Here is a 115,343-nt window from a genome sequence, read left to right as displayed (position 1 = left end):
CTGAGAATACAATGCGGCGCGCCAAGTAACTCCGCTTCGGTATAGCCGGACATTTCCACAAATGCGCGATTGACGTGGCTGATGATGCCATCCGGCGTGGTGGTGGAAACAATCAACTTGCCATCGGGATACGGCGTTTCAAGCTCGGTGTATAGCACTTTTCTGGATTTGCCATCGCAATAGGTAAGCGTTGCTTCCTGGTACTCGCCAACGATGTCTTCGGGTTTCATATCAACGATCATGATTTGCTCCGGGTTGCCGGTTAGGGTTTACAGCATTTCGGAAATACTCTCCGCCGCACGCTTCACGTCAAGAAAGATGAGTCCGAGCTTGGCGTTGGGTTTGGCGAGTACGGTGAGTACGGCTTCATTACCCGCATAGGTCATTAACACATAGCCCCGGGCACCTTTGATCAACACCTGCTCCAAATTGCCGCGATTTAATTCTTGCGCAGTTCTATCGCCCAAGGACAACATCGCCGCACTCATAGCGCCCACCCGATCCTCGTCCATACCGGCGGGTAACACCGACGCCATCATCAAACCGTCGGTGGAAATCACGCCGGATGCTTCTATATCCGCCGAAGTGCCGTTCAATTCAGTTAAAACCGACGTCAGCATGTCTGCTTTCATAATGTAATTCCTCTTTGATAAAGGGTGGTGTTGCGATGCGCTTAGTTGGAAGCGTCAGCGGCTTTGGTTAAATAGCGGGTGATTAAAGCCCAGGCCAGGGTTACAAACTCCGCCTGGTTAAAATGCGGTACGCCGGTTATCGCCAATACGAAACGGTGCTTACCGACGAACATCGGCCAGAAGCCGATTTGACTGTTACCGAAAGGATCAACGATGGCCCAGGCATGACTGGATATGCCCATATTGTTTATCAGTAATCCGGAACGGCGTTTATGCACGGTCGCCAGTTCTGCACTGAGCGCGGACAGTTCTTCGGCTACTTCATGTGGAAAGCCGCTGCAAGCCAGGTAAAACCCTTGGTCGTCTGCCAATAGCACTTTGCCGCTCTCGGAAATCTTTCCCAACAAATCCGGCAAAATCTCCTCTAGCGCTGAGTGTGGCGCCTGCAAAGGTGTATCCACGCCTTGCACCCAGCCCAGTTTTTGGCAATACAACAGCAATTGCAAGGCCTTGTCCTCGTCATCGATTTCCATCAATGTTTGCAATTGCGCGATAGTCAGTGCCGGAGTTTGTTCCTGTTGCAGCAAGCGGATTAAAAACCGCCGAGGTTTATCGGTTTCCGGCGACGATATGGCGTAATAAGCACCAGCGGGGGTGGGATAGAGATACAGCCCATTAATCAGATCAAATCTTTCCATCGTGATTAGCCCGCCAAACCAGGATCGAGGGAATATAACAGGGCTTGTACCAACAAAGAGACGTCATTCTTTTCCCGCGCATCCACCGCAAAAACCGGCGGTTTCAAGCCAACTCCCTGCAATTGCACATGGTAGTCTTCTATTGAGGGTGTGCTACTCAAATCCATTTGCGTCACCCCAATCGCTACGCTGGTATCGTTGATAAACTTACCGAACGCGTCCAGAAAAAAACGCATATCTTGAAAAGGATCCGCGCGCGTGTTGTCCAGCAATAAAATTAAGCCGATGCCGCCGTTGGTTAAAATATCCCACATGAAATCGAAACGTTCCTGGCCGGGAGTGCCGTACAAGTGAATTTTTTCGCCGCCCGCCAAATTCATCACACCGTAATCCATAGCCACCGTCGTGGATGCTTTACGGTTTTTTGTCATATCACTCGCGGCCGCATCGGTTTTGACCGGCGGGACATCACTGATGGCATTAATTGCAGTCGTTTTGCCGGCACCTACTGGGCCCGTGAAAATAATTTTGTATTGACTCATCGAGATTCCTTATCGTTTGCTAAGCGCCGCGCAATTTGTTGAGAATTTTGCTTAATAAACCTTCATTTTTAGGCTTCTTGGTTGGTTCCACGGCAATGACCGCATCGACTTGACGTTCGCTCTGTTTCAATATGCCTATGGCATGACACGCACTAATAAACACAAACACATACTGCGGTTTGACATGTAACAGACAAGCGACTTCCAGCGGCGTTCTCGGTGCCTGAACCAACAATGCGGCAATGCGCAAAGCATCTGGCGTGATGACCAGCCGGGTAAAATTCGGCCATCTTTCCAAGTAGACCGGCCGTTGAATATCTAGGCCTATCGGGAAGCGTCCTTTGGATGTCCAGATTGCCAATTTCCAGATAAAAGCGCCCATATCTTGAAACTTGTCTTCGGCGCGCTGAGTAGCGGTTGTGGAATCGACTGCCGTCAAAATCATTTTGCCGACGGAGCCTTTACCCAATGGCATCCCGGCAAATGCGCGGGTTTGTTTATCGTCGGCATCTACCCAGATTTCCTGGTTTTCCGGAAAAATCGTCAAAGGTTTCCAAATCGAGCAAAGTTGCAAGACGCGCGACTGCAAATTAGCGGTTTTATAGGCCGACATCACGTAGCCCAAAAAATACTGCCTGGGGTCGTAACAGGCTGTTAACAACTGCACCTCGTCGTCGAAATCGATATCGCTCAGTGTTCCCAAAAACGCGGTGAAGCCGCCTTCGTTCAACTGCATCGCCGATTGATGTTTGCTGGCTTTATGGTGTTCAGCGGAATCACCTGAGTTTGGTGCCTTAGCCTTATTGACATAGACATCCATAGTCATTTTTTTCGGGGTCTCGTCTTTGGGTGGTTCCGGCACATCAGGTATCTTTGGTGCTACCTGCGCAATTTTCGTACGTTCGGTAACAGATTTGCGAGCGTCGGCAACCGCCTTGATTTTGTCGAGCACCGCCGTTATTTGTTCGACATTCACCGGCTTCTTGATGAAATAAGTGTTATCCAGTTGCAGGTTTTGTAACGACAATAAGATGATCGGTCGGCCCGGCGCGGCGGCTTTTCTGGCATCCAAAATATCCCGGGCTTTAGGGTGATCCGCGTCGATCATATCGATGTCGGCTTCGGCATCGTCAACCACGACGGCAACCCCTCGGCATGGCCCCTTCAAATACATTTCCATGGTTTTACAGGTGCGGCTATCCATGCCATGCAGAGCGATTCGAAATGGCGTTTTATTCGGCTTGCTCATGATGCCTGTCCTTCAAAGTAATTTGCCAATTCCCGCCATTCAGCATCTAGGACAATGGCAGAGTCGCTAAAGCGTTGCCGATTGATTTGAAAGCGCTCGCGGTTTTTTGTGGATTTATAGAGCTCTAACAAAGCCAGTTGTAAATCCGGACGATCATGCTGAAGGGTGATGCCGGTTTCCAACACATCCATGGCCTGTTCAAGCTGACTGTATTCGATAAAGTCGTTAGCTAAGGCCAGATAATCATGCTGAGCTTCCGTTTGCTGTCTGGACCTGACCAGTTCGCGGCTACCCAACAGACCTTTGCTGAACAAAGAATATCGATTACCTGGCGGCGTCTTGCCGTTAGTTTTGAGCAAATCCTGACATTGCTGAACAGGCAGTCGCGACTGGCTAGCTTGTATCATACGGCGACTAATCGAAGTCCCTTTCCCATTCAAAATAATCAATAAATCCAACAGCGCCGCGTAGAGTTGCTCGGACAGACGCTGGTCGTAACAAATATAAATCCTGCGTAGATGCGCCAGTAGATCTTTCGGGTTTCTACTAATTTTGAAAACTATGGCGGTCAATACTTGATCGGCATCGGCGTCGGGACAGCTAAACAAGCTGAGTTCCCGGTCGTGCCAAAAGTCGGTTTCTTGCTGGCGCTCATCAGGCGATGGTCCAGCAAGCAGTCGGGAAAAGTATTGGGGCATGCCACCCTCCGAATTAATCGATGCTCGAAGGGTAGCAGTTAAAAAGCCAATTTCCAGAATTTAGTGGGGTATTTGTTGTCTTGCTTCACATATTGCCTGACGAACCGCTGCCGGTGCGGTGCCGCCGATATGATTGCGGGCAGCGACCGAACCTTCCAGTTTCAGAATGTCGAAAACATCAGCTGTAATGGTGGCGGAAAAGCCCTGCAACTCTGTGAGCGCTAATTCTGACAGGTCCCGTTCCGTTTGTAGTCCTAGCCGCACAGCTTGGCCTACCACTTCGTGGGCATCACGGAATGGCATACCTTTGCGAACCAAATAATCAGCCAAGTCGGTAGCGGTGGCGAATCCTCTTTTGGCGGCGTTATACATATTTTCGCGTTTGGCTTGAATGCGCGGCATCATATCGGCAAAGGCCCGTAAACAATTGATTAAGGTGTCGGCAGTATCGAACAAAGGCTCCTTGTCTTCCTGATTGTCCTTGTTATACGCCAAGGGCTGGCTTTTCATCAGCATTAACAAGGACACCAAATGCCCGGTGACCCGGCCGGATTTGCCGCGCACCAGTTCCGGCACGTCCGGGTTTTTCTTTTGCGGCATGATCGAGGAGCCGGTGCAAAACGCATCGGGGATGTCGATAAAATTGAATTGCGCGCTGGCCCACAACACCAATTCTTCCGAGAATCTCGACAAATGCATCATGATTAAACTGCCGGCCGCCGCAAACTCAATCGCAAAATCCCGGTCGCTGACCGAATCCAAGGAGTTATTCGACGGCCGGGAAAATCCTAATAGTTCGGCAGTCATGAAACGGTCGATAGGATAACTGGTACCAGCCAATGCCGCGGCGCCCAACGGCATCACATTAAGGCGTTTACAGCAGTCTTGCAAACGTTCTTTATCGCGGCACAGCATCTCGAACCACGCCATCAAATGATGGCCGAATGTCACGGGCTGTGCGACTTGCAAATGGGTAAAACCCGGCATGATGGTGTCGGCTTCGCGTTCCGCCACATCCAATAAAGCGATTTGCAGGCGTTGCAACTGCGTCAATATCGTTTCAATTTCACTACGTAAATATAGTCTGATATCGGTCGCCACCTGGTCATTACGCGAACGACCGGTATGCAGTTTTTTGCCGGCAATCCCGATCAAATCGGTCAAACGCGCTTCGATGTTCATGTGCACGTCTTCCTGCTTGATCGACCAGACAAACTCACCGCGTTCGATCTCGCCGCCGATTTGCATTAACCCGCTGCGAATATCGGCGAGCTCCTGCTCGGTCAGAATACCTATTTTGCACAGCATCGCCGCATGCGCCAACGAGCCTTGAATATCTTGCCGGGCCATGCGCCGGTCAAAATTGACGGAAGCGGTAAATTCTTCGACAAAAGCATCGGTGGCTTCGGCAAAACGGGCGCTGGAAAGTTTTTCGGTGTTAACGGTGGTCATAAGCAATCAAACGGTAAATGCAAAAGAAGCGGGAATTATACCGATGCTGCAGCTATCCACCTTGGGAATTGCACACTTACATGCAAACCACCTAACTGCTTGGAACGCATGATCTCCAGCGTACCGCCATAAAATACGGCGATGTCACGCACAATCGCCAAGCCTAGCCCATGTCCCTGCACTGCTTCGTCCAGCCGTAAACCGCGCTTACTTAATTGCTGCATATCCTGCAACGAACAACCGGGGCCATCGTCTTCGACACTGATGGTAATGCCGTCCTCATGTTCAACCGAGACTACGACCTGCTTATCAGCCCATTTGCAGGCGTTATCGAGCAAATTACCGGTCAGTTCCAGCATGTCTTCCCGATCAAAATTGATTAGTTGATCGGGGGCATTTACTTTGATCGTTAGATTTTTCTCAGCATAAACGTTTTGCAAAAGCATGACTAAGGCCGTGAGTTCTTGCTGCGAATTAAACACACTGGCGGTTTGCAGATTACCGGAGATACGGGCGCGTTTTAATTCTCGCTCGATGCGCTCATGTATCGCTTGAGTTTGCTGTTGCAACTGATTGCGCAGCTCCGGATGATCATCGAGTTGCGAATTTTCAGCCAGCCGAAACAGCATCGCCAAAGGCGTTTTTAAAGCGTGAGCCAAATTGCCAATCGCCGTGCGCGATTGATGCAAGCGCCTCTCAACCAGCACTAGCAAGCGATTGACTTCCGCAACCAAGGGTTTGATTTCCGCCGGCACTCTGGCTTGGATCTGTGACTGACGGCCATAGGCAATTTCCGCCAATTCATCCCGCGCGGCCTGCAACGGTTTCAGCGATCTGCGCACATCGTTACTTTGCAGGGCGATTGCAGTCAGCAGTACCATGGCCGTCAGTACCAGATAGGCGAGCCGGATATGATCTATATCGTGACCAATATCGCTCAAATCCTCGGCAATACTAATTGTGATTGCATGACCAAACCGCTCGAAACCTCGACTCAAGACCAGCAAAGGTTGATGATGCGGCCCATCGGGAAAATGGAATTGCCTGGCGGTATTGACAGGCTCCGTGGCGAAAGGCAAAACCCCATCTTGCAGCGATTTTGAATAATAGGCTTTTCCCTCAATCTGGATCACGAAATAGTGGCCGGAATACGCCTGACCGTAAACGGTGCCTGCATGCGAGCTATCGAAGATCAGTTCGCCTTCGGCATTGCGTTTCAATGTATCGAGCAACGAGTCGCCATCGTGTTGCAAGCGGGTCAGCATTTGTTTTTCCGCCACGGAGCGAATCACCCAATCTGCTGCTAACCAATGCCCGGCAAACACCATACTCAGGATAATAATCAAGCCGCGGTTGAGCCGCTGGCGTAACGAGATCATGGCTTTTCGCCAAAGATGTAGCCTTGCCCACGCCGAGTAGCGATCAAATCCTTACCTAATTTACGCCGTAACCGATTGATATACACTTCGATAACGTTGCTGGCGGGGTCGCCATCGCTTTCGTACACGTGCTCAAGTAAATGGCTTTTGGTGAGCAGCTTGCCGGGATGCAGCATGAAATAGCGCAGCAAACGAAACTCGATTGCCGTCAACTCGGCATGCTCAGCGCCATCGACACTGACCGTTTGTCTGTCTTCGTCCAAGGTCACACCGCAACCACACAGTTGCGGCTGCATCATCCCGTGCATGCGCTTTAACAAGGCTTGGATGCGTGCCTGTAACTCCTCGATATGAAACGGCTTACCTAAATAATCATCGGCGCCCACTTTAAAGCCATCGACTTTTTCATGCCAGGCATCCCTCGCCGTCAGCACAATGACCGGCACATGATTGCCCGCCTGCCGCCAACGTCGCAGTACTTCTAGTCCGGGCATTTTCGGCAAGCCTAAATCCAGGATGACGATATCGTAGGATTCAGTCATGCCTAAAAACTCGCCGCTTTCGCCATCCATGGCCAAATCGACCGCAAACCCGGCTCTTTCCAGGTCGGCTTTTAAGGATCGGGACAGGCCTGGATCATCTTCTACCAGCAATAGTCGCATAGTTGAGTCATAACAAAGGTTGGTTTCAAAGAGTTACTCGGAGAAAACTATTTTAACCCCGAACTTTTAAGATTGGATTTATCTCGGTTTCCTACACTAGCTATATCCGCAACTAAGCATGCCGAGGTAAACAACATGAATAACGAAAACACCGTAGCGGTCTGGGACATTTTTATCCGTATTTTTCACTGGTCGTTGGTCCTTGCCTTTACTGTCGCCTATTTCACCAGCGAGGAAGAAAACGCTTGGCATATTTACGCCGGCTATACGGTTTTGGGTCTGATTATCTTCCGCATTCTGTGGGGAATAATCGGCAGCCGCCATGCCCGCTTTAGCGATTTTGTCCGTTCTCCCGGGAATGTTTACCGCTATATACGCGAACTGCGCGCAGGTTCCGCGAAACATTATGTCGGTCACAATCCTTTGGGCGGCTGGATGGTCATGGCATTGCTCTCTACGCTGCTGGTTGTGACTGTCAGCGGCTTAAAAGTGTATGCGATAGAAGAAGGCCGAGGCCCTCTGGCTGCCAATCCGACAACGCTAACTTTGATTAGCGCAGCCCATGCGGAAGACGACGACGATGATGGAAAAGCAGAGATGGAAAGCCAAGACGAAGAATTTTGGGAAGAGATTCATGAAGGTGCCACGAATTTTATGCTGGTATTAATTGCCCTGCATATAGCCGGTGTCATTATCTCCAGCAAATTCCACCGAGAGAACCTGGCTAAAGCTATGCTCACCGGAAAAAAGTCAAAGGAATGACAATAGAAACGTGATAATTGACGCAATTTTAATTTTAAATTCATTTTCCGCTGTTATAAATTCCCGACTTTAAGTTGCCTGACAGTCTGAAATCTGCTTTCCGAATTAGGCAACTCACTACATGCCTCGCGGCAAAACTATTTTAACTCCCGATTTTTTTTGGATCCCCATACGGCATTATTTGGGCTTATTAAAACCGGGAATTTACTTTGATTTAGTTGATTAGTACGCCGCCAGTTTCATTGCTAGTTAAGGTCAGTTTACACACCACTAATCAACAGGGAACACACTATGAAAAAGATGACTCTCTTATTGCCATTGCTAGCGCTTGGCTCTGCCGCCGAGGCGAGCAACATCAGGGGCTCTTTAGGCAATTTTGATGCGATGAACCGCACCGGCGAAATCGTATACGGTATCGAAATAGAATTAGACGATTGTCACAGCAAAGACGTCATCAGCACTTACCCAGGTAATCACTATGGTTACGGAAAAATACGTGAAGACCTTACCGACCCGGCGCATCCAAAAACGTTTGTTCGTTATGAACAACCGGTAGCCAGCGGCTTTCAAACTGGCTTCACTAATTTTTTACCTCCTAATAGCGCCCCGTCTTGCTATAACTTGGCTCAAAACGTTGGTTGCGAGCATTTTGGTGTGCATTTTGCTTATGGAAACACCAATCCTTACAGTGCAGTTAAGTACAACTGGCTAGTCAAAGACGCCAGCGGCAAAGTCGTTGTCGGTCCATCGCTACTTATCAGCACGCCCGTTTTTGATTTTACTCCCCCAATCGTCGGCATTCCTGCACAAGTCGTTGCGACTATTCCCGCCCCCGTCGTGCCGCAACCCGTGGTTAAAGAATTTGGCGAACCTAGCTGGGTTAAGGTCATCAAAACCAAAACACATAAAACCCGGCCTTTGGCCTTGGGCGATCTGATCAGCGATGACCATGATGGCGACAGCCTCCCTGACTGGACCAACGGCGAACCTGACGAAGTTGAGTCGGAATGGCATTTATTACAAACACGGAACGGCGCCAGCAGCAAGAAGACTGAGTTAACCGGCAAAGCCGAGGATATGGGCGAAAATGGTGACAAAGTCATTACCCGCCGCTATGAGTTTTATGCCTATGCGGGTCCCGCTGCCTCGATAGACGGTGAAAAAGGCGAAGCCATGTGTGACGCAGTCGGTGCGGACGGCGTCTCCGGCTTAGACGTCGTGGACGTAACAAACGCTTTTGGCGAAACTCAAAGTTTTGATTGCAGCACGGTAGCCGTCGTCGGTGAATATCTGGGCGCGCAAATGACAGAGTTTTTGGCTGCCACACCGTTCAGCATGGTCGATGCGTTGCAAAACGGCAGTGTCAATGAGCTATTTCCACAACGGCCTGTCGCTAACGGCGGTAATACACCCTACGTTGTAAACGTTACTACAGGTGCGTTACCTAACGGGTTGGCAATCGATTCGGACACCGGCTTGTTATCCGGTGTGCCGTCAAAAGTGGGTGTGTTTAATTTTACCGTATCCGCAAGTGATACCGATGGCACCGCGGCTTCTAAAGCCTATACCGTAAAGGTAACCGGCCCTGGCGATACCGATCGCGATAACGACATTGATTTGAATGATTTGAATACCATCAAAGCTAAATACGGCCAAGTAGTTAGCGCAGGTGACCCATCCGATGTGAATGGCGATTTAAGAGTCAATCTCGCCGACCACAGAAAAGCAGCGACGCTTTGCACTTTACCAAAATGTGCTTTGGTTACTCCAACACCATAAGTGCTGTTTCAATTTTTTAAGCATGATGTCGGGGTGCAGGCCCCGACAGACCACAAATCTACGGAATCGTTATGAACAAAAATTTATTTATTAGATTGCTGGCATTAGCTGCCGCTGGTTTTTTCCATACTGCCGAAGCGACCACTTTAAGTCTCAAATTTCCAAATAATTCGAATATCTATACCACTACTGTAGGCTCATTTTTTGATGCCAATATCTATGTCGATGGTTTAGCTGATTTTGGTGCTTTCGATCTGACCTTGACATACAACAGTAACAATCTGTCGGCGCAGTCCCTAACTAGCACCAGTATTTTTGGCACCGACGATTCGGCAGTATTTATTAACACCATTACACCTGGCATAGGTGGTTCGGGTTCCATTCACTTTGCTGAAGATTTATCCCCCACAAGTTCTGCAAACACAGGCTTGAATATAACCGGGCCAACTTTATTGGGCACCATAACGTTCAAAGCACTTACAGTTAGCGCGATTAATACTGCTTACTTAATCAATTTCAGCGCTTCATCAGAAATTTATACTTTCGACGGCACATCAATCGGCGGGACAGCGCAAGGCGGGAACGTTAAGGTCACTGCCGTACCGGCAGCAGTGCCCTTGCCAGCCTCGATATTTTTGTTTGTTCCGGGTTTGTTAGCGGTATTTGGCGCTCGCAAAGGCACAAGAAAAATTGCGGCATAGGGGCTAAGGAAGGCTGCGCAGTCTTTTATCGATAGTTTCCGATTGCGTTATAAACCCACAAAAGCCATCTCGAGAGAGATGGCTTTTTTATTTGTGTTTTCGGAATGAAAAATTTGAATTGAACACAGTTTAATTTATGTTTATAGTGCCTCCCGGCAAATCGCAATCTGTCTGCTAATATGCGCTTACGGGAGGAATACTATGTTAAAAGTTGTTTTACGCTGGCTGTTGACGCTAGTCTATCGAGTGAAAGTCCACGGGCTTGATAATTATGCCAAAGCCGGCAACCGCGTCTTGATCGTCGCCAATCACACCTCGTTTCTCGATCCATTGTTACTCGGCGTATTTTTACCGGACGACATCACCTTTGCGATCAATACCCAAATCTCCGAACGCTGGTGGCTAAAACCATTCTTGCGGTTATCCAAAGTCTTTCCCATGGATCCGACGCATCCCCTGTCATTAAAAGCGTTGATTCATCATTTACAAAGCGACACAAAAACCGTGATTTTTCCGGAGGGCCGCATCACGGTCACCGGTTCCTTGATGAAAATCTATGATGGCACCGGCATGGTTGCCGACAAGTCGGGGGCGACGATACTGCCTGTTCGAATTGAAGGTGCCGAATTTAGCCGCTTTTCCAGAATGGGCGGAATCTTGCGCAAACACTGGCTTCCACGCATCGCCATTCATATCCAGCCGCCCACGCTGATAGAAACGCACGGTGACGTGACCGGTAAAGCCCGCCGCAAACATAGCGGTCACATCCTGGCCGACATCATGACCGAAATGATGTTCGCCACCAGCCATTACCAACAAACCATCTTTTCGGCATTGCTGGAAGCTCGCAGATTGTATGGTGGTAGCTACACCGTTGCCGAGGATCTTGAACGTAAACCTTTAAGCTACGACGCATTGATCACACGTAGTCTAATCGTTGGAAAACTAATTAGCGCAATTACCCAAACAGGCGAGAATGTTGGTGTGTTACTACCAAATAGCTGCAAGACACTGAATGTAGTTCTGGGCTTACAGATTTATCAACGAGTACCGGCCATGTTGAATTATTCCATCGGTGCAAATGGCATGGCAGCGGCCTGCTGTACCGGGCAAGTCAACACGGTGTTGACTTCGCGCAAGTTCATCGAACTGGCGCATCTCGAGGATGAAGCGGCCCTATTGGCACAACATGTCAAACTGGTTTATCTAGAAGATCTGGCGACATCATTAACCAGTTTGGATAAGTTACTCGGCTGGTTAAAGGCTAAAACCGCGGCAATTTGGTACAAGAGCCACGACTATGACGCCGACGAAGCAGCGGTCGTGCTGTTTACGTCCGGCTCGGAGGGCTTACCCAAAGGCGTTGTTCTATCGCACGCCAACATATTAGCCAATCACAAGCAAATCAGGTCGCGCATCGATTTCGGACCAGGCGACGTGGTACTAAACTTTTTGCCGATGTTCCATTCTTTCGGTTTTAGCGTTGGCACCATGATGGCGGTATTGAACGGCATGACCAGTTTCTTCTACCCATCACCTTTACATTACGCAGTGATACCGGAAATGGCGTATGAAGTGGGTGCGACCATCATGTTCGGCACCAATACCTTTCTGGCCGCTTATGCTAAAAAGGCCCACCCTTACGACTTTTTCTCCCTGCGTTACGTGGTAGCCGGTGCGGAAAAATTGCAGGAAAGCACGCGCACCACTTGGCTAGACAAATTCGGTATCCGAATTCTGGAAGGCTACGGTGCAACGGAAACCTCGCCGGTAACTTCGGTGAATACGCCAATGGACTACAAAGCCGGCAGCGTCGGCCGCTTCATGCCGGATATGCTGCATAAGCTGGAGCCGATACCCGGTATTGAAAATGCCGGTAAATTGCATGTCGCCGGCCCTAACATCATGAAAGGTTATCTATTACCGGACAATCCCGGCGTATTAGTCCCTCCCTGCTCGGCCGCGTATGGCGAAGGCTGGTACGATACCGGCGATATTGTGCATGTCGACGACGAGGGTTTTATTCATATACGCGGCCGTAGCAAACGTTTCGCAAAAATCGGCGGGGAAATGGTCTCACTGACCGCTGTCGAGCAGTTGGCCATCAACGCCTGGCCGGATGCGCAACACGTAGTCGTCAGTTTGCCCGATCCAAAAAAAGGCGAGCAACTCGTATTGCTGACCACGCGCCGCGATGCCGGCGCCAAACAGTTGGCCGAAGCCTCGACAGGTGTGGCTACCATCAATCTGCCTAAGAAAGTGTTTGTGCTGGATAAGCTGCCGGTATTGGCGACCGGAAAAACGGATTATCCAGGGGCTACCGCCTTAGCAGCGCGATTGCTGGAAGGCGGCAACGTCGAGTCTGATTGACAGCGGCCAACATCTGTCTTGCCTAACTTAACTACCCTTTAACGCCATGAGCAAACATATCTATCCCCTACTTGTCGCGCAATTCCTTTCCGCATTTGCCGACAACGCCATTTTATTTACTGTCATCGCCATGGTAATGCAGGACGCGCACCCGGTTAGCTGGTACGTGCCGGCATTGCAAAGCGTATTTCTTGTGGCCTTCGTGGTCTTGGCTCCCTGGGTGGGAGGATTCGCCGACAACCATGCTAAATCGAGGGTGTTGATTGTCGCCAATCTGATCAAGGCTTGCGGTGCCGGCTTGTTGTTATTTCACGTCGAGCCTCTATTGGCTTATTGTCTGGTCGGTGTCGGCGCTGCCTTATACAGTCCCGCCAAGTATGGGATTTTGCCGGAACTGGCAGGCCACGACGGCCTGGTCAAAGCCAATAGCTGGATAGAAGGTTCGACAATTCTGGCTATATTAACTGGCATGGTGGTCGGGGCCAAACTGGCCGATCATTCCACCACTTGGGCCTTGATTGCCACAATAGTCTTGTTTTTGATTTCCGCAGCAACCACCCTATTCTTGCCGATTGGTTTGCGTAAAACGCCACCATCCGGCTCGAAAGTCAGGCTGTTCTACTTGGAAGTTAAAACTTTTCTGGCGATGCCGCGCTCACGGTTCGCGGTGCTGGGCGCGTCCTTATTCTGGGCGGCCGCTGCCAGCGTGCGGGTCATAATCATCGCCTGGGCGCCGTTGGTGTTGATGACGCATAATGCCAGCGACATAGCCAATCTGACGCTGTTTTTGGCTATTGGTATCATCGCCGGTTCGGTCCTGGTCCCGCACTTGATTCCGCTGGAACATTTGCGCCGCGCCCGAATCCCGGCCTATTTGATGAGCATCTTTATCATCGCCCTGAGTTTTACCGAGGCGGTTTGGCCGGCGCGTTTTGTGTTGTTTTTAATGGGTATGGCCGGCGGCATGTTTATCGTACCGATCAATGCGGCACTTCAGGACCTTGGTCAACAAAGCATAGGCAGCGGCGGCGCGGTAGCGATGCAGAATTTTTTCCAGAATGTGGCAATGTTATTGTCGGTCGGCGGCTATACCCTGGCTGCTGCCGAACATGTAACGCCAATTGCCGCTCTAATCGGCCTGGGTTTGCTGCTGCTGGCGGCTACTTTTCTGGTGGTTTGGCATTTACCTGAAGTGGAGCAAGCGCCTTCCAGCCTTGAATAAAGGTTTTCACTAACAAATCAACGCTTAGCTTGGATGCTTCAATATCGCTGACTTGCGGTTTGGCGGTTAGCGACAAAATACAGATCCCATGCACGCCGCTCCACAAGGTTCTGGCAGCCAGCCGGCTTTGCTCGGACGAGCTACTTGGCGTAAGCTGTATAAACAACACCTCGACAATGGCAAACATCTGCTCCACTTTTTGTAGATACCAGTCAGGCTGAGGCTCCTCACTCTGGATATCGAATATCATTCGCCAGCGATTGAAATGCTGGGCGGCAAAATTTAGATAGGTTTCCGCCAAGATCAGAATATTTTCCTCGACGCTGGCGGACGGTACACAGTGGAGCAATTGTTTAGCCAACTCGTCCAGTGTCCGGCCTTTGACGTGGGTCAGCAAATCGTTCATATTGGCAAACACCATATAAATGCTGCCCACGGTATAGCCAATTTCCATCGCGATTTTACGCACTGTCAGAGCGCTATATCCGTCCTCTATGACGATGGTTTCTGCGGCGACCAACACCATTTCCTTAATTTGTTCCTGACTATGTTCGCTTCTTCTTGCCATATGTTCTCTGCGGCATGCACTAAAAGCAGCTACCATACACGACCTTGCCTCAGGAATCGATAGTTTACATGCACAACGAACTTCTCGATGTCGTCGATATAGACGATACAGTTATTGCCCAACAACCAAGATCGGTCATTCACGCCAACAGATTGCGCCATCGGGCTGTGCATATTCTGGTTTTCAACCATGCAGGCCAGTTATTTCTGCAAAAGCGCTCGATGAAAAAAGACTTGAACAAAGGCTTATGGGACACCTCGGCTGCCGGCCATGTCGACGCTGGCGAAAGCTATGCCATTTGTGCGCCACGTGAATTACAGGAGGAATTGGGCGTATCTGTCGAGAGTCTGGAAGCCTTATTCAAACTCGCGCCTAGCACCGATTTAGGTATGGAATTTATCCAGGTCTACCGCTGCCGGCATGACGGACCGTTTGATCTGGCGACTGATGAAATCGAAGAAGGTTGCTGGGTGGATCAAGTTATCTTGGACGAGCGAGTAGCCGCTAATGATCCGACCTTGACGCTTACTTTCAAAATTATCTGGCAACAGTTTAGGGATATCGCAAACTAAAATGTATGCCGATATTAATGATGAATGCCACTTCAGCGATGAAATGAAAATGCGGGTAAAACAAGAAAGTGGCGGAGCGGACGGGGCTCGAACCCGCGACCCCCGGCGTGACAGGCCGGTATTCTAACCAACTGAACTACCGCTCCGCAGTAGAGAGCGGCGCATTCTACAGCATATCACCCACGCGTCAAGCAAAAGCCCAAATTAATTATGCCGGCACTATCCTGCCCACTCTGTAATAGTCTCAATACCCATCATTTTCACAGTGACTCCCAACGCGATTGCAAGCGTTGCCAGAATTGCTTACTGGTATATGTCGATTGCACACAGCATTTATCGCCAAGCCAGGAAAAGGCTATTTATGATCTGCATCAAAACGCCATCGACGATCCGGGCTACATTGAATTTCTATCGCGCTTGGCGAAGCCTCTGCTGGAAAGATTGCCTAACAATTCTGAAGGCCTTGACTACGGCTGCGGCCCCGGCCCGGCGCTCGCAAATCTCTTAAAAGCCCAAGGTCATCGAATAAGTGTCTACGACCCATTCTATGCGGACTTTCCTGAGCACCTGCACCAAACCTACGACTTTATCGTCTGCACCGAGGTGGTAGAGCATTTTCGTGCGCCAAAACGCGAATTCGACGCACTATTTGAGTTATTGAAACCCGGCGGCTGGCTGGGCATTATGACCAAATTGGTCATCGATGCCGAAGCCTTTGCCAAATGGCATTACAAAAACGATCAAACCCACATCGCTTTTTTTTCGCGGCCAACATTTCGTTGGTTAGCGGCGCATTACCACTGCCAAATTGAATTCATCGGCAACGACGCGATTATTCTGCAACGCAATCCTGACCATTACAACGGTTGACCTCCACTGTAATGTGGTCGAGTTGCGCGAATTTGACCAACAGCGTCTTGTAATAACTGGGTGATTTTGGCTGCTGCGAAACCAAAACTACGATTGCCGCGTAATGATTCGCACTAACGGGCCAGACATGCAGATCGCTGACACGGCATTCGCCGTCTTCCTCCAGCACGGCTTGTATGGCTTGGGTATATTTAGGGTTCATGGTTTGGTCCAGCAACACCGGACTAGTTTCTTTGATTAAACCGTAAGCCCAGACCAGAATCACTGTCGCACCGACGAAACCCATCACCGTGTCCAGCCACACCCAGCCGTAATATTTGCCGGCAACCAAAGCGACGATGGCTAATACCGAAGTTAACGCATCGGCCATTACATGCAGATACGCAGCCCGTAGATTGTGATCCTGATGATGGGGACCATGATCGTGCTCATTGTCATCGTGATGGTCATGGTCATGGTCATGGTCATGGTCATGGTCATGGTCATGGTGAGAATTATGCCCGTGTCCATGGTGATGATCGTGATGGTCTCGTAATAACAGCGCGCTTAACAGATTGATCAACAAACCCACTTGCGCTACTAAAATCGCCTCGTCAAAGCGAATGATTTCCGGCATTAGCAGCCTTTGTACCGAGTCGGCAATCATCACCAAGGCTACCATCGCCAGGGCTATAGAACTGGCAAATCCGCCCAACACGCCAACTTTGGCGGGACTAAACGCGAAGGTTTGGTCATACTGGTGGATACGGCTGTAACGATAGGCGAAGATTGCAATCATAAAAGCCACCACATGTGTGGCCATGTGCCAACCGTCTGCCAGCAGAGCCATCGAATGAAACTGCATGCCGGCGACGATTTCCACAATCATCGTCGCAAACGTCAGAAGCAACACCCATTTGGTACGCCGCTCGCCTTTGCGATTGATCCGCGCGAAATCGTGCGAATGTTGCCAGTTACTTAATTGATGTTCATGCATCCGTAGTTCCTTTCTCCAAAGCCGAAACGTTCATCCAAGCACCATTCTAGCGCAGCTTACCCGGAAACACTTCCGCAAAGTAAAAGCGCCTGGTGTTTGCGGCAAACCGCCGTAAAATAGGATTTTGAAACTATTCGCCCTTCACTCTCAAGTATTCGATGAGTAATTCCGAACACATCTTCAGCGTATCCCAGCTAAACCGCGAAGCCAAACGTTTGCTGGCCGGCCACTTCTTGACCGTGCAGGTACAAGGCGAGATTTCCAATCTCAGCCTACCCTCATCCGGCCATTACTACTTTACGTTGAAAGACTCGCAAGCCCAGATTCGCTGCGCCATGTTCAAAGGCCAGCAGCAGCGGCTGCGCTTCAAACCGGCCAACGGCAATCTGGTTGTCGCCACCGCCCAAGTCAGTTTGTACGAACCGCGCGGCGATTACCAACTGGTGGTGGAACAGCTGGAAGAAGCCGGTGACGGTGCATTACGACTGGCTTACGAACGCCTGAAGCAAAAACTATTGCTTGAAGGCTTGTTCGAGCAAAACCGCAAGAAACCGATACCGCAATTGCCAAAGCAAATAGGTGTCATCACCTCGGCCAGCGGCGCGGCTATTCACGACATTCTCAGCGTTTTGAAACGGCGCTTCCCAGCCATCCCGGTGTTGATCTATCCGGTGGCCGTGCAGGGCGAGAGTGCCAAATTTGAAATCTGCGCGGCACTGGAAACAGCAAATAAACAAGACTTGGTAGATGTAATCATCCTGGCGCGCGGCGGCGGTTCGCTGGAAGACTTGTGGGCCTTTAACGAAGAAATCGTCGCCCGGGCAGTAGCTGCCAGCGAAATTCCAGTGATTTCAGCAGTAGGCCACGAGGTGGATTTCAGCATAGCCGATTTCGTCGCCGATTTGCGCGCACCGACACCATCGGCGGCGGCCGAATGTGCTGTGCCGGACCAATCCGCGTGGCTTAACCACTTTGCAGCAATCGAGCGCCAACTTACTCGGCAGATACAGGATAAATTACAGCAGCAGCAGTTGCATTTAACCTGGCTAAACAAAGCCCTACAAACCCAACATCCAGGCGAAAAACTACAACGTAATACACAGCGTCTGGACGAATTGGAACAACGCTTGAATCGCGCAACACAAGCCGGCTTGAAACTGCGCCGCCAGCGCCTGGCGTTAAACACACAGCGTCTGAACAGTCAGCAGCCGTTGGCATCAATTCACGGCTATCGGCTCCAGCTTGATTACTTCCAACAACGATTAAGCCGTTGCATGCAAATTAAACTGACGGCATTGAAAAACCGGCAACACGCGACGGCACAAACCTTACATGCGATCAGCCCACTGGCAACGCTGGAACGCGGTTACGCTATAGTGCAGCGACACGAAAGCTCCCAGCTAGTTAAGTCGGTTAAACAGTTAGCCAAGCTTGAACTGCTCGATATCAGAATGGCCGATGGTCACATCGTCAGTAGAGTTGATAAGGTAATACCCGATTAAATCTTGCCTGCGCTTTAGTTGCCACCGACGATCATCCACCCAGTTTGTCATTGGCAATTACCGGGCATAAAACATGCTTATTTGTATTAGTTTAAAAATCACACTAGTGTTCATATGACAATATTCGACAAAACCATTCCCCTGAGTGTTGGTTATGCTCACATCGATCATGATCACGGCATATTTATTGATCTGATAAATCAATTGGATAAGGCGAATAACACCGACTTTCCCGAATTGTTTGCGCAATTGTATCAACACACCGAAGAACATTTTGAATCGGAAAATCGGTTAATGGCGCAATGCGGATTTCCGGCGGAAACTGAACACAAAGGAGAACATCAACGCGTTTTGGGCGAATTCAAACAGTTTAAAACCCGCATAGACAAAGGTCTTATCACATTTGGTCGTTCATTTGTCAGAGAGCGTCTGCCGCAGTGGTTTGTGCTGCACGTTACAACGATGGACAGTGCTTTATCCGCGCATATAAAAATGCAACAAGAGTTGCCTGGCGAATGACTGCCAATAAGGAACTTAGAGTAATCGAACATTTTTACGATGCGGCCGAAAGCGAAAGCATTTATCGGCGTTTGCTGCAAGAACAGAACTGGCCCGACAATTGTTACAGCGTTGCCGGTCGAGAATTTACGCTACCTCGTCTACAAACCTGGCATGCGGACCCGGGGATAAGTTATAGCTACAGCAATAATCTATTGCAAACTCGGCCTTGGACTCCGTTGCTGTCGGATATACGGCAAAAAGTCGAACGCTGCTTAAACTTTTCGTTTAACTCCGTTTTGGTGAACTTGTATCGAAACGGCGAGGATTATGTGGGTTGGCATGCGGATAACGAAGCGGAGTTGGGAGCACAACCTTTTATCGCGTCATTGACGTTTGGCGCGACCCGGCAATTTGCATTTCGGCATAAAAAAACCGCGGAAAGCGGCATTATTTTACTCACTAGTGGAATGCTATTGATCATGCAGCCCGACTTTCAACATCACTGGCTGCATAGCATTCCTATCGATCCGCAACTATCTCAAGGACGCATAAACTTAACATTTCGGAAAGTCCTCGCGCCCAAATAGCTTGTTTTGACTTCACTTGCTTTGGACGACAAGTCTTAATGTTGCTCCAACGCTTGGGCTTGCTCGGCTTCAAATTTCTTTCTTTTATCGCATTTCTCGCTACAGACGCAGTTACCGGTGCCGCCGCAAGACCCTTTGATAGCGTTCCTGCCGAAAACCACACCGACGGCCATGACGGCAATAACGATCAACATAAATAAAAATGTTACTAAAAAATAACCCATTGTTTTCTCCCGTTTTTTCTAAAGGCTGAAAGCAAAAAAGGAACGATCCGAAAATCGCTCCCCATTGTTCGCGTCAGATAAATTTAAATTAGCCGCCGAAATCATCCAACATGATATTTTCAGGATCAACGCCATTAGCTAACAGCATGTTGATCACTGAAGAGTTCATGATTGGAGGTCCGCACATGTAATATTCACAATCTTCTGGGTTCGGGTGTTTCTTGATGAACTCCTCGAACAACACGTTATGAATAAAGCCGGTGTAACCTTTCCAGTTATCTTCAGGTAACGCATCCGACAATGCCACATGCCATTCAAAATTATCATTCTCTTTGGCCAGCATATCGAAATCTTCAACATAGAACATTTCGCGTTTGCTACGTGCACCATACCAGAAAGTCATTTTACGCTTGGATTTCAGTCTGCGTAATTGATCGAAGATATGCGAACGCATCGGCGCCATACCCGCACCACCACCGATAAATACCATTTCCGCATCAGTTTCTTTGGCAAAGAATTCGCCATACGGACCGGAAACGAACACTTTATCACCTGGTTTCAGATTGAAGATAAAGGAAGACATTATACCTGGCGGGATCCCATCCGGCGCTCCTGGCGGCGGCGTGGCAATCCTGACGTTCAGCATGATTTCCTTTTCCTCAGGATACGATGCCATTGAGTACGCACGCAGGGTTGGTTCTTTTACATCGGACACATAGCGCCACAGATTGAATTTATCCCAATCAGGACGGTATTCATCGGCAACATCCATATCCGCATATTTTGAAATATGTGGCGGACATTCGATTTGAATATAACCGCCGGCACGGTAGTTAATAGCTTCGCCTTCCGGCAACTCCAACACCAATTCTTTAATGAAAGTGGCAACGTTGTCGTTCGATTTAACCGTGCATTCCCATTTTTTTACACCGAATACGCTGTCTTCAACTTCGATGTCCATATTTTGTTTAATGGACACTTGGCAAGCCAGCCGTTCGCCATGCGCCGCTTCGCGCTTGGTGATATGGGATTGCTCGGTTGGCAGAATATCGCCACCGCCGCTATGCACTTTAACTTTGCATTGGCCGCAAGTGCCGCCACCGCCGCAAGCTGAGGAGACAAACAGTTGGTTATCCGCCAATGCTGTTAACAACTTAGAACCAACCGGTACACGGATTTTCTTCTCATGATTGATCAGAATTTCCACATCCCCGGAGGCCACCAATTTACTCTTGGCGCCGATGATTAAAAACACCAGCGCTATCACGATGACCGTGAAGAAAATAACACCTAATGCAATTTCCAGCATTACGATACCCTTATAATTGAATTCCAGAGAAAGCCATAAAGCCCAGAGACATCAAGCCGGCAGTGATAAAAGTGATGCCCAGACCTTGCAATGCAGCAGGTATATCGCTGTATTTCAATTTCTCACGCACACCGGCCATGACGGTAATCGCCAAAGCCCAACCAAAACCACTCCCTATACCATATACCACGCTTTCGCCGAAATTGTAGTCGCGTTCAATCATGAACAAGCTACCTGCCAAGATCGCACAGTTCACGGTAATCAGCGGCAGGAAGATACCCAAGGCTTGATACAGAGCCGGAAAGAATTTATCCAGAATCATTTCCAGGATCTGTACGATCGCAGCGATCATACCGATACAGCTCAACAAGCTTAAAAAGCTTAAATCCACACCGGAAATGCCGATCCAAGATAACGCATCTTCTTTCAACAAGGTTTGGTAGATGAAGTTATTGGCAGGCACGGTCAGGGTTTGCACCACCATTACCGCGATGCCCAAACCCATGGCAGTAGAGATCTTCTTGGACACCGCCAAGAAAGTACACATACCTAGGAAGAATGATAATGCTAGGTTTTCAATGAAAACCGCTTTAACAAAAAGACTGATATAGGCTTCCATTAGTGATGTCCCCCTTCACCGTGAGCAATCGACATGATTTTGAACTCGTTGTGTTCAACCTGTTTCGGTTTCCAAGTACGGAAACCCCAGATAATCAAGCCAATGATGAAAAACGCGCTAGGCGGCAGCAACATCATGCCATTAGGCACATACCAACCACCGTCTTTGACTAGAGGCAATACATCGAAGCCAAGCAGTTTGCCTGATCCCAAAGTTTCTCTGAACAGTGCCACGATGACCAGAATCAAACTGTAACCTAAACCGTTACCGATACCGTCTACAAAGCTTTGCAGCGGCGGGTTTTTCATCGCATAGGCCTCAGCACGCCCCATGACGATACAGTTGGTAATAATCAAACCAACAAATACTGACAGTTTTTTACTGACATCAAAGGCAAAGGCCTTAAGCAACTGATCTACCACAATAACCAACGAAGCAATGATGATCATCTGCACGATAATCCGAATGCTGCTGGGTATATGTTCCCGCACCGCACTGATCGCCGCACTGGAACAGGCGGTAACCGAGGTCAAGGCCAAAGCCATGATCAATGAAGTAGACATTTGCGAAGTTACCGCCAACGCCGAACACACGCCAAGCACCTGTAAAGTGATTGGGTTGTTATCGACCAACGGTTCGAATAATACTTTTTTAGTTTCTTTATCCATTGTTTTGCCCTAACCGTTTGTTCTAATCTTGTTCAGATAGGTTGCGAAACCTTCCGCACCCATCCAATACTGGATCAGATTGCTGACACCACGGCTGGTCAGTGTTGCACCGGCCAAACCATCCACTTTGTAAACAGAATCCGGACGACTGGAATCCACACCGCCTTTAACCAGCGTCAAAGCCACCTCGCCTTTGTCGGAATAGACTTTCTTGCCTTTCCACAACGCACGCCAATTAGGATTGACTACCTCACCACCCAGGCCAGGGGTTTCCCCTTGGTCATACAGGTTGATGCTTTGTACCGTTTGCGCATCCGCTTCCAACGCCAAAAAGCCGTACATGGTAGACCACAGACCGTAACCGTTGATAGGCAGAATGATGGATTGCAGCTGATCGCCTTTCTTAACCAAAAATACTTTGGTGTATTTGGCTTTTTGACGGATGCTGGCAATATCTTTCTCGACCGGAATCAATTCGTTCTGCGCCGGGTCTTTGGCAGCTTTGCGTTGGTCGTATTCGTCGACGTTAATATTGTCAACGTAATCGCCGGTTTTAAGATCGACAATCTTGCTTTCGATTCTTTCCGCAAAGGCTTGGTCGATATCCGTACCTTCTTCCAACAAACCGGCCACATCAAGAATGTTTTTCTTCATGTCCAGGGCTTTGTTGTAGCCTTGCAAAGGCCGTAAAGCCACTGTTGCAATAGACACCAGTACAGCACAAACCAAACATAAGGCCAAAGCCACATTGACGGTTTTTTCCAGGCTGTCGTTACTTAAAGCCAGGATTCTGTCGGCGTAAACTCTGAACTGTTCATAATACTTGCAGAGCTGCTCGTTATACTTAGAGGTTTTTTTCTCGGCGTTAAGCATGGCGTTTGATCCTTCTTCTAATATTTGCTTGAACAACAAAGTAATCAATCAATGGTGCAAACATGTTTGAGAAAAGAATTGCAAGCATCACACCTTCAGGGAAAGCCGGGTTGATAACCCGAATGATGATAATCATCACGCCAATCATCGCACCGTAAATCCAACGACCGGTGTCGGTCACGGCTGCGGATACAGGATCGGTTGCCATGAACACGGTACCGAACGCAAAACCACCGACCACCATATGCCAATACCAAGGTATTGCAAACATTGGGTTGGTGGTACTTCCGATAATATTCAGCAGAGTAGACATAGCGATCATGCCAATCAATACACCGCCCATGATGCGATACGAAGCGACACGCGTGTAGAGCAGGAACGCCGCACCCAGCATACAAGCCAAAGTCGAGGTTTCGCCCATGGAACCGGGAATGAAACCCAGGAAGGCCTGAATCCAGCTAAAACTTTCCTTGATCGCTTCCAAGCCGCCAGCAGAAGCGAGAGACAACGCAGTAGCACCACTGTAACCATCCACGGCAACCCAGACCGCATCCCCTGAAATGGACGCAGGATAAGCGAAGAACAGGAATGCCCGACCAGTCAGTGCGGGATTAAGGAAGTTTTTGCCGGTACCACCGAAAACTTCTTTACCCAACACGATACCGAAAGAGATACCCAGCGCCACTTGCCACAAAGGTATGTCAGGCGGCAGGATCAAGGTATACAGCATCGAAGACACCAAGAAGCCTTCATTAACTTCGTGTTTACGCACAGTCGCGAAAAGCACTTCCCAGATACCGCCAACCGCCAAAGTCGTAATGTAAACCGGGAAAAAATACAACATCCCGTGCACTAGGCACGAAAAAGGGTTGTATGGGTTGTAGCCAAACAGCACCATTGGAATGCTGCGCCAGTTATTGATTTCGGTGGCACCGATTTTTTCCATCGCCAAATTGGCTTGGTAGCCGGTGTTATACCATGCCATCAAAATACAAAACGCCGTGGCTATTACCACGAAAGTCATGGTCCGTTTCAGGTCATTGCCGTCACGAACGTGGGTTCTACCGCGCGTTACATCGGATGGCGTATAGATGAAAGTATCCACCATCTCATAGAGACCGTAATACTTCTCAAACTTGCCACCCTTTGTAAAATGCGGCTCTATGCTATCTAAAATATCTCTAGCCGACATTATCCTTCCTTCTCGATTTTAGTTAAATTAGCTCTGAGCACAGGCGCGAAGTCGTGTTTACCTGGATCGACAAAGGTGAACAAAGACACGTCTTCTTCACTCAATTCCAGACAACCAAGAGACTGTGCAGTATCCGTATCGCCGACTACAATCGCTTTTAACAAAGGTGTAGCCAAAATATCCAAAGGCATGACCGACTCATATACGCCAACAGGGACGATGGCCCGGTTACTGCCGTTCTTATCGGTGGTCAACGGGAACAGGCGATTATCTTTACGATCTTTACTGGAAACGTAGACATTCAACGCCGAGTATTTGTCTTTACCCGGGACGATCCAACCGAAAAATTCTCGATCGCGACCTTCTTTGATAGCCGAAACTTGCAGGCTATAAGCACTCAAAAACGCAGCAGATCCGGTAGCTTCGTGGCCATATAAAACAGAACCCGAAATCACGCGATTTTCAACATCTTGCAATTCGCCAGCAACCAAATCATCCAAGTTCGCGCCCACACGGGTACGCACCAGCCTGGGGTTTTTAACGGTTGGACCAGCCAAGGAAACCACGCGATCAACATTCAGTTTACCGCTGGTAAACAAAGCGCCGATAGCAATCACCGCTTGATAATCGATATGCCAAACAAATTTATGGATATTGACCGGATCGATGAAGTGTATGTGAGTGCTTGGCAAACCGGCAGGATGCGGACCGGAAAACTCGGCTATTTGCACTGCTTGGTTAGTAACCACATCGGTACCAGAAGCCTTGCAAAGATAGGTTTTACCAGACGTCAACTTGGAGATCACAGTCAAGCCATTAGCAAAGTCCGCGGCGCGCTCCTTGATAATCACAGCTGGATCGGCCGCAAGCGGACGAGTATCTATGGCTGTGACAAAAATCGAACTCGGGGAGGAATCAACAGCTGGGATTTTGCCGTAAGGACGAGTCAGGAACGAAGTCCACAAGCCCGATGCCAGCAAATTTTCCTTGACTTGTTCTTGAGTCAAATTGCCCAGCTCTGCTTCGCCGTATTTCGCGAAAGACTCTTGCTGATTTCCCTGCAATTCGATGACAACAGACAACAAAGCACGTTTATCGCCGCGATTAATAGCTTTGACCACACCCGCGCCGGGTGATACGAAGTTAACGCCAGGATTCTTTTTGTCAGAAAAAAGCGCCTGTCCTAATTTGACCTTATCTCCTTCGGCAACCATCATCTTCGGTTTCAGATCAATATAGTCGGCACCTAACAAAGCAACCGATTTGATGCTGTTACCATCGCTTATCTTTTGTTCGGGGCCGCCTGTTATGGGCAAATCCAAACCTTTCTTTATATTAAATTGCATAGTTAATACGCCTGCTCCCCAGACTAGTTGCAGCAAAAAGCCCATTGAGAAACATCTCTCCCAAAGGACACTTCAAGACAAAACATGTTCATTACATCACAAGTTATCGGCTTTCTCAACGGAAAATCCCAAGGCTTGTGGCCCCGTAAGCCGCGCGATAGCGCCCGGCGCAAGTGGAAATGCCGATCAAATATCAACCACTTTATCGATATCAAAACCGCTGACATACTTGCGGCCGACATACCCCCGGGTATTGCTTAAAATACGGGCATCCGCTATCCGGTAATCACCCAAATTGTGCACATGACCGTGAAACCAGGCCGCTATTTCATACTCGTGAAATAAAGGCTTCAAGTCATTACAATACGCCAGCTTTTTAAGTACGTTGGGTGAATCGATCCAACTCCATTCGGTCGGCGCATGGTGGGTGACCACAATGGTCCTGCCGGCAAAGGGAGTGGCGAGCTGTTGTTCTAACCAGGACTTTGATTCCCGGTGTAGTTCGGCAAAGTGTTTGGGCTCGAATGATTGACCTGTAAACGACACCTTACGAAAGTCATTCAAGGTTTTTCCCAGCGCTTCGGCTTTTTCAGCGCCCTCGATAAACAAATTCGTCCACAAGGTGCAACCCAAAAAGCGCACGCCCTGGAAGATAAACTGATCTTTTTCCAAGAACTGAATTTGACTGCCCGCACATTCCCTACGCAACATGTCGATGGTCTGTTGATATTCGTAACCATAAAACTCATGGTTACCCGCCACATAAACCACGGGCTTGCCGATAGACTTCAACCATTCGACACCTTGTTTGAATATGCCAATATCGCCCGCCGCCACGACAATATCGGCATCGGTTTCCGGCAAACTCTGCTCGCCAAATTCCAGATGCACATCAGAAAAGTAATTTATCCGCACAATTTGCTCTTTCGTCCTGTAACTAAGGAGGTATAATTTATATCCTAAGTGAATTACTTGGTATTTTTAGATAACTTTCAGTTTTTGCAAACCACAATTCTATGTCGATTAGCCCCAGAAAACACACCCAACAGGTTTTGGTAGGAAACGTAAAAGTCGGCGGCGGTGCTCCGATTGTAGTTCAATCCATGACTAATACCGATACAGCTGATGTTGCAGGAAGCGTTCAACAGATCATGGAATTAGCGACAGCCGGCTCAGAAATGGTCCGCATCACAGTCGACCGCGAAGAAGCTGCGCAAGCCGTACCGGAAATCGTCAACCGACTGGAGCAAAAAGGCTTTTCGGTGCCCATTATCGGCGACTTCCATTTCAACGGCCACAAGTTACTGGAAAAATATCCGGATTGCGCGCAAGCACTTTCCAAATACCGTATCAACCCCGGCAACGTCGGCAAAGGTAAGGCGCGGGATCCGCAATTTCAGCAGATGATAGAGCTTGCGATTCAATACAACAAACCCGTACGTATCGGCGTCAACGGTGGCAGTCTTGATCAAGCCGTGTTGACCCGCTTGCTCGACGAGAACAGGCAATTGGCGCAACCCAAGGAATTACCCTTGATCACCCGCGAAGCCATTATACTCTCTGCCCTGGAAAGCGCGGCAAAGGCCCAGGAGCTGGGATTGGGCAAAGACAAAATCATTCTGTCTTGCAAAATCAGTGATGTCCAGGAGCTGATCAGCATTTACCAAGACCTGTCCAGCCGTTGCGATTACGCCCTGCACTTAGGCCTTACCGAAGCAGGCATGGGCTCCAAAGGCATCGTCGCATCGTCGGCAGCGCTAGGCGTATTGATGCAACAAGGCATAGGTGACACCATCCGCGTATCCCTAACACCCGAACCCGGTGCGGCGCGCACCAAAGAAGTGATCGTGGCCCAGGAAATTCTGCAAACCATGAACTTCCGCTCCTTCACCCCCATGGTAGTAGCCTGCCCCGGCTGCGGTCGTACCACCAGCGATTATTTCCAACGCCTGGCGCAAGACATTCAAGGCTATTTACGCGACCAAATGCCTGTCTGGAAAGATAAATACAAAGGCGTGGAAGATATGAAAGTCGCAGTGATGGGCTGTGTCGTTAACGGCCCCGGCGAGAGCAAAAATGCCAACATCGGCATCAGCCTACCCGGCACTGGCGAGTCACCTGTCGCACCGGTTTTTGAAGACGGCTTCAAAACCGTTACCCTAAAAGGCGACCATATCGCTGAAGAGTTCCAAGCTATAGTCGAGCGCTATATAGAATCGCATTACAGCGCACAGTAAAACCGTTTCAACACAAAAAAAGGCGGCTAAGAGCCGCCTTTTTTTTATAATTCAATCAGCGCCCCTATCACTGACCGAGATCATTACTCCTGCCAGCAACAGGCCCACTGCTGCCGTTGACCGAAGTCAATTCCGCCAGTCTCGTCTTCACATCAACCTGTCCTGCAATTAATTTCCATGCGCTCTCGTCTCGTTGTCCTCTTTGCGCAGTAAATCGATATACCAAACCTACGTTTCCAGCCGCCGCTCCAACAAATTCAATGTAAAACGCGTCACTCCCGGGACAAGCTCATCCGCCATCGCCGCTGTTTTTATGAACTACGCTATCCCGGCTGCCCGTCCAGTCTGGGCGACGTCAAAATTGGCGAATAATAAAATGCAAACAGAGAAAATGCCGCCAACCAACAATAGGTGGACACCATTACCAAACCGCCATACCAGTTTGGCAACAACGCCGGAAAAAACACTCGAAACAGCGCCGCCAAATTGATCAGCACAAAGGCCAGCGCCATCACATTCGAGGCTTTCAAGGCTCTACCGGTATGGCCCAACGCAACGCGGGCCATCATGCCCAGAGTCAAAATGCCGATGCCGCCCACAGTAAAGGCATGTAAGGCCAAAGACTGCGGAACCACCCCAAAAGCAGCGAGTGCTACCAAGCCAAATCCAATAATCAACCAACCGTAGCCGACATACAAAACCCAAAGCAGGGGCACAAACCAAATCCGCGGGTTGTACCAAGCCGCCACTCGCACAATATTAATTACAATCGCCGCTACCGCAGCAAAAGCCAACAAAGCGCCGGATATATTCAGCATTAATAGTGCAAACACCACCAGACTCACGACAACAGCAGCTATATCCAATAGTGGATTGCGAATACAAATAACCCCGGATAGCCCTCGTTCGGTAAAAAACGGAAATACCCGGCCGGCTATGACCAAAATCATCGCGACGATAACGGTAACTACCAGGATTAGTCCTAGCGAGGCGCTATCGGCCAAACCCAGAACTTGGGCATGAATCAAACCATTACCCAAGGCCAATAACAGCAATAAGGGGATAAAAATCAGATTTTGGTAGTTGCCTGTTTTCAAAATAGGCTTACCAACAAAATACGCCAACACCGGTAAAAATACGAAATCCACGGCGCCTATCAACGCATCGGGCAGTAGTTCCGAATAAAAAGGCAATACCCGGCCATAAATCCACAGAAAACATAGCGACGCCAATTGATCGGGAGTAACCGTTTGCAAGCCGGTCCAGTTTCTCGCCGCCGTCAGTAAAAAACCGGCAATCACAGCTGTGGTATAGCCGAGCAACATTTCATGTGCGTGCCACGTACTACCAGTGAAGTAATTATCGATATGCAGCGAACCATTGGACATCGAATTCCACAGCGCAATCAAAGCCAGAGCTGATAACCCCGCCAGCGCGAAAAACGCCCTAAAGCCCATCGCAAACAGTGGATAATCAAAAACCGGTTTGTTATTCATGCAAACGCTCCTCCAGCCAATCGATTTCGTTATTCGAGAAGCCGGCGATTATACGCACTTCTCGATTAAAGGGCCCTTTGGGTTTGCCCTTGAAATAATTCAGAATCAAGTCTTTGAAGCAGTGTTCAGGTTCCAGACCGCGCTGTCTAGTCAGAATATTGAACCAGTAAGAACCGCGCTCGACATGCCCGACTTCATCGTCGTAAATCCGCCGCAAGATAGCCAGACCTGGCTGATCGTCAATTGCGACCAGTTTATCCATCATGCCCGGCGTCACATCTAATCCGCGCGCCTCCATACAGCGCGGCACTATCGCTAAGCGCGCCAAAATATCATCCGAAGTATCTTCGGCATGCGACCAAAGCCCGCGATGCGCGGGCAAATCGCCGTAGTCGAATCCCAAGCCAAGCAAATGGGTGCGAATCAACTCGAAATGCTGTGCCTCTTCGTCGGCGATGATCAGCCAATCCCGATAAAAATCATCGGGCAAGCCGGGAAACCGGTAAATGATGTCCCAAGCCAAATAAATTGCCACAAACTCGATATGCGCGAGTGCATGAAAAAAAGCCGCCTTACCTTCGTTGGAATCCAGACGACGTTTAGGCATCTCACGTGGCATCAACAATGCCGGCCGGCTCGGAAATACGGTATTGCTTATTGGCAATACCGCGCCAGCTGTCTGCAGGGATAATAAGCCGTTATCTAACAACTGCCTGGCTTGATGAGTTAAAACAAGCTTTTGCTCAATATCGCCATTAAACAAACAGCGCTCCGCAAAATCGGATAGGCTTTGGATCTGTTCTGCCAAAATCAAAGTTCCTATTTTCACGTTAATCCCAATGAGTCCATCCCTGCCGGCAGCTAAATAAATAGGTCAAACTAAGCAAGACGCTATCGGGAATGTCCGGCGTTCCTATTTTTTAGACATAAAGAAGTAAACAGTTTGGCATTTCAAAACCATATTGTTGCCGGATTTTTCGATTGCCTCGCAGGTTTCCATCTTCGAGCGGCCCGGCGCGGCCTGCTTGACAATCTTGCCGCCTTCGACAGAGTAATTCAGCACAGCCCGCATTTGGTCAATTCTGGCGTGCGAATCGTTTTCATGAGTCATACCTTCGATCGTGCCGTCGTCTTTAAACGTCCAGGTAGTATTAGAGCTACGGGCCTTGCTGCCATCACTGGTGTTCGATTCTTTGTCGATTTGCCATGTTCCCAAAAGATCGGCTTTGGTCAGCTGTACATCCGCTGCGGCATTAAAAGATAAAAACAGCAAAGCAACAGCGGGGAGTTTAATAAATTGCATGGTAAAGCCTTTTGAGATTATGTTTTTAGAACCGTCGATTGTAGCATGGAGCCGGAGGCTGCCCCTTTTACTTGGATACCGCGACTATACTCAAGCTAAACCAGCCGTATCATTGAGCCTTGCCAGCCTGTGACTGGCGCACCTAAAATCGCCCAACAACGCGCTTTAGCCAAATTGAAATTCACCCACGAAAACGCATATCACAAATTTGCCGAGTTTATATGTCCGACGACATCCTACATTTTACCTACCGTTTAAGTGCCGAAGATTACGAGAGCGCGGATTTCCTGATAGAAGTTGATAAACAAAGCATGACCCTTATTTCTGCCGCTCCACCCCCCTATCCTTTTTGGACGGAGCTTGCGTATCAGCAATGCCGCAATTGCCCGTTAAATCCGGAACAGGTTCCACATTGTCCTGTCGCCATTAATCTGGTGTCACTGTTAGATTTATGTGGCCACTTTGTTTCCCACAAGCAAATGGCTGTGGAAGTCATTACCGATAGAAGAACTATATGCGCCGAAACCACTGCTCAACATATCGCCAGTTCGATTCTAGGCTTAATTATGGCCACCAGCCCGTGCCCACATACCGAATTTTTAAAGCCAATGGCACGTTTTCACTTACCTCTGGCCGATCAAACTGAAACGATTTACCGAGTAACTACGATGTTTCTGCTGGCACAGTATTTTCGCCAAAAAGACAAACTACCCTATTCGCTGGAACTGGATGAACTGCTCGCGCTTTATCAAAACTTACAAGTCATCAACCTGCATTTAAGCCAACGGTTAAAAACGGCGATTAGCGAAGACGCAGCGGTAAACGGCGTGATTTTGCTGGATTTATTGTCAAAGTCGGTTTCTTGGTCAATCGAAGACGGTCTTGAGGAAATTCATCATTTATTCGATGGATACCGCAAACTAGCTGAATAGCCTACCGACAAAGGCTTTGTTGCACAAACTATCGCTCGTCCCCAGGTTACACCTGCAGCCCGGATGCCCAAACCGCTGCCTCAGAACGACTGAATCACCAACTGACAACTACAACTAACCCTTGAAGCAACGCGGTTCGCTGTTCCTCCGGATTGATACGGAGAAGATGGGCCGGCTTGCTGCTGGGCGCTGACTAGCAAGGGTGAGCCAATAAATTTTCCAATGTGGTCATCCCGTTTTGCCTGATGATCAAGAACCTGTTTGGATTGGCGTCACGTCAAGCCAGTGCTCCTTCAGGCGTGCGAACATTACGCTGCTCAGCGATGTGTCTAATAGCAAAGTTGACACATACCCGCCATGTATTTATAATACTCGAATTGCTTGCTAACGCGAGCAATGCCGAGGTGGTGAAATTGGTAGACGCGCTAGCTTCAGGTGCTAGTAGGGGTAACCCTGTGGAGGTTCAAGTCCTCTCCTCGGCACCATTTTTATTTTCTTCTTGCAAAAAGCAGCAAGATAGAGATTAAAAAATCCTTGTAGATTTTCTCATAGCTACAAACTCTGTAGCATTAAATTATAAGTTCAATACTTATTTAAAATTATTGTGGGTTTATAAGCCCGCTAAAATATATATCACCTTATCGAGAGAGATTCTAACTCTCAAAATTTGCTCAGAATAGTCTCGAGCCTATTCCCACATCAAGTCCAACATACAACTACCTGCCAAAAACGCAGCTAAAAAGTTTATAGGGCTAACGCAGCATAGCTATCGTTATCGTCAACTGCCGCTGAAACGCGCGCAATTAACTCCAAATTGCTATTGTGCTCCATCATATCTCCTATAGCCAAGGTAACAATCATCGCTTCGAACGGATACACCAAATGCGCGCGATATCGTTGGCAATACGTCTCTTCATCCAAACCGCCAATCCCGTGACTAGCTAACGACGCCAAATATAGCTTCAGCAATTGTTTTTCATGAGCGCGCCGGGACTCCGGCTTCAGCGATGTCGCTAAAAAATAAGCAAGATCACTAACACCCTCCCCCATCCGCACCAATTGCCAATCCAGAAAGCCCGGCTCAGAGTGATTCCAAAATAGGTTGCCTGGATGGCAGTCATGATGCACCAGGGTCTGCACGCCGGCTGCCAATATTCTGGTGATTCGCCGCCGATCCGCAGCATAGTGCAGTGCGGATCGATATAATTTGCTGGGCACCAAGCGCCCTGCGCGCTCAAGGCCACGCTTCATCAACGGCACAGCCAGTAAGGTACCCATATGATTTTCGACATTGTGACTAAAACCGTTTAACCAGCGATGCGTTTTCAGCAGCCTGGCATTGCCCCAATAGTGAGCATGAAAACCGGCTAACTTTTCGACCACCCGCTGAGCTTGCTCCAAAGACAGAGCGTCGGCGGCAAGCCCGGGCCTAAACCCCAGCTCGTCCAGGTCCGTCATTACCAATGTAGTACCGCGTCCTAACTGACTCTCAGCCGCTAAAATTTGCGGCAAATTCACCGGCACACCCTGAGAAAGCGAATTATAAAAATGAACTTCCTTATGCAATAAACGCGGTATAGCGGTAATCGCTCTGGACTTAATTGCCAGCGAAGGCGTTTTTACAAACCATCGACTTGGAACGACGCCGATAGCGTCATGATTTACCGTAAGCCGCAAGCGCGTCGATGTGCCAATATTGACGGATTGAATATCTACTGCACTGACTTTGGCACTGGTTGCGTATCGGTTAACGATACGTTGCGCCCATTGTCGGGATAATTGATCCGGGCGATGCACGACAATATGGTTTCTAAAACGGTTCAACATCGGATTAAGCCAGTCTCAAATATTTGATAAATCGAAATATTAGCAGCCGTATTCATTCAAGTTAATTTCATCGATCAAAGGAACTCCTGATTAATTCGTTGTTTCAAATTTCAATACCAATGAAATCAACAGCTTGCTATCAAGGACTTCTCGAAAAATTGATTTAATCAGAGGTTCCCAAACAGTAATTAACTAATTATCAAAATTCTGTGTATTCCTATAGTTTTTCAAGCAATAAAAAGCCCGCCAAGTCAAGTAACTTGCGGGCTATGCAATATTCAATCTCAAAAAACTTGGTCGGGACGGCGGGATTCGAACCCACGACCCCTTGTCCCCCAGACAAGTGCGCTACCAGGCTGCGCTACGCCCCGAAGTTTATCGTTAAATCAATGCCCATCCAGCAGAGCAAGCTAGTAATAATATCACATTATTCGAGAAAGGCTATTTCAGGAGCTCCAAAATATCTTCCAACTCGCCTATCATTTGATGAATAAGTTGCTTGGTACGAAGACTATCTTCCTTGGCGCTACCACTTGCCAAATGAGCACGCGCCCCACCTATCGTGTAACCTTGCTCGTATAACAAAGCGCGAATTTGTCGAATCAACAACACATCGTGACGCTGGTAATAACGACGGTTACCTCGGCGCTTCACCGGACTCAGTTCGGTAAACTCCTGCTCCCAATAGCGCAATACGTGGGGTTTTACCGCACAGAGGTCGCTAACTTCGCCAATCGTAAAATAACGCTTGGCCGGAATAACCGGTAATTCGTTGTTATTACTGGGTTCCAGCATACGCTTCCACTCGAGCTTTCAGTTTTTGCCCTGTTCTGAAGGTCACTACACGCCGCGGAGTAATAGGAATCTCTTCACCGGTTTTTGGATTCCTACCTGGACGACCGCTTTTGTCGCGCAACTCGAACTTACCGAACCCGGAAATTTTTACTTGTTCGCCGCTCTCCAGACTTTTTTTAATTTCGTCAAAAAACAACTCTACGATTTCTTTAGCTTCGCGTTTGTTTAAACCGAGGTCTTCAAACAATTTCTCTGCAATATCTGCTTTGGTTAATGCCACAATCACTCCCTCAATTTTGCATTCAGTTTAGCCGCTAAAGTGTCCAGCACTTTGCGAAATATAGCATCAATTTCAGTGTCGGTAAGCGTTTGTGTAAAATCCTGCAAGACTAAAGCTAACGCGACACTCTTATAACCTTCGGCAACGCCTGGTCCACGATAAATATCGAAGATCGATATTTCGCGTATCGCCGTCTCGCGACATTCTTGAATAACCCTGGTAATTGCGGTAGCCGATACGGCCTCCTCCACTAACAAAGCCATATCGCGGCGTACCGAAGGAAATTTAGATAGCGCTCTGAATTTCGGAACCTTCCGTTCCAATACGGCTTCCTGCTCCAGCTCGAACAAGTATACCGGGCTATCGAAACCTAATTGTTTTTCCAGCGTCGGATGCAGCATACCTAATAAGCCTATTGCTTCGCCGCTTGAATTTTTGATTTGCGCGGTTTGACCGGGATGTAATGCTGGATGTTGATAGACAACAAACTCCGCTGTAATACCCGTTAAACCGAATAACGCTTCGACATCGGCTTTCACATCGAAGAAATCCAGCTTTCTGGCTTTTTCGCCCCATTGCTCGGCGTTAACCGTCCCCAAGGCCACACCGGATAACATTTTCCGTTGCTGAATGTGCCCGTCTTCATAGAAAAACCGCAACCCGGCTTCAAAAAGGCGCACACGACTCTGTTGACGATTCGTGTTGTACAAAGCCGCATTCAATAGACCGCACCACAGCGTAGTGCGCATGACAGCCAGCTCGGAGGATATAGGGTTTTGAATCCGGATAAATTCTTCGCCAGGCGCGACGGCATTTTGTATCGCTTCATCAACAAAGCTGTAGGTAATCGCTTCCTGATAACCGCGATCTACCAAGCAATCCTGCAATCTCGCCAATGGCAACTGTGCCTCAGGTGCTTTGCCAAGCTCAGAGCGCATCAACAAACTACTGCTAGGTAGATTGTTATATCCATAGATTCTGCCGATTTCTTCCAGCAAATCTTCTTCGATGGCAATATCGAAACGAAAGCCTGGCGGGGTAATTTCCCAACCGTTTTCGACTACTTGAACCTGCATACCCAATCCTTCAAACAGCGCATGCACTTCATCGTCGCCGAACTGGATACCCAATACTTTGGCGATACGCTGACTACGCAATTTGACTGGCTCTCTGGGTGGCAGCGCCGCAACAGCAGTAATTTCCTGAACTGGCCCCGGGCTGCCGCCTGCAATCTCGATGATCAGTTGTGTCGCGCGTTCTATGGCACGGCGCTGCAAATTAAAATCCACACCCCTTTCAAAGCGATGTGAGGAATCAGTGTGCAAACCAAATTGACGAGCCTTGCCGGCTACATTAATCGGTGTAAAAAACGCGCATTCCAGAAATATGTCCCGAGTCTCACCAAATACCGCACTATCCTTGCCACCCATCACCCCAGCCAAAGCCAAGGCTTGTTTTTGATCGGCAATGACTAAGGCGTCACCATCCAATTCTATGGTTTGGTCGTTCAGTAAAGCCAAGGACTCGCCGGCCCGGCTGCGTCTAACCACGATAGGTGCGCTCAGTTTATCGGCATCGAAAGCATGTAGCGGTTGACCCAGTTCAATCAAGACGTAGTTGGTAACATCAACAACCGGACTTAAACTTCTAATACCACAGCGGCGCAGACGCTCCTGCATCCACATTGGCGTGACCGCAGCGGGATTGATATTTTTGATCAAACGCCCGAGATAAACCGGACACGCTTCTGTCGCTTCAACCTTAACTTCCAAGGTTTGTTGGTGCTGCGGCTCGATAACAGCAAACGCCGTTGCCTGGAACGGCAGATTGTTTAGCACCGCCACTTCCCTGGCAACGCCTTCGACGCTCAAGCAATCGGCACGGTTAGGTGTTAAGCCCAACTCGATCACGTTATCATTCAGCGTCAAATAGTCGCGAATATCGACACCGACCGGTGCATCAGCCGGTAATTCCATCAAACCATCGGAACTGACCGCTAAGCCTAATTCTTTTTCCGAACACAACATACCGAACGACAATTCGCCGCGCAGCTTGGATTCTTTTATTCTGAAATCGCCGGGCAACACCGCACCGATCAATGCTGCCGGAATTTTCAAACCGGGCCTGACATTGCTGGCACCACAAACGATTTGCAGGGGTTCAGCTTGGTCGACATTGACCTGACAAACCCTAAGTTTATCGGCGTTTGGATGTTGAATAGTGGAAAGTACTTCGCCGACCACCACCCCGGAAAATTCAGCTGCCACCGGCGTCACGGCATCGACTTCTAGACCGGCCATGGTCAATTGCACGACTAATTCGGCAGTGGCGACAGGCGGATTGACTAGTTCTCTTAACCAGGCTTCACTGACTTGCATGATTATTTTCCACCGTTACCTAAACTGTTGTAAAAATTTCAAATCGTTTTCGAAAAACATCCGCAGGTCGTTGATGCCGTATTTCATCATCGCCAGACGTTCGACACCGGTTCCGAAGGCAAAGCCCGAATAAACTTGGTTATCGATACCGACCGATTTGAATACTTCCGGGTGAATCATGCCGCAACCGCCGACCTCCAGCCAGCCCGTTTGTTTACAGACGCGACAACCTTTGCCGTCGCACATGACGCAGGACACATCGAATTCGGCAGACGGCTCTGTGAACGGAAAATAGGAAGGCCGAAAGCGCACGTTGACTTCTTTTTCGAAGAAGGCGCGCAGAAACTCAAAAATGACGCCCTTCAGGTCACCGAAACTAACGTCGGTATCGACCAAGAAGCCTTCGACCTGATGAAACATGGGTGAGTGAGTCATGTCCGAATCACAACGGTACACACGGCCCGGCGCGATAATTTTCAGGGGCGGCTTTTCGGATTCCATCACCCGAATCTGTACCGGCGACGTGTGGGTTCTCAATACGGTATGTGCATCGAAATAGAAGGTATCGTGCATCGCCCGCGCGGGATGATGTTCGGGAATATTCAAGGCGCCGAAGTTATGGTAATCGTCTTCGATTTCCGGGCCTTCGACGATATTAAAGCCGGCCTCGGCAAAAATTTTGGCAATCCGCCGCAAGGTGATCGTGACAGGATGCAATCCGGATACGGTCTGGCCACGCCCCGGCAGGGTAACGTCAATACATTCGCTAGCCAAACGCGCCGCCAATTCGGCATTTTCTAAAGTCAACTTCCGCGTTTCTAACGCTTCTTGAAATTTGTTTTTAGCATCGTTGATAACTTGCCCGGCACTGCGCCGTTGCTCGGGGTCCAGACTACCCAGCTCTTTCATCTGCTGAGTAAACAGGCCCTTTTTGCCTAAGTAATTGACTCTGACCTGATCGAGTTGACTGAGGTCTGTTGCATGTGCAAGCTCTTGTAATGCCTGCGTAACAATATCTTCGATACTAGCCGACACGACTCAGCTCACTTTTGTCTGCAATTGAGGGAGATTCCAAAACGATAGGTTCCCGCCAAACGAGATACGGCGGAAAATTCCCCGCCAGAAACGGGGAGTCGAGCGATTAAGCCGCTCTTGCGGAGCGGCTTAATATTTTCCTTACGGTTTGCTTTGGTTTGCTATAGCCACTTTCGCAATCGCGCCGAAAGCGTCGATATCGCGTACAGCCAAATCGGCCAATACTTTGCGATCAATCGCAACATTGGCTTTATTTAGACCGTTGATCAAACGGCTATAGGAGATACCGTACAAACGTGCGGCAGCGTTGATACGCACGATCCACAAAGCGCGGAATTGGCGTTTTTTCTGTTTACGGTCGCGATAAGCGTATTGACCGGCCTTAATGACCGCCTGCTTGGCGACGCGGTAAACCCGGCTACGGGCACCGTAGTAACCTTTTGCCAGTTTTAAAATCTTTTTATGTCTTGCTCTAGCGGTGACGCCGCGTTTAACTCTAGCCATGTTCTACTCTCTTCAATAACGGTGACAAATCAACTGTACGGCAGCATACGCGCAACCAATGGCGTATCCGACGGATGAAGAATGGCTGTTTTACGCAGTTGCCTTTTACGTTTGGTGGTTTTTTTGGTCAGGATATGACGCTTATGCGATTGTTTGCATTTAAAACCGCCGCTTCCGATTTTCTTGAAGCGCTTGCCGGCACCACTATGGCTTTTCATTTTTGGCATTTGTTTTCTCCAATGATTAAAAGTAAAGTCCCTGAGATAAAACCCAGTGAGGCAAAATGCTTGGCCCCATTGAATTTCCGGACACAAAAGTATCCGCTAGCCGATTCGTTCCTGAATCGCGTTGCCGTTTTAAAAAACGGCTAAAACCGTGTGATCGAATTATTTCTTTTTCTTCGGGCCCATCACCATGACCATTTGCCGGCCTTCCAACTTGGGAAATTGCTCGACTATGGCCATTTCTTCCAGATCGGTTTCGATACGTTTCAACAAGTCCATGCCCAACTCGCGATGAGTTAGCTCCCGGCCTTTAAAACGTACAGTGATCTTGGTTTTGTCGCCTTCGTTTAGAAACTTGATCAGGCTACGCAGCTTGACCTGGTAATCACCTTCTTCGGTACCGGGCCTAAACTTGATTTCCTTGATCTGGATTTGTTTTTGCTTTTTCTTGGCGGCTTGCAGTTTTTTGTTTAACTCAAACTGGTATTTGCCGAAGTCCATGACTTTGCAAACCGGAGGATCGGCATTGGGCGATATTTCGACCAGATCCATGTTTGCATCGTAGGCGAGCTGTAACGCTTCGTTTATTGAAACAACCCCGACTTGTTCACCTTCAGCGCCTACTACCCGAACCCGCCTGGCGGTAATTTCGGTATTTAAGCGCGTTGCATCTTTTTTAGAGCTGATACCCTAATCCTCCAAGTTGTTATTATTTTCGATCCGCAATCTGGTTTCTCAAGCGTTCGCCAAGTTCGCCAATTGACAGACTTCCTAGATCCTCGCCCTGCTGCGTGCGTACACTGACAGTGTGAGTTTCTAATTCCTTGTCGCCGATAATCAAAAGATACGGCACTCGCTGCATGGAATGCTCACGGATTTTAAAGCCTATCTTCTCGTTTCTCAAGTCAATTTTGACTCTAAGACCTTGTTTTTCAAGTTGTCGCCTAACTTCCTCGGCATAATCGGCATGGCGATCAGTGATATTCATCACCACCAACTGCACCGGCGCCAACCACAATGGAAAAGTTCCGGCAAATTGCTCGATCAAAATCCCGATGAATCGCTCCAAGGAACCCAGGATCGCCCGATGCAACATTACCGGCACATGCCTAGCGCTATCTTCGCCTATATACGAGGCATCCAGCCTTTCCGGCATCGAGAAATCAACCTGTATAGTACCGCATTGCCAGACTCGACCTATACAATCTTTTAAGGAGAACTCAATTTTAGGACCATAAAAGGCGCCTTCACCCGGCTGTAACTGCCAATCCAAACCTTTAGTATTCAGCGCCAATTCCAAAGCATTTTCAGCTTTATCCCAGACCGCATCGTCACCAACGCGATTTTCCGGACGAGTCGACAGTTTGATAATCACTTCTTCGAAGCCAAAATCCTTATATACCTCGAACAACAGATCGATAAACGTAGACACTTCGGATTGAATCTGATCTTCGGTACAGAAGATGTGTGCATCGTCCTGTACGAAGTTTCTAACCCGCATCAAACCGTGCAAAGTACCGGATGGCTCATTGCGGTGGCAGGAGCCAAACTCGGCAAGGCGCACAGGCAAATCTCGGTAGCTCTTAATGCCTTGATTATAAATTTGAATATGACAGGGGCAATTCATCGGTTTCACCGCATAATCGCGGCTTTCCGAATGTGTGGTAAACATCATTGCACTGAACTTATCCCAGTGCCCTGACTTTTCCCACAAAGTACGATCAACAATTTGCGGCGTTTTGACTTCGCCGTAGCCGTTCACGCGCAATTTCTCGCGCACGTATTGCTCGATTTGCTGATAAATAGTCCAGCCTTTGTCGTGCCAGAACACCATGCCCGGGGCTTCTTCCTGGGTATGAAACAAATCCAGCGCCTTGCCGATTTTGCGGTGGTCGCGCTTTTCGGCTTCTTCCAGACGATGCAGATAAGCGGCTAGCTCCTTAGCGTCGCCCCATGCGGTACCGTAAATGCGTTGCAGCATTTCGTTTTTTGAATCGCCGCGCCAGTAAGCGCCGGCAATTTTCATTAACTTAAAGGCTTTTAATTTGCCGGTGCTGGGCACATGCGGGCCACGGCACAAATCGGTGAATTCGCCTTGCTGATACAAAGACAAATCTTCGTTGGCAGGAATCGAAGAAATAATTTCAGCTTTATACTTCTCGCCCAAACCTTCAAAAAACTTTACAGCTTCGTCCCGCGACAACAGGGACCGACTAATTGCAATATCCTGCGCAACCAGTTCCGCCATTTTCTTTTCAATGGCTGTCAAATCATCAGGTGTAAAAGAACGCTCAAAGGCAAAGTCGTAATAGAAACCGTTTTCTATCACCGGACCTATGGTTACCTGCGCCGAGGGGAATAATTGCTTGACTGCCTGGGCCAATAAATGCGCAGTGGAGTGGCGAATTACATCAACACCCTCTTCGTCCTTGGCAGTGACGATTTGCAAGCTGACATCGGAATCGATTAGCGTGGAGGCATCCACCAACTTGCCATTGACCTTGCCAGCTAACGTGGCCTTCGCCAGACCCGTACCGATAGAAAGGGCCACATCCATTACAGACACCGCTTGGTCGAATTGACGCTGAGAGCCGTCGGGCAAAGTGATTACAGGCATTTTCGATTCCACAATAAAAAAAGCACCGTCATGCGGTGCTTTATGTTTTGGTAGGCGCGAGTGGACTCGAACCACCGACCCCCACCATGTCAAGGTGGTGCTCTAACCAGCTGAGCTACGCGCCTAAAGTCTATCGTTCGAGCCGCGCATTATAACGATCTAAACAGCTTATGCAAGCTTTTTCTCCGACGACCGCTGGTTCAAGCCGTTGCAGTTAAAATGGAACCCTTAGCGCCAGGGGTTGGCGAGTTGCTCTCACGATTACCGGACAACTTGTTTAAGAACTCCAACAAAGTCGGTTTTTTACCATTCACAGGAGTACCCAGCAAATTCACTAGCTCGTTAAAACTATCTTGCAATTCCTTATATTTACCGCCAGTTGCACCATTTGCGTCACTCAGAGCCGTGATCAAATTTTGCAAATTATCGGTGAATTTACCGTAGCCATTTCGACCTACCCCTCTATCACCATGCTGAACATCATCGTCGGAGCCGTGACGCCGATCCGCACTGTATTTCAAAGCCTGACGCAAATCGTGCAAGAAGCTGTGTAAGGCCTGACGAACATCGGCGACAGTTGCGCGTGGCGCGGACGTAGTGGTTGTAGCCGTTGATGTATTCGTTACCGGTACAGTTGTCGTAGTTGCCGGCGTACCGGCGTTATTCTGGACGCTGGTTGCAGGAGTTGCGGCCGGAGCTTGTGCAGCGCTTGTTGTTACAGGCGTCGAAGTAGTCGTAGTCGGCGTAACCTGCTTTGGCGGTGTTTGCACGGCACTTGCATCGCCTTGCGCCGCTGTAGAAGTTTGCTGCACACCACTTTGCTTTAATACCTGCCGTAAATCCTGCAAAAAGGTCTGCAACAACTGCCCGAGATTAGATGAGTTATTTTGACCGCCACCAGCATTGTTTTCAGTGGTGTCATCGCCGGCAGAATCGCTATTACCACCAGGAATATTCAGCCCGAAACTTTGCAATGTTTGCATGACATTGCGCATGAACGCCCCACCGCCATGATGATGCCCATGCTTCTCCCCTCTTCCACTGACCGCCGGACGCTCTGTGTCCTCGTCGTTGTGAGTGCTTTTGGTACTGGATATGCTGATGGTCGTTTGCGATACATACAATGATGTTGTCAATGAATTGATCGTAGTCATTAGATTCACCTTGACGCTGCATAAAAACAAATGGTCAATAGCCAAGGGCAGGATAGACATACGCAAATCAGTTCCTGTATTGGCGGTTACAACCATGCCGTTTCTTTTAGCGGCAGAAATTTTGTGAACTTTAGCTAACTATCCAAAAAAAAGACCAAACACGCTTGACTGAAAACAAAACCTCGCGAATAAAGTTGGCTAACAAATACCGACGCAAAGTTACTAACCGATTTCCAGCTAAATTCCCAGCCAGTTTTGTGGGCGTAAAAATGTGTCGTACAACTCGGCCTCTGCACTACCCGGCTCAGGCTGCCAATTGTATTGCCAGTGCGCGACGGGTGGCATGGACATCAAAATCGATTCGGTCCGACCGCCCGATTGCAGCCCGAATAACGTCCCGCGGTCGTACACCAGATTAAATTCGACATAACGCCCACGCCGGTACAACTGAAAATTACGCTCCCGGTCGCCATAGACTGTGTCTTTACGTTTTTGCACAATAGGCAAATAGGCATCCAGGTAATGGTCACCTACGCTCTGCATAAATGCAAAAGCTTGAGCAAAATCGGGCTCGTTCAAATCGTCAAAAAACAAACCACCGACGCCACGGGTTTCGTTGCGGTGCTTTAAAAAGAAATATTCGTCGCACCATTTTTTATAGCGTGGATACACATCCTCGCCAAACGGCAGGCAAGCTTCACGCGCCACTTGATGCCAATGCAATACGTCTTCGCGGAAAGGATAAAACGGCGTCAAATCGAAACCGCCGCCAAACCACCAAATTGACGGCTCACCGTCTTTTTTGGCGATAAAAAACCGCACATTGGCATGCGAGGTCGGCACATAAGGGTTGCGAGGATGCATCACTAAGGACACACCCATCGCTTCAAATTGCCGGTTGGCTAACTCAGGTCGTTTGACGGTTGCCGACGGCGGCAAATGACTGCCAAACACATGCGAAAAATTAACCCCGCCTTGCTCAAACACCTCACCATTGGCCAACACCCGCGAACGCCCGCCGCCACCCTCGGCGCGTTCCCACGCATCTTCAATGAAGCGAGCGGTGGGCTCTTCCGCCTCCAAAGCAGTACAAATTCGATCTTGCAAATTCAGCAAATACGTTTTTACAGCGGATATATCGTTCTCAATCATGATAAAGCGTTGTCCCGTTGATAGTAATTTTAATCAGCAACCGTTATGCCGCAGCCCATTTAGCGCAAATTATCACAAAATATAAAACTAAAACTCGGATAAGCAGTGCGCCGACACTTACGTCGGCACCCTGAAAACTCTAAACAGCACCAAATTATGTGCGTACGGCTAATTTACTTATCTCAGAAATTGTTGGCTTGGGATACCGAATTTCGATTGCACTATTTGGCTTGATGTTTCCCGATGTACAATCTGTTTTTTATTCCTTGATAACAGTGTGGATACATTATGGGATTTGAAGAACTAGCATCGCTCAGAGATGAACTTGTCAAGCAAGCGGCTGCCAATAAATCGGTACAACGGCAAAAAAAGATAGCGGAGAAATCACCTATCAAGAAGACCGGCAAAGCTGATGCCTTAGTCGCGATCATCGGCTTGCTGCAAAAGAAATTCCCTTTGGCATTTCCCAAAAAACCCGCCGCCAAACTGCCCTTAAAAATCGGTATCCACAAAGACATCCTGGCGCATGCCGATCAACTCGGCGCAGATAAAAACCAACTCCGCAACGCACTGAAGGCATGGTGCTGGGGACATCGTTATTGGGATTGCCTGACGGAAGATGCCGTCAGAGTTGATTTGCAAGGCATGCCAGCCGGCCAAGTCACAAAAGCAGATGCTGAACAAGCCAGCAAATTAAAAGCAGAACGACGAAAACAGCCCGAAGCAATCGAAGCATTACCTACCGAGGAAGCATAATTTTTTCAAGCAAAGATAATGTCAACCCCAGAAAAACACGGGGATCAAACTTTTGATTTTCTGGACGCCCAACTGCGCGGAAACGCCGAAACTGGGTGTTTCCCAAACCCGCTTGTCTGATTGCTAATGCGGCTACTCATCTCTGCCGAGTGAGCAGTACGTCCGGCTCGGAAATTCTGAACCAACCGATATGCACTCATTCACCCAAAGCAAACTCCGGTGCGTGCCGGCATCATCAGTTCCCGGAAAATTTTTGTCATAAAACCTCAACAAGCTATTAAAATAGCCACCGATTCTGCAAAGCTATCCCGGAATCACAAGGTATCGACTGCAAAATTTGCGTCATTTTCTTCTCGCGATCACGCCTTAGGTTTACCCACACCAAGGCAGTCTCTTCACGACCAAGCCTAAAACTAGGCAAAAGTCGGCAATACAGAGCCTTAAAGCCCCTCGGCATCCGCCAGGCGTTACTCTTTATAGACTTTTCAAACTCCGACACTGGATCGCAGTTTGCCCGATCCTAAATTTTTAGTTCCCAGGAGGAATTATGTGTTGGAGTGGCGAGGCATCCGCCGCGCTTGCCGTAACCGGCTTTGCGAGCACTGCTTTTTTTTATCGACGCGGCGAATCCAAGGTCTTATGCCTGGCATTGGCCTATTTCTCGCTGATGGAATTACTACAGGCATATACCTATTCGGTGATAGACCAATGCCTTAATCCGAACAATCAGGTTGCTACTTTTTTGGGATATATGCACATCGCGTTTCAACCGTTTTTCGTCAACGCGGTCACCATGCACTTTATCCCGGAATCCTTACGAAAACGTATTGCGCCGTTTGTCTACGCCCTCTGCTTTGCGGCGGCCACTGTATTCATGATGCGGATTTATCCGTTTCAATGGAGCAGTTTTTGCTTTGACCACTACTATCAGTTTTTACCCGGCACTAAGCTCAAATTCCTGATGCCATTTTGCGGCACGGAAATTTGCTCAACATCCGGACAATGGCATATCGCCTGGGCCATACCAGCCAGCGGCAGCATTCAAATGGCTAACAGTTACGTATACGCCGCCTTTCTGATGCCCTTGCTTTACGGTTCATGGAAACTGGTGCTCTATCATCTTACGACCGGTCCGCTGTTGGCCTATTTAACTACCAACAACATGAACGAATGGGCTGCCGTGTGGTGTCTATATTCGATAGGCCTGCTGCTATTATTAATTAAAACACCCATCCGCCAATACTTGCATGTTACTAATTGGTATGGCTGCCGCCATCCTCAGTTTTTTAAATAACTTGATAAATTAACCCCCACATCCCTCAAGTTTGTTGAAGGCTCAACCCAACTAGGAAATAATGCACAAAAGGGTAGTTCTATACTGACAGCCAATCGCCGACAATACCCACATAAATCTCAAACTACCCATCCATGGACTCAGATAAAATCTTCCGCAAAGGCTTGTTTGCACTCTTCGTAGGAGTTTTCGGCGTATCCTCGGTTTTACCTTACGCCCAAGCGGAATGGCATGGCGAACTCACTTTTCTCAGCGACTACTTGCACCGGGGTTACTCCAAGAATCGCGGCAATCCTCTGGCGCAAGCGCATATCGATTATCAAGATCCCATCGGTTGGTTCGGCGGTGTGGGCGTTTCACAAGTCAGTTTTGACGACCGCAGCTATAAAAATTACGCCGATGTCGAAATCAAACCCTATCTGGGATGGAGCCTGCCGTTAAATCACGACTGGCGCACTGAATTATCGGTAACCGGCTACCTGTTCGACGGTAAGATTTTTGGAAAGTATGCCGATTACGCCGAATTTTACGCATCCCTGCACTATCAGAACTGGCTCAGTGGCACCGTATCCTTTGCACCTAACGCCTATCGCCGTGAGGCAACGGTACTGAATTACGAACTCAAGTATCGCCGCGACATCCTGGACAACCTGCAATTTTCAACGGGACTGGGCTATTACCAAGCCAACAAACTATTAGATGAGGATTATTTTTACTGGAATGCCGGCGTTTCTTGGTTCATCACATCTAATCTGGCGCTAGACTTACGCTATGCTGACGTCCATCTGGACGATCATCACGAAGACATCCATCACCACGAGTTTTATCCACGCTTACAGGACAATAAATTTTTAATCTCCGTGACCGCCGGATTTTAAATAAAATTTACCGCCTTTGAACCTTCCGGCTTCGCGGCGGAATACACTCGCACACCAAGCTAAAATCATCAGGAACCCAGGTTTGAGCCATGCTGCGTTTAGTACCTAACCTACATCGACCACCCATGCCCGAACAGCCCCAAATCGGCCCGGACGAGTACGCCTTGCTGCAACGTATCGGCGCAGGCGATACCGCCGCGTTTGAAGCTTTCTACAAAAACTACTATCCAAGGCTGTTTCGTTTCATCTTGCGCATGACGCGCCAACCCGAAGCTGTCGAGGAACTAATACAGGAAACCTTGCTGGTGGTTTGGGAAAAACCCCAGGGCTTTAATCATGAAAGCAAAATTTCCACCTGGGTATTCGGCATCGCCTATCACAAAACCCTGAAAGCCATGGCCAAAAGTGCCCGGCGTAACAACGATGTGGATATCGACGACTTGACCGAAACCATCGGCGACCCGACCGCAAATCCTGCGAATAATTGGGAAAACGAAGACTGGTTAAACTATGCACTGGCCACTTTACCGCCGGACCAACGTGCAGTCATCGAACTAACCTTTTACCACGGCTTGTCTTATCAGGATGTCGCCAGAATTCTGGATTGCCCGGAAAATACTGTAAAAACCCGTATGTTTCATGCCCGCAGGAAACTGCAGGTTTTTGCCGATGCACAGGAGAAATAAGGCCATGAACCCACAGATTTCCTCACCCACTAACTCCCACTCCGACATCGTTTTGTTATTGCCCTGGTATGTCAATCAAAGCCTGTCAACAGATGAACGGCAGCAGGTAGACCTGCATTTAAAATACTGCCTGGTCTGTCGGCGCGAATTGCAGACATTGCGCAAACTCGCATTGGCCGTGCAACAAGCAGCCGATCTGGACGTAGCGGCCGAAGCTTCTTTCGCCGGTTTTAGAGCAAAAATGCAAACAGCCAGTCAACTCCCGCTTACCGTAAAAGACGATAGCCCCCACGACAAACTTACTGGCTCTAATGTAAAACCATTCAGCGTTGCTCGCGGATTTTGGCGGATCGCCAGCAATACCGGAAAAGGCCTAGCTATTGCCGCATCCTTGTTATTGGTCACCCTGCCGGCTGCCGTGCAATATCTATCGCCGGCCAATACTACCGACTATCACACGCTTTCCGCAGCCAAGCCAAACGCAGGTCCGATCGGTGAGTTACGCGTGGTGTTTGCCAAGAATCTGACAGAAAAAGACATAGACACCGCGCTTAGCCAAATTGGTGGGGTACGGGTAGACGGGCCGAACAGCGTCGGCGCTTACACTGTCAAAATTACCGCCGGCAAACCGGATACTGACATGGCCGGCGCCTTGGCGTTGCTCCGCGGCCGACAGGATGTAATACTGGCCGAACCTATTTTACAACCGTAATTAATCATGAAATTAGTGCGCTTAAATCTGTTTATTTGCATGCTCGGGCTGCTTAGTGCCTGCGCCAGCACCGGCGATTTATCGCGGCTGGGCGATAGCAAAACTGCGGACGAACGCCGTCTGCTGGTCACCTTTACCGACCGCAGCATTGATCGCGCCTTGCCGGCCAATACTTTGGACGGTTATCGCTTGCGTGGCCAATACGGCAACTCCGGCTGGAGCGAACATATTGCACAGGAGCTTGCCGAGCGCCATCATTTGCAATTCGTCGCCCAATGGCCGGTCACCACATTGGGCGTAAGTTGCGTCGTTTACGAGGTGCCGGACACCCTGCCCGTTCAAGAGGCAATCGCAGAATTGCAACAGGACCGGGACGTTTCGTCCGTGCAACAAATGCATAGCTTTCAGGTTCTAGGTAAACAGACACCGCCTACTCCGGCATATAGCGACCCGTATCTGCATTTACAAACCGGTTTTAACGCCTTGCGGATAGCCGATCTGCACCTTACCACCACCGGCCAAGGCGTGCGTATTGCCGTCATCGATACCGGCGTGGATACCGAACACCCGGACTTGAAGGGTCGAATTAAATACTCGGAAAACACCGCACCGGAACCCAGCGATCACAATTTGGCCGATATTCACGGTACGGCGGTAGCCGGCGTATTATCCGCCCATCCCAACAACGGCATAGGTATTGCCGGCATCGCCCCCGAAGCCGAAATTTTGGCATTTCGGGCCTGCTGGCCGGAGAAACCCAATTCCTTGGCGGCGCGTTGCAACAGCTTTACCTTGGCATTAGCCTTGAATCAGGCCATTCGCATGAATAGCGATATCATCAATTTGAGCCTGAGCGGCCCCGAAGACCCCTTAGTACAGCAACTGATTGAAAAAGCGCTGGCCAAAGGCATTATTGTGGTCGCGGCTGTGCCGAGTCAAATACAAGCCGGTGGTTTTCCGGCCAACATCGCCGGTGTGATAGCCGTTGGCCAGGAAAAGAACGGCAACAACCAGCAAATCGCCGCGCCTGGCAAAGACATTCTGACGACGGTGCCGCACCAAGCCTATGACTTTATGAACGGCAGTTCCTTCGCCACACCGCATGTCGCCGGCATGGCCGCTTTGCTGTTGCAACTGCATCCGGACTGGAAAGCCGCGGACATCAAACGCCGGCTCGGCAACGACGCCTCGACTGCCAATTTGCTTGATTCGAGTACCGCCCTTGCCTCTCCGGAACGCGCGCACTAGTCTTCACAAAATTCACCCTCAAGAATCACGCTTATCCGCCGACTGATTTCGGCCGCACCATTAATGGCTATGGCCTGTTGCGGATAAGTTTGGTTTATCGTTGTCCTGATTTTGACACTTAGCCGCTCCGGCGCCAGATCGTTTTCAGTTAACGGAAACACGAAGCCCTTGCCGGCCAGTTTTTCAATGCGCAGACCTTGCTCGCTATTGCCGGCATAAGGGTAAGCCAACGCCGGCGTGCGAGTACTGATCACGTCCATCAATGTGTTGTCGCCACCCAAGCTGATAGACAAAGCGGCAGATTGCAAATTTTCCTGAAAGTGATTCAAGAAAGACACGACTTGGACATTAGGGCTGCTGACCAAGGCCTGCAACTCGGCAATTTCGGTTACTGAAGCTCTGGAACTGGTGACAATCAGAAAATTGTAATCCGGTAGCATAGGCGCGGTCTGGATCGCCGCGCGCAATAGAGTCTTGCCAATTTCGCCGCCGCCCTGACTGACGACGATCTTGTTCTGTCGCGTCGACCAGCTTGCCGGAGGCGGCGGACTAACGTAGCCCACGTAAACCAGGCGGTCGGCAATTTCGGCGGTCAAGCTGAAAGTTTCCTCGAAGCGCACAATGTTTGGATCGCCGCGCACGAATACCGTGTGAATATGCTCCCGTACCAGTTTGACCATGCGCCGCTCAGATTCCACTGCTGCAGGCACCAGAATTTCCCGGACAAAACAAAAAATCGGAATCGCCCCGCAACGCTGCCTGACAGCGGCAAATAGCCCAAGAATTTCTTTTTTCAAGCGACGTCGGCCGAATGGGAAAAATTCGACAATTACCGCGTCGTAAGGCCAGTTTAGAAATTGCTCGATAGCCGCCGAGCGCTCAACCCAGATAACTTCGATGGCTTTGTCGCTATCAGGTGCGTAAAGTTCGTCGCTGGCGCTTTCGATTAACACAGTCGGTAAACGCAGATGCCTAAAGCCCGGCAATTCCGGCATCTGTTGCAGGCCTTGCCCGCCGTGGATCAAATCGACATCGGCGTATGTCGACAACTCGCGTATCACCAGCAAGCTACTGGTCAAATGCCCCAAGCCGACCAAGCTTTGGCAATAAAACAGGATTTTACGGCGCTTTGACTGCATGCTAACCAAACCGTCAAAAGCTGTATTTAAAGGTCAAATCCAACTGAAAGGAATTATTACCCTCCAGTTGTCCGAAAGCTGGCCCGGCCATGAATACCGAACCGGCAAATTGCACCTGCAAATGCTTCCATTCATCCAAGGACAATACCAAATCAAACTCGTCGCCCAGGGTGCCGCTGTTGCCGTTAGGCGTGGCGCGAATCCGCGAATCGCGAATTACAGCCGAAGGCGTGGCCTGTTCGTAGTGGTGATAGAGTAAGTCGATAGAGCTTTGCTCGGAGATCGGAAATCCCAGCGCGGCGGTCATGACATTTAAATTCGATAATTCCGGCCGAAATAACTCGCCGTAATAACGAAAACGTTGGCTGCCGGATAGTTTGATCTTGTTGTTATGTATCCCCGATTGCCGGTAACTGCTGTCGGTACCGTCGCTGGGATTGGAATCTCCGGAGCCGTAGGCATAACCCAAGGTAAAGTAAGGTTCCAGAAACAGATTTGTGTACCAAGTGATGCCGGCGTCCAATCCCCAGGCTTCGACGTGCCTCGGGGTTTGCGCTCTGACCCGGGACACGTTGCTATTGATGTCGGTAAAAGTTTGCGTGGTCTCTTCTCCGAATACAAAGGCCGAATCCAGCCAATAACCGATTTTGCCGACATGCTCGATTTTGAATTTGCCCATTGCCCGGCCGCCGAACCAATTCAGATCGCCGTCGTTGGCGTCTTTACGATTAGCTCTGATCAAGTCGCCGGGGCGTTGGTTGTCCGAATTATCGAACTGGCTCAGAAAGAACAAAGACAGGTTTTGCTTCGGATCCCATTGCCAAACCACGTCGCCCATCAGTCGCACCACCCGGTCGCTCACTGGATCGATGAAATCCTGATCCGACTGCTTGGATCCCAACTCCTTGGCAATCGCCAACTCGGCAAACAGCGTGTCTTCGCCGAAATACACCCGTGCCGCGTCCAGTTCGTCATTCCACCACCATTGACGCTTGTCGGCGATACGTTGCCGGCCCAATTGCAGACTAAACCCCGAATCCAGAATTTGATGAATGAACAGCCAGGCCTGGGTCAGTTTAATGCCGGCTTCGTATTGATCCAGACCGCTCTCGGTGTAGACCTCCGGGTCGTAATACACATCGGACTGCACAAAAAACGACAAAGACTTTGACCACTGATAAAACAACTCCAGTTTCAGGTCTTGATAGACATTGGCCACATCGTCGTCGCGGCGCGGGTCCAGACGCCGGTCTTCGACATAGCGCGGTTCCAACTCGTAGGCGCCGCCTATGGTCAATGGATGACCGAATACATCTACTTTAAATTGGTCGGCGGGCCTTTTGTCGCCAGGGTTGATACGCAAGGGTTCTTTTCTGACCCCATCGATATTGTCCTGGCGGAAGGTGTTGTCTTTAGGCTTGTTAGCTGCCACCTGCCCGTTAGTGGTCTCTGCAAGTACGGATAAACTCAGCAAGGCGCCGCCGGCCAGTAATACGGTTTTTCCGGTTTTTAGTTTGAAGGAATTAAAGCTCATGAACGAAAGCCCAATCAGAGTGGTTTGGTTAGGAGGTAGGACTGCATAGCGGTCAGCACCGCTTGGGACTCGAGCGGAAACGCTGATGCCGGTGCATCAACTGCTTTTGGCTCGCATAAAAATTCGCGCATCAAGCGGCAATGTGTATTGGGATGTTCACGCAATAGTTGCAATAAGGCTTGCAGATGCTCAAGGTCGTCTACCTCCATCACTGCGTGGTGCAGCATAATGCCCAGAGGGGCCGGATGCTCTGGATACAACACATCAGCAACGGCTTGGCCCAGCGCAAGCCAGGGTTGCGCTGATTTGATTCTGATCCCGCACCAGTCGATAGCTACCGGAATTTCCCGCAATGCCCCGATATGGAGTGGCGCCGCGCTGCGGTTGCGCGACAGGGCTTGAAAACCCAGTTTAAGCAAACTGTCGGCCGTGGACTGGCTACAACGATTCCAGGGCGGCGTGAAAATCCTGTCCAGTGCCGACCCGAACAAGCACTCAAGCTGCTGTTTACCAACCGACAAATCCTTAAATTGTTGCTCTTCGCTGCGGCTGATGCCAAATTCGCATTTGCGGCCTTGGGTTTCATGGTTGTTGTGGCTGTATCCATGTTGATGTAAGCCCAACAGAAATGGGTTTCGCCGCCAACGTCCCAGTAACGAGCCAGCAAGTGACGGACTTAGCGCATCGGGAATCACTGCAAGATCGATGGGTACATTGCAATCTCGAAAGCAATCCAGCAATGCATAGAGCCGCCCATCATCCCAGCCGGCGTCGTCGTCGCGAAAGAAAATCTCTATGGCTTGATCTCGGGCATCCAATGCCGCTCGGACCGGTGTAAGCCAATCAGCAAGCATGGGCGCACTCCTGTACTAGCGATTGACCGCTCGAATCCGATTTGCCGCCAAGTAATTGTTGAATCAAGCACACGGTATTGTCAGCACCGGCCAAATCCAGGCCGGCTGGATTGGGCGAAAAATCCCGCAATTGCAAAATCTCTTCCGCCAGGTGCTGACCAGTCAATTCCGCCGGATTCATTACCTTCACCAAACCCAATTGCGCCAATTTTTCCGCCCGCTGAGTTTGTTCGTCTTCCTGACCGCGCAGAAACGGCACGACCAAAGCCGGCGTGCGGGATTCGAGGATGTCCATCACCGTGTTGTAGCCGCATTGACTTACCGACACACTGTGCGCCTCCAGCAAAGGCTGCATAGCCGGCACCGAACGCAGCAGCGTGAGACCTTTCCTGCCTTCGACTTGCACCGATAACGCCTGCCAATCGGCTTCCGGCAAAAACGGTCCGGCGACGATGGTCATCGGCAATCTTTCACTTGCCCAATTGACGGCATGTGCCTGAACCGCCGCTTGAAACAAGGATGCGCCGACCATACCACCGCCAGCCGATACCAACACCCCAAGGCGGGGCGGTTTTATCGCTGTCGTGGTGCGACGCGGTCCGACAAAACCCGTGTAAAGTAGGGGCGTTTTCAACGGATGGCGAGGCTTAAAACTGTCTTCCAATCGGGCAAACCTAGGGTCCGCGTGTACCAACAGTCCGTCGAAATAGCGATCCGTTATCCAGCGCGCCCGTTCGTCGTGCCGGCTTTGGTCTTTACGGGCGTTAACCATGATGTCGCGCAGACTGCATAGCACCAGGGGCCGGGCATACTTGTCGCGGCGCGCGGCTTTCAAGAGCGGCAACAACTCGCTGGCCAATTTCTTGCGGCCGAACGGGAACAATTCGATCAACACCACTTCTGGTCTGAGTAACGCATAGGTATCCAGTATCAATTGCCGGCGCATCGCCAAGGCTTCGTTGACGTTGTAACGCTCATCCTGGCTATACAGCTGATGATCTTCACCCATGCCTAGCGGCGGCAGATTCAGCATATCCAGATCGGTAACGGCAGCCTGATGATCCGGTGCGCGGCCGCCGTTCAGGAAGGTCACCCGAAATTCGCGGCTCAAGGCATTGGCTAAGGTCATGGCTCTGACCCAATGGCCCATGCCCAGCGAGTGTTGGCAATACAAGAGTAATCGCGGTTTATGTTGGTTCATGCGGCACGCAACCCGTGTTGGAGTTTATACAGTTCGTGATAATGGCCGCCCATCTGCATCAAGGCCTCGTGGCTGCCTTGCTCGATAATCTCGCCTTGCTTGAGCACTAAAATCCGGTCGAAATTACGGATGGTGTGAAACTGATGGGCAATCACCAGCACGGTTTTACCGCCATGTAGATTGTCGATAGCATCGCGAATCAAGGCTTGCGACTGGGCATCCACCGCAGAAGTCGGCTCGTCCAGAATCAGAATCGAGGATTTGCGCAACAAGGCCCGCGCCAGGCATAGCCGTTGGCGTTGGCCGCCGGATAGATTACCGCCGCTTTCGCCTAATACCGTGTCGTAACCATCCGGCAGATTGCGGATGAATTCGTCGGCGTGCACCATAGTAGCGGCCGCTTCAATGTCTTCGATCGTCGCGTCCGGGCTGCCGTAACCAATGTTCTCGCGAATGCTGGTGCCGAACAGAATCGAATCCTGCAACACCACGCCGATCTCCCGGCGTAAGCCGGCGCGTTGGTAGCGTCCGACCTCGATCCCGTCGATCCTCACCCTGCCCTGCTGCGGATCGTAAAGCCGGATCAGTAAGCGGGCGATGGTCGATTTGCCGGCCCCGGAGGCGCCGACTAAGGCCACCCGTTCTCCGGGTTGAATATGAAAGGAAATATCCCGTAGGATGGGTTTGCCGGTCGGATAGCCGAAGGATACGTTGCTGAACTCGATTTCGCCGCGCAGACCTTTAGGTACCACCGCATCAGGCGGATCTTGGATATCCGGCTCGGTATCGAGGATTTCGCTGATGCGTTCGATACTGACGCTGGCCTTGGAAAAGCGCGTTGACAAGCGGGTAATTTGCCGAATCGGTTGATACATCTGGGCGATATACGAGCTAAACACCAGCACGTCGCCCGGGGTTAGTACCCCGGCAAACACTTGCAGGCAGCCGAACAACACCACGATGCCGGTACCCACTGCGCTGATGATTTCGATCATCCGGGTCGCCCCGGCCTCGATGCGCGCGGTGCGGACGCTTTCGGTCATCGATTGACTGCTTTCCACATCAAAGCGCTCGCGTTCGACATCTTCCATGCCGTAGGTTTGCACCAGGGGCACGGCGTTCAACAGTTCGCTGACCCGCGATGCCAAGCGCCCTTCGTTATGGCGTTGTTTGCGCGCCGAGCGTTTGACCCGGCTATAAATCATCACAATCGCCAGGCACAGCACCGGGAAACTGGCCAGTACAATCAAACTCAGCTTCGCGCTCAGACTAAACATGATCGCAAACATGCCCAACACGGTCAGCACGTGGGTGGTAAAGGTCAAGGCCGAATCGGCATAAACATCCTTTAAGGTGTTGGTATCGCTGGTGAGTTTGTTAAGCAACTCCCCGGATGGCGTGCTGCTGTGAAATGCCAGCGACAGGCGTTGCAGATGGTCGAACAACTCGCTGCGCAAGGTGTAGACCAGCAAATAGCCGATGCGTGAGGTCAGAAACAGCTGGTAGTAGGAAAACACGCCTTTGAATAACGCAATCACCACCATGCTGCCGCAAAGTATCCACAACGCTTGCTCGCTACCGCCATGCAGAAACGGTTGCGCGGGCGCCAGATGTGCGGGCAGCGGATGATTAAGTAACACATGGTCGAAAATCAGCTTCAGCGGCCAGGGCACGATCAGGCTGGTTAGCGTGGAACCTAAAATACAGACAATAGCGGCAAAAATACTGCCTCGCACCCGGCGCAGATGTGCAAAAACTATCTGCTTGAAGCGGCTTGTTGGTTGAATTTGCTTGGTCATAAGCGGTTTTCCTGATGAATTCAGCCGGCCAGCGGCCAGGGACGCAAAGCCAGGGCAATAAAATCGGCAACCCGTTGCTGGGTTGCCGATTTTTGCTGGATGAAGGCGCGGTAAGCGCGGGTCAGTAATTGCCCGCGCAGGTGCCAGGCAAAACGCTGTGAATCGATTTGACTTCGGTAGAAAGACGCATAGGCGGCAAACAGCTGCTGGACCAGTCGGTCTATCGCAGTAATGGAATAGGGATAGTTGTATAAATCCGCCGCGAAATTAGCCAAATCCTGCAACGGGTCGCCAAGGGCTAATTCGTCATAATCGAAGAGCGCTAAACTGCCGTTCGGCAAAACCAGCAATTGATCGATATGAAAGTCGCCGTGAATCAAACCCAGTATTTCAAACACCGGGCGATTTTGGCGCAATTCGGCAAGTAACGAAGTCAGCGCCGACTGGATGGCGGGATAGGCGTGGCTCAATTTATCCGCTTTCTTGTGCCATTCTTGCAGCTGTTGCTGCGAGGTAACTACGGGCAGCGACGGTGGCGTGAGTTGGTGAAATGCGACAAGTGCATTGGCTATTGCCGGGATTTTGTCTGCAACACCGGCGACGAAATCCAGCTCCGCCAAAGCTTGGCCATGCAAGCCTTCCAACCATAAAGTATGGTGGTCGGCGGTATACGCCAAGGCTGCAGGCATGATAAAGGATGCGTCTGACTGGGATTGCTTTTGCAGTACATGCAGATTGTCGTAAACCGTCCGCCCACGCTCATCGGCGTAAGTTTTACCGTAAACCACCCGCGCCGATTGAGCTTCGCAGGCAGCGAATCGGTATCGCGCCGTGCAACGGATTTCCGGCCGGTAATTGACGATTTCGATAGCCGACAATAGCGGTTGACCCAACTCGGGAATCTGCCCGCTATCCATCAGTCGCGCCAACCAGGGCATAGCCGGATCGTTCGGAAAGCGCCAGCCGACCATGCCCAGTTCCGCCAGATGAATCGCATTTTCACCGCTGGCTTGGGCTTGGGCAAATGCCTGATGGCTGCGCTGGCCTAAGTAGGCCCGGGCGTAAAAGATACGCTGATCGGCAATGGATGATGGCAATTGCCGGCCACGCAAGTGGTAGACCAGTGCCAAAAACGAACGCTCAAGGTTTTCAGCAAGCCGATAAGTTTTGTAACGCGGATGTTGAATTTCACAGCCCGTCACCTGCCAGTCGCCGGCCAGGCATTCGGGCAAATGCCTTTGCAGCGCCGAGGCCATCAATTCCGCATCCAGCAAAGGCGCAAACTGATCCAGTGGATTGCTCATGTGCGCAGCCCCGGATAATGTTGGCCGTGATGTTCGCCGCCCAAACGAATGGTCATGACTTCGGGCCGGGCCGCCAAGTCGATGGCATACAGGTATTTGTTTTTGACATTGATCTCGGCTGCGCCGGCAAAGTCGTTAGCCAACAAACGGGCCAGTATCACTTCGTTGGTGTTGCGATGACCAACGAGCAGAATCGCCCCGCGACTATTGCTCAGGAGCGAATCCAAACAGCCCAGAACCCGAGCCGTAAAAGCCAAATAGGCTTCGGAGCCCGGTACGCTAAAGCCTTGTTTGTCAGACGCTCGTGCGGCCCATAGCCGGCTGGCTTCGGGGTCGCGCTTATCGACATGGCGACCTTCTAAAATGCCTAAACCAATTTCCCGCAAGTCGTCCAACTTCTGAATGGATAATCTGTGCTTGGTGGCCGTGGGACTGGCTGTCTGTATCGCGCGGGTCAGGCTGCTACTATAAATCGCACTCAAGGTTTCCTGTTTCAATACATCAGCCAACGCCTGGGCTTGCTCCAGACCTTTGGCCGACAGACTAGCGTCGGCCTGGCCGGAGATGCGTTTTTGAAGATTCAGCTCGCTTTGGCCGTGCCTGGCTAAATATATGCGTAAGGGCCGATCAAACGAGTGCATCGTTGCCCCCTGTTGGCTGTTGACTGCGCGCCAGGTAACTAGCGGCAAGCCCTAAATAACTTTCTATGTGCGCGATACGTAACTCATCCATTTGCCGCAAGCTGCGGCGAGTGACTTCGTGAATCAGCGCCGCCGCCACTTGCCAACGCAAGGCAGACAATGAAATAGCAAGGACGCTATGCGTCCGGTAAGTACTAACCAGTTGATTCACTAGCAGGTGTACCTGCTCGATAGCGTCGCCTTCGCGCAGGCCGTGCAGATAAAAATTGGCGATCAGACTAGCCAAATCGACTATCGGGTCGCCCAGGCAGACGCAATCCATGTCGATCAACCCCAGATTGTCGCCATTTACTAAAAAGTTATTCAGTTTCAGATCGTGGTGAATCGTCGTCAGGGCCGATTCCGGGAGATTAGGTGCTTGCGCCAACAAGCCGTCTACCAATCGTTCGATAAGTTTTGCGGTTTCCAGGCGGGATTGTTCGGCGAGCCTAACGGTTGCCAGGAGGCCTTCGGAAACATCGCTTTGGCTGAAACGTTTTGAGGTGTCGATTTCGCAGGCATGAAATGCCGCTACGCACTGGCCGATATATCCGGCTAATGCCAAGCCCTCGGCAGTTTGCAAATCGGCCCAGCACAATGTCGATCCGGGGATATGCGACTGCCAGAGCGTGCGGGTTTCGGCGTCGTAGGCCAGAGCTTTGGCGCCCCAGGCGAATTGGCTGCTCAATTGCCGCATCACCGCGAACACGTCGCGGCCGCTATCGTCGGCGTAATTCTTCGCATACAGCAAGCGGTGGTCATCTGATCCGACCAACGACACACGGTAGCGGATCATGCAGGAACGCTCAGCCAGATAATGCAAAACTTCGGATTCGACAGCCTGGACCCGCTCGTACCCGGCTAAATCATGCGCACCAAGCCAGGTTTGGATAAACGCCTGATCTAACAGGGCTGGCAAATGAATCAGCTTTCGATCATAAGGGAATGCCCAAACCAGCATCGCCGGCTCGTGCAAAACCGTTAGCGCCCTTGCCGCCAGATCCGGCCGTTTGCTGCGTTCCCATTCAAATTCCCGGCTCGCCGAGTCCGGCGAACATAGGCAGCCGGTGACATACTGCGCTTGGGTGCTTAGACCGGGTCGGCTATCAAGCCGATAGCCGATCACCAGACTCTTACCCGGCTTATGGCGTTTTTCGCCAATGCCACATTCAAGATGACCGGTTTTAATGCCGGGCATATCCAGCAACCAGGCCAGTAGTGGTCCCATCACGGCCGGATTCAGCGCGTCGGCCATTTGCGGGAAATGTGGGTCTTGGTTCATGCTGGCAAGCTCCCATTGATAGCGTCGATGTGCAGCTGGCCCTTGGCGTAATTCAGGCAAACCGGATTGCCGATGCTATCCAGTAATGTGCGTCCAGCAATTTCCAGCCATTCCGCCGCATAAGCCCTCACGCTATGGATGCCGCCTTCGGCATCCCGGCGAATGAACACGACTTGTGCCCGGCAAGTCACATCGGCAAAGCGGTATTCCGATAAACAGGACTGATTGGCGACGAAAAAGTAATCGTGGTAACACGTGGTCTTTGCTTGAATGATGATACTCAGCGCCAAAGCCTGCGTGGCGGGCACGGATTGCCCAAGACTGGTTACTGGTATAGTCTCCACGTGCAAAATCGGAGCGCTGTCTTTATAGGGATAAAGGACGGTTTGAAACCAGCCGCTACCTGAACTTTCCTGGCTAAAGCTCACGACAGGCGCTGGCTGCTTTACGCCATATTCCGGCGACACCCAGCCGGGTTTTATAGTTATTTCAATCTCGGCGCGCCTGGCTTGGGCGATCAACAGATTTGGTGCACGAATGCCCTGGCCTTGTAATTCGGTTTGGCCCTGCGCTTCCGGTCCTAAATGGAAAAATTGTTCGTAACGATGCGCGTCGGTGGCGAGCAACACATCGCTGACAATCCAATATTCGGTTTCGGCAAAGAACATGCTGCGCTGGTGATCCACCTCGTAGAGCGGACTGAGAGCACGACCGTGCACAAAATCAAAACCCTGGTTGGACTCAAAGCTTAATACCGAAGCTATTGGTTGCGGGCCGACCGGCTCATGACATTGGTAGACCATCTGATCCTTACCGTCCACCATGACTGTATTGTGCGCCGCAGTGCCTTTGAAGGCATGTCGCCAATTGATGCCGTCGCTTTGATGTTCGTGATAGGTGTAACGCCCTGGGTCGACAATTAAAGAGCGGCCGAAAGCGGCCATTTCAAAATTTAATAAGTCGTAATGGCCGTGGCTGCCAAAACCCAACTGGCCGCAGTCGAAAAACAGATAACGCCCGTCCGCATAAGGCTGCTCCGTCCAGTCGCTACGCAGAATACAGTAGCCGCTGTCGGCGAATAGACGCGAACGATGGCCTGGCGGCTTACCAACTTTTCCCTGGCTAAGTACATAGCTGAGTGCGTCGCTAGGATAGTAAGGTTCCGCTTTGCGCAGTAAGCCCAGATAACTGTTGATATCGCCGTCATTGATGGCCGGCAGCCAACCGTCCGGCTTGTGGGCATAAAGAGAAAACTCCAGCGCTTGGCGAATCACAGCATCGAATTCCGCAGGCAGTGTCAGCCTGTTTAATTCGGCCAGTTCCCGGACTCGCAGAAAGTTCTTCAATACCGTGTGGTGGTAGTCGGTAGATAGTTCCTTTTGCACGCCGTCCGCCAGAAAATCCTGGCGTAAATTGTCCAGCAATTCGCGTTGGGCAAACGCCAGTAACTCCGCCGAGGCACTGAGTTCGGGAAACAAAACCGCCACCGTGAAAATCGCCGACAATTCGATAGTGCGGTGGTTGCCTGCCGGCGTTAAATGGTTGCTGAGGAACACTGCTTGCGACTGAATCGAAGCCAAAAACATCAGCAAAAATTCGGCGCTCACAGCCGAGCAGTTCCGACCTGGCACAAAATAGTGATAAGCCAGCAGCCATTGCTGCAAACGGCGGCCGGTCACCTGGCTATTCAAAAAACCGTCCGGCACTTGTTCAATCCAGGAACTGACCAATACCACCCATTTGTCGGCATAACGCTCGTCGCCGCTATAGTCGTAAGCCAGCGCCAGATCGCGAGAATAATAAAACTTGTGCAGCAGAATCAGCCATTCCAGATCGGGGCTGGGGTTATGCAGCCAAGCAAACTCATTACCCAAGCGATGAGTTTCGTTATTCAGGGTAAATTCGTTATCGAGAATCGGCGCTGCGCTGGCAACATGTTTGGCTTTTCCGGCTGGCAAGGGAAAATAGTTATCCACGGCGCGCTGGCGAAAATGTGCCAGTAACTCAGCAGGAGTGAGCGCAGCAAATGGTGTCACCAGCAAGTACTGCATGGAAATCGACGTTTCGCTTGGCGCGTCCAATGGTGCAGACGACTCCATGAAGGGATAACTGGGTTTCATGACTTATCCGCGCTATGCCAAGCTAAGATCCGCCCCTGTGTATCCTGGCGACGGAATAAAAACGCACTTTCAGTGTTTAGATCGGCAAACTCATAACCGGCGCCCGCGCGATGCGCCAGGAATAGCTCATCGTAGTATTCCCTTTGGGCTTGTTGGTTATGAATCCGCAAGGCACTGGCGATAGTGCTACCGACCGCTTGACCGTTTTGGCTTACCGGTAATGGTTCCAGCGTAAGCTGTGGAGGCGTCGATTGATACGGATACAGCACGGTCAAAAAACAATAACTGGTGGCATGTGCGGAAAAATTGACGACCGGTGCGGGGTATTTACTGCCATAGCTGGATGATACAAAGCCGGGCTCCAGTACCACTTTTGAATCTGGTTGCGGCGCTTGCAGGATGACCAGATTCGGTGAGTCAACCCGCAAACCCGCTGAATTGACGCACGTTTTGGTGCGATGTTCGGCCAACGCATCCAAATGAAAACGTAGTTCATAATCATGGCTTTGCTCGGCGCGCAGTAAATCGCAGACCAGCCAATATTCGCCGGCGATAAACAGGATTTTGCGCTCGTGAATCACCGGATACTCATGACTGGCCGCGATGCCATGCAGATAGTCAAAACCCGGCCGGTGCAGAGAGCACTTGAATTCGCGCGCCGGTTCCGGGCCTTGAATCTTGTATTTGCGAATATGCGGGGCATAAAGGGTCTGGTTTTTGCCATCCACCTGTACGGTGTTGTGATAGCCGGTACCGCGAAACAACACCCGCCAGTTGGTGTCGCCGGATTCGTCGTAGGTGTAACGGCCCGGATCGACGATCAAAGAGCGGCCGTAAGCCGCCACTTCGATATTCAGTAAATCCAGATGACCATGATTGCCTGCACCTAAAGGCGCGCAATCGAAAAACAGATAGCGCTCATCTTGATACACTTCGGATTGCTCGCCCCAGCCGCTGCGCAAGATGCTGTAGCCGCTGGCGGCAAAGGTTTTCGAACATTCTGTTGGCGCTTGGCCTTGTTGACCGGCCGTGGCGACATAAAGCATCGCCGGATCCTGATACAACTCATGGCCTTGCCGCAGCAAATCCAGAAAATTGGCGCTGTCGCCGTCGCTGATGGCCGGGATAAACCCGTCGGGTTTGTGCGCATGCAAGCAAAAGCTCAAGGCTTTTTTGATCGCCGTGTCCATATCGGCCGGCAGCGCGACGTTGTTCAACATCGCCAAACGGCGAATGCCCAGGAAATTGCGTAAGACAATATGGTGGTAATCGGTCGAGAGTTCGCAATGCACGCCGTCGGCCAGCAAGTCGGTTTGCAGGTTGCACTGTAATTCGGCAATCGAAAAACTCAGCCAATCTTCAGCACCGCGAAATTCCGGGAACACGACGGCCGCCAGAAAAATCGCGTAAAGCTCCAATGTACGATGATTGCGAGCCGGGGTCAGGTTGTTACACAAATAAGCCACTTGCTGTTGCAGCGAAGCCAAAAAATCCAGATTAAACTCGGCATCGATGGCTGGTTCCGCGGCCTCCAGGACAAAATAGCGGTAAGCAAAAACCCAGTTTTGTACGCGCCGGCCGGTAACATCACTGGACAGAAAATCTACAGGTACGTTATCGATCCAGCTGCTGATTAGGGCCTGCCATTTATCGCGGTAGCGGGTGTCGCCAGTCTGCTGGAATTGCCTACCCAAGCCGACTGCGTAATAAAATTTATGCAGCAAAATCAGCCATTCGATATCGGAACTGGGGTTTTCCAGCCAGTCGAATTCGTCAGAAAGCTGGTAAGGCTCGTGATTGAATTCAAAGCGGTTGCACAAAATGCCGTCCAGTTTTTCCAGGGTATTTTGCTCTTCATCGATCACCGAAAAATAGCGGATCTGCCTGCGACCATGAAAATACGCCAACAACTCCGCCGGCGTCATATCGCAGTATGGCGCAGCCAGCGCCAGCAGGCGCGAATCGGACTTAAGAGTGTTCAGCACAGCAGACATGGGTTTCCACCGTTTGCCCTTGCAGGCAGGCGTCGAACAGGTTTTTTAATGCCACTGTGGTGTGGCGGGAATTAAAGTCCCGACAGACGGTTTGGCGGGCGGCTTGACCAAGACGTAAACGCAAAGCCTGATCCTCTAATAAGCTTTGGATAGCATCAGCCATCGCTTCGGAATTTTTTTCCGGCACCAACAAGCCGTTGACTTGGTCCTGAATCAATTCCGGGATGCCGGAAATATCGGTCGAGATAACCGGCATTTCCATCGCCATTGCTTCCACCAAGACATTGGGAATGCCGTCGCGATCGCCGTTATCTACGACCAGACAAGGTAGAGCGAACACGCTGCCTTGCTGATAAATGCCGCGTAATTCTTCCTGCGTTACCGCACCGGGCAGGCTAACGATGTCTTGTAAATCCAAATCGGCGACGAGTTGTTGAATAACTTGCGCGTATTTGTCCGCGCCGCCGACGATGCGGCAGTTAAATCTGACGCCGCGATCGCGCAGAATCGCGCAGGCTCTCACCAAATAGTCGAAGCCCTTTTTTTCGACCAATCGACCGACCGATAAAATCGTAGGGATTTGCTCAGATAAAGCTTGTTCGCGCGGCTCCGGCACAAACAAATCAGTATCCAGGCCATGATAAATCCGATGCACATCGATATTGCTCCCCTTACAGGCATCCAGATGTTCCTGATTGGCGCCGGTACAGGTCACCGCGAATTTTGCGCGGCGCATTTTGATTTGCAGCAAGTCGCCGGGATTCAGTTCGCGCAAATAAATATCCTTGGCATGAGCGGTAAAACTGAATGGCAAGCCGCTGATCCGGCTGGCGAACATCGCCACTGTTGTGGCGCCGTGGCAGAAGTGCGCATGTAGATGGCGAATGGCCGGATTCTGTAACACCGATTCTGCGATAATGCCGGCTTGCAGAAATTCCTTGATGAATACCGTGCGCGGCCAGTCCAGCCAGCCAGACCGGTACTTGAGACTCATGCCCAAACATTCCAGCAACCCACCAAGGTAGGCCACCGGGCGCTTTATGAACAGCCGACCGTGGCTTCGCGCGAATTTGGGCAAGTTTTCGCTCAGCCAAGCCAAAAAGCTGTGTCCGGTCAGATCACTGGCTTGCGGCAGATACGTCACCGGCGCGCGGATGGCATCGACCACTGCGTGATGCTTTTGGCCCTCGAGTTGCTTGATCGAAAAAATCGACAGTTCGAGGCCGAGGGTTTCCAACAAATGGATTTCATTGGTGATAAAGGTTTCCGAGGTGCGCGGAAAGCCTTTGAGTATGTAAGCGACTTGCGCCCGGCTGCCATGGTTTTGCATTATAAAATCCAAAATTGTTCAGTCGGCCTTACACAGGCCGAAGGAGTTATCTCGAGGGTGAAGGGGTTAGTCGACTGCGACGCTACGGCTCGAAGCTCTGATCTGCGCTTGCGGTTTTTCCGCACTGCCATACAGTAAATCGCTGATCGATTCGCTAATACGCGGCAAACCACCCATGTCGATTTGATACAAGCGGCTATGATGAACGTTGGTACGGCCCAACTCTTCACGGACCGTGTCCATCAGTAATTTTGAGGTCAGTTGGTTGGGGTGAATGGCGCGAACCAAACCTTGCAGCGCCAGGCGTTCCGCACGTATCCATTGTTCCTGGGAAGGTTTGACGCGCGGCACCAGAATCGCGCGCTTGCGTAGAGTTAATAGTTCGCAGGTCGAGTTGTAACCGCCCATGCTGACCACTAAATCGGCTGCTTCCATACAGGCCATCATGTCGGTGTTAAACTCCTGGATTACCACATTCCGGCAACTGCGAGCCAAAACTTCAAGCTGATGGCGGCGGCTTTCCGACATTTCCGGGCCGCATATCATCAAGGTCATGGTGTTGTCGCCCAGATCCTGACGACTCAAGCCTTCCAGATAACTGTGCAGCAATTGGTAGCCGTCTTCGCCACCGCCGGCGGTGACCAGCACCAGACGCTCCTTGGTGCAACCGATTTGCTCGCGAATCTCACCGGCTTTTTTGTCGCTGCGTTCGCGGGCTATGTAGCCGCAGAAGTCGACTTTCTCGTGGCTGGCGTCGGGAAATTCGTATTCCTTGCGCATGTCGTAAATGTCAGGAGAACCGACTACCAATACCTTGTCGTAATGCGACTGGATGGCGTCGTGATAGCCGTTTTTCTTCCAGACCGGAATCGTGCTTTCCGGACTATCGAGGATGTCACGCAACAGCAAGACCAGTTTGGCGCGGTGACCACGACGTTGCATGAGATGCAGAGCGGCACCCAATTCGTCGCTGACGCCATAGGGCTTTTTGTCCACTAAAATCAAATCAGGATCGAAATCCAGCACCGCGCTAAGGATGATGTTGCTGCGCAGCTTGAGCAATTGTTCGTATTCCATATCCAGGAATTTCACCGAGTAGTCGCCTTTGACGTTGCGAGACAAACAAGGCAATTTGATGTAATCGATACGATCTGGGATACGGAAGGCATGCAGCATGGGCGAGCCGGACAGAATTAGTACCGAGACGTTCGGGTCGGCATCCACCAGGGATTTAGAAATTGCCAACATCCGGCGAATGTTACCCAGACCGAAGGTATCGTGAGAATACACAATGATTCTTTTAGATTGGTTGATAAGCGTCATGGCCCGGATTCCTTTTGCTGCATCGTTCACTATGCGGGCGCAAGCAGTTTCCAGTGTGGATGATCTGGCGCCCGGTTCAATTTCGGTAACCAGACAAAACCGTGGTTACGTGCAGCGTCTATTCCCGGGCAAACAAGCAAGGTTCATTCAAATCGTCATTTTCATCAAACTTTAATGTGGCGATGTTATCGGGCTTGCCCACAGGCCGCATTGATGGGGTTCCCATGCAGCAGGTCTTACACACGCTCGAAATAGATTGAGGTTTAAGGAAACCGGGGTTTTGAACCGCTTCGGCAATTTTTCGCCAACGGTTTACGGGATGAGGGATTGGTATTCGATCTGTTCTGCTTTGCTTCCAGATGGCGCAAGGGAATTAAGAGGTTTTTAAGCAAATAGGAGAACAATCCGCCGCGACTGAAACAATCCAACAAAGGAGGATATATGTTCAGGCTTATATTGATAATTGGCGTGTTATGTTCCGGGACAGCTTTTGCGCATGGCGATGACTGGGGACATGGACACCATAGGCGGCATCATCACCATGACTGGCATGATCACCGGCCTTATTTTGGAATGCATAATCCGGCGAGAATGGGCTATTACCCGCCCCCACCGCCGCGCTATTTTGCGCGGCCGCCGCTAGACTATTACGGCTATCCGCAGCGGCCCATGCCCAGATATGACTACAGGGATCGCTGGTGATCAGGCAATTGCCAACCGTCGAAACGAATGAAGTAGATAAGTTTGCTTTTTGAATGACAAAGGGGGATAGCGCAAAGCTTGCCGGGCTTCTTGGAAAGGCCTGAAACCCGAGCCGCTATCCCCATCGGACGAGCACAAACTCAGACCGCCACACCCTGCGCATCGAACAAGCCTTCGAATAAGGCAGAGCTCAAATAGCGTTCGCCGGAGTCGGGAAGCACGACCACAATGGTCTTACCGACATTTTCCGGCCGTTTTGCCACCCGCACCGCCACTGCGACTGCCGCACCGCAGGAAATGCCGGATAACAAGCCTTCTTCTCGCGCCAAACGCCGCGCATACGCAATCGCTTCGTCATTACTGACTTGCTCGATGGCGTCGACCATGGATAAATCCAATACGTCGGGCACAAATCCGGCGCCTATGCCCTGGATTTTATGCGGCCCCGGCTGTATATCTTGACCGCTACGATACTGACTTAGCACCGGACTGGCTTCCGGCTCAACCGCTATGGAAACGATGGGTTTGCACTGCGTGAGTTTGATATAGCGAGACACGCCGGTAATGGTGCCGCCAGTGCCGACACCGGAAACAAATATATCGACCGCGCCGTCACTATCATGCCAAATTTCCGGCCCGGTGGTCTGTTCGTGGATTTGCGGGTTGGCGGGGTTTTTAAACTGCTGCAACAGTACGTAGCGCTCCGGATCGGAAGCGACGATCTCTTCCGCCTTGGCTATAGCGCCTTTCATGCCTTTTGCACCCTCAGTCAATACCAGTTTGGCACCATAGGCCACCAGCAATTTGCGGCGCTCGATACTCATGGTGTCGGGCATAGTTAACGTTAGTGGGATGCCGCGGGCTGCTGCGACAAACGCCAGTGCAATGCCCGTATTGCCGCTGGTTGGCTCGATCAATTCCTTGCCGGGCCCAAGCAGGCCGCGCTGCTGCGCGTCGTTAATCATCGCCGCGCCGATGCGGCATTTCACCGAATATCCGGGGTTACGCCCTTCGACTTTAGCCAATAGGGTGACTTGAGCGCCGTCAGTAATGCGGTTAAGCCTGACCAGCGGTGTTTTGCCGATAGACTGCGAATTGTCGGGATACCAATATGCCATAACGTTTTCCTTCAAAATGGATAGTCGAAAAAAAGCCAGTGCGCATTGACCTACACTGGCTGTTTATGGGGTTGAATTAAGCTCACACAGCTAAATCAGAAAAACGTGCTGCACACGCTCGGGATAGCCGTAGTACCACAGTTCCAAGATTGCGCCTGTTTGAAGATTTTTGCAACCAGCAGCCAGACCTATCGCGCATCCCAGGGATAGCCGGTCATAATTCAAAGACAGTAAACACAAGCAGTAGGCAAGCATCGGTAGCCCAAGCGTTGCGTTACCTGAAGTTGTGATTGAAGGTTTGAGAATAGAGCCTGAAAGCGCACACCGGTGAAGGCATGCGCGAAATCGGCAGAGTTTACTTTTTGGATGTTCTGATAATTGAAGTCAGATGACGACCGCATTGTGCACAAACGAAGTTTCCGGTAGGTACGCCGGAGACATATTCTTTGGCCAAGGACGGATGGTCGCAGTGCTCGTCATTTCTGCTTTTAGTCGATGTGTCTAATTTCTTTGCGTCCATAATCTTCCCCTTGCTTTACACATACTTACATGATTATTTAACAAATTTATTTACGTTAAAATATAAGCAAAAAACATACACACAGAACACAAGCTTATGTACTTAAAAGACTTTTAATAGCCGCAGACTAAACCAAGCGAAAACCGAACGGTGAGGTGTAAATTTTCTCGACTTAGCAATTTATGCTAACCATCCGATTTGCGGGTACCACAGCCACTTACCATGCCAATTTGCAGAGTTTGAGCGGCTAATATAGTGAAATCGAAAAAATCAACTGAACCAGTTTGTTTGCTTGCAAAAAGGCAGCTGTAAAAAATTTCGACAGCCTATAAACGCCCGGTGTCTGGCCGGCTATAAGGGAATTTACCGGGCCAAAATCCATTTTTCAAGCCGCCGGACCGCTCACACCCAGTTAAGATAATATTTGGGAAAACTAATTGACGTTTGCCAAACAGGCAGACACAAAAAAGGGGCTAGCAAGCCCCTTTTTTACGATTGCCTTCAGCAGTCTATTTAACAGCTTCAGCAATTTTGTTAAACGCCTCAACCCGCTGTTTGCCGGTGTTGGCTAAATCGATGCCGTTCTCAACAATCATCTGAATGAGACCTGGAGTGCTGTAGACGATTTTACCCATGTAAGCGACCACTGGCACAGCAACAATCGCACCGAACAATGTACCTATACCTATCAAATGCAGCATTTTAGTAATCAGCACCACGATATCCAGTGGTAACAAAATCAAAGTACCGAAGTACAACAACACAATGAATGTGAACAGCGCGAACACCACAAACTGCAGCAGTCTTACCAATGCGACATTAAGGTTTTTCATGTTTATTTGTCTCGAATGAATGAAGAATCTTTTGCAAACACAGGCAACGGCCTTGATTTTCGTTACCTTTTCAGCCGTTAGCCAACTAGCGGCATTATAAAATAAAAGCCCTACCGTTTCTTGCTTTTTTGCCGTTTAACCGCGGCTTGGGCGCCTATTCATCCGACTGGAATTGATATTCCGGGGGTTTCTTTTCGATAAAAAACGGATGTAACAACGCTCCGGCAACGAAACCTCCGAGATGTGCCCACCAGGCCGAATCCACCGCGACGTTATCTAAAAAAGTTGCCGTAAACACATCTCCGATTTGAATGATCACCCAAAACCCAAGAAAAGCTATCGCCGGCACATGGAAAAACAGCGGATAAAACAGGATGGGCACCAGTATCACCACAGTAGCTTGCGGGAAACGGAAGAAATACGCTCCCAACACCCCGGCAATGGCTCCCGATGCACCCACCACCGGCACCGCCATCTTTGGGTAAAAATACCACTGCGCATAAGTTGCCAACAGCCCGCATAACACATAAAACACCACAAAACGTTTATGTCCCATCAAGTCTTCGATGTTGTCCGCAAATATCCATAAAAACACCATGTTCATCAGCAAATGGCCGAAACCGCCGTGCAGGAACATATTGGTAAAAAAAGACAGGTAATAATCCGGCGGCAAGCCGAAACTATAAGCCCAATCAGGATTGGAATACCGAATCGGCACCATCCCGTACATGTAGACAAAGTGCTGCCCCATTTCATCGGGCATAAACAGCATCGCCACGTACACTGCTATGCAAATAGCCATGATGCCCCAAGTCACATAAGGCTTGATGTTACAAGGTATCGAATCTCGAATGGGTATCATCTTAGGCTTCCTAAAGTAGTGGGCACATAACTCAGAGGCTAATTAAAATTTTTCGTTCCAAGTCTTCTCCAGCCGCTGTACCGAAACCGGGTAAGCCGTTTTCAGTTGCTGCGCAAACAAGGACACACGCAATTCCTCCAAACTCCAGCGGAAGGGTTCACGCTCGGGCATAGGCACCAACGTCTTCATTTGCTTCTCGACATGTTGCCAAAAACGTTGCGACAGTCTGTGCAGACCTTGGATATCCGCCGAATCCGGCTTTTGCTTATCCAAACGACACTCTATAGCTTTTAAATAACGCGGAATCGCTTGTATCTGCGCCAGCGGCGTATACCGCAAGAAACCGCTAAACAGCATTAAACTCAGCTGTTTTTCCAAGTCTTCTCGCAAACTCGGGCTGACGCCGGGTTGTTTCAACCGCTGTCTCACCGCTTGATAGTTTGCCATGATTTCCGTGACATGCTTGCCCAGCTGATTCCCAACCGTGACCAGCATAGCTTTTTTAGCCGCCAGCGCCGCGTCGAACTGCTGTTGACTGCGAATTGTGTTATCGGCGACGAACACACTATTAAAGATTAAGAATAGTAGGTCTTCCTTAAAATCGCCGCCCAGCCGTGCTGGCAATAAAGGGTGCTTGGGCAGTTGGTTGTAGGCCAACTGCAAAGTAGCCTGGACGCCACTGTTTTTTAACAAATACTGCGCATCCTTGCGGCATTGCAATTGAAACAACTTGGTCAAACCGTCGAAATGCGCCAGATCGGCCTTGTACTGAGTGTCGAGTATTTTGACGCCCACCGTGTCGCCTTCATCGACAATCGCCGGAAAGCCAATGAAGGTCTGGCCTTTTTGCATAAACTGCCAAGTCTCCGGCAAGTCGTCAAATGCCCAGGCGATACAGCCGGTGTGGTTCATTTCCTCTTGCGCCAATTTATCGAAACTGTCACCGGCTGTGGTTGCATGCTCGGCTTGCAGCTTGATCAAATTGCGACCATAACCCAAGGCCCGGCCATGATCATCGACAATCCGGAAATTCATTTTCAAATGATCCGGCAAAGTATCTGGCTGCCATTCGTTAAGCGGTATCGATTCGCCAGTCAGTTTACGCAAACGGCCACTCAACCACTCGAACAACGAGCCTTTAAAATCCGGTTCGATTTCCAGACAGGCCTTGGCGGTGTTCGGCACCGGCACGAAATGCTTACGCAGATGTTTGGGCAATGACTTGATCAAGGCCGTGACTTTTTCTTCCAGCATGCCCGGCACCAGCCAATCGAACGGCGCTTGGCGGATTTGATTGAGCTGATGCACCGGCACGATGGCCGTCACCCCATCCTCGTCGTGCCCCGGCTCAAAGCGATAATGCAGTTCAATCGTTAAATCGCCAATCTTTTTGCTGTCCGGAAAATCCCAATCGTTAATCTGATTATCGTCGCTGCGGGTCAGGTCTTCTTTGGTCAGAAACAAAATCTTGGGATTATCGCGTTCGACTTGCTTGCGCCACTGATCGAGGGTAATGCCGCTAACTACCTCAGCCGGCAGCTTTTTATCGTAAAACTGATACAGCCATTCCTCGTCTTCCACCAAATCGACCCGGCGGCCCTTGTGCTGAATGTAGCCCACCTCTTCCAGCAAGGCCTCGTTGGCCTTAAAGAACGGCGCATTGCTGTGATAATCGTGATTGACCAGCGCGTGGCGGATAAACATTTCCCGCGCGGCTTTGGGATCGACGTTTTCGTAAGGCACTTTGCGCTTGGCTTGCAAGGTCAAACCGTACAACAGGGTGCGCTCGTAAACGCCGCTACGGCCGGCATTTTTCTCCCAATGCGGGTCGTAATGATTGCGTTTGACCAAGTGCTGGGCGCAGGCTTCTATCCATTCCGGCTCGATCTTGGCGACAGTCCGTGCATAGACCTTGCTGGTTTCGACTTGTTCGGCGGCCATGATCCATTTCGGCTTGGCCTTGTGCTGGCCGGAACCCGGAAAGATGAAAAATTTCAAACCGCGCGCGCCAAGATATTCGTATTGCTCGTGTCTAAAACCGATATTCGATAACAAACCCGGCAACAACGCCATATGAATCTGTTCGTAATTGGCCGGATTGCCACTGGTCTTCAAGCCCAAATCGCCACGCGCCACCTGCATGATCTGGGTGTGGATGTCATGCCACTCACGCATGCGGATATAGGACAAGAAATTGTCCTGGCAATACTTGCGCAGCTTGCTGTTGGTCAGATGCTTCTTCTGTTCTTCAAAGGCATTCCACAGATTCAGCAAACTCAAAAAATCGGAATCCTCGGCCTTGAACTGCGCATGCTTCGCTTCCGCCTGCGGCATTTTATCGGCGGGTTTATCACGCGGATCCTGAATGCTTAATGCCGACACAATAATCGCAACCTCATGCAACGAGCCCAACTCAGCCGCCGCCAACAACATCCGCGCCAGCTTGGGATCAGTGGGGATCTTCGCCAACTGCCGACCCGTATCGGTCAACTGGCCGGCCTTGTCCAGCGCATGCACTTCAAACAGCGCATTCTTACCGTCGCGGATCATTTTGTCGTCGGGCGGCTCGACGAACGGAAAGTCTTCGATGTCGCCCAGCTTCAAGGCCGCCATCTGCAAGATCACCGACGACAAATTGGTGCGCAAGATTTCCGGCTCGGTAAATTCCGGCCGAGCCAGATAGTCTTCTTTCGAATACAACCTGATACAAATACCCTCGGCCACCCGGCCGCAGCGCCCTGCCCTTTGGTTGGCGCTGGCTTGGGAGATACGCTCGATAGGCAAACGCTGAATCTTGCTTTTATGACTGTAACGGCTGATGCGGGCATGGCCGGAATCGATCACGCAGCGGATGCCCGGCACGGTCAACGAGGTTTCGGCCACGTTGGTCGCCAGCACGATGCGCGGCTTGTTGCCGCTGGGTTTGAACACCCGCTCCTGCTCACTGACGCTAAGCTTGGAATACAGCGGCAACACCTCGTAGCGGGCATTATTGTGCGACTTGCGCAAGGACTCGGTGGTCTCGCGAATCTCGTGCTCGCCGCTCAAGAAAATCAGAATGTCGCCGCGCATATCCCGATACAACTCGTCCACCGCATCCAGAATGGCTTGCTGCAAATCAGCGGAAGTTTCGTCGTCTTCCTCGATTAACTCGATGGGACGGTAGCGCACATCCACCGGATAGGTGCGGCCGGAGACATTCACAATAGGCGCATTATTAAAATGTTTGGCAAAACGCTCCGGGTCGATAGTCGCGGAGGTTATCACCACTTTTAAATCCGGGCGTTTCGGCAACAGCCAGCGCAGATAACCCATTAAAAAATCGATATTCAGACTGCGCTCGTGCGCCTCGTCGATGATGATGGTGTCGTATTGATTTAAGAAAGGATCGTTCTGCGACTCGGCCAGCAAGATGCCGTCGGTCATAAGTTTGACTAGCGAATTAGGGTGGGTTTGGTCGTGAAAGCGCACCTTGTAACCGACTGCCTGGCCAATAGGTTGGCCCAGCTCCTCGGCAATCCGGTCGGCAACGGTGCGGGCGGCTATCCGGCGCGGTTGGGTGTGACCGATCAAACCGGTCAAGCCGCGACCAATCTCCAGGCAAATCTTCGGCAACTGGGTAGTCTTGCCGGAACCGGTTTCGCCGCAGACGATAGTGACCTGATGGTTTTTGATCAGCTCGGCAATCTCGTCCTTTTTGCCGCTGACCGGCAAATCCGGATAGTTGATCACAGGCACCGAAGCGCGGCGCTGGTTGCAGCGCCCGACCGAACGCTCGATCTTATCCGCCAGTTGCTGTATGTGCCCTGCCACATCCTTGCCCTTACTCACCTCGCTACGCAAGCGGTCCAGTTGCCGCTTCAAACCGTGGCGGTCAGTGCCCATGCAGTTTTGGAGATTTTTGGCGAGTTGTTTCAGGGTGTCTTGGACGGACATGGGGCGGAGAATCTGGTAAAAGCCCGGCATTATAAGGGCAGAGGGGGCTGGTTTACATTTGACTTGCGAGAATTAACCTGGCTCCGGGCCGTCAAGTTTTGCCACATAGTCTTGCATACCGCTCACAAAGCACTCGGCTTGGGCGACGGCATCCGCAGCTTGTTTGAGATCAATCGCATCGCCAGTGTAATCGGCCAACAAACGAATTTCTTGGACACGATTCAGTGACCGTCCAAGTTCTACCGCTATCAAGCCCGGCTTAACCAAATGCAAACTGAACAGCGTGATCAGGCCGTTATGCGTGCGACAAGCCTCGGCGGGAATCATTCGGCCACTGACCGACAAAGCCGCTTGCGCGGATTCGAACATCGCATAATACGCCCGGTTGCAAGCACCCTCACTATCGCCATCGGCCAGCAGCAAGCGCGCCGATGCTAACGCCCGTTCGGCTTTTTGCAACCATTCCCAGGCATTCATAACGGCACACCGTCGCGTTTAACATTTTCCAATAAGCGCGGATGCGCAGAGCTTTCCGGGCAATCCCATTCGGATTGCCAGATAGGCAAGGGCTGGATCAACACCCCGGTTTCCAGCAATACATCGTAAGCTATGTCCGCCAAAGCCAGTTTGGTTTCCAAGAACGGACCGGGCGCACCGGATAATAATACCGCCACGTCGGTGTCGCTTTGCGCCTGATAATCCCCACGCGCCCGGCTGCCGAACAGTAACGCTCCGACTAAACGGAAGCGGCCAGCCGTTCGACTGGTAAATAGCCGCGCAGCCGCTAGGGTGTTAGGGTCGATTGGACGTGGGGGCATAGGTAAAGGTAATGCGCTGGAAAACCAAGCCGTATCTTACTATTAGCCGACTCATTGCGAAGCGGAATTTTTGCTTAATGTTGGCTATATACCCACCCTAACGTAGACTCGCTGCCAAGGTCCGGTAAAATCAACAAGCTAGATCACACCTAGCGCAGCTCCGCTACGCGCCTATCCTTTGGCCAACGTCCGGCATTCAAATAGCGAATGACGGCTTTTGGAAGTAGCAAATTGTAGCAACCGACCGATTCTGTTGAAAAAGTCCCCTGATATAGGGTTCCTAAAGTAGTAAAATACAGCTAACAGCCACTCAATCATGAGGTGACGCCATGATGGGACAACAATCAGGGATTCAGGAGCAGTTGTTTTTCTGTTTCAGTCTCGAAAACCACATTCCCAAAGATCATCTGCTGCGAGGCATTAACCATTTTCTTGACTTGGGTGATTTTCGTCAGCAATTGGCGGAGTTTTACAGTCCTATCGGCCGACCATCGATTGCTCCCGAACTGATGATCCGGATGCTAATCCTCGGTTATTGTTTTGGCATTCGGTCCGAACGCCGTCTCTGTGAAGAAGTGCATGTCAACTTGGCTTATCGTTGGTTTTGCAAACTGGATTTAGACGATCCTGTGCCGGATCATTCCACCTTTTCCAAGAACCGCCTGGGCCGTTTTCGGGAAAGCCAGGCTTTTCGGCTAGTGTTTGAAACGGTCCTGAAACGATGCATGGCAGAAGGCCTGGTGCGTGGCGAGGGTTTTGCCACCGACGCGAGCATCATCAAAGCCGATGCCCAACGGCAACGTCGAGTAGAAAATGGTGACGACATTGACTGGGGCGATCCCGCTCAAGCAGAACGTCCGGTCCGTGAATATCTCGCGGCAGTAGAAGAAACCAATGACCCCAAAGAGTCCACCCGGACGCTTTCACTGACTGATCCGGCGGCTACCTGGACGGCCGCACCCGGTGGCCCTGCATTCTTTGCCTATTCAACCAATTACTTGATCGACTTGGAAGCCGGCATCATCCTCGACGTAGAAGCCTCAGCGGTCAATAAAGCCGCCGAAGTGGAGGCGACTCGGACCATGATTGATCGGGTAGAAGAGACGTTTGGTCTGAAGCCCGAACGTTTGGTGGGCGATACCAATTATGGTTCAGCTGCCATGCTCGGATGGTTAGTCGATGAAAAAGATATAGCACCACATGTACCCGTATTCGATAAGTCAGAACGCAGCGATGGCACCTTCAGTCGCTCTGACTTTACTTATGACGCGGAGAATAATCGGTATATCTGCCCTGCGGGTAAGCCTCTGAAAATCGCTTGGCGCAGCAAACAGAAAAACCCTTATCGCTATCGCGCCAGCCAATTGGATTGCCAAGCCTGTTCGCTCAAAGCGCAGTGCTGTCCTAACATGGCAAATCGTCAAATCGATCGAAGCCCCCACGAATCGGCTCGTGATGTCGCTCGTGCCATTACCAAAACCGATGCTTATAAGCAGTCACGCAAGGAGCGCAAGAAGGTGGAAATGCTGTTTGCCCATCTCAAACGCATCTTGAAAATGGATAAGCTGCGGTTACGAGGCTTCAGTAATGCCAAAGATGAGTTTCTATTGGCGGCGACGGCCCAAAATCTAAGGCGAATGGCAAAGAGGTTGGCCATCAATGAACCAGTAACCCAATTGATACCCGCATAACGGCAATATAAGCCGTATTTACGCGCCAGAAAGCGAAAAACTCACCTAACGGCTTCTGAAAAACCAAGGCAATCAATCAACACCCTTCCGACTCACACTCAAAAAACCGACTTTTTCAACAGAATCGACCCATTGCAGACATTCAATCTACGATCTATTTTGAGTTTTATAGTTTGAATTTCGCTGAATGACAAATCGCCATAAAGGCAGATATTGCGTTTTATAGCTCTCATTTAGAAATACAGTAAAAATAAAACTGGGAATATCAATATCTACCGAAGTTACCTTGCCATCCTTAACAGTATATTCACGGTTCATCTTTGATATTATCGAGCTTAGTGATCCAATTATAGAAAAATTCTCGGCCGTATGATCTTCAGGAGAAAAAGTTAATTTGATCGCTATAAGTTTTTTATCTTTTAAAACAGGTACGCTTTCTTTTTCAATCCAAGTGCCAAATTGAATTAATTGGAATGCCATCCCCTTCTCACATTCATCTACAATCTCTTTGCCACCACAATAAATCTTTAAATCTCGAAAAATAAAATTGGCTTGACCATCATGGTCGATTTCGTTGGCCTCTTCTTCATTAGTAAGAAAATGTATTTCTAAATCAGGGGTAGTGCCTAACATCATATCTCCAATTATGGACATTTCCGACATGATCAAAGCTGTTGGTAAATCGATAGTAAAAGAATCACCCTGCTCCTCGAACGCATCAATTGAAAGCATTACCCATTGATTCCAACTTGAAAAATAAATTGCCAGCTTAAGCCCCACATTATTTAATTGGGCATATTTTTCTAATTTATTGTAATACTCCTTTTTAATAGAAAACTTTTCATTAGATTTTTTCTGGTGGAAGTTTTTAACCTCCACCAGTAATTGACTGGAATCTTTTAATATTAACCTGAAGTCTGGCGCAATTACTTCATTTACGCTGTAAATATCTCCAGTGTCCTCTTGCTTTAACAGCAAGACGCTCCCTAATGCACGAACAATATACGCAAAAAGAAGCTCTGTTCTCTTTCCATAAATTAATGTATCGTTATTTTTGGTGCTTTCGAGTGACCGCCGAATTGTTTCGAGGAAATCGTGCAAGGCGAGTGGATCATCAAGTTTATGTTTAGCTGAGAATTGATTGAAAAACTCAAACTTTTCAGGATTTCTTTTTTGCTTTTTCAATGATTACCCTCAAATTACAGATATTGACTCTCAACTATTAATAATTCGCAGAATAATAAATTGATTGTCTGGTTGTGGCCGACTGCCGCTGCTTTTACACTGGTTACCAAGCTCCAGCTTCGCAGCTGAACCCTGAAAGCTCTAGTTTTCTTTATTTGACAGGAAGCAAGAGCTTCCAAGATTTAGGTATTCAAGCTGGAGCTTGAATACAAGTGAAATGCGGCGGCTATTGCTTAAAGCAAAACCTGAACCGATTAACGCCCCATCTCCCGCCGAAGCCGCTTTGGATTTCGCCTACAATCCAGAATTCGAAACACAAGGGCTTGATCGTCGATCACTTTGTAATAAATGGCGTAGGGAAACCGCTTTGCCAAAAGCCGATGGAATCCAAAATGCAGGCTATGAACCCCGGCATACAAAGCTAATGAATCAATTTCGGCGAACAGACTATCGAAAAAATAATCACCTACGCCTTCTTGCTGCCTATCGTAAAACAAGCGTCCTGCCGACAAATCATCCATGGCAGTGCGTAAAATCCGAATTTTCATTCGAACCGCGAGCGTAATGCCTTTTTGGCTTGCTGCCAATCGACCGCATCGACATCCCCTGCTGCATAAGCGGCTTCTGTGCGTTGTAATTCCTCCTTATGCCAAGGTATCGCCGGGACGTCGTTTTCGTTATCGAGCAAATCGTCCCACAGGGCTTCGATAAGCTTGAGTTTTTCGGTTGCAGGTAGTTGACGCAGTTCGGCGCTGATCATAACGGTGCTCTCGTATCGGAATAGCCGGATCGATACTAGCCCGAAACAGCGTTGAAAGCCAAGAATTATCGTTCCCACGTTCCAACCTTTATCGCTTGGGCGACTGGTTACCAAGCTCCAGCTTGGTAACTGAGGCTCGAAAGCTCTAGCTTTCTTTATTTGCCGGGAAGCAATCGCTTCCAAGATTGAGTTTCCAAGCCAGAGTTTGGAAACCAGAATCCAACACAGAAACAACCAAAAGCAGCTCACTCCCTAGCAAATCAACTCACGCGCTCATCCAAAAATAGCCTACTCTTTTCATCTGCGGACCACGCCCCATCCTCCGCAGTATCAGCCACGCCAAAAGGAGATAAACATGAGCCAACATCTAATTTCTTTAAGCCTATCCGATAATGATCTGACCGATATAGACGCCGCGCTAAAGACATTGGAAGACCGCTTCGCCGGCTTTCTCGTCTTAACACCGGAAGAGCGCCGCACCATCCTGAAGATGGGTGATAAAACCGAAGCTTTCTGCCGCCAGACGCTGACGGTGGCCACCCAAAACACGCATGCCATTCCGCCCGGTCTCGATGTCGTCGAAGCGCTAGCCGATTTGGTGACGCTCGATAAGCTCCGCCCTCGCCTACACCGCCTGCGCGATTTAATGAGCAGAGGCGAAGATACCGACATGGCGCTGGGCAGCGATATTTATAGTTTTAGCCTGGATGCTTACGCCTCATTGAAAATCGCCGGCAAGGGCGCAGGCTTGGAAACGCTACGGCAGGCGATGTCTGTGCGATTTAATCGCGGTGCCAAGGCAAAAACCCAAGCCACCCAACCGGCCGGCTAAGCATTATAAGCAAAATGGCTCCCTGGCAAGGCTTTCCGGCTTGCCAGCTAACCTCCATCCAACGGCGGATTAGATGAAAGGATAGCTCGCAAGCCTTTTTGCAATAGCCGCGAGCTTAAAAGAGCTGCTCGCCATTCTAAATGCCGTGCCCGCAGGGAGTGTCCCAAATTTTGTGTAAACGGTAGTTTGGTTTAATGGCTAGGGAAGCGATCTTCGAACTGAATACTAAACCGATTCAAAGCGGCTTTCCAATCGTAGACGGGCATGGTCCAATTTTGGCTGATATTGCGCAACGCCAAATAGAGCAGTTTGGACAAGGCGTCATCACTGGGGAAGACCGCGCGGTTTTTCATGATTTTTCTCAGACTTCGATTCACCGATTCGATGGTATTGGTGGTGTAGATCACCTTGCGAATCTCGGGCGGATAGTCAAAAAAAGGGATGATGTGCCCCCAGTTTCGTCGCCAGATGGGGGCGATCGTGGGATAGGTCTCCAGCCAGTTGGCCTCGAATTCGGTCAGCTTTTGCTCGGCTTCCCTTGCCGTTGCGGCTCGATAAATCTGCTTGAGGTCGTCGGCAACCGACTGGCGCCTTTTGTAGCTGACATAGTTGAGGCTATGACGGACCAAGTGGACAATACACAGTTGAACGGCCGCTTTGGGAAACACGGTTTCGATAGCCTCCGGAAATCCCTTCAGACCATCGACACAGGCGATAAAGATGTCGTTGACGCCACGGTTCTTGAGCTCGGTGACCACTTGCAACCAAAATTTGGCGCCTTCGCTTTGGGCAATCCATAGCCCCAGCACTTCTTTGTGGCCGTCCAGATTGACGCCGATGGCCAGATAGACGGCCTTGACCCGCACGCTGCCGCTATCGCGCACTTTGGTATGCAGACAGTCGAGGTACACAATCGGGTAAATCGGATCCAGCGGGCGGTTTTGCCAGACGCCCACCTCTTCGAGTACCGCGTCGGTCACCGAGGAAATCAAGGTGGGGGATACCTCGGTGCCGTAAAGCTCGAATAAATGGGCTTGGATTTCCCGTACCGTCAGTCCTCGGGCATATAACGAAATGATCTTATCGTCGAAACCGGTCCAGCGCCGTTGATGCTTAGGAATGATCTGCGGTTCGAATTCGCCATGACGGTCGCGGGGAATCTCGATAGGCAAGTCGCCGAAGTCACCTTTCAGCGTTTTCCGGCTTTTGCCGTTTCGGGCATTGCTGCTGGCGTTGGTCACCGCCTCATGCTTACCGTGGCCCAAGTGCGCGGTCATTTCCGCTTCCAGGGCCCGTTCGACTATCGCTTTGGTCAACTGCTTCAGCAGACCATTGGCACCGATCAGGTCCTCGGGTTTTTGATAGTGCGACATCAAGGCGTCGAGTAGGTCATCCGGTATGGCTTTTGATGATACGGTCATGGTTTCCTCCTTATCAGGATCGGTAGTTTCCTACCTCAGGGCCGTTTACACAAAAATTCTTACACCCTCTGCCCGCAACGTAAATAGCCTTGCGGGCAAGGCTATTTGCCATAAGCGCAAGCCTAAATGGCATATGCGCAAGGCCAAGAGCCTAAACCGCAAGCCTCAACGACTTGCACGCAAGCCAAATAGGTTGCCCGCATTAAACAAATACCTTGCGTGATTTGTTCAACAACTTGCGCACGGTTCCGCGAAGCTTGCGAGAATGGCAATTAGCCTCGTCGTCAAAGCAAATCCCGCCCTTCTTGCAGCTGACGGGCTAATCTGGGTACATAGTCTCCGGCACCGAATCATGGCGCTAATTGCGAGGCACGGAAAAGCGCTAGGTCATATCCGTCATATCCACACTCCTGCTCGCCGCGTTGCGAACGCGTTCCAACTGCCGCTTTAAGCCTTGACGCTAGTTGCCTATGCAATTTTGGAGATTTTTGCTGTGTTGTTTAAGCGTGTCTTGAGCGCAAATGGGCGGGGAATAACTTGAACAAACAAGCACTGTAAGGATTGGAATAGCAGTTTTACATTGGCTTGTCAGTTTTAACCTATTTGTGACCTTGATTATTCGAAACAATCCTGGAGTGGCAGCACGGTTTCTGTCCGAGCAAAAACCACCCGCTATTTGCTGAATGTACAAATACTCAAGTAAGACTTGTCCGTTTCCTTGGCCATGTATTGGTTCAGAGCGCCGCTGAATCCGATGAGGCATTTGCGAGTAGCTGGATAAGAATAATGAAAAGCATTTTATATCGAATCGATATTAGTATAGAATTTTACCGAGTCCGTAGAGGCGTTTTCACCCCAAGGGGAACGGTTTCGCGGATCTCTGACGATGACGGATGTAAATCCGTCATCCCGGCATATTTGCCATGACCTTGTCGGGCAATTCCCAAGGGCAAACCGTCAGGGATTGACATGTGTATGCACAACTTTCTATCTGGCCGCTTGTTTTATGGCATGAGCCAATTTTTATTTTTTTCACCCAGGAGTTTTTGATGGAAATCCACGTTTACGATACCTATGTTAAAGCCCGCGATAACCACATCATGCACTTTGATGTATTCACCGCCAGCAAAGACAGTGAGCAAGCTATTCGGTATGCCAAGCGGTGGTTGACGTCAATCGGCGAAACCGACGCGGTGGTATCCAGCAAGGAATGTCGTTTTTGCCACACTCAACAAGCGCCGGTTGACGTGATTGAAACCATAAATCGGCAGGGTTACTTCATTTATAAAATGGAAGGGTGTCCTTCTTAGCCTCTACTAATGGGTGGGAACACCAGATCCGCTTGACTTGAAGCGATTTTGCGATGCCACAGGTTTTCTCCAGTTTGCTGCGAAAACCTGTTGGACGCTAAGGGATAGGAGCTTACAAATGTCACTTCGCTAATAAACTGTTCCCACGATTTTTTAGCCAATCAGCCGATCTTTTCGAGTATCTTGGATAGATTCCTGTCAAAAAAACGCCAGAATAACAATCAAACTAGCCTGAATATCCGTAATCTATTGTAAAATAATCGCTTTTGTTTTCCGCGTTAATCGATAGATAGTACGCACCAAGCCGAGTCTTATCATTATTTATGTCCCTGCTATCCATTAGACAAGACTTTCAATGCGCGCACTGATCGTCCTCGGTATATTGTTGATGCCTTTCGCTACCGCGCAGGCGGTCAGCGCGGCGCCTGAAGATTTAACCGAGATGTCTATCGAGCAGTTGCTGAATGTGGAAATCATCAGCGCCTCCAGGCTCGGTCAAAAAGCCAGTCAAGCCCCTAGTTCGGTTTCGATTTTAACGGCAAACGACATTCGCACGTTCGGCTGGCGCACGTTGGCGGAGGCGCTGAACAGCATGCGCGGCTTGTTTACCAGCAATGATCGCAACTATAGTTTCGTCGGCGTGCGCGGCTTCATTCAGTCCGGCGACTATAACTCCCGCGTGTTGTTCATGATCGACGGCCAACGCATGAACGAAAATATCTTCGACTCCGGCAATATCGGCCAGGAATTCATGCTGGATATGGATTTGGTTGAGCGCATCGAATTTATCCCCGGCTCCGGTTCCACTATTTACGGTGCCAACGCGTTTTTGGGCTTGATCAACGTCGTGACCAAGAAAGGTAAAGCTGTGAACGGCGCGCAAATGACCGGCGAAGTGGGTAGTTTCGACACCTATAAAGGCCGTGTCAGTTATGGCAAGCAATTCGATAACGGCACCGATGTGCTGGTGTCGGCATCACATTACGATAGCCAGGGTGTGGAAGATTTATATTTCCCGGCTTTCGACGACCCCAGTACCAACAACGGTATCGCACATAACATGGATACCGAGCGGGCTGACCGCTTGTTCGGACGCATGCAGTTCGAAGAATTCACCCTCAGCGGCGGTTTTGTCGATCGATACAAACGGGTGCCGACCGCGGCTTTCGGCGCCGTTTTCAACGATCCCACCTCGCATACTTACGACAGACAATTTTTCACCAATCTGAAATATGAAAAAGCCCTGAGTGCGAAGACCTCGTTCATGGCCAAGGGCTTTTACCAAGGCTACGATTACATGGCCGAAGACCCGTTCAATGACGTTGGTAATTACATTTATCACGACCAAACCAGCGGCCGCTGGTGGGGCGGCGAAGCGCAACTAACCACTAGCGTATTCGACGGACATAGACTACTTTTCGGCTTGGAATATCAATATGACCAAACCCAACGCCAATTCGGCTATGTTACCGAGCCTTATCAGATTTACCAAGACAGTGACCTCAGCGGCCACCGAGTTGAACTCTATGCTCAAGACGACATCCAGTTACGGGAAAATTTGGTTTTCAGCGCCGGGCTGCGCCTGGATCAGACTCACATGCTCAAGCGCCTGCAACTTAATCCGCGTCTGGGCTTGATATGGAACCCGCTGGAGAACACCACCTTCAAGCTGTTGTACAGCTCGACATTTCGTGCCCCGCATGCCTGGAATCTGGATTACAACCCATATTATTACGGCGTCAGTCCTGAACTGCATGAAGAGCAAATCAGAAGCTATGAAGCGATTACGGAATGGCATTCGAATACCGGGCTGAAACTGCTGGTTTCCTTGTTTTACAACGACATCACCGAGTTATTGAAAGCCAACCCCGATACGGCGCTGCTGGATAACGTCGGCAAATATCATGCCTACGGTGCGGAATGGGAAGCGGAAAAACGTTGGGACAGCGGCAGAATGTTCAAAGCCTCGTACACCTACAGCCTGTTTACCAACGAAGGGAAACACGGGGTGTGGGCAACCGGTTCGCCGCAAAATATTTTCAAATTACACTATGCTGAGCCTTTGTTCGACGATTTTGTCCGACTCGGTATCGAGAATATTTACATTGGCGACCGCAAAACATTCCAGGGCGGCGAAGCCGATGCCTACAATTTGGTCAATCTGAATTTGAGCACGGATCGTTTGCTGCGTGGTCTGGATGTGTCCTTTGGGGTTTATAACCTCTTCGACAGCCATTATGAAATGCTGATCAACAGCGACCGTTTCGACCTGTTACAAATGAACGGCAGGGAATTTCGCTTGAAACTACAGTTGACGTTTTAGAAGGGCCGATCATATGAAAAAGGCGTTTTATCGACCGAAAGCTTGGGCCATTGGCCTGGGAGCACTTTTGTGTTTGGGACAACCCTCCTCACACGCCGCCAATCAAGAGCCTGAACGCGACAATTTACCGGATTTGACCGGCCTCAGCGTCGAGCAATTAATGAATCTCGATGTGACCTCGGTGATGAAAGTCCCCACCGATGTCAAACACGTACCCGCCGCCCTATTCGTACTGAGCAGCGACGAAATCCGCCGTACCGGCGCCACCACTATTCCGGAAGCGTTGCGCGTGGTGCCGGGCATGCATGTCGCTAAAGTTGACGGCAATAAATGGGCCGTATCGATGCGCGGCTTCAGCAGCCAGTTTGTCAACAAATTACTGGTTTTGGTAGATGGCCGCAGCGTTTATAACCCGCTATTTTCCGGAGTATGGTGGGATCAACAAGATGTGATGATGGAAGACATCGAGCGCATCGAGGTCATCCGCGGTCCGGGTGCCAGCTTGTGGGGCGCCAATGCGGTCAACGGCGTCATCAACATCATCACTAAATCGGCCAAAGACACGCAAGGCGGTTTGCTATCCAGCCATGTCGGCACCCAACGCTACGGCGGCGGTCTGCGCTACGGCGCCGATTTAGGCGGCGACGCCTATCTAAAAGTCTACGGCCGCTACGCTAACTACAGCGACTCAAAAACCCAGGGCAGCAGCGCTAAGGCCGGCGATGAAGGCGAGATGAGCAAAATCGGTTTTCGTTACGATAAAGCCATCGACTTTACCAATAAACTAAGTCTGCAAGGCGATGCGTTTCTCGGCGAGAGCAATGGCGCACTGCAACAATTCCCCTCGCTGACATCCCAGCTGACGCCGGTGCTCGCGCCGCCCTACTCGCGCACCTTACCCACCGATCAATTATTCTCCGGCCACTACATTCAAGGGCGCTGGGAACAACATCAAAGCACGGACTCCAATACCGTATTGCGCATGTATTGGGACAGACACAGCCGGAAATCGCCCTACCTGGATTCCGAATATCAAATCGACAATATCGACGTCGATTTTCAGCATAACTACAAGCTAAACGATAGCCATATGTTGGTTTGGGGCGCTGGCGTCCGATATAACCTGAATAACTTTCAGGATAGCCCGCAAATCTCGATGAATGCCAACAATCGAACCGACCGTATCTACAGCCTGTTTGCACAGGACGATATCACCTTGGTACCTGAGCGTTGGCATTTGACCTTGGGCAGTAAGCTGGAACACAACCCGGTCACACAATTCGAAGTGCAGCCAAACGCGCGCTTGCTGTGGACGCCCGACGAAAAGCATTCGTTCTGGGGTTCGGTATCCCGCTCGGTACGCACGCCCAATTGGGTCGAGCAGAACATTTCCTACGGTCTGCAAACCCAGCCATACACGATACGCGGCAATACCGTGCCTGTACTGCGCAGTCTAAACGGCAACCCCGATTTAACCGCCGAGAAAATGCTCGGCTTCGAACTGGGCTGGCGCGGCCAAATCAGTCGCCAATTGAGCACTGATATAGCCTTGTATCATTACAGCTACGACGATTACGTCAGTTTGACGCCTAACATCCAAAGGTTCGCCGGCTACTTGCTACAGACCCTGGATTACAACAACTACGGGCATGTGCAAGTATACGGTGGGGAAATCAGTCTGGATTGGCAAGCGACTGAAGATTGGAAACTGCGCGCCACTTATAGCCACGAAGAAGAACGCTTTCGCCTATCCCCGCTGGCACCGACAAACACTAGCCTTATATCGGGAGACAGCTACCCGGCCCACAAAGCCATGCTCTGGTCTATGTACCAATTCTCCCCACAACTCAAGCTGGATCTGAATTGGCGCTATTCCGACGCGACCGGTCTAAACGGCGATCAGTCCAGAGCCTATCAGGACCTCGATGCACGTTTGGGATGGGATTTGGGCGCGGGCGTGGAACTAGCGCTAGTGGGCCGAAATTTGCTGAATAGCAGTCATTTCGAATACGGCTCGGATATGTTTTCCACCGCCACAGCCGTGCAACGCGAGGTATACGGCACCTTGCGCTGGGACTTTTAAGCGACCCGACACTATGCATATAGCAAAGAACAGGTGTCGAATATGAAGCGAATCTTGCGCCATCGTTATGCAAGATTGTGCGGATCGTGCCGAAATTGCGGCTGCGATGCGTCGTGCCGGCGCCCTGCGGAAAAACCAAGATTCGCGCCTATCGCGCTACTCAGCAAAATGCTGTTGCTACCCTTACTGCTTAGCGGCCATTTGTGCCAAGCCGAAGCGGCCAGCGAAGCGGCGGTGAAAGTGGCGTTTTTATATAATTTCTTTAAGTTTATCGAATGGCCGGAGTCGGCAACCGCGCCGAATCGTTATACCTTGTGCCTGAGCAGTCATACCGATTTCGGCGACCATTTGTTGATGTTGGAAGGCAAAACGGTGAACGGCAAGCCCTTGGATATCGTCCGCAATATAGCAGCCAAAGATTTGAAGTCCTGCCATCTGATCTTTATCGATACCGCCGACAATCCGGGCGATTATGCACGCGAATTAAAAGGCTCGCCGGTGGTCAGCGTCAGCGACAAATCAGGGTTTATCAACCAGGGCGGCACCATAGGTTTGATTCAGGACGGCAATCGGCTCAGCTTTGAGATTAACTTAGAAACCGCCAATGCCGGCAACACGCGAATCAGCGCCCAGCTGCTGAAACTGGCTAAAAACATTTTGGCCGGTAAATAAGCCCGCATGCAGACGACATCTCAACGCCACCCATGATTCGCGACAAACTGGCCAATCTGCCGATGACCTACAAGCTGCAACGCTTGCAAGCCATCACCTTGGCATTGGCTCTGCTGTTTACCTTGTTAATTACCAGCATGACGCATATCTGGCAGGAGCGGCGAGAACTGTCAATGGAGGTGCGTTCGCTCGGCAAAATGATCGGTTTTAATGCCAACGCCGCGCTGCTGTTTGGCGACACCAAAACCGGCACCGAGATTCTGGCAACATTACGCGGCAAATCCGAAATCATCTCCGCGCAGCTCTACAAAAACGACGGCGAAATTTTCGCCCATTACCCCGCCAAGGCCGCACCGGACAGTTTCCCCGCCACCTTGGGCGATGCGGAACAACAACAACGCAATCAGGGCCTGCGGATATTGAGCCAGGTAATTTTGAACCCCTTACCGGACGATAACGGCGACGTGATCGGCACCTTGCGCTTGCAGCTCGACTTAAAGCCCATGTGGCGTATGGTGATTATTAGTCTGGGCCAAATTTTTTTGGTGATGGTGGTGTCGTTTATTCTGGCGGTATTTTTCGGACGACGCCTCGCGGAATCGATTGCCGCGCCGCTGATCCGTTTGTCGTCCTTGGCCAAACAGGTATCCAGGGACAACAACTACATGGTACGCGCCCAAGGCGAAGGCGAGGACGAAATCGGCGAATTGGTAAGAAGCTTCAACCAGATGATAGAGCGGGTACAACAACGCGATGCCGAACTGGAAAATCAGCGCGGCAACCTGGAAAAACAAGTCGATCTACGCACCGCCGACCTGCGTCAGGCCGTCGTCGATGCCCAAGCCGCCAATATCGCCAAGTCGCAATTTCTGGCAACCATGAGCCACGAAATCCGCACACCGATGAACGGTGTGCTGGGCATGACCGAATTACTGTTGGGCACTGACCTGGACACCACGCAACGCCAATACGCGGAAACCGTGTTCAGTTCCGCCGATTCACTGTTGACAGTAATCAACGACATTCTGGATTTTTCAAAAATCGAAGCTGGCAAACTGGAGCTGGAGGAAATCGATTTTAACTTGATCAATATCACCGACCAACTCGCAGCCTTATTCTTCGAACGCGCCAGCAGCAAAAATATCGAACTGGTTTGTACCGTCGACAACCGGGTGCCGCGCGACGTGAGAGGCGATCCTTATCGCTTACGGCAAATACTTACCAACTTGTTATCCAACGCCATCAAATTTACCGAAGCCGGCTCGGTGAAAATGCAGGTCAACGTTGCCGCCCCGGATCGCTGCCAGTCGGCCGACAGCATGTGTCTGGAGTTTTGCATCAGCGATACCGGCATCGGCATCCCCCCGGACACCCAAGCCCGTTTATTCAAATCCTTCAGTCAAGCCGACGGCTCCACGACCCGCAAATACGGCGGCACCGGCCTGGGATTGGCGATCAGCAAGGAACTGAGCGAATTGATGGGCGGCAATATCCAGGTGCAAAGCAGCGCGAACAGCGGCTCGGTATTCACCCTACACATCCCGCTCCGCCAAGCTAACGAAGCCCTGCCCGCGACCTTGCCCGGCAACGATCTGCAAGGCAAACAGGTCTTACTGGTGGAAGATAACGCCACCAATGCGAAAATCCTGGAAAATCACTTGACCGATTTTGGGATGTTTACCCGCGTCGCCAAAAATGGCGCACATGCCCTGGAGATTCTCGATCAGTCGGCACACTTGGGTCTATTTTTCGACATTGCCGTGCTGGACATGAAAATGCTAGGCATGAACGGCGTCGAATTAACCCAACGAATTCGTATCGACTGGCGATTTGCCAGTATCCGCATCGTCATCATCACCTCCAGCAACGACGAAGACGTATTAGCTAAGATTCGCGGCAGCGCCTGCGACCTCTACCTCCACAAGCCTATACACAGGCGCACCCTGCAAGATGCGCTGCTCGGGTTAATGTCGCAAAAACCGCAATCTATCAGTGTGCCGGCCTCGGCCCCTAGAACAATTCGAATCCTGCTGGCCGAGGACAATCCGGTTAACCAGAAAGTGTGCAGCGCCATGTTGCGCCAGCTAGGCTACACCCTGTCGCTGGCGAATAACGGCCGGGAAGTGCTGGACATTATCAGCCGCGAGCCTGTCGATCTAATCCTGATGGATTGCATGATGCCTGTCATGGATGGTTACACCGCAACCCAACACATCCGCAATCGGGAAAGCAACCGCAATTTGCCTCGAATCCCCATCATCGCCCTCACCGCCAACGCCATGGAAGGTGATCGCGAACGCTGTTTGCAGTCCGGCATGGATGATTATCTTAGTAAACCGTTTTTACAAAAAACCTTGCAAGACAAAATCCAGGCATTGGTAGCCCCGCTACCCACAGCAACCATCAATAAACCCGCACCCGAGATTAAATCGATTGACGCAACCCTCGACCCGTCCGCGCTGAATACCTTACGGGAAATTGGCGGCAGCGCGCTGGTCGAGGATGTATTGGCCTTGTTTGGGACGAATGCCGAGCAACATATCGCGATACTCCGCTCCGGCCTGCTGGACCGCAATACGGAAACAGTGCGGCATGCCGCGCATAGTTTAAAATCGGCCGCCGCCAACATTGGCGCACTAAACTTGGCGGAACAGGCTCGTGCGCTTGAAAATGCGGCACGGAACAACACTTTGCAATTCGATAGCCGGGTTGCCGAATGCCTGCAAACAGAATATAAAGAAATCCTCCAGCGGCTTTCGCAACTCAAACTTTCATAATGGCACGATTACCTGCACGCAGCCTGATTTTAGCGATAGACGACGACGATATGGTGCGTCTGATGTTGCAAGAAATTCTGCAAAGAGAAGCGTTTGATGTCATTTGCGCGGCTAGCGGCAAGCAAGGCTTGGCATTGGCAGCCAGCGAACGGCCCAATCTGGTATTACTGGACGTTATGTTGCCGGACCTCAACGGCTTCGACTGCCTGCAAGCTATCAAAAACATGCCCGGCAACAGCTTGTTGCCCGTAGTGATGCTGACCGGCATGGACGACCTGGAATCGGTCAATCGCGCCTTTCAATTGGGCGCGACCGACTTTATCCCAAAACCGCTCAATTGGCCGACCCTGCCACACCGCTTACGTTACTTGCTGCGCTCGGTTGCAACGTTAGAGGAACTGGCCAGAAGCGAAGCCGAACTGCGCCAAGCGCAAAAAATAGCGCAACTGGGCAGTTGGTACTGGTCTGTCGCCGACGACAATATGCAATGGTCGGACGAAGTCTTTAATATCCTCGACACCAATCGGTCATCGTTCGAACATAAATGCCGCGACTTATACAAATCCGTGCTGCAATCGGAAGTCGGCAAGCTGCAACAATCCATCGATCTTTGCGTAAAAAACCAGCGCAGTTTTCGCCTGGAATTACCGGTTACTCATCAGGATGGCGCTAATCATCTGATTCATATTCAAGGCAAACCCGTGATCGACGATGGGCAGGTAAGCCATATTCACGGCACTCTGCAAGATATAACCGAACGCCGTCACATAGAAGAACGGGTCCGGCTTTTATCCTACTACGACCCGCTTACCGGCCTGCCCAACCGGACGCTGTTCAAAGAAGTTCTGGCGCAAGCGATGTCCTACTGCACGCGCTACGGCACGGTAATTTCAACTTTATTTATCAGTATCGATCGTTTCAAACGCATCAACGAGACACTCGGGCCGAAAATCGGCGATCAGGTGTTGAAATTGTTCGCCGAGCGTTTACTGGCCGAAATTAGAGATTGCGACTACATCTCCATTAACGCCGATTACGAACTGGCGGACATGACTGTCTCCCGGCTGGGCGGTAACGAATTTACAGTGTTACTGAATCATATCGAGGACACGCGCGATAGCGTCAAAGTGGCTAAGCGGATTTTTCAGATAATGCAGCACGCTTTTCCGGTGGAGAACACGGAGCTGTTTCTGGGCATCAATATCGGCATCGCCGTCTATCCGGGGGACGGCCAGGATGAAGACAGTTTCATCAAAAACGGCGAGTTTGCGATGAACCATGCCAGCGAACACGGCCATAATAATTATCAGTTTTTCAGTAAATCGCTAAATGTTGCCGCCTTTCATAAACTGGCAATGGAAAACAGCCTGCGCAGGGCCATAGAACGCCATGAATTAAAGCTTTACTATCAGGCCAAAATCAATATCCGCCGTCAACAAGTCGTTGGTTGCGAAGCCTTGATTCGCTGGCAGCACCCGGAGTTGGGTTTAATAGGCCCCTCGCAGTTTATTCCGATTGCCGAAGATTCCGGCTTGATTGCCCAAATCAGCGATTGGGTGCTGGAAAATGCCAGCCGGCAAACTTTGAACTGGCAACAATCGGGACTTTGTCAGGGATTAGTCATGGCGGTTAACGTTTCCGCCACCCAATTCAGACAATACGGCTTCGGCAATCATGTCCGCGAAGTGCTATCCAAGATTGGCCTGAAACCGCGTTATCTAAAGCTGGAACTGACCGAAACCATTTTGCTCGACCACATCGACGACGCGTTGATCACGTTGCGGGAATTGCAAGCTCTGGGCGTCAAAATCAGTATCGACGATTTCGGCACCGGCTATTCGTCCTTGTCTTATTTAAAAAAACTGCCCATTTCCGAGTTGAAAGTCGATCATTGCTTCGTCCGCGATCTTCCGCATAATGAAGACGATATGGCCATTACCGCGGCGATACTGGCGCTGGCCGATGCGTTATCGCTGGAAGTCGTCGCGGAGGGCGTAGAGAATGAAGACCAGGCCAATTTCCTACTGGATAGCGGTTGCGACGTAGTACAAGGGTTTTTATACAACAAGCCCATGCCTGCCGATGAGTTTGCAGCATTTGTACGTGCATTCAATGCGCAACGCTTGTTAGCCGACAAAGTCTGACATGTCCGCCAAGCCGCGCATCCTGTTAGTCGACGACGATCCGATGGTCCGTCTGCTGGTCAGGCAAATGTTGCAAGCCGACGGCTACGAACTGATCGAAACCGAAAACGGCCGAGCCGGACTGGAACAATTTATCGCAGCGGAGCCGGATTTGGTTCTGCTGGACGTGATGATGCCGGAGATGGATGGTTTCACTTGCTTGCAAGGCATGCGTGCCGCCAGCGACAAAAATGTACCGATTGTCATGATGACGGCTATCGAGGATACGCAAGCAGTGGAAGACGCCTTTCGGCTGGGTGCTACCGATTTTATCGGCAAACCCATCCAATGGCCACTGTTGCCGCACCGCATCAGCTATGTGTTGCGTTCGCACCGCACCACGCAAAGCCTTATAGAGCAACAAAGTCTACTCAAGCAAAGCGAACAACGCTTCCGGGATTTGGTGGAAAGCATCGGTAACGAGTACTTTCTGTATTCCCACGATACCGAGCGTATTTTTACTTATCTAGGTCCTTCGGTGGAGCATATCCTCGGCTATAAACCCGACGAACTATATTGCGACTGTTTCGATATCGCGACCAACAACCCGATCAATCGGCTTGCCAGAACCTACACCGAGCAATGCCTGGCGGGCATCAAACCACCGAACTACGAAGTGGAAGTGCGTAGTAAGGATGGCAGTCTGCGTGTGCTCAGCCTAAATGAGTCACCTATGCTCGACGATCACGGTCGTGTGGTTGCAGTGAACGGCCTGGCGCACGACATCACCGAAATGCGCAGCACACAGCAAGCCCTTGCCGATAGCGAGGAACGCTTGCGGCTGTCCATGCAGGCAGCCAAACAAGGTTTTTATGATCTCAATCCACAAACCGGAAATATGATCACCAACGCGGAATACGCCAGCATGCTCGGCTACGACCCCGCGAGTTTCGACGCTACTATCGACAGCTGGATAATGCGCTTGCATCCTGATGACCGGCAACGCGTTTCCGACACTTACCAGCAGTACATCGCCGGAGAACTGGCAGAATATCGTCTGGAATACCGGCAGCGTTGCGCCGACGACAGTTGGAAATGGATATTATCGATAGGCAGTATCGTCGAGCGCGACGCCAATAATCAGCCGGTGCGCATGCTGGGCACCCACACCGACATCACCGACAGTAAAACGGCAGCCGAACGTCTGAATTTGCTGGCCAAAGTGTTCGAAAACAGCGGCGAGGCCATTTTCCTGTGCGATCCGGATACCCGCATCGTGTCCAGCAATCAGGCCTACACGACTATTACCGGTTACAGAGCCGAAGAAGTGCTACAGCAAACGCCCTCAATTCTCGATGCGCGTCATCTTGACCTCAACCACTATCAACGCATCTGGCAGGCCTTGCGCGAAAACGGCTACTGGCAAGGCGAAATTTGGGATACCCGCAAGAACGGCGAGACCTATCCGGCGTGGCTGGGTATTTCCGCGATGTACAACACCCATGGCATCATCAGCCATTACATCGGCATTTTTTCGGACATTACCGAGCGCAAGGCCGCCGAAGCCCAGATCGAATATCTGGCACGTCACGATCCGCTCACCAATCTGCCCAATCGCACCTTATTGCGCGACCGCTTCGACCAGGCCATGGCCCATGCCGTGCGTAACAACACCCTGGTTGGCCTACTGTTTCTGGACCTGGATCATTTTAAAAATATTAACGATACGATGGGGCACGACGTCGGCGACCGCTTGCTGCAAGGCATAGCAGAGCGCCTGGTGCAATGTGTGCGCGAGGTGGACACGGTTTGCCGGCAAGGCGGCGATGAATTCATCATTATCCTCACCGACATTCCCGACATCGACGCGATCACGCAAATTGTGCTGAAAATTCTCGATCAACTGACACAACCCTTTGTCATCGAAGGTGTTACCCTTTGCACCTCCTTCAGCATAGGCGTCAGTTTATACCCCAATGACGGCCTGAATTTTCACGGTTTACTCAACAAAGCCGACACGGCGATGTATTCGGCAAAAAACGAAGGCCGCAATACCTTCCGCTTCTTTTCCAACGATATGAACCTGGCTTCAATCGAGCGGATGAATATCGAGAATGGCCTACGTATGGCCTTGAAGCGCAAAGAACTTCGCTTGCATTATCAGCCGCAATATTCCATACACAACAATACGGTGATCGGTGCGGAAGCCTTGCTGCGCTGGCAACCGGAAAACAGTCCGATGATTCCGCCGGCCAAGTTCATTCCTATCGCCGAAGACAATGGCATGATCGTACCGATAGGCGACTGGGTATTACGCGAAGCCTGTAAGCAAAACAAGATTTGGCACGACGCCGGCGTGAAACTGCTGGTTACCGTCAACATCTCCGCCCTACAGTTTAAACGCGGCAACTTACTGGAATCGGTGCAAAGCGCGCTGGCTGAATCCGGCCTGGAACCGCATTATTTAGAGTTGGAATTAACCGAATCGGTATTGATGTTCGACACCAATGCTGTCATCAATACGATTGCCCAGTTGCGCGCCTTGGGGGTGAGCTTTGCCATCGATGATTTCGGCACCGGTTATTCCTCACTGAGTTATTTAAAGCGCTTTGCGGTGAACAAACTAAAAATCGATCAATCGTTTATCCGGGATTTAACCTCAGGCAAAGCCGAAGACACCGCTATCGTCAAAGCCATCCTGCAATTGGGCGATACGTTGGGCCTGCTGACCTTGGCCGAAGGTGTGGAAACCAAGGAGCAAGCCGAGCAACTGCATCTACTCGGTTGCCGTAAAGCGCAGGGGTTTTATTGGAATCAACCCTTGCCCGCCGACGAATTCTCCCAGCTGTTTACGCCTGATTATCCAAAACCGCCTGGTTAAAATAACTGCCATACCGGCGCCGCGCCGTCCGGCAAGGCCGCCAGACGCCCCAGTTCCAACCATTGATTACCCGGCGCATGAAAATCCGAACCCATCGACGCATGCAATTGATGTTTGCTGGCGTGCAAATAACTTAAGCGAATATCGTCGATGCTGGCCCGCCCGGTCACCACTTCTATACCCTGCCCCCCCGCCGCTTTGAAAGCGATTAAGGCCTTGTTGATCCATTTGCCGCTAAGTTTGTAACGCAGGGGATGCGCCAACACCGCCACGCCGCCTGCCGCCCGTATCCAGCCGACGCAATCGGCCAGACTGGCCCAAACAGTCGGCACATAAGCGGGCTTGCCCTTGCTCAAATAACGATCAAAAGCGTCCTGCTGGGTTTCAACAAAACCTTGATTAACCAGAAAATCGGCAAAATGCAGGCGGGTGATTTCGCCGTTACCGGCGATTTGTCTTAAAGTTGGGTAGGCATCGACTATGCCCTTCTTCGCTAGCTTTTCGGCAATTTTTTGCGCGCGTTGGTCGCGAATCAGTTGTTGCTTGGCAATACCTTCGAGTAAACCCGGATGCTGCGGATCGATGTTCAAACCGACAATGTGCAAACAATGGCTTTCAAAACTGGCCGACAATTCGATGCCGGGAATCAAGCGGATGCCCGCTTGTGCGGCGGCTTGATTAGCCTCGTCTAAGCCGGCAGTCGTGTCGTGATCGGTCAGGGCTAGTGCGGTAACACCCTGTTGTTGGGCGCGCAGCACTAGCTCGGTGGGCGACAAAGCGCCGTCGGACGCCGTGGAATGACTGTGTAAATCGTATAATTCCGACACTATTGGTAATCACCGTAAAGTTTGGCGTACAAGCCGTTTTGTTGTATCAAGGAATCGTGTTTGCCTTGTTCGCAAATCTGGCCTTGTTCGAAGACATACACATGATCGGCCTGTTTCACGGCACTCAGTCTATGAGCAATAATGATGGTCGTGCGGCCTTCCAGAAAGGTGCTCAAGGCTTGGTGCAGTTTATACTCGGTTTCGCTATCCAACGCCGACGTGGCTTCGTCGAGAATCACCACCGCCGGCTGGCTGACTATCATCCGGGCGATGGCCAGCCGTTGTCGTTGGCCGCCGGATAAACGCATGCCTTGTCTACCCACCACAGTATCCAACCCTTGCGGCTGTTCCTCGACGGTGAGCTTCATTTGCGCAATCTCCAAGGCCCGCCACAGTTCCGGGTCGGCAATCTCCCGGCCCAAGGTCAGGTTGGCGCGTATCGTATCGTTTAACAAAGCCGGATGCTGCAATACTGTGGCGACGTGCTCGCGCACGACGTCCAAGCCTATCCGATCCAGCGGTACACCGTCGAAATAAATCATGCCGCTGCCCGGCGGATATAGACCGATCAGGGTTTGTGCCAAAGTAGACTTGCCGCCGCCGCTGGCTCCGACCAATGCAATTTTCTCGCCGGCCGGTATGGTCAGATTAATACCGTTCAGTACCGGTTCGTCCTTATAACTAAAATGCAGATTCTTAACGCTGACCGACACGGTTTTACGCCCGGTAAACGGGTTTTGCAAATGCGGATAATAGGGTTCGCGCTGCAACAGGGTCAGCTGATTAACGCGGGCCAGCGCGGCTTTGGCGGCATAAAAAGACTGCTGAATACTCAGAATCTCCTGCACCGGCGCCATCATGAACCACAGATAACCGAATACCGCCAACATCTCGCCTATGGTCAGATTGGAATACAACACCATCAGCATCGCGGTGGCGCGGAAGATATCGAAGCCAAATAAGAAGGTCAAAAAGCTTAGACGCACCGTCGCGTCGCTTTTCCAGGCATAGATGGTTGAATGATTTTTTACCGCCAGCGCGCTGCCGATTAACTGCCGGCAATAGTGCTCTTCGCGGTTGCTGGCGCGGATTTGATGGATCGCTTCCAGCGTTTCGCTCAAAGCTTGCTGGAATATCGCGTAGGCCTTGTTTTCGTTGGCTTTTAATTCCTTGACCCTGGAGCCCACCGCCCTGGCCAGATAAATCACCAGCGGATTTAAAAAGATAATGAACAAACCCAACTGCCAATGCATCCACAGCAGAATCAATGCCGTGCCGAACACGGTCAGGACCGCCACCAATAATTTGCTGATCGTGGTGCCGATAAAATTATCCAGCGTGTCCAAGTCGGTCACCATGTGCGAGCTGACCGTACCGCTGCCCAGGCTTTCATATTCGGACATCGAAATGTGTTGCAAGTGCTTCACCAAACTCTCGCGGATACGAAAGATCACATCCTTGGCAATATTGGAAAACTGCCTGGTCTGCATAATGTTAAGAATCAAGGCAAACAAGCGCAACAGCAAGCTGACCAGCAAAATAATGGCAATATAAACAATGGGTTGCCGCCACTCGCCCGGTAGCCAGGGGTTGAGACTATTCAGCACTACGCCCGGATGGTTGAGCAAAACCTCGTCTACCAATAATGGCATCAATAAGGGCACCGGTACGCTGGCAACGGTTGCCAATATGGCGACTAAATGCCCGTTGATCAGTTGCTTTTTATGCTGCTTAGCGATGCTGTAGATGTACTGCCAGGAATATTCGGCTTGCGCCGCGCGGTGTGATGTTTTCAAGGTAATGAAACAAATTCGATGAAGTTTAACGATTATAATGGCCCGACCCACTTTGCAAAAACTTCTTGCATAGGGTTTAGTCTCGGCTGTCGTGGAAATTGATATGCATGTTATCCCGTGTTTTTTAATGCTTGCCGCTCTGACCGGCGTTTTGCCGAACAGTGCCCAGGCGGATGAAATCTCCTTAGCCGCCCAACGTCAGCAATTTTTGCGCGCCGAGCAAGCGCTTGACCAGAATCGCGATGCCGAATATTTCGCGCTGGCTTCTGGCCTGAAAGGCTACCCGCTGTATCCTTATCTGCAATACCAATGGCTAAAAAATCATCTGGATGCCGATACCGACATCAAACAGTTTTTAAACGACCACGCCGCCAGCCGTTACGCGGCGGGGCTACGGCAAAAGTGGTTGCTGGCTTTAGGCAAAAAGCAACAGTGGCTAGTGCTGTTGAACTATTACCAAGGCAGTGACGATCCCGAGCTGCAATGCTACGTTGGCCTGGCTCAATTCCAAACCGGCCAAACTTTGGAAGCATTCAATCAAGCCCGCGCCTTATGGTTAAGTGGTAAAACGCAACCGGATAACTGCAATGCCTTGTTCGATGTTTATAAAACATCGCCGTATTTTAATAATGAACTGATAAACCAACGATTTCACGCCGCACTCAAACGTGACAACCAAAGCCTGGCAAGCTCCTTGACCCGTTTCTTCAGCGGCCCGGAACTCAATCTGGCCAACACCTGGTTAAAACTGCACCGGCAGCCTGAAAGCGTTGCATCGGAGACTGGCTGGCGCGAATACCCCGAACAAGCGGGCGAGTTGTTTGCCCATGCGATTGATCGCTGGTTGGAAACCAACGTTGAAGCGGCCATGACGGCTTGGGACAGTAATAAATCGCAAATCGCCATCGCGCCAACAACGGCCGCTTTTATCGAAAAACGCATAGCTATCGCGTTGGCCTTAAAACACGACAGTCGCGCCTACGAACGTTTGTCGCGACTGGAAAATAGCGACGAGTCGGCGCGGGAATGGCGGGTCAGAGCCGCATTGAACACACAAAACTGGCCAGATGTCGCTACCGCGATTGCCGGCCTGAACGACGAAGAAAAATCTCGGGAAAAATGGCAGTACTGGCAAGCTCGCGGTTTGGCGGAAACAGGCCAGAGCGCAGCAGCTAATACCTTATTTCAACAGCTGGCAAAAAATCGCAGTTTTTACGGTTTTCTGGCGGCCGGCAAATTAAGGCAAGCCATCGAGCTAGTCGATAGACCGTTGGCGGTATCCATCGAGGACCTCGAGACTTTACAAAATCGACTGGATTTTCAGGTGTTTTCTGAACTACTGGCTATCGACAGAAAACCGGAAGCCAAACGCCAATGGTGGTACGCGATAGCCAAACTCGACAGTAGTCAATTACCAGTGGCCGCAAAACTGGCACAACAAGCGAATTGTCCGGCCCTGGCAATTGCCACGATAGCCAAGGCCAACCATTGGGATGATGTGAATCTGCGCTTTCCGTTGGCATATGTCCAGCCAATCCAAAGCAACGCAGCCGTGCAACAATTGGATCCGGGTTTAATTTTGGGTTTGATCCGCCAGGAAAGCGCGTTCGATGAATTGGCCGACTCGCCGGCTGGCGCTAAAGGTTTGATGCAGATCATGCCGAACACCGGCCGGCAAATCGCCGCCGACTTGCGCGATAGTTGGGATAGCGATTACAGCCTGTTTAAACCCGAGCTCAACGTCAAATACGGCGCGTTTTATTTCAAAAAACTCCTGCGCCAATTCAATGGCCACGTCGCATTGGCTACCGCTGCCTATAATGCCGGTGCCAACAAAGTGAAGCGCTGGCTGCCGGAAAACCGCGCGTTGCCGGCCGACATCTGGATCGAAACCATACCTTATAAGGAGACACGGGGTTATGTCGCGTCAGTGTTGATGTATAGCTTGATCTACCAGCAGCGCCTGCAACGCGACAGCTTAAAGATCGACGATCTAATGCGTGAGGTAATGCCCGGCTAAAAATTGAGCTGATTTTTTAAGCCGATTATTAGATAATGCCGCAGTTTTTGAACCCACCAACCAGGTAAAAATCAAGATGGAGAAGCAGCACAGTTTCACGCGCGACGAATTATTAATGTCTGGCCGAGGCGAATTATACGGTCCGACCAACGCGCAGCTACCGCTTCCCAACATGCTGATGATGGACCGCATCGTCCATATTTCCGATGAAGGCGGCAAATACGGCAAAGGCGAAATCATTGCCGAGTTGGATATTACGCCCGAATTATGGTTTTTCGACTGCCATTTTCAAGGCGACCCGGTCATGCCTGGCTGTCTTGGTTTAGACGCGATGTGGCAATTGGTCGGTTTCTATTTATGTTGGCTCGGCGGGCCCGGCAAAGGCCGTGCGCTAGGTTGCGGCGAAGTTAAATTCACCGGTCAGGTGCTACCGACAGCCAAAAAAGTCACTTATAAAATCGACTTGAAACGTGTGATTTTACGCAAGCTGGTCATGGGCATCGCCGATGCCACGATGGAAGTCGATGGCAAACAAATCTACGAAGCGACCGATTTGCGAGTCGGCTTGTTTACGTCCACCCAAGATTTCTAAGGAAACCATCATGAAACGCGTAGTGGTAACAGGTTTAGGGATAGTTTCCAGCATCGGCAACAACCGTGACGAAGTGGTCGATTCCTTGAGAACCGGCCGTTCCGGGATCGTTCACGCGCCGGTCTATGCAGAGATGGGCTTTCGCAGCCATGTGCACGGCCCGGTCAACATTGATCTGGATGAAGCGATAGACCGTAAAGTTAAACGTTTTATGGGCGACGGCGCAGCTTATAACTATTTGGCTATGGAACAAGCTATCGCCGATTCCGGCTTGGAAGAGTCGCAAATATCTAATGTCCGCACCGGCTTAGTGATGGGTTCCGGCGGACCATCAACCTCCAATTTGGTGGATTCAGCCGACATTCTCCGCTCCAAAGGCGTAAAAAAAGTCGGTCCGTACATGGTGACACGCGCCATGTCCAGTACCAACACGGCCTGCCTGGCCACGCCTTTCAAAATCAAAGGCGTCAATTACTCCATCAGTTCCGCTTGCGCGACTAGCGCCCACTGCATCGGCCACGCGATGGAATTGATTCAATTGGGCAAACAAGACATCGTTTTCGCCGGCGGCGGCGAAGAATTGCACTGGACTATGTCCGTGATGTTCGACGCGATGGGCGCACTATCGTCAAAATATAATGACACGCCAGCCACGGCCTCGCGCCCCTACGACGAAACCCGCGACGGCTTCGTCATCTCCGGCGGCGGCGGCGTGCTGGTAATCGAAGAACTGGAACACGCCAAAGCGCGCGGCGCAAAAATATATGCCGAGTTGGTCGGCTATGGCGCCACGTCCGATGGCTACGACATGGTACAGCCTTCCGGCGAAGGCGCGGTGCGTTGCATGCAACAGGCCTTGGCTACCGTGCATGACAAAATCGACTATATCAACGCGCACGGCACCAGCACCCCGGTAGGCGATACCCGTGAACTGGAAGCGATGCGCGAAGTATTCGGTGCCGATGGCGTACCAGCCGTTAGCTCAACCAAATCCCTGACCGGACATGCTTTGGGTGCAGCCGGCGTCAACGAAGCCATTTATTCCATACTGATGATGGAAGAAAATTTCCTGAGCGCGTCGGCCAATATCAACCAGCTTGACCCTGGTGCGACGGGCATTCCAATTGTTAGAGAATATCGGGATAACGTCACGCTCAACACCATCATGTCCAACAGCTTCGGTTTCGGCGGCACTAACGCCACGCTGATTTTCCAACGCTATAACGGCTAATTTAAGCGCGGCTAACCTGCCCTTTAGCCGCCTTTTCCAACATCCATGTCAGATCCAGAACACAAATCCCGTACCCAGTTTAACAAACTGCAAAAACGCCTAAGACGCTGCGTTGGCGAAGCCATCGCCGACTTCAATATGATAGAGCCCGACGATAAGTTGATGGTATGCCTGTCCGGCGGCAAAGACTCTTACACGATGTTGGACATTCTGCTGAATTTGCAGAAAACCGCGCCGATTAATTTCGAGATAATTGCCGTCAATCTGGATCAGAAACAGCCGGGCTTCCCTGAACATGTTCTGCCCGAATATCTGCAATCGATAGGCGTGCCCTACCACATCATCGAACACGACACCTACAGCATCGTCAAACGCATCATCCCTGAAGGCCAAACCACCTGCAGCCTATGTTCCCGGCTGCGGCGCGGCACTTTGTATGGATTTGCCAAGGAACATAAGATCACTAAGATCGCCCTAGGCCATCACCGCGACGACATCATCGAGACTTTCTTCCTGAACATGTTCTACGCCGGCAAATTAAAAGCCATGCCGCCGAAACTGCTCAGCGACGATAAACAAAACATCGTGATTCGTCCGCTAGCTTACTGCCGGGAAAAAGACATCAACCGCTTCGCAGCGTTCAAGCAATTCCCTATCATCCCCTGCAATCTGTGTGGTTCTCAAGAAAACCTGCAACGCAAGGCGATGAAGCAAATGCTGAACGGTTGGGATAAACAATTCCCCGGCCGTATCGAAACCATTTTCGCCAGCCTGCAAAATATCGCACCTTCGCAAATGGCCGACGCCAGCTTGTTCGATTTTGCCGGCCTGCGCCGCGATCCCGACGCAAGTCTGCCGCGTGTCGTCTCGGACGAAGCAGGACTGGACATCCTCGAACGCTAACCACGGAACGCAACGATGAAAAACACAATTTTGGTGACGGGCGGTGCGGGCTATATTGGTAGCCACACCTGCGTAGAGCTATTGAATAACGGTTTCGAGGTCATCGTTGTCGACAACCTCAGCAACAGCAAAATCGAATCGCTGAAACGCATCGAAACCATTACCTCGCAAAAACCCGGTTTCTATCAAACCGACATTACCGACCAGAGCGCGCTGCGCGAGATTTTCAAAGCCCATAAAATCGATGCCGTGATCCATTTCGCCGGTCTGAAAGCTGTCGGCGAATCCTGCCAGAAACCCTTGAGCTATTACCGCAACAATATCTACGGCACGCAAGTATTGCTGGAGACTATGCAAGAGTTTGCGGTGAAAAGATTGGTGTTCAGCTCGTCCGCTACCGTTTACGGTGACCCGCACAGCGTACCGATTCTGGAAAGCTTCCCGCTGCAAGCTACCAATCCTTACGGCCGTACCAAACTGTTTATCGAGGAAATCCTGCGCGATGTCAGTAATGCCGATACGTTAAACAACAACAGCCAGCCCTGGCAATTCGCAATACTGCGTTACTTCAACCCCATCGGCGCGCACAGCAGCGGTTTGATCGGCGAAGACCCGAACGGCATCCCCAATAACCTGATGCCGTTTTTATCGCAAGTCGCCATCGGTAAATTGCCGGTCCTATCGGTGTTCGGCAATGACTACCCCACCAAGGACGGCACCGGCGTGCGCGATTACATCCATGTCGTCGATCTGGCGCAAGGCCATATCAAAGCCTTGCAATATCTGCTTGGAAAAACTGCCGATACCGCTATTTGTGATGCGATAAACTTAGGAACCGGCAACGGCTACAGCGTGTTGGACATGGTCAACACTTTTACCGACGTAACCGGTCAGGCTGTGCCCTACAAAATCGCGCCACGCCGAGCCGGTGATGTTGCGGCCTGCTATGCTGATCCAAGCTTGGCTGAAGCAAAAATTGGCTGGAAAGCCGAGCGGGATTTAAAACAAATGATGACCGATACCTGGCGCTGGCAGAAAAACAATCCCAACGGTTACAACTAAACGGGCACCGTAACCAACACCAAACCACCATTCTCAATACGGTTTCTGCCTTTGCGTTTGGCTTCGTACAAGGCAGCATCGGCGGTTTGCACCAATTGCAACGCAATCTCGGTAACCGGTTTTTTTTGTGCCCGGCTGGGTTGATAAGTGGCCACACCAATTGAAATAGTGACCGGTATAGATTGCTCGCCATACTCCACCTGCAAATTGGCAATACTCAAGCGAATCCGCTCGGCAATTTCCGATGCCGTACTTTCGTCGCTTTGCGACAGCAAGGCCACGAATTCCTCGCCGCCGTAACGCGCCAGCACATCGTTATTGCGCAGCAATTTCTTGATGATACCAGCGACGACAGCCAGCACATGATCGCCGGCCTGATGTCCAAAACCGTCGTTGATACGTTTGAAAAAATCGATATCCAGAAATAGACAGGACAATGGCTCCCGATTGCGTTGACTGCGATCCAGCTCCTCCTCTATACGCTGCTCCAAGAAACGGCGATTGTTCACACCGGTCAAGGGATCGACCAAGCTGGTACGCCGCATGGTCTCTACGTTTAAATTGTTTTCCAGACAAATGCTGATCACCGAGGCGATATGCTCGACAAAATCGGTGGCCATGCCTTGCATGAAGCGCTCGTTATGGTAACTACCCAGGTTCAAAGACCCCAAATACCTATCCCGGCGAATCAGCGGCGCAATCACCACAGACGCCGGTTTTTGTTGATTCGATTCGGAGAAAAACTTCTCGCAAATCGTGGTTTGATAGCTGCCCAGAAACGGCTGGTCGGTCAGACCAAAACTATGCCGCAATTGCCATTCGCTACTTGCTAAAAACAGCCCTTCCCTGTCCCGAAAATTATAATTATCCACGTCCAGGTAACTGGCGATCTCGTTTTTAGGGTCAATCAAACACAAGCTGATCACGTCCAAATCGAACAGCGCCTTGGCTTCACCGAGAATGAACTCGATCATTTCCGCCAGCGAACTAAGGCCCAGCAAACGCATTTCGAAGCTTTGCAATCGCTTTAAGGTCAGGCTGTTATGTTGGACGCGGTTGAGCATACCGTCCAAATGACTTTCCAACACTCGCAGATCTGTTGTTATATCCTGTTCCAAACTCAGCCCCACCCGCTTAATCGAGGTGATAAGACTAGCAGTTTTCGCAGGAAAAGTGTGTAGTTGTAGGCACTTCCAGCGCACATCTCCCGTCCACTCTGATTGCAAATAAATCAGGCATTTCACCCATTAAAACGGCATATGCCATACCGGGCCGCCAGGCACTATGCGATTTTGTCTTTAAAAATCAACACATTTGCTTATTGGTTCAAATATTGCTAAGGACCGGTTCTATCGGGTACCTAGCACGTCAAACACGTCTTCGCAATGAACAGACTCACCTTCAACATCGACGATTTATTTTTGAGCCATCGCGATTCGTTGATTCACACTATTTTCGGCATCGTCGGCTGCCCGCAAACCGCCGAAGACCTGGCGCATGAAGCTTACATAAAAATGCTGCACGCCCTAGAAAACCAAGATATAAGCTACCCACGGCCATTTCTGTACCAAATCGCAAAAAACCTGGCACTGGATCATCTACGCAAAGAGCGTGTTCGTCAAAGCGCCGACGACCCAAAAACGGCCGATACGGACGAAGATATATCGCTGCTGGACAATTTGCCGGACGGTACTCCGACGCCCGAGCAGCAAGCGTCCGACCAACAAGAACTGGCATTGATGCTGGCGGCGTTTGAGCAATTACCCGAACGGCGCAGGCAAATTCTGGTGTTGCACAAATTTCACCATTGGAATTACGAGCGGATCGCCGCCTATTACGGCATATCGCGTAGCGCGGTAGAGAAGAATGTACAGGCAGCTCTAACTCATTTATTAGCCAGCCGGCAAGACTAGCCGTAACCTTAGGCCATACTGATTTTCCTTAACACAGCACCAATACTGATAAAATTCGCCCCAATACCTAACCCGCCAACCGCCATGCCTTTACGTTTTGATCAGGAAGTTCCATCGCTGGGTAATGTCCAAGATCAAGCACTTGCCTGGTTTGCCCGCTTACAAGACCATAAAACCGGTGCGGCCGATCAAGCCGAGTTTGCCTGCTGGTTAGCCGCCGACCCCACGCATCAAACCGCTTACGACAAAGTTGTACAACTCTGGCAATCACCGGCATTTAACGGGGCCCTAAGCCAATACGCCAGTATCCCACTTCGGCCGCCCGCACAGCATAAATCGACAATTAGGCGCTGGGCTACAGCCGCCAGCATTACCTTAATTTGCGGCTGGTTCCTGGCTTCAACTGACTGGTTGCAACGCTGGCAAGCAGACATTATCACCGCCACCGGCGAACAGCGCCGCGTAATACTGGCGGACGGTTCCGCGCTGGTTCTTAATACCGACAGCGCCGTAAAACTGGATTACGCCGGCCCACAACGCGGCGTAACTTTATTAAGCGGCGAAGCGTATTTTGAGGTACAAGCTGACAAAGACCGGCCGTTTATTGTGACGACAGAACACGGAACAGTGCGTGTGGTCGGCACCCGCTTCAGCGTCAAAACCGGCAAAACGACCCAGGTGAATGTCGAAAGTGGTTTAGTGATTTGTAGCGCCGAAAATGGGCAAAACCGGCAATTAAGCGTCGGCCAACATACCGAAATTAAGCCCCAAAGCGTTGCGGATATCAGCAACATAGATACCGGTAAAACCTTTGCCTGGCTAAAAGGCCGCCTGATATTTCAAGATCGAACTTTGGCAGATGTGATAAGCGAACTGGATCGCTACCATTCCGGCACCATAATCATCGCCGACACCAAATTGGCAAACATCCGGATAACCGGAAATTACAAACTGGAAGATACCGATAGCCTGCTGCGAACCTTGGCGAACATAACCGGCGCCAAAATCGTGAATATTTCCACTTACCTGACGATATTGAAAAACTAAATCGCCCCCCAACCATTAGGTATTGATTGGAAAATCATTCGCCCGATTCCACAATCTCCGGCCAACGCCCTACTCGCCAATCAAAAAATAATTTTCTCGCCAACTGTGTATTCCTTTTCCTGAAACGTCTCGTTAGCCATGTGCGTTGCAACGCCCTACCAGACAACAATCCAGACAAGGAGTACATATGAAGCCCCCACACCTGCCCCCGCCTTGTGCATTACGCAAACTCAGCATCGCCATAGCCCTGAGTTTGCCCGGCCTGATAAGCATCCCCGCGCAAGCCGCCGAGACCGTCGCCAGCCAACAAGGCAGTCAACGCTTTAATATCCCAGCCCAACCGTTGACTGATGCCATTAACGCCTTTATCAGTAGCAGCGACTGGCAAGTAGGCTATCCCGCAGACCTGGCCAAAAATTGCCTATCCAGCAACCTTAACGGCTACTTCACCCCGCAGCAAGCCCTACACATCTTGCTGCAAGGCACCGGCCTCAACTACCGCATGACCGGTGATAACAAAGCTACGCTGGAAAAGGTGGCCGTTAGTGAACCGCAATCGGCAACGACTATGCCAGCGGTGACGGTGACAGGGAAGGCGGTTTACGATTCGACCGATCCTTACAACCCGGATTACAACCGTACTAGCGCCAGCACGGCCACCAAAACCGACACGCCGATCATGGAAACGCCGTTTTCGGTGCAAATCGTGCCGAAGCAGGTTTTAGAGGATCAACAGGCCGTACGCTTGAAAGACGCGCTGAAGAACGTCAGCGGCGTAATGCCGGGAGGCGAGCAAGGCCGTAGCGACGAATTTATCATTCGCGGCTTTAGAAATAACACGATCTATCGAAACGGTGTTTTATCGCCGGCGTTAGGACAGAGAGTCGGCATGAATCGCCGAGAAACGGCGAATCTGGAAAGAGTCGAAGTGCTGAAAGGTCCGGGTTCGATTCTCTACGGACGAGCGGAACCGGGCGGCATCATGAACGTCGTGACCAAACAGCCGTTGGCGACCCCTTATTATTCGCTGCAGCAGCAATTCGGCTCGTTCGATTTTTATCGCACCACGCTCGATGCCACCGGCCCGATTACCAAAGACGACAGCTTGCTGTACCGATTCAACTTCGCCTATCAGGATTCGAAATCGTTTCGGGAGTTCGTAGGGGACGAGCGCGTGTTTGCGGCACCTGTGCTGCGCTGGAATATCGATCCGCGCACGCAAGTCACTTTCGAATTCGAATATTTAAAGGACGACTATTCTCTGGAACCAGGCATTCCCAATGTAGGCAACCGTCCGGCACCGTTACCGCGCGAGCGTAATTTATCGGAGCCTTATACAAAACGCAGCAAGGAATTCATGCTGGCTAGCATGAATTGGTCGCATGAATTCAATGACAATTGGACTTTACGCCATCGTTTCAGCTACGAAAATTTCGAAAACCAGCATACCGGCTTGTTCTTTCTAGGCAATGTCTCCGCGAACGGTACAATCAACCGCCGTTTTTTTGTCGACAACTTCCCATCGCAGCGCTATTTCAACAATGTAGATCTCACCGGAAAGTTCGAGACATTTGGGTTCAAACATACCTTACTTCTCGGCGGCGATTATTTTCGCGCCGACGATCAGATTACTCAAATTGGCGTCGCTGCTCCGGCTATCAATATCTACAATCCTGTCCATAGTCCCCTGCCGCCGCTGCCAGCTCCCACTTTTGGCGACAAAACCACCGCTTGGTACGGGCTTTTTCTTCAGGATCAGATCGAACTGCCGTTCAACGTCCACGTTTTGGGAGGACTTCGTTACGACAACGCAACGGTCGATAACAACCTACTAGGCCGCACCGTTTCCGACGACGACCGAGTCAGTCCTCGCGGCGGTGTACTCTGGCGCCCTCTGAAATGGTTATCGCTATACGGTAGTTACACGGAGAACTTCAGCCAGTCGAATAGCCAGTTTAGGACGGACGGCGTCATTCTGCCACCGGAAACGGCCCAGCAATGGGAAACCGGGGTAAAAACCGAGTTTTGGGATGGCCGTTTATCGGCGACCTTGGCGTATTTCGACTTGACCAAACAGAACGTGCCCGTATTCGACCCTCTGAATCCCTTGGTGCCAAAAACGGCCGGCGAAGCCGAAAGCCGCGGTCTGGAATTCGACCTATCGGGCGAAGTTTTGCCGGGTTGGCGAATCATCGGTGCTTATTCGTATCTGCCGTTTGCCAAGATCACCAAAGATGTCGCAGCAGGTGGGGGTATTGGCAATACCGGTAAGCGTCTGGTGCTCGATCCGCGTCATTTTGGCAGCTTGTGGAATACCTACGAATTCCAGACCGGAGATTTGCAGGGGCTTAAATTTGGTGCCGGCGTCACCGCAGTCGGCCAACGGCAGGGCGATACCGCCAATACTTACCAACTGCCCGGCTATGCCACGCTAAATCTGATGGCGAGCTATTCGATGTCGATCAATTCGGCGAAATTAACTGCCCAAGTTAACGCTGATAATCTGTTGGACAAGCACTATTTCGCGGCATCCAATGACGGAAATCAAATATTTTTCGGAGCCCCGCGCACCTTCATGGGGTCGATTCGGGTGGAATATTGAACGACGAGACGGGATATCGGCCTGCGCTCCGCACGGCCGGCACTCACCTGACACACACAAATCAGGCAACAATCTTGTGAGGATTTTCAATGCTTAGCTCGATGGCGATACCGAAAGCCGACACCCGGCTGGTCAAACTCAAAGCCCGCCGCAAACTGTGGCTGGATGCGCATTTATATCTCGGCCTGATTGCCGGTGCGGTATTGACTGTAGTTGGCTTGACCGGCAGTTTTGCTGTTTTCTTTGTGGAATTGCAGGAGATTTTAAACCCGGAGCTTGCTTTAGTTTCAACGCCGGTTGAAGATCGAAAAAAGTTGCATTCCTTGGATGAGATGGTTGCCGCGGCGGAATCCGTCAAGCCGCTGGGCAGCCGATTTTTCAAGCTCTATTACCCCCGCAACCCCGATATCGCCTACAAGTTTTTGTACTTTATCAGGGATGACAAACAAGCGAAAAACGGCGACGGCTATTACATTTTTGTTGACCCTTACACAGCAAAGGTCAACGGCACACAACTGTATTATCTTAAGGATCGATATTGGGGACGGCCTATCGTCGGCTTCATCATGCAATTGCACTGGTGCTTGCTGCAAGGCAGAACCGGTGCCGACATTAACGGTATTTTGGCCGCGATTTCCATCGTTTCCGTATTGACGGGATTGATACTCTGGTGGCCGTTGACCGGAAAATTCAAACAAGCTTTGACCGTTAAACGCAATGCCAGTGTGGTGAGATTTAATTTCGACCTGCATAAAACATTCGGCTTCTATTCGGCTATCGTGCTGCTGCCGGTATTGTTTTCCGGCGTTTATTTTAATCTGCCTGAGCAGGTCAATGTGCTGGTCAAATTGTTTTCTCCGGTCAGCCGTCCGACTGCTTTTAACACTATCCCGGCAGAAATTCGCAGCAAACCGCCGCAAGCCGGACAACAGGCCTTAAGTTTGTCAACCGTGGAAGCCATTGTGCAAGAGCACTACCCCACCGGCCGCTTATGGATGCTTGATGGGCCGAAAAGCCCTGAAGGCGTCTATAAGGTAATGAAGAAGGATGTGACCGAGTTAAGTCACTTTGTCGGTTATCGTGATATTGCCCTAGACCAATACAGCGGCGAGATAGTCAAAGTTTACGATAAAAGCACCGGCAGTAACGGCGATATATTTCTTGACTGGCAATGGCCTCTGCATAGCGGTTACGCTTTCGGTTGGACGGGGAGGATGTTGGTATTTTTCTCCGGCTTGGCTTGCCCGGTGTTGTATATCACTGGCGTGATTCGTTGGCTGCAAAAACGGCGGGCGAAACAGCCTCTAAAGTCACACCGCCAAAACCAAAGCCAACCGGCGCAGGCCGCGGAATCCGTTTATTAACCCGGTCCTTAAATCCTGTTCGCGCTCAGCCCGAACGGAATACCCGTGATAAATAGGAACCGAGTAAATAAGCCATTCAGGAAACCATTTCCCCGTCTGCCGGTCCATTTTAAGTGCGAGTTAAGCCTTTAAGGGTTTAATCGCCACGCAGTCGGAGCCCGGCTTCTATTGGCAATACCCTGTAGAATCAACACGCCGCCCGACTCAACGTATTTATGAACAGCATCCAGGACGAAAAATAATGACTAAAAGATTACTTGCTATCGCCATCGGTACCAGCTTGTTGACAGCCTGTACCACTAACCCCTATACCGGCCAGTCCAGCATGAGCAATCTAGGCAAGGGCGCCGGCGTCGGCGCGGCAGTGGGAGCAGGCGCCGGTACTTTATTCGGCGGAAACGACTGGAAAAACGCCGGTCTGGGCGCATTAGCCGGTGCTGCGGTGGGTGCCGGTGTCGGTTACTACATGGATAAACAACAGGAAGAGATGCAGCAATCGCTGCAAGGCACCGGGATTGAAGTGCAACGCACCGCGCAAAACCAGCTGACCTTGAACATGCCCAGCACCAGTGATGTGACGTTTGCTTTCGCCAAGGCCGACTTGACACCGGAAGCCCAGAATGCGCTGGACCCCATCGCCAGAGTGTTGACCAATTACCCTGAGTCGACGATTTCCGTAACCGGCCACACCGATGATGTCGGCTCGGATGCCGACAATCAACGTTTATCCGAAGCACGAGCTTCCAGCGTGGCCAACTTTTTGGCGCAACGTGGTGTGAACCGGATGCGTATCTCCCAGCAGGGTATGGGCGAAAGCTCACCGAAGGTCTCGAACAGCAGCGATGCCAATCGGGCGATTAACCGTCGGGTGGAACTGGCGATCAACGCCAATCAGAACGCCGGCGCCGCACAACAACCGCAGCAAGGCTACCCGCAACCGCAACAGACCCAGCCGACTCAACAACAAGGCGGTTATCCGCAACAGAATTACCCGCAGCAAAACCAACCGTATCAGCAGGGTTACCCGCAACAACAAAGTTACCCTCAGCCGAATCAGCAATACCAGGGTTACCCTCAGCAACAGGGGTATCCACAGCAAACTTATCCGCAACAGGGTTACCCGCAACAGAACCAGCAATATCCGCAGTATCAACAGCCTTATTATCAACAACAATAAGGCTTCAATTACAAGCTAGCCGTAATAAAAAACCCGCTTCTTTCCGGGAAAGAAGCGGGTTTCATTTTAGCCCCCCCGGAAATTCGGTTCGCGTTTAGCCGCTACATGTTATTGATTTCAAGCGTCGCCGGCCCTGACATCGAACTCAATTTTCCAGCGCTGTTGATCGCGTTTGGAAACGGCTTTTAATTCCAAAGTTCCCACTTCGGTCACTGCCGCCGACAAATGCACCGGGACGATGTCGCCGGCATGCCGGCCTTCTTCCGGTAACGTGATTTCTATTTCATCCAGTTCTTCCAGTTCGTCGTCTTGCCAATACTCCAAACGCACACCTACCGCATCGTCGCGGCGGGTTTTTGAACCGAAAAAGCGGAAGCGTACTGGTTCACCAATGATCAAACCGAATTCGTCGTTAGGCAATTCCTGTTCACTGCCCTCCTCCATCCCAAACGGTGCGATGCACAAGGCTTCGATTTCCGCAGGCAATCCGGGCACTGCCGGCATGGCACTCTCAATACCGACGTAATAAGCCGCCGCCGTGCCGCCTTTAATTCTTACGCCCTTGCCTTTGCGGACAAACCCGTAATATGCCGCGCCCCGTGCCACTGCCAAATCCAGATCGGCGCCTTGCAATAATCGGGCTGGGTCGGCTTGCTCGGTTTGCAGCCAGCTATTCAATATTTGCATCAAACGCTCAGCCATTACGCCGGCTTTTAACACCCCGCCGTTGAACAATACCGCTGTTGGATGCAAGAAGCTGGCATGTTCCGGCAAGACATGATCGGACAACTCGCCGGTCGCTTCTTTTTGCCGCGACAAGAATGCCGCTAAGTGACGAGTGATGCCGGCATCCTGCGCATATGGCAAACCGGCGGTGCGTAAACCGCTACGTGGCCTGACGACAGGTCTTTCGTTAACGGAAATCCACGGTAAAAAGCCCTCCACCAGCACTCGATTCAATTCGTCGCGAGTCAGTTCGGTGCGCAAGGTACCGCCAATCAAAGATGAGCCACGGCTGGCTACTACCAGAGGCATACTGCCCAAATCGGCTTGGTTGAATAGTTTTTCCTTTGCTTCCCGGCAAGCATGCGTTAAAGCCTGCACTTGCCAGCTTTCCAATCGTTTACCGGTTTCTTGTTCCAATTTGGCTTTGACGGTATAGGCCAAGGCCAAATCCATGTTATCCCCGCCCAGCAAGATATGGTCGCCAACCGCAACCCGATTCAATTGCAAAGCGCCGTCCTGCTCGGTAACCGCAATCAGCGACAAGTCGGTGGTGCCGCCGCCGATGTCGGCTACCAAAATCACATCGCCGATTTGCACATGATTACGCCAGTCGCCTTCGCTGTTTTCAATCCAGCTATATAGCGCTGCTTGCGGTTCTTCCAGCAACACTGCCTGCCCCAAACCCACCGCGCGCGCCGCCTCGACAGTCAATTCGCGAGCGGCCGGGTCGAACGAGGCCGGCACGGTGATCGTTACGTCCTGATCTTGCATATGGTGCTCTGGAAAACGATGATTCCAGGCATCGCGCAGATGTTGTAGATACGCTTTGGTTGCCGCAAACGGGGAAATGCGTTCCACATCTTCCGGCGCTTCGGCTGGCAAAATCGCTTGTTTACAATCGACGCCGGCATGGCACAACCAACTCTTAGCGCTGGATACCAATCGGATAGGAGTTTTGCTGCCCAGATTGCGGGCAATTTCGCCAACCAGATATTCCGGCTTAGCGGTCCACGGCAACGCGGTTGCGCCGTCGGCAATCTCGGCGGAATGCGCCAAATAGGTAAACGACGGCAGTTGCGCTTTGTCTTCGATAACGCCAGGGCTAGTCAGCTGCGGAATCGCCAACACATCCAAAACTACTTGGTCGTCGCCGGCTTCCAGATCGACATAAGACAAGACGCAATGCGTGGTACCTAAATCGATACCGACCGAATAACGTGCGGTCATAATTCCACCTCGGCCGGCGCGACGATCTTGGCGTTATGGCCTTCGGTTAATTTTGGCAAGCGCAGATCGGTGACTTGCCAACCTTTATGCACCAAAGTACCGGTAAACGGCGCTTCGCCGACGATATTGCCGGTCAAACGGAATGACGCTGCATCGAAGCCTTTGTTAAGGGTGACGCGATTGCCTTCGGGATCGTTGCTGACCGGCGCCAGCGTGAAATGCTCGCTTACCGCTTTGCTGCAACCTTGATGCACCACCCGCGCGGCCGCGCCGATTTCGGCATCGGAAAAGGCACTGACGTCTTCTTTGATGAAGTCAATAAAGCGGGCTTCTTTTTGCAGCAAACTCAATAATTGCAGCGCTGCATCCGGGGTAGCCTCCTTCAAAACCACCGGTTCAGGCGCCGGCGCCTGGACGATTTTTTCCACTTCGACAATCTTTTCGACGATTTTAACTTCCGGTTGCGGTGCGGGGGCGGGAGCGATTAATGCCGGTGCTGCGGATTTACAGCGGCGCATGCCCAGCAGAACCGAGACTAAAACCACAATCAGGAGCAAAGCCAGCAGCGCGGCCGTACCGGCCAAACACACGTGCCACAAATCGAAGGTGGTCGGGCGCAAGGATAAATCGATGGTGTAGGTATTCATGAATAACGAGTGATGGTTGTTAATTGAAACAATGGCTGTCGTCGAATCTTCAAGCCTGCCGCAACAGATAAAACTAAATTTTTACGTCCATGTCGTTGCGGACAGCTAAGATTCAGTTGCCCGGCATGCCGGCTTTTTTCGCGGCTTCCGCATACATCAATTCCTGAAGCAAATTGCGCGTCACCTGGATACGCATTTTCTTCAAATGCCGGTCAGCGACCACGCCCGGCACTTCGGCGTCGGTATAAACTTTGCGAATTTCGGCCAAGGTCGGCTCGCAAGATTTAATAATCACATCGGTGGCATTGCGGCTTTCCATCTTGGCAAACTCGGGTTTTTGCATAGTATCCACTACACATTTTTTATACGTGTATTGCGCTTGCTGAATTTTCTGAATGGTCTCGTCTTTTAGCGTGGTTTCGTTCCATTCTTCCTTGGCTTCTTCGGCACAGGCCAAACCTGCGACCATCATCAATGCAACTACTAAACGGTATGTCATGATTTGCTCTCCAATCGGGGCGTAATAATGGCTGGCGATTTTACGCGATGCTGGCTGAAATGAACAATCAGTCGGAAGCGGCAGGCGGTCAGAGCAGGCTAGGCCTAGTCTGCGAGTTCACTGCGGCAAGTAGCTGACTCACCCAGGCTCCGAGCAAACTCACGTTTTAATGCCAGAGTACTAAGATACCAGGCAAGGAGTTAAAAGCGACGACAAGGGGGCAGAAACCCGCCAATTGAAGGTTTCTTGAGAACATTGAGGAGCCCGAGCTGTGAAGATTACGAAAGGCTTGAGCTCATTTTCGACATATCCTCTGCCAGGGAAACACAAAAGTGATGGGCGGAGCTTGGTCTGTAAGGGGGAAGCGACGTCGATTTTGCAGACCAATAAAGCAAAAACGCATCGCCTCCCTATCTATTTTTAAAGGGTTTGCATGGCGACAAAAACCCACCATATAAGGGCCGGCGGGGGTTTCTTGCAAATGACCGTATATTTTTACTGCGAGAAAACCAAACGAAATGGTGCGTTAAAACTCAGTGATCGCACACATGCCGAGACGAACCGGCTTGATTTTGGCCTTGAGTAGCATCAGGCAATAAAGGCATGGCTTCCGTTATTCCCTCACCGCACTGTTTCATTTGCTGCATGGCCTTGTTGGCCGACGCATCTTTACCAAATTCCATCGCTCTCGCCATCGCTTCATCGCGTTTTCCCGCCTCGCATAAGCTCTTCACCTCGGCACTCATTTGTTTGGCCTGCGCTTGAAAGGCCTGCATGTCCGCCTTATCAATGTTCTTCACGCAGTCTTGCATGGCTTTCATTTTCTGCATTACTTGCTGCAT

The 115,343-nt window shown here is 50.7% G+C and carries 99 protein-coding genes and 4 tRNA genes (2 of these 103 only partly in view); 38 read left to right on the top strand and 65 right to left on the bottom strand.

Going from position 1 to position 115,343, the window contains the following annotated elements:
• The 9 genes in view from ACR64Q_RS08190 to ACR64Q_RS08150 are tightly spaced (at most 60 nt apart) and all read right to left on the bottom strand, a layout consistent with a single transcriptional unit that may run on beyond the window.
• On the bottom strand, positions 1–242 hold the 5' portion of the coding sequence (locus tag ACR64Q_RS08190; RefSeq protein ID WP_020481939.1) for a PAS domain-containing protein. The gene continues 235 nt to the left of window position 1, outside the view; only the first 242 of its 477 coding nucleotides appear in the window; its start codon is at positions 240–242; its stop codon lies off the left edge, out of view.
• 27 nt (positions 243–269) lie between these two features.
• Positions 270–632, bottom strand: coding sequence for a roadblock/LC7 domain-containing protein (locus tag ACR64Q_RS08185; protein ID WP_020481940.1), 363 nt, complete (start codon positions 630–632; stop codon positions 270–272).
• 41 nt (positions 633–673) lie between these two features.
• Positions 674–1,330 (bottom strand): hypothetical protein, encoded by a 657-nt coding sequence (locus tag ACR64Q_RS08180; RefSeq protein WP_026600216.1) that lies wholly within the window; start codon positions 1,328–1,330, stop codon positions 674–676.
• Between the two features lie 5 nt (positions 1,331–1,335).
• Positions 1,336–1,872, bottom strand: a complete 537-nt coding sequence (locus ACR64Q_RS08175; protein ID WP_020481942.1) for a GTP-binding protein — start codon at positions 1,870–1,872, stop codon at positions 1,336–1,338.
• 19 nt (positions 1,873–1,891) lie between these two features.
• On the bottom strand, positions 1,892–3,121 hold the full coding sequence (locus ACR64Q_RS08170; RefSeq protein ID WP_313734252.1) for a hypothetical protein: 1,230 nt from the start codon (positions 3,119–3,121) through the stop codon (positions 1,892–1,894).
• The gene (locus ACR64Q_RS08165; RefSeq protein WP_313734251.1) at positions 3,118–3,819 is read right to left on the bottom strand and encodes a type IV pilus assembly protein FimV; all 702 of its coding nucleotides are present in this window, start codon (positions 3,817–3,819) and stop codon (positions 3,118–3,120) included. Before ACR64Q_RS08165 ends, ACR64Q_RS08170 begins: the two co-directional genes overlap by 4 nt.
• A gap of 60 nt (positions 3,820–3,879) precedes the next feature.
• Entirely contained in the window at positions 3,880–5,271 is a 1,392-nt protein-coding gene (gene argH, locus ACR64Q_RS08160; protein WP_313734250.1) for an argininosuccinate lyase, read from the bottom strand.
• A 35-nt stretch (positions 5,272–5,306) separates the two neighbouring features.
• Positions 5,307–6,650 carry a sensor histidine kinase gene (locus ACR64Q_RS08155; protein WP_313734249.1) on the bottom strand — a complete coding sequence of 448 codons (1,344 nt, stop codon included), beginning with the start codon at positions 6,648–6,650 and terminating at the stop codon, positions 5,307–5,309.
• Positions 6,647–7,312 (bottom strand): response regulator transcription factor, encoded by a 666-nt coding sequence (locus ACR64Q_RS08150; RefSeq protein ID WP_020481947.1) that lies wholly within the window; start codon positions 7,310–7,312, stop codon positions 6,647–6,649. The genes ACR64Q_RS08155 and ACR64Q_RS08150 overlap by 4 nt, the downstream gene beginning before the upstream one ends.
• A gap of 135 nt (positions 7,313–7,447) precedes the next feature.
• On the opposite strand from ACR64Q_RS08150, the gene ACR64Q_RS08145 reads away from it, so the two are divergent.
• From ACR64Q_RS08145 to lplT, 5 genes are all read left to right on the top strand, one after another.
• A complete protein-coding gene (locus ACR64Q_RS08145) occupies positions 7,448–8,074 on the top strand; it encodes a cytochrome b/b6 domain-containing protein (RefSeq protein WP_313734248.1) in 627 nt (208 codons plus the stop codon).
• Between the two features lie 291 nt (positions 8,075–8,365).
• Entirely contained in the window at positions 8,366–9,853 is a 1,488-nt protein-coding gene (locus ACR64Q_RS08140) for an Ig domain-containing protein (protein ID WP_313734247.1), read from the top strand.
• A gap of 71 nt (positions 9,854–9,924) precedes the next feature.
• On the top strand, positions 9,925–10,554 hold the full coding sequence (locus ACR64Q_RS08135; RefSeq protein WP_313734246.1) for a cohesin domain-containing protein: 630 nt from the start codon (positions 9,925–9,927) through the stop codon (positions 10,552–10,554).
• A gap of 201 nt (positions 10,555–10,755) precedes the next feature.
• Positions 10,756–12,924: an AMP-binding protein gene (locus tag ACR64Q_RS08130; RefSeq protein WP_313734244.1), complete on the top strand. Its 2,169-nt coding sequence runs from the start codon at positions 10,756–10,758 to the stop codon at positions 12,922–12,924.
• A 46-nt stretch (positions 12,925–12,970) separates the two neighbouring features.
• A complete protein-coding gene (lplT, locus tag ACR64Q_RS08125) occupies positions 12,971–14,146 on the top strand; it encodes a lysophospholipid transporter LplT (protein WP_313734242.1) in 1,176 nt (391 codons plus the stop codon).
• Here the strand turns inward: lplT and ACR64Q_RS08120 are convergent.
• Entirely contained in the window at positions 14,085–14,714 is a 630-nt protein-coding gene (locus tag ACR64Q_RS08120; RefSeq protein WP_313734240.1) for a TetR/AcrR family transcriptional regulator, read from the bottom strand. The genes lplT and ACR64Q_RS08120 overlap by 62 nt on opposite strands.
• Before the next feature lie 68 nt (positions 14,715–14,782).
• Here ACR64Q_RS08120 and ACR64Q_RS08115 point away from each other — a divergent pair, with 68 nt between their 5' ends.
• Positions 14,783–15,286 carry an NUDIX hydrolase gene (locus tag ACR64Q_RS08115; protein ID WP_313734239.1) on the top strand — a complete coding sequence of 168 codons (504 nt, stop codon included), beginning with the start codon at positions 14,783–14,785 and terminating at the stop codon, positions 15,284–15,286.
• A 69-nt stretch (positions 15,287–15,355) separates the two neighbouring features.
• Here the strand turns inward: ACR64Q_RS08115 and ACR64Q_RS08110 are convergent.
• A tRNA-Asp gene (locus ACR64Q_RS08110) sits at positions 15,356–15,432 on the bottom strand.
• A 64-nt stretch (positions 15,433–15,496) separates the two neighbouring features.
• Here ACR64Q_RS08110 and ACR64Q_RS08105 point away from each other — a divergent pair.
• On the top strand, positions 15,497–16,156 hold the full coding sequence (locus ACR64Q_RS08105) for a class I SAM-dependent methyltransferase (protein WP_313734237.1): 660 nt from the start codon (positions 15,497–15,499) through the stop codon (positions 16,154–16,156).
• Here the strand turns inward: ACR64Q_RS08105 and dmeF are convergent.
• Entirely contained in the window at positions 16,119–17,132 is a 1,014-nt protein-coding gene (gene dmeF / locus ACR64Q_RS08100) for a CDF family Co(II)/Ni(II) efflux transporter DmeF (RefSeq protein WP_313734235.1), read from the bottom strand. The two genes, ACR64Q_RS08105 and dmeF, sit on opposite strands and share 38 nt — an antisense overlap.
• A gap of 158 nt (positions 17,133–17,290) precedes the next feature.
• Between dmeF and xseA the strand changes: the two genes are divergently transcribed.
• The 3 genes from xseA (at position 17,291) to ACR64Q_RS08085 (ending at position 19,722) form a co-directional block, all read left to right on the top strand.
• On the top strand, positions 17,291–18,634 hold the full coding sequence (gene xseA, locus ACR64Q_RS08095; RefSeq protein WP_313734233.1) for an exodeoxyribonuclease VII large subunit: 1,344 nt from the start codon (positions 17,291–17,293) through the stop codon (positions 18,632–18,634).
• A 114-nt stretch (positions 18,635–18,748) separates the two neighbouring features.
• Positions 18,749–19,153, top strand: a complete 405-nt coding sequence (locus ACR64Q_RS08090) for a bacteriohemerythrin (protein WP_026600201.1) — start codon at positions 18,749–18,751, stop codon at positions 19,151–19,153.
• A complete protein-coding gene (locus ACR64Q_RS08085; RefSeq protein WP_313734231.1) occupies positions 19,150–19,722 on the top strand; it encodes an alpha-ketoglutarate-dependent dioxygenase AlkB family protein in 573 nt (190 codons plus the stop codon). Before ACR64Q_RS08090 ends, ACR64Q_RS08085 begins: the two co-directional genes overlap by 4 nt.
• A 35-nt stretch (positions 19,723–19,757) precedes the next feature.
• Here the strand turns inward: ACR64Q_RS08085 and nqrM are convergent, their stop codons facing one another.
• From nqrM to ACR64Q_RS08045, 8 genes are all read right to left on the bottom strand, one after another.
• Positions 19,758–19,946 carry a (Na+)-NQR maturation NqrM gene (gene nqrM / locus ACR64Q_RS08080; protein ID WP_020481960.1) on the bottom strand — a complete coding sequence of 63 codons (189 nt, stop codon included), beginning with the start codon at positions 19,944–19,946 and terminating at the stop codon, positions 19,758–19,760.
• An 88-nt stretch (positions 19,947–20,034) separates the two neighbouring features.
• Positions 20,035–21,255 (bottom strand): NADH:ubiquinone reductase (Na(+)-transporting) subunit F, encoded by a 1,221-nt coding sequence (nqrF, locus tag ACR64Q_RS08075; protein ID WP_020481961.1) that lies wholly within the window; start codon positions 21,253–21,255, stop codon positions 20,035–20,037.
• 10 nt (positions 21,256–21,265) lie between these two features.
• Positions 21,266–21,874, bottom strand: a complete 609-nt coding sequence (nqrE, locus tag ACR64Q_RS08070) for an NADH:ubiquinone reductase (Na(+)-transporting) subunit E (protein ID WP_020481962.1) — start codon at positions 21,872–21,874, stop codon at positions 21,266–21,268.
• Positions 21,874–22,542, bottom strand: coding sequence for an NADH:ubiquinone reductase (Na(+)-transporting) subunit D (locus tag ACR64Q_RS08065; protein WP_020481963.1), 669 nt, complete (start codon positions 22,540–22,542; stop codon positions 21,874–21,876). The genes nqrE and ACR64Q_RS08065 overlap by 1 nt, the downstream gene beginning before the upstream one ends.
• Before the next feature lie 9 nt (positions 22,543–22,551).
• Positions 22,552–23,415, bottom strand: a complete 864-nt coding sequence (locus ACR64Q_RS08060; protein ID WP_026600198.1) for a Na(+)-translocating NADH-quinone reductase subunit C — start codon at positions 23,413–23,415, stop codon at positions 22,552–22,554.
• On the bottom strand, positions 23,408–24,607 hold the full coding sequence (locus tag ACR64Q_RS08055; protein ID WP_313734228.1) for an NADH:ubiquinone reductase (Na(+)-transporting) subunit B: 1,200 nt from the start codon (positions 24,605–24,607) through the stop codon (positions 23,408–23,410). The genes ACR64Q_RS08060 and ACR64Q_RS08055 overlap by 8 nt, the downstream gene beginning before the upstream one ends.
• On the bottom strand, positions 24,607–25,953 hold the full coding sequence (locus ACR64Q_RS08050) for a Na(+)-translocating NADH-quinone reductase subunit A (RefSeq protein WP_313734226.1): 1,347 nt from the start codon (positions 25,951–25,953) through the stop codon (positions 24,607–24,609). The genes ACR64Q_RS08055 and ACR64Q_RS08050 overlap by 1 nt, the downstream gene beginning before the upstream one ends.
• Positions 25,954–26,139: 186 nt before the next feature.
• Complete coding sequence (locus tag ACR64Q_RS08045) at positions 26,140–26,868, bottom strand: metallophosphoesterase (RefSeq protein ID WP_026146838.1); 729 nt, start codon at positions 26,866–26,868, stop codon at positions 26,140–26,142.
• A 101-nt stretch (positions 26,869–26,969) separates the two neighbouring features.
• On the opposite strand from ACR64Q_RS08045, the gene ispG reads away from it, so the two are divergent.
• On the top strand, positions 26,970–28,190 hold the full coding sequence (gene ispG / locus ACR64Q_RS08040; RefSeq protein WP_313734225.1) for a flavodoxin-dependent (E)-4-hydroxy-3-methylbut-2-enyl-diphosphate synthase: 1,221 nt from the start codon (positions 26,970–26,972) through the stop codon (positions 28,188–28,190).
• A gap of 323 nt (positions 28,191–28,513) precedes the next feature.
• Here ispG and ACR64Q_RS08035 read toward each other — a convergent pair whose 3' ends face one another.
• The 3 genes from ACR64Q_RS08035 to ACR64Q_RS08025 form a co-directional block, all read right to left on the bottom strand.
• Positions 28,514–29,686 carry an NnrS family protein gene (locus ACR64Q_RS08035; RefSeq protein ID WP_313734223.1) on the bottom strand — a complete coding sequence of 391 codons (1,173 nt, stop codon included), beginning with the start codon at positions 29,684–29,686 and terminating at the stop codon, positions 28,514–28,516.
• Positions 29,679–30,494, bottom strand: coding sequence for a ferritin-like domain-containing protein (locus ACR64Q_RS08030; protein WP_313734222.1), 816 nt, complete (start codon positions 30,492–30,494; stop codon positions 29,679–29,681). Before ACR64Q_RS08030 ends, ACR64Q_RS08035 begins: the two co-directional genes overlap by 8 nt.
• Before the next feature lie 105 nt (positions 30,495–30,599).
• Positions 30,600–30,989 (bottom strand): lipocalin-like domain-containing protein, encoded by a 390-nt coding sequence (locus ACR64Q_RS08025; protein WP_313734221.1) that lies wholly within the window; start codon positions 30,987–30,989, stop codon positions 30,600–30,602.
• 221 nt (positions 30,990–31,210) lie between these two features.
• Here ACR64Q_RS08025 and ACR64Q_RS08020 point away from each other — a divergent pair, with 221 nt between their 5' ends.
• Positions 31,211–31,921, top strand: coding sequence for a DUF6901 family protein (locus tag ACR64Q_RS08020; RefSeq protein WP_313734219.1), 711 nt, complete (start codon positions 31,211–31,213; stop codon positions 31,919–31,921).
• Positions 31,922–32,319: 398 nt separating this feature from the next.
• A tRNA-Leu gene (locus ACR64Q_RS08015) sits at positions 32,320–32,406 on the top strand.
• Positions 32,407–32,665: 259 nt separating this feature from the next.
• Here the strand turns inward: ACR64Q_RS08015 and ACR64Q_RS08010 are convergent.
• From ACR64Q_RS08010 to hemF, 13 genes are all read right to left on the bottom strand, one after another.
• Positions 32,666–33,748, bottom strand: coding sequence for a phosphotransferase (locus ACR64Q_RS08010; protein WP_313734218.1), 1,083 nt, complete (start codon positions 33,746–33,748; stop codon positions 32,666–32,668).
• Between the two features lie 294 nt (positions 33,749–34,042).
• Positions 34,043–34,119 (bottom strand) — tRNA-Pro (locus tag ACR64Q_RS08005).
• Between the two features lie 70 nt (positions 34,120–34,189).
• Complete coding sequence (locus ACR64Q_RS08000; protein ID WP_020481982.1) at positions 34,190–34,543, bottom strand: MerR family transcriptional regulator; 354 nt, start codon at positions 34,541–34,543, stop codon at positions 34,190–34,192.
• Positions 34,527–34,823: an integration host factor subunit alpha gene (gene ihfA / locus ACR64Q_RS07995; RefSeq protein ID WP_026146839.1), complete on the bottom strand. Its 297-nt coding sequence runs from the start codon at positions 34,821–34,823 to the stop codon at positions 34,527–34,529. Before ihfA ends, ACR64Q_RS08000 begins: the two co-directional genes overlap by 17 nt.
• 2 nt (positions 34,824–34,825) lie before the next feature.
• Positions 34,826–37,201, bottom strand: a complete 2,376-nt coding sequence (gene pheT / locus ACR64Q_RS07990) for a phenylalanine--tRNA ligase subunit beta (RefSeq protein ID WP_313734217.1) — start codon at positions 37,199–37,201, stop codon at positions 34,826–34,828.
• A gap of 15 nt (positions 37,202–37,216) precedes the next feature.
• On the bottom strand, positions 37,217–38,236 hold the full coding sequence (gene pheS / locus ACR64Q_RS07985) for a phenylalanine--tRNA ligase subunit alpha (RefSeq protein WP_026604521.1): 1,020 nt from the start codon (positions 38,234–38,236) through the stop codon (positions 37,217–37,219).
• Positions 38,237–38,377: 141 nt separating this feature from the next.
• Positions 38,378–38,740 (bottom strand): 50S ribosomal protein L20, encoded by a 363-nt coding sequence (gene rplT, locus ACR64Q_RS07980; RefSeq protein WP_020481986.1) that lies wholly within the window; start codon positions 38,738–38,740, stop codon positions 38,378–38,380.
• A gap of 29 nt (positions 38,741–38,769) precedes the next feature.
• The gene (gene rpmI, locus ACR64Q_RS07975; RefSeq protein ID WP_020481987.1) at positions 38,770–38,967 is read right to left on the bottom strand and encodes a 50S ribosomal protein L35; all 198 of its coding nucleotides are present in this window, start codon (positions 38,965–38,967) and stop codon (positions 38,770–38,772) included.
• Positions 38,968–39,126: 159 nt separating this feature from the next.
• Positions 39,127–39,651, bottom strand: a complete 525-nt coding sequence (infC, locus tag ACR64Q_RS07970; protein ID WP_081607885.1) for a translation initiation factor IF-3 — start codon at positions 39,649–39,651, stop codon at positions 39,127–39,129.
• A gap of 22 nt (positions 39,652–39,673) precedes the next feature.
• The gene (gene thrS / locus ACR64Q_RS07965) at positions 39,674–41,581 is read right to left on the bottom strand and encodes a threonine--tRNA ligase (protein ID WP_026604520.1); all 1,908 of its coding nucleotides are present in this window, start codon (positions 41,579–41,581) and stop codon (positions 39,674–39,676) included.
• A 48-nt stretch (positions 41,582–41,629) separates the two neighbouring features.
• Positions 41,630–41,706: transfer RNA gene (locus ACR64Q_RS07960), tRNA-Val, on the bottom strand.
• A 75-nt stretch (positions 41,707–41,781) separates the two neighbouring features.
• Positions 41,782–42,831 carry a hypothetical protein gene (locus ACR64Q_RS07955; protein WP_155931194.1) on the bottom strand — a complete coding sequence of 350 codons (1,050 nt, stop codon included), beginning with the start codon at positions 42,829–42,831 and terminating at the stop codon, positions 41,782–41,784.
• A 141-nt stretch (positions 42,832–42,972) separates the two neighbouring features.
• Complete coding sequence (hemF, locus tag ACR64Q_RS07950; RefSeq protein ID WP_026604517.1) at positions 42,973–43,887, bottom strand: oxygen-dependent coproporphyrinogen oxidase; 915 nt, start codon at positions 43,885–43,887, stop codon at positions 42,973–42,975.
• A 288-nt stretch (positions 43,888–44,175) separates the two neighbouring features.
• Here hemF and ACR64Q_RS07945 point away from each other — a divergent pair, with 288 nt between their 5' ends.
• The 6 genes from ACR64Q_RS07945 to ACR64Q_RS07920 all read left to right on the top strand — a co-directional run bounded on the left by ACR64Q_RS07945 (position 44,176) and on the right by ACR64Q_RS07920 (position 49,461).
• On the top strand, positions 44,176–44,643 hold the full coding sequence (locus tag ACR64Q_RS07945; RefSeq protein WP_020481992.1) for a ProQ/FinO family protein: 468 nt from the start codon (positions 44,176–44,178) through the stop codon (positions 44,641–44,643).
• A 547-nt stretch (positions 44,644–45,190) separates the two neighbouring features.
• On the top strand, positions 45,191–45,937 hold the full coding sequence (locus ACR64Q_RS07940) for a DUF5765 domain-containing protein (RefSeq protein WP_020481993.1): 747 nt from the start codon (positions 45,191–45,193) through the stop codon (positions 45,935–45,937).
• A 134-nt stretch (positions 45,938–46,071) separates the two neighbouring features.
• Positions 46,072–46,815, top strand: a complete 744-nt coding sequence (locus tag ACR64Q_RS07935; RefSeq protein ID WP_313734212.1) for a TorF family putative porin — start codon at positions 46,072–46,074, stop codon at positions 46,813–46,815.
• A 125-nt stretch (positions 46,816–46,940) separates the two neighbouring features.
• Positions 46,941–47,501, top strand: a complete 561-nt coding sequence (locus ACR64Q_RS07930; RefSeq protein ID WP_026604515.1) for an RNA polymerase sigma factor — start codon at positions 46,941–46,943, stop codon at positions 47,499–47,501.
• A 4-nt stretch (positions 47,502–47,505) separates the two neighbouring features.
• A complete protein-coding gene (locus tag ACR64Q_RS07925) occupies positions 47,506–48,213 on the top strand; it encodes an anti-sigma factor family protein (RefSeq protein ID WP_313734211.1) in 708 nt (235 codons plus the stop codon).
• A 6-nt stretch (positions 48,214–48,219) separates the two neighbouring features.
• Positions 48,220–49,461, top strand: a complete 1,242-nt coding sequence (locus tag ACR64Q_RS07920) for a S8 family peptidase (RefSeq protein ID WP_313734210.1) — start codon at positions 48,220–48,222, stop codon at positions 49,459–49,461.
• On the opposite strand, the gene ACR64Q_RS07915 is transcribed toward ACR64Q_RS07920, so the two are convergent.
• The 18 genes from ACR64Q_RS07915 to ACR64Q_RS07830 form a co-directional block, all read right to left on the bottom strand.
• Positions 49,458–50,600 (bottom strand): glycosyltransferase family protein, encoded by a 1,143-nt coding sequence (locus tag ACR64Q_RS07915; protein ID WP_313734209.1) that lies wholly within the window; start codon positions 50,598–50,600, stop codon positions 49,458–49,460. The two genes, ACR64Q_RS07920 and ACR64Q_RS07915, sit on opposite strands and share 4 nt — an antisense overlap.
• 13 nt (positions 50,601–50,613) lie before the next feature.
• Complete coding sequence (locus ACR64Q_RS07910) at positions 50,614–52,134, bottom strand: alginate export family protein (RefSeq protein ID WP_313734207.1); 1,521 nt, start codon at positions 52,132–52,134, stop codon at positions 50,614–50,616.
• A gap of 14 nt (positions 52,135–52,148) precedes the next feature.
• Positions 52,149–52,988 (bottom strand): polysaccharide deacetylase family protein, encoded by an 840-nt coding sequence (locus tag ACR64Q_RS07905; protein ID WP_313734206.1) that lies wholly within the window; start codon positions 52,986–52,988, stop codon positions 52,149–52,151.
• Positions 52,978–54,189, bottom strand: a complete 1,212-nt coding sequence (locus ACR64Q_RS07900; protein WP_026604509.1) for a glycosyltransferase family protein — start codon at positions 54,187–54,189, stop codon at positions 52,978–52,980. Before ACR64Q_RS07900 ends, ACR64Q_RS07905 begins: the two co-directional genes overlap by 11 nt.
• The gene (locus ACR64Q_RS07895) at positions 54,186–55,988 is read right to left on the bottom strand and encodes an ABC transporter ATP-binding protein (RefSeq protein WP_026604508.1); all 1,803 of its coding nucleotides are present in this window, start codon (positions 55,986–55,988) and stop codon (positions 54,186–54,188) included. The genes ACR64Q_RS07900 and ACR64Q_RS07895 overlap by 4 nt, the downstream gene beginning before the upstream one ends.
• A gap of 20 nt (positions 55,989–56,008) precedes the next feature.
• A complete protein-coding gene (locus ACR64Q_RS07890; RefSeq protein WP_313734204.1) occupies positions 56,009–57,292 on the bottom strand; it encodes an aminoglycoside phosphotransferase family protein in 1,284 nt (427 codons plus the stop codon).
• Complete coding sequence (locus ACR64Q_RS07885) at positions 57,289–57,933, bottom strand: histidine phosphatase family protein (RefSeq protein WP_313734202.1); 645 nt, start codon at positions 57,931–57,933, stop codon at positions 57,289–57,291. Before ACR64Q_RS07885 ends, ACR64Q_RS07890 begins: the two co-directional genes overlap by 4 nt.
• Positions 57,920–59,254, bottom strand: a complete 1,335-nt coding sequence (locus ACR64Q_RS07880; RefSeq protein WP_313734200.1) for an aminoglycoside phosphotransferase family protein — start codon at positions 59,252–59,254, stop codon at positions 57,920–57,922. Before ACR64Q_RS07880 ends, ACR64Q_RS07885 begins: the two co-directional genes overlap by 14 nt.
• A complete protein-coding gene (locus ACR64Q_RS07875) occupies positions 59,251–61,374 on the bottom strand; it encodes an alginate lyase family protein (protein WP_313734199.1) in 2,124 nt (707 codons plus the stop codon). Before ACR64Q_RS07875 ends, ACR64Q_RS07880 begins: the two co-directional genes overlap by 4 nt.
• A complete protein-coding gene (locus tag ACR64Q_RS07870) occupies positions 61,371–63,368 on the bottom strand; it encodes an alginate lyase family protein (protein WP_313734197.1) in 1,998 nt (665 codons plus the stop codon). Before ACR64Q_RS07870 ends, ACR64Q_RS07875 begins: the two co-directional genes overlap by 4 nt.
• Positions 63,343–64,698, bottom strand: a complete 1,356-nt coding sequence (locus tag ACR64Q_RS07865) for a glycosyltransferase (protein ID WP_313734196.1) — start codon at positions 64,696–64,698, stop codon at positions 63,343–63,345. Before ACR64Q_RS07865 ends, ACR64Q_RS07870 begins: the two co-directional genes overlap by 26 nt.
• Before the next feature lie 66 nt (positions 64,699–64,764).
• The gene (locus ACR64Q_RS07860) at positions 64,765–66,021 is read right to left on the bottom strand and encodes a glycosyltransferase family protein (RefSeq protein WP_313734195.1); all 1,257 of its coding nucleotides are present in this window, start codon (positions 66,019–66,021) and stop codon (positions 64,765–64,767) included.
• Positions 66,022–66,863: 842 nt separating this feature from the next.
• Entirely contained in the window at positions 66,864–67,841 is a 978-nt protein-coding gene (cysK, locus tag ACR64Q_RS07855) for a cysteine synthase A (protein ID WP_313734194.1), read from the bottom strand.
• A 1,029-nt stretch (positions 67,842–68,870) separates the two neighbouring features.
• Positions 68,871–69,194 carry a hypothetical protein gene (locus ACR64Q_RS07850; RefSeq protein WP_020482013.1) on the bottom strand — a complete coding sequence of 108 codons (324 nt, stop codon included), beginning with the start codon at positions 69,192–69,194 and terminating at the stop codon, positions 68,871–68,873.
• A 154-nt stretch (positions 69,195–69,348) separates the two neighbouring features.
• Positions 69,349–70,056: a rhomboid family intramembrane serine protease gene (locus ACR64Q_RS07845; RefSeq protein ID WP_026604499.1), complete on the bottom strand. Its 708-nt coding sequence runs from the start codon at positions 70,054–70,056 to the stop codon at positions 69,349–69,351.
• Between the two features lie 42 nt (positions 70,057–70,098).
• Positions 70,099–73,992: an ATP-dependent RNA helicase HrpA gene (gene hrpA, locus ACR64Q_RS07840; RefSeq protein WP_313734193.1), complete on the bottom strand. Its 3,894-nt coding sequence runs from the start codon at positions 73,990–73,992 to the stop codon at positions 70,099–70,101.
• A 72-nt stretch (positions 73,993–74,064) separates the two neighbouring features.
• Positions 74,065–74,469 (bottom strand): HEPN domain-containing protein, encoded by a 405-nt coding sequence (locus ACR64Q_RS07835; RefSeq protein WP_020482016.1) that lies wholly within the window; start codon positions 74,467–74,469, stop codon positions 74,065–74,067.
• The gene (locus ACR64Q_RS07830; protein WP_020482017.1) at positions 74,466–74,810 is read right to left on the bottom strand and encodes a nucleotidyltransferase family protein; all 345 of its coding nucleotides are present in this window, start codon (positions 74,808–74,810) and stop codon (positions 74,466–74,468) included. The genes ACR64Q_RS07835 and ACR64Q_RS07830 overlap by 4 nt, the downstream gene beginning before the upstream one ends.
• A 329-nt stretch (positions 74,811–75,139) precedes the next feature.
• Between ACR64Q_RS07830 and ACR64Q_RS07825 the strand changes: the two genes are divergently transcribed.
• Positions 75,140–76,501: a transposase gene (locus ACR64Q_RS07825; protein ID WP_313733591.1), complete on the top strand. Its 1,362-nt coding sequence runs from the start codon at positions 75,140–75,142 to the stop codon at positions 76,499–76,501.
• 147 nt (positions 76,502–76,648) lie between these two features.
• Here ACR64Q_RS07825 and ACR64Q_RS07820 read toward each other — a convergent pair whose 3' ends face one another.
• The 3 genes from ACR64Q_RS07820 to ACR64Q_RS07810 all read right to left on the bottom strand — a co-directional run bounded on the left by ACR64Q_RS07820 (position 76,649) and on the right by ACR64Q_RS07810 (position 78,446).
• Positions 76,649–77,686 carry a hypothetical protein gene (locus ACR64Q_RS07820; RefSeq protein ID WP_313734191.1) on the bottom strand — a complete coding sequence of 346 codons (1,038 nt, stop codon included), beginning with the start codon at positions 77,684–77,686 and terminating at the stop codon, positions 76,649–76,651.
• Between the two features lie 254 nt (positions 77,687–77,940).
• A complete protein-coding gene (locus ACR64Q_RS07815; RefSeq protein WP_483823301.1) occupies positions 77,941–78,234 on the bottom strand; it encodes a type II toxin-antitoxin system RelE/ParE family toxin in 294 nt (97 codons plus the stop codon).
• The gene (locus ACR64Q_RS07810) at positions 78,231–78,446 is read right to left on the bottom strand and encodes an addiction module protein (protein WP_313734189.1); all 216 of its coding nucleotides are present in this window, start codon (positions 78,444–78,446) and stop codon (positions 78,231–78,233) included. Before ACR64Q_RS07810 ends, ACR64Q_RS07815 begins: the two co-directional genes overlap by 4 nt.
• Positions 78,447–78,801: 355 nt before the next feature.
• Between ACR64Q_RS07810 and ACR64Q_RS07805 the strand changes: the two genes are divergently transcribed.
• Complete coding sequence (locus ACR64Q_RS07805; RefSeq protein ID WP_313734188.1) at positions 78,802–79,278, top strand: hypothetical protein; 477 nt, start codon at positions 78,802–78,804, stop codon at positions 79,276–79,278.
• Positions 79,279–79,469: 191 nt separating this feature from the next.
• Here ACR64Q_RS07805 and ACR64Q_RS07800 read toward each other — a convergent pair whose 3' ends face one another.
• A complete protein-coding gene (locus ACR64Q_RS07800; RefSeq protein ID WP_483823300.1) occupies positions 79,470–80,699 on the bottom strand; it encodes an IS256 family transposase in 1,230 nt (409 codons plus the stop codon).
• A gap of 1,049 nt (positions 80,700–81,748) precedes the next feature.
• On the opposite strand from ACR64Q_RS07800, the gene ACR64Q_RS07795 reads away from it, so the two are divergent.
• The 7 genes from ACR64Q_RS07795 (at position 81,749) to ACR64Q_RS07765 (ending at position 94,868) form a co-directional block, all read left to right on the top strand.
• Positions 81,749–82,009, top strand: coding sequence for a DUF2024 family protein (locus ACR64Q_RS07795; RefSeq protein ID WP_026146846.1), 261 nt, complete (start codon positions 81,749–81,751; stop codon positions 82,007–82,009).
• A gap of 355 nt (positions 82,010–82,364) precedes the next feature.
• Positions 82,365–84,332 carry a TonB-dependent receptor plug domain-containing protein gene (locus ACR64Q_RS07790; protein WP_026604490.1) on the top strand — a complete coding sequence of 656 codons (1,968 nt, stop codon included), beginning with the start codon at positions 82,365–82,367 and terminating at the stop codon, positions 84,330–84,332.
• Between the two features lie 13 nt (positions 84,333–84,345).
• A complete protein-coding gene (locus ACR64Q_RS07785) occupies positions 84,346–86,415 on the top strand; it encodes a TonB-dependent receptor plug domain-containing protein (protein WP_026604489.1) in 2,070 nt (689 codons plus the stop codon).
• 42 nt (positions 86,416–86,457) lie between these two features.
• Complete coding sequence (locus ACR64Q_RS07780) at positions 86,458–87,087, top strand: YfiR family protein (protein ID WP_231499676.1); 630 nt, start codon at positions 86,458–86,460, stop codon at positions 87,085–87,087.
• Positions 87,088–87,119: 32 nt separating this feature from the next.
• Complete coding sequence (locus tag ACR64Q_RS07775; RefSeq protein ID WP_026604487.1) at positions 87,120–89,864, top strand: response regulator; 2,745 nt, start codon at positions 87,120–87,122, stop codon at positions 89,862–89,864.
• A complete protein-coding gene (locus ACR64Q_RS07770; RefSeq protein ID WP_313734183.1) occupies positions 89,864–92,008 on the top strand; it encodes a putative bifunctional diguanylate cyclase/phosphodiesterase in 2,145 nt (714 codons plus the stop codon). Before ACR64Q_RS07775 ends, ACR64Q_RS07770 begins: the two co-directional genes overlap by 1 nt.
• A gap of 1 nt (position 92,009) precedes the next feature.
• A complete protein-coding gene (locus ACR64Q_RS07765) occupies positions 92,010–94,868 on the top strand; it encodes an EAL domain-containing protein (RefSeq protein WP_313734181.1) in 2,859 nt (952 codons plus the stop codon).
• Here the strand turns inward: ACR64Q_RS07765 and ACR64Q_RS07760 are convergent.
• Both ACR64Q_RS07760 and ACR64Q_RS07755 read right to left on the bottom strand, forming a co-directional pair.
• On the bottom strand, positions 94,865–95,695 hold the full coding sequence (locus tag ACR64Q_RS07760; protein ID WP_313734180.1) for a PHP domain-containing protein: 831 nt from the start codon (positions 95,693–95,695) through the stop codon (positions 94,865–94,867). The two genes, ACR64Q_RS07765 and ACR64Q_RS07760, sit on opposite strands and share 4 nt — an antisense overlap.
• Positions 95,695–97,491: an ABC transporter ATP-binding protein gene (locus ACR64Q_RS07755; RefSeq protein WP_026146849.1), complete on the bottom strand. Its 1,797-nt coding sequence runs from the start codon at positions 97,489–97,491 to the stop codon at positions 95,695–95,697. Before ACR64Q_RS07755 ends, ACR64Q_RS07760 begins: the two co-directional genes overlap by 1 nt.
• 103 nt (positions 97,492–97,594) lie before the next feature.
• Here ACR64Q_RS07755 and ACR64Q_RS07750 point away from each other — a divergent pair, with 103 nt between their 5' ends.
• From ACR64Q_RS07750 to galE, 5 genes are all read left to right on the top strand, one after another.
• On the top strand, positions 97,595–99,511 hold the full coding sequence (locus ACR64Q_RS07750; RefSeq protein ID WP_313734179.1) for a transglycosylase SLT domain-containing protein: 1,917 nt from the start codon (positions 97,595–97,597) through the stop codon (positions 99,509–99,511).
• Positions 99,512–99,587: 76 nt separating this feature from the next.
• Positions 99,588–100,103 (top strand): 3-hydroxyacyl-[acyl-carrier-protein] dehydratase FabA, encoded by a 516-nt coding sequence (fabA, locus tag ACR64Q_RS07745; RefSeq protein WP_026604481.1) that lies wholly within the window; start codon positions 99,588–99,590, stop codon positions 100,101–100,103.
• 10 nt (positions 100,104–100,113) lie between these two features.
• Positions 100,114–101,334: a beta-ketoacyl-ACP synthase I gene (fabB, locus tag ACR64Q_RS07740; RefSeq protein WP_313734177.1), complete on the top strand. Its 1,221-nt coding sequence runs from the start codon at positions 100,114–100,116 to the stop codon at positions 101,332–101,334.
• A 45-nt stretch (positions 101,335–101,379) separates the two neighbouring features.
• A complete protein-coding gene (ttcA, locus tag ACR64Q_RS07735) occupies positions 101,380–102,237 on the top strand; it encodes a tRNA 2-thiocytidine(32) synthetase TtcA (protein ID WP_313734176.1) in 858 nt (285 codons plus the stop codon).
• Between the two features lie 15 nt (positions 102,238–102,252).
• Positions 102,253–103,299 (top strand): UDP-glucose 4-epimerase GalE, encoded by a 1,047-nt coding sequence (gene galE, locus ACR64Q_RS07730; RefSeq protein ID WP_313734174.1) that lies wholly within the window; start codon positions 102,253–102,255, stop codon positions 103,297–103,299.
• Here galE and ACR64Q_RS07725 read toward each other — a convergent pair.
• Entirely contained in the window at positions 103,296–104,417 is a 1,122-nt protein-coding gene (locus ACR64Q_RS07725; RefSeq protein WP_313734173.1) for a sensor domain-containing diguanylate cyclase, read from the bottom strand. The genes galE and ACR64Q_RS07725 overlap by 4 nt on opposite strands.
• Positions 104,418–104,684: 267 nt before the next feature.
• Here ACR64Q_RS07725 and ACR64Q_RS07720 point away from each other — a divergent pair, with 267 nt between their 5' ends.
• The 5 genes from ACR64Q_RS07720 to ACR64Q_RS07700 all read left to right on the top strand — a co-directional run bounded on the left by ACR64Q_RS07720 (position 104,685) and on the right by ACR64Q_RS07700 (position 111,402).
• The gene (locus ACR64Q_RS07720; RefSeq protein WP_313734172.1) at positions 104,685–105,212 is read left to right on the top strand and encodes an RNA polymerase sigma factor; all 528 of its coding nucleotides are present in this window, start codon (positions 104,685–104,687) and stop codon (positions 105,210–105,212) included.
• Between the two features lie 84 nt (positions 105,213–105,296).
• Positions 105,297–106,259, top strand: coding sequence for a FecR family protein (locus ACR64Q_RS07715; protein ID WP_313734171.1), 963 nt, complete (start codon positions 105,297–105,299; stop codon positions 106,257–106,259).
• A gap of 187 nt (positions 106,260–106,446) precedes the next feature.
• Positions 106,447–108,861 carry a TonB-dependent siderophore receptor gene (locus ACR64Q_RS07710; RefSeq protein WP_313734170.1) on the top strand — a complete coding sequence of 805 codons (2,415 nt, stop codon included), beginning with the start codon at positions 106,447–106,449 and terminating at the stop codon, positions 108,859–108,861.
• An 89-nt stretch (positions 108,862–108,950) separates the two neighbouring features.
• Positions 108,951–110,225, top strand: a complete 1,275-nt coding sequence (locus ACR64Q_RS07705; protein ID WP_313734168.1) for a PepSY-associated TM helix domain-containing protein — start codon at positions 108,951–108,953, stop codon at positions 110,223–110,225.
• A gap of 241 nt (positions 110,226–110,466) precedes the next feature.
• The gene (locus tag ACR64Q_RS07700; RefSeq protein ID WP_313734166.1) at positions 110,467–111,402 is read left to right on the top strand and encodes a YiaD family glycine zipper/OmpA-like lipoprotein; all 936 of its coding nucleotides are present in this window, start codon (positions 110,467–110,469) and stop codon (positions 111,400–111,402) included.
• A gap of 117 nt (positions 111,403–111,519) precedes the next feature.
• On the opposite strand, the gene ACR64Q_RS07695 is transcribed toward ACR64Q_RS07700, so the two are convergent.
• The 4 genes from ACR64Q_RS07695 to ACR64Q_RS07680 all read right to left on the bottom strand — a co-directional run.
• Positions 111,520–113,355: an Hsp70 family protein gene (locus ACR64Q_RS07695; protein WP_313734164.1), complete on the bottom strand. Its 1,836-nt coding sequence runs from the start codon at positions 113,353–113,355 to the stop codon at positions 111,520–111,522.
• Positions 113,352–114,002, bottom strand: coding sequence for a DUF2760 domain-containing protein (locus tag ACR64Q_RS07690; protein WP_026604470.1), 651 nt, complete (start codon positions 114,000–114,002; stop codon positions 113,352–113,354). Before ACR64Q_RS07690 ends, ACR64Q_RS07695 begins: the two co-directional genes overlap by 4 nt.
• Before the next feature lie 112 nt (positions 114,003–114,114).
• The gene (locus tag ACR64Q_RS07685) at positions 114,115–114,501 is read right to left on the bottom strand and encodes a hypothetical protein (RefSeq protein WP_026604469.1); all 387 of its coding nucleotides are present in this window, start codon (positions 114,499–114,501) and stop codon (positions 114,115–114,117) included.
• Positions 114,502–115,034: 533 nt separating this feature from the next.
• Positions 115,035–115,343: the 3' portion of a hypothetical protein gene (locus ACR64Q_RS07680; RefSeq protein ID WP_020482043.1), read on the bottom strand. 90 nt of this gene lie beyond the right edge of the window; 309 of the gene's 399 nt are visible here — the last part of the coding sequence; its start codon lies beyond the right edge, outside the window — the gene reads right to left on this strand; it ends in the stop codon at positions 115,035–115,037.

The sequence above is a fragment of the Methylomonas sp. 2F7 genome (assembly GCF_057126975.1).
Note: the sequence above shows the minus strand (reverse complement) of the source record. Positions and strands in the feature narration are given on the sequence as shown.

Bases quoted from the DNA above. Each gene is read 5' to 3' on its own strand.
- fabB (WP_313734177.1), top strand. From the start codon at position 100,114: ATGAAACGCGTAGTGGTAACAGGTTTAGGGATAGTTTCCAGCATCGGC.
- ACR64Q_RS07685 (WP_026604469.1), bottom strand. From the start codon at position 114,501: ATGACATACCGTTTAGTAGTTGCATTGATGATGGTCGCAGGTTTGGCC.
- ACR64Q_RS08155 (WP_313734249.1), bottom strand. From the start codon at position 6,650: ATGATCTCGTTACGCCAGCGGCTCAACCGCGGCTTGATTATTATCCTG.
- cysK (WP_313734194.1), bottom strand. From the start codon at position 67,841: ATGGCATATTGGTATCCCGACAATTCGCAGTCTATCGGCAAAACACCG.
- ACR64Q_RS07870 (WP_313734197.1), bottom strand. From the start codon at position 63,368: ATGTCTGCTGTGCTGAACACTCTTAAGTCCGATTCGCGCCTGCTGGCG.
- galE (WP_313734174.1), top strand. From the start codon at position 102,253: ATGAAAAACACAATTTTGGTGACGGGCGGTGCGGGCTATATTGGTAGC.
- ACR64Q_RS07875 (WP_313734199.1), bottom strand. From the start codon at position 61,374: ATGAAACCCAGTTATCCCTTCATGGAGTCGTCTGCACCATTGGACGCG.
- ACR64Q_RS08180 (WP_026600216.1), bottom strand. From the start codon at position 1,330: ATGGAAAGATTTGATCTGATTAATGGGCTGTATCTCTATCCCACCCCC.
- nqrE (WP_020481962.1), bottom strand. From the start codon at position 21,874: ATGGAAGCCTATATCAGTCTTTTTGTTAAAGCGGTTTTCATTGAAAAC.
- ACR64Q_RS07780 (WP_231499676.1), top strand. From the start codon at position 86,458: ATGAAGCGAATCTTGCGCCATCGTTATGCAAGATTGTGCGGATCGTGC.
- ACR64Q_RS08025 (WP_313734221.1), bottom strand. From the start codon at position 30,989: ATGCAATTTATTAAACTCCCCGCTGTTGCTTTGCTGTTTTTATCTTTT.
- ACR64Q_RS08120 (WP_313734240.1), bottom strand. From the start codon at position 14,714: ATGGCAAGAAGAAGCGAACATAGTCAGGAACAAATTAAGGAAATGGTG.
- ACR64Q_RS08115 (WP_313734239.1), top strand. From the start codon at position 14,783: ATGCACAACGAACTTCTCGATGTCGTCGATATAGACGATACAGTTATT.
- ACR64Q_RS08085 (WP_313734231.1), top strand. From the start codon at position 19,150: ATGACTGCCAATAAGGAACTTAGAGTAATCGAACATTTTTACGATGCG.
- ACR64Q_RS08150 (WP_020481947.1), bottom strand. From the start codon at position 7,312: ATGCGACTATTGCTGGTAGAAGATGATCCAGGCCTGTCCCGATCCTTA.
- ACR64Q_RS08065 (WP_020481963.1), bottom strand. From the start codon at position 22,542: ATGGATAAAGAAACTAAAAAAGTATTATTCGAACCGTTGGTCGATAAC.
- ACR64Q_RS07915 (WP_313734209.1), bottom strand. From the start codon at position 50,600: ATGCAGTCAAAGCGCCGTAAAATCCTGTTTTATTGCCAAAGCTTGGTC.
- ACR64Q_RS08010 (WP_313734218.1), bottom strand. From the start codon at position 33,748: ATGTTGAACCGTTTTAGAAACCATATTGTCGTGCATCGCCCGGATCAA.
- ACR64Q_RS07750 (WP_313734179.1), top strand. From the start codon at position 97,595: ATGCATGTTATCCCGTGTTTTTTAATGCTTGCCGCTCTGACCGGCGTT.
- ACR64Q_RS08060 (WP_026600198.1), bottom strand. From the start codon at position 23,415: ATGCTTAACGCCGAGAAAAAAACCTCTAAGTATAACGAGCAGCTCTGC.
- argH (WP_313734250.1), bottom strand. From the start codon at position 5,271: ATGACCACCGTTAACACCGAAAAACTTTCCAGCGCCCGTTTTGCCGAA.
- ACR64Q_RS08145 (WP_313734248.1), top strand. From the start codon at position 7,448: ATGAATAACGAAAACACCGTAGCGGTCTGGGACATTTTTATCCGTATT.
- ACR64Q_RS07705 (WP_313734168.1), top strand. From the start codon at position 108,951: ATGCTTAGCTCGATGGCGATACCGAAAGCCGACACCCGGCTGGTCAAA.
- hrpA (WP_313734193.1), bottom strand. From the start codon at position 73,992: ATGTCCGTCCAAGACACCCTGAAACAACTCGCCAAAAATCTCCAAAAC.
- ACR64Q_RS07850 (WP_020482013.1), bottom strand. From the start codon at position 69,194: ATGAAAAACCTTAATGTCGCATTGGTAAGACTGCTGCAGTTTGTGGTG.
- ACR64Q_RS07935 (WP_313734212.1), top strand. From the start codon at position 46,072: ATGGACTCAGATAAAATCTTCCGCAAAGGCTTGTTTGCACTCTTCGTA.
- ACR64Q_RS07930 (WP_026604515.1), top strand. From the start codon at position 46,941: ATGCCCGAACAGCCCCAAATCGGCCCGGACGAGTACGCCTTGCTGCAA.
- ACR64Q_RS08035 (WP_313734223.1), bottom strand. From the start codon at position 29,686: ATGAATAACAAACCGGTTTTTGATTATCCACTGTTTGCGATGGGCTTT.
- ACR64Q_RS07795 (WP_026146846.1), top strand. From the start codon at position 81,749: ATGGAAATCCACGTTTACGATACCTATGTTAAAGCCCGCGATAACCAC.
- ACR64Q_RS07940 (WP_020481993.1), top strand. From the start codon at position 45,191: ATGTGTTGGAGTGGCGAGGCATCCGCCGCGCTTGCCGTAACCGGCTTT.
- ACR64Q_RS08000 (WP_020481982.1), bottom strand. From the start codon at position 34,543: ATGCTGGAACCCAGTAATAACAACGAATTACCGGTTATTCCGGCCAAG.
- ACR64Q_RS07845 (WP_026604499.1), bottom strand. From the start codon at position 70,056: ATGATACCCATTCGAGATTCGATACCTTGTAACATCAAGCCTTATGTG.
- ACR64Q_RS07710 (WP_313734170.1), top strand. From the start codon at position 106,447: ATGAAGCCCCCACACCTGCCCCCGCCTTGTGCATTACGCAAACTCAGC.
- nqrM (WP_020481960.1), bottom strand. From the start codon at position 19,946: ATGGGTTATTTTTTAGTAACATTTTTATTTATGTTGATCGTTATTGCC.
- ACR64Q_RS07690 (WP_026604470.1), bottom strand. From the start codon at position 114,002: ATGAATACCTACACCATCGATTTATCCTTGCGCCCGACCACCTTCGAT.
- ACR64Q_RS07885 (WP_313734202.1), bottom strand. From the start codon at position 57,933: ATGCACTCGTTTGATCGGCCCTTACGCATATATTTAGCCAGGCACGGC.
- ACR64Q_RS07715 (WP_313734171.1), top strand. From the start codon at position 105,297: ATGCCTTTACGTTTTGATCAGGAAGTTCCATCGCTGGGTAATGTCCAA.
- ACR64Q_RS07810 (WP_313734189.1), bottom strand. From the start codon at position 78,446: ATGATCAGCGCCGAACTGCGTCAACTACCTGCAACCGAAAAACTCAAG.
- ACR64Q_RS07860 (WP_313734195.1), bottom strand. From the start codon at position 66,021: ATGACGCTTATCAACCAATCTAAAAGAATCATTGTGTATTCTCACGAT.
- ACR64Q_RS07775 (WP_026604487.1), top strand. From the start codon at position 87,120: ATGATTCGCGACAAACTGGCCAATCTGCCGATGACCTACAAGCTGCAA.
- ACR64Q_RS07720 (WP_313734172.1), top strand. From the start codon at position 104,685: ATGAACAGACTCACCTTCAACATCGACGATTTATTTTTGAGCCATCGC.
- xseA (WP_313734233.1), top strand. From the start codon at position 17,291: ATGAGTAATTCCGAACACATCTTCAGCGTATCCCAGCTAAACCGCGAA.
- ACR64Q_RS07955 (WP_155931194.1), bottom strand. From the start codon at position 42,831: ATGGTTGTAACCGCCAATACAGGAACTGATTTGCGTATGTCTATCCTG.
- pheT (WP_313734217.1), bottom strand. From the start codon at position 37,201: ATGCAAGTCAGTGAAGCCTGGTTAAGAGAACTAGTCAATCCGCCTGTC.
- ACR64Q_RS08090 (WP_026600201.1), top strand. From the start codon at position 18,749: ATGACAATATTCGACAAAACCATTCCCCTGAGTGTTGGTTATGCTCAC.
- ACR64Q_RS07905 (WP_313734206.1), bottom strand. From the start codon at position 52,988: ATGCTTGCTGATTGGCTTACACCGGTCCGAGCGGCATTGGATGCCCGA.
- ACR64Q_RS08140 (WP_313734247.1), top strand. From the start codon at position 8,366: ATGAAAAAGATGACTCTCTTATTGCCATTGCTAGCGCTTGGCTCTGCC.
- ACR64Q_RS08165 (WP_313734251.1), bottom strand. From the start codon at position 3,819: ATGCCCCAATACTTTTCCCGACTGCTTGCTGGACCATCGCCTGATGAG.
- ACR64Q_RS07920 (WP_313734210.1), top strand. From the start codon at position 48,220: ATGAAATTAGTGCGCTTAAATCTGTTTATTTGCATGCTCGGGCTGCTT.
- ACR64Q_RS07800 (WP_483823300.1), bottom strand. From the start codon at position 80,699: ATGACCGTATCATCAAAAGCCATACCGGATGACCTACTCGACGCCTTG.
- ACR64Q_RS07790 (WP_026604490.1), top strand. From the start codon at position 82,365: ATGCGCGCACTGATCGTCCTCGGTATATTGTTGATGCCTTTCGCTACC.
- ACR64Q_RS08020 (WP_313734219.1), top strand. From the start codon at position 31,211: ATGTCCGACGACATCCTACATTTTACCTACCGTTTAAGTGCCGAAGAT.
- ACR64Q_RS08185 (WP_020481940.1), bottom strand. From the start codon at position 632: ATGAAAGCAGACATGCTGACGTCGGTTTTAACTGAATTGAACGGCACT.
- ACR64Q_RS08170 (WP_313734252.1), bottom strand. From the start codon at position 3,121: ATGAGCAAGCCGAATAAAACGCCATTTCGAATCGCTCTGCATGGCATG.
- hemF (WP_026604517.1), bottom strand. From the start codon at position 43,887: ATGATTGAGAACGATATATCCGCTGTAAAAACGTATTTGCTGAATTTG.
- ACR64Q_RS07815 (WP_483823301.1), bottom strand. From the start codon at position 78,234: ATGAAAATTCGGATTTTACGCACTGCCATGGATGATTTGTCGGCAGGA.
- ACR64Q_RS07880 (WP_313734200.1), bottom strand. From the start codon at position 59,254: ATGAACCAAGACCCACATTTCCCGCAAATGGCCGACGCGCTGAATCCG.
- dmeF (WP_313734235.1), bottom strand. From the start codon at position 17,132: ATGCATGAACATCAATTAAGTAACTGGCAACATTCGCACGATTTCGCG.
- ACR64Q_RS08055 (WP_313734228.1), bottom strand. From the start codon at position 24,607: ATGTCGGCTAGAGATATTTTAGATAGCATAGAGCCGCATTTTACAAAG.
- ACR64Q_RS07805 (WP_313734188.1), top strand. From the start codon at position 78,802: ATGAGCCAACATCTAATTTCTTTAAGCCTATCCGATAATGATCTGACC.
- ACR64Q_RS07830 (WP_020482017.1), bottom strand. From the start codon at position 74,810: ATGCCCCCACGTCCAATCGACCCTAACACCCTAGCGGCTGCGCGGCTA.
- ACR64Q_RS07910 (WP_313734207.1), bottom strand. From the start codon at position 52,134: ATGAGCTTTAATTCCTTCAAACTAAAAACCGGAAAAACCGTATTACTG.
- ACR64Q_RS07925 (WP_313734211.1), top strand. From the start codon at position 47,506: ATGAACCCACAGATTTCCTCACCCACTAACTCCCACTCCGACATCGTT.
- ACR64Q_RS08130 (WP_313734244.1), top strand. From the start codon at position 10,756: ATGTTAAAAGTTGTTTTACGCTGGCTGTTGACGCTAGTCTATCGAGTG.
- ACR64Q_RS07945 (WP_020481992.1), top strand. From the start codon at position 44,176: ATGGGATTTGAAGAACTAGCATCGCTCAGAGATGAACTTGTCAAGCAA.
- ACR64Q_RS08105 (WP_313734237.1), top strand. From the start codon at position 15,497: ATGCCGGCACTATCCTGCCCACTCTGTAATAGTCTCAATACCCATCAT.
- ACR64Q_RS07770 (WP_313734183.1), top strand. From the start codon at position 89,864: ATGGCACGATTACCTGCACGCAGCCTGATTTTAGCGATAGACGACGAC.
- ACR64Q_RS07835 (WP_020482016.1), bottom strand. From the start codon at position 74,469: ATGAATGCCTGGGAATGGTTGCAAAAAGCCGAACGGGCGTTAGCATCG.
- ACR64Q_RS07890 (WP_313734204.1), bottom strand. From the start codon at position 57,292: ATGAGCAATCCACTGGATCAGTTTGCGCCTTTGCTGGATGCGGAATTG.
- ispG (WP_313734225.1), top strand. From the start codon at position 26,970: ATGTCGATTAGCCCCAGAAAACACACCCAACAGGTTTTGGTAGGAAAC.
- ACR64Q_RS07895 (WP_026604508.1), bottom strand. From the start codon at position 55,988: ATGACCAAGCAAATTCAACCAACAAGCCGCTTCAAGCAGATAGTTTTT.
- ACR64Q_RS07825 (WP_313733591.1), top strand. From the start codon at position 75,140: ATGATGGGACAACAATCAGGGATTCAGGAGCAGTTGTTTTTCTGTTTC.
- ACR64Q_RS07695 (WP_313734164.1), bottom strand. From the start codon at position 113,355: ATGACCGCACGTTATTCGGTCGGTATCGATTTAGGTACCACGCATTGC.
- lplT (WP_313734242.1), top strand. From the start codon at position 12,971: ATGAGCAAACATATCTATCCCCTACTTGTCGCGCAATTCCTTTCCGCA.
- rplT (WP_020481986.1), bottom strand. From the start codon at position 38,740: ATGGCTAGAGTTAAACGCGGCGTCACCGCTAGAGCAAGACATAAAAAG.
- ACR64Q_RS08175 (WP_020481942.1), bottom strand. From the start codon at position 1,872: ATGAGTCAATACAAAATTATTTTCACGGGCCCAGTAGGTGCCGGCAAA.
- thrS (WP_026604520.1), bottom strand. From the start codon at position 41,581: ATGCCTGTAATCACTTTGCCCGACGGCTCTCAGCGTCAATTCGACCAA.
- ACR64Q_RS07900 (WP_026604509.1), bottom strand. From the start codon at position 54,189: ATGAACCAACATAAACCGCGATTACTCTTGTATTGCCAACACTCGCTG.
- ACR64Q_RS07700 (WP_313734166.1), top strand. From the start codon at position 110,467: ATGACTAAAAGATTACTTGCTATCGCCATCGGTACCAGCTTGTTGACA.
- nqrF (WP_020481961.1), bottom strand. From the start codon at position 21,255: ATGCTGGAAATTGCATTAGGTGTTATTTTCTTCACGGTCATCGTGATA.
- ACR64Q_RS07865 (WP_313734196.1), bottom strand. From the start codon at position 64,698: ATGCAAAACCATGGCAGCCGGGCGCAAGTCGCTTACATACTCAAAGGC.
- ttcA (WP_313734176.1), top strand. From the start codon at position 101,380: ATGTCAGATCCAGAACACAAATCCCGTACCCAGTTTAACAAACTGCAA.
- ACR64Q_RS08135 (WP_313734246.1), top strand. From the start codon at position 9,925: ATGAACAAAAATTTATTTATTAGATTGCTGGCATTAGCTGCCGCTGGT.
- fabA (WP_026604481.1), top strand. From the start codon at position 99,588: ATGGAGAAGCAGCACAGTTTCACGCGCGACGAATTATTAATGTCTGGC.
- rpmI (WP_020481987.1), bottom strand. From the start codon at position 38,967: ATGCCAAAAATGAAAAGCCATAGTGGTGCCGGCAAGCGCTTCAAGAAA.
- ACR64Q_RS08050 (WP_313734226.1), bottom strand. From the start codon at position 25,953: ATGCAATTTAATATAAAGAAAGGTTTGGATTTGCCCATAACAGGCGGC.
- ACR64Q_RS07765 (WP_313734181.1), top strand. From the start codon at position 92,010: ATGTCCGCCAAGCCGCGCATCCTGTTAGTCGACGACGATCCGATGGTC.
- ACR64Q_RS07785 (WP_026604489.1), top strand. From the start codon at position 84,346: ATGAAAAAGGCGTTTTATCGACCGAAAGCTTGGGCCATTGGCCTGGGA.